Origin of the sequence: Paraburkholderia podalyriae (genome assembly GCF_014397785.1) — a bacterium.
In the GTDB taxonomy this organism is placed as follows: Bacteria; Pseudomonadota; Gammaproteobacteria; order Burkholderiales; family Burkholderiaceae; genus Paraburkholderia; species Paraburkholderia podalyriae.
In genome coordinates, this window is sequence record NZ_VZQQ01000003.1 from 1 (window position 1) to 115343 (window position 115343).

Below are 115343 nucleotides of genomic sequence, written 5' to 3' on the forward strand. Positions count from 1 at the left end.
CCAGATGATTCAGATACGCGTCAAATTCGTCGACATCTTCTCTCATCATCATCGCCCGAAGTCTGTATTATTCAATACTACCAGGTATCGCTTCGCTGTAAATAGGTTTTGTGACACAGTAGTACTATCAGATTGAATGGATTATGTTGCGAGCAAATGATAACGGCCGCCCCACCCGCCGACGTCGCGCGATACCGGGCATGCGACGTGCGGCGTCAGTGGTTCGGCGGCCGCATATCGTGCGTCGCGCGAGTGCGACGCACGCGGCCGCCGAGTGGCGCGAACCGTTGCCTATACTTTCTGAAAGCGCGTTTCAGAACAGCGTTTTACCGACCCGCGGCACACAACACCAAGGAGGACGTCCATGTCAGACCACGTTTACAAGAAGATCGAATTGACCGGCTCGTCGACGAAATCGATCGACGATGCAATCACCACCGCGATTGGCAAAGCGTCGAAAACGCTGCGCAATCTGCACTGGTTTGAAGTCACGGAAACGCGCGGCCTGATCGAGGACGGCAAGGTCGCGTACTGGCAAGTGACGCTGAAGGTCGGCCTGCGACTGGAGGACTGAACGGCGGAACGCACAACACGCGAAAGCCGCAAACAAAAAAGCTGCGTCCAATCGCGGTTGGACGCAGCTTTTCCATAACGGACCGGCCGATTTACTTCGGCAGCGACCCGTCGACACCCTCGACGTACCAGTTCAGGCGCTGCAGCTCAGCATCGGTCAAGGTCTTGCCTTCAGGCACCTTCACCGTGCCCGCTTGATCCTTGATCGGGCCCGTGAACACGTCGCGCTTGCCGGTCGCGAGTTCGTCGCGCTTCGCCGCAACCTGCTTCTGCGCATCGGCCGGAATCACCGACGTGTTCAGGTCCTCGAGGTTGACAGCCTTCTGCGGAATGCCCCACCACACCGGATCGTTCTTCCACTTGCCGTCGAGCACCTGCTGGATCACCGCGTTGTAGTACACACCCCAGTGCGCGACCACCGAGCCGAGATGCGCATCCGGACCGAACTTCTTCATGTCCGAATCCCAGCCGAACGCGTGCACGTGTTTTTCCGACGCGGTCGCGAGCGTCGCGCTCGAATCGGTGTTCTGCAGCAGCACGTCGGCGCCCTGGCCGATCAGCGTTTCGGCGGCCTGCTTTTCCTTGCCCGGATCGAACCAGCTGTTGATCCAGATCACCTTCGTATGCACCTTCGGATTCACCGAGCGCGCGCCGAGCGTGAACGCGTTGATATTGCGCACCACCTCGGGAATCGGCACCGACGCGACGAAGCCAAGCGTGTTGCTCTTCGTCACGTAGCCCGCGGCGACGCCGGCCAGATACGCGCCCTGGTACATGCGCACGTCGTAGGTGCCGAAGTTCGGTGCCTTCTTGTAGCCCGTCGCGTGCAGGAACACGGTGTCGGGAAAGTCCTTCGCGACCTTCAGCTGGAAATCCTGAAAGCCGAAGCTCGTGCCGAAGATGATCTTGTTGCCCTTGTTCGCGAGATCGCGGAACACGCGCTCGGAGTCGGCCGATTCCGGCACGTTCTCGACGCGCGTGATCTTGATCCTGTTGCCGAACTTCGCTTCGGCTTCCCTCGATCCCTGATCGTGCGCGAAGGTCCAGCCGGCATCGCCCGGATTGCCGAGATAGACGAACGCGACGCCCGGCACGTTGGCGGCCTGCGCGGTTTGCGCGAGCGGCGCTGCGAGTGCGAGCGACGCCGCGCCCCACGCGAAAGCGGTCAGCAGATTTCTTCTCTTCATGTTTTTCCCCCTGTCGTGATGAGCGAATAGTAGTGAGCGGATCGTTAAAAAAGCCTGCGCCGCCGTCAGCCCGCCAGGAAAAACGGCTTGCCGAGCGACGCGGGCGCATTCAGGCGAATCGTGTTCGGATTGCGCGAGATCAGCGCGAGCACGACGATCGTTGCGACGTACGGCAGCATCGCGAGGAACTGCGTCGGCACCGGCACGCCGATTGCCTGCGCGTAGAACTGCAGCCCCGTGACCGCGCCGAACAGCAGCGAGCCGATCAGCAGCCGCCCAGGGCGCCACGTCGCGAACACGACGAGCGCAAGCGCAATCCAGCCGCGGCCTGACGTCAGGTTCTCCTGCCACAGGTGCAGATTGACGATCGAATAGTAGCCGCCCGCGAGCCCCGCCATGCCGCCGCCGAACGCGACCGCCCCATAGCGCACGCCGACCACCGGAAAGCCGACCGAGTGCGCGACCTGCGGCGACTCGCCGACCGAGCGCAGCACCAGCCCCGCGCGCGTGCGATACAGGAACCAGCCGATCGCGGCGAACATCAGGAACGCGAGGTAATCGAGCGGCGTGAGGGTAAAGAGCGCCGGGCCGAGCACCGGGATCTTCGATAGCCCCGGGATCGTCCACGTATCGATCGTCGCGCGCACCGCGGCCGACGTGTACGGCTTGCCGACGTACGCGGACAGCCCGATGCCAAAGATCGTCAGCGACAGGCCGGTCGCGACCTGGTTGGCGAGCATCGTCAGCGTGAGGAACGCGAACAGCAGCGACATCGCGAGACCGGCGCCGATCGCGGCGAGCACGCCGAGCCACGGGCTGCCGGTGATCGACGTGACCGCGTAGCCGCTGACCGCGCCCATCAGCATCATCCCTTCGACGCCAAGGTTGAGCACGCCCGATTTTTCGGCGACGAGTTCGCCGGCGCCCGCAAACATCAGCGGGATCGACGCGGTGATCGCGCTCGACGTGAGCGCACTGGCTTGCTGGATATCCATATCGAGTCTGAGAGCGGATTGGCGAGCTTATTGGCAAACTTAACGAGCCACTGCGGCGGCCGGGCGGCGCCGCACGCGGTAGTTCACGAACAGGTCGGCGCCGAGCAGACAGAACAGCAGCAGCCCCTGGAAGACGCCCGACAGCGCCTGCGGCAGTTGCATCGAGGTCTGCACCGCTTCGCCGCCCAGATACAGCAGCGCCATCAGCAGACTCGCGAGCACGATGCCAAGCGGATGCAGCCGCCCGACGAACACGACGATGATCGCGGTGAAGCCGTAGCCCGGCGACCACGTCGCCTGCAACTGGCCGATCGGCCCGGCGATCTCGCCCATGCCGGCGAGGCCCGCGAGGCCGCCGCTGATCAGCAGCGACGTCCAGATGGTTTTCTTGTCGGAGAAACCGGCATAGCGCGCGGCGAGCGGCGCGAGTCCGCCGACGTTCATCCGGTAGCCCGCGAAGCTCTTGCGCATGAACAGCCAGACGAGCGGAATCGCGATCAGCGTGACGAACACGGACGCGTTCAGGCGCGTGCCACGCAGAAATTTCCAGTGCCAGTCGCCATACAGCACCGGATACAGCGCGTCGCCGCTGAACATCTCCGACAGCGGGAAGTTCATGCCCTGCGGATCGCGCCACGGGCCGCTCACGAGGTAGATCAGCAGTTGCGTCGCGACGTACGTGAGCATCAGGCTCACGAGAATCTCGTTGGTATTGAAGCGGCTCTTCAGGAACGCGGGAATCGCGGCCCACGCCATGCCGCCGAGGATGCCGGCCGCCATCATCGTCGGCAGGATCCACCAGCCGCTCGCCTGATCGAAATAGATCGCGACGCCGCTCGCCGCGATGCCGCCGAGCAGCATCTGCCCTTCGGCGCCGATGTTCCACACGTTCGCGCGATAGCCGATCGCGAGACCGAGGCCGATCAGGCACAGCGGCGACGCCTTCAGCAGCAGCTCGGACCAGCCGTTGATGCTCGACAGCGGCTCGATGAAAAACCCGTGCATCGCCTGCAACGGGTCGCGGCCGACGAGGCCGAAGATCAGAAAGCCGATCGCGAGTGTCAGCAACGCGGCGACGAGCGGCACGGCGAGCTGCATCGTGCGCGACGGCGTCGTGCGGGCTTCGAGTCGATAGGGAAGCATCATGGGTAGCGTGGGTTGGTTCGGGTTCTGTTCTTCAGGGTCGGCATTCGCGCGCGTGGTTTGCGTATTGGCGTGGTCGCCAGACGCTTCGCCTCATGCATGCGCCGGCTGGTCCGCCGCGGGCGCCGCGCCCTCGCGGTCGCCGAACAGCCCCGCCATCCAGCGGCCGATTTCCTCGGCGTTGGTCGCACCGGTCGCGCGCACCGGCGACAGCCGCCCGCCGGCGAGCACCGCGATGCGATCGCAGATATCGAATAGCTCTTCCAGCTCCTCCGAGATCACCAGGATCGCGACACCGCGCGCGGACAGATCGAGCAGTTGCTGACGGATGAACGCGGCCGCGCCGACATCGACGCCCCACGTCGGCTGCGCGACGACCAGCACCTTCGGCGCCTGCAGGATTTCGCGGCCCATGATGTATTTCTGCAGATTGCCGCCCGACAGACTTTGCGCGAGCGCGTCGGGGCCGCCGCAGCGCACGTCGAACGCGTCGATGCAACGCTTCGCGAACGCGCGCATCGCGTCCGTCCTGATCCAGCCCGACTTGACCATGCGCTGCCGATGCGCGGTCAACAGCGCGTTGTCGGCGAGGCTCATCGCCGGCACCGCGCCCCTGCCGAGCCGCTCCTCGGGCACGAAGCCGAAGCCGAGCGCGCGACGCCCGCCTGCGCCGAGGCGCGCGGCCGGTTTGCCGCAGATCGTGATCGCGTCGGCCGCAAGGCTGCGTTTTTCAGCGCGTTTTTCTCCCGACAGCGCCGCGAGCAGTTCAGCCTGGCCGTTGCCCGACACACCGGCAATGCCGAAGATTTCTCCCGCATGCACGCTGAACGACACGTCGCGCAACGAGGTGCCGAACGGATCGTCGCTCGCGACCGACAACTGCTTCACGTCGAGCAGCACCTCGCCCGGCTTGTGCTCGCGCCGCGTGTAGTCGGGCAGCGAATGACCGACCATCAATTGCGCGAGCGATGCGTGCGTCTCGTTCTTCGGCGTTACATGACCGGTCACGCGACCGCCGCGCATCACGGTCGCGGTGTCGCACAGTTCCTGGATTTCGTCGAGCTTGTGGCTGATGTAGAGGATGCTGCAGCCTTCGGCCGCGAGCCGGCGCAGCGTCGTGAAGAGCTTGCGGACCGCCTGCGGCGTCAGCACCGAGGTCGGTTCGTCCATGATCAGCAGACGCGGATTCTGCAGCAGGCAGCGCACGATTTCGACGCGCTGCCGCTCGCCGACGGTCAGGCTGTGCACATGCCGCTGCGGGTCGATGTCGAGCCCGTAGTTGGCCGACACCTCGCGAATGCGTTTGGCCAACGTCTTCAGATCGAACGGTTCGTCGAGCGCGAGCGCGATGTTTTCGCCGACCGTCAGCGTCTCGAACAGCGAGAAGTGCTGGAACACCATGCCGATGCCGAGCTTGCGCGCGGCGGCCGGGCTCGCGATGTCGACCGTCTCGCCTTCCCAACGGATCTCGCCGGCGTCGGGTCGCACCGCGCCGTAGATGATCTTCATCAGCGTGCTTTTGCCCGCGCCGTTCTCGCCGAGCACCGCGTGGATTTCGCCGGGCGCGACGACCAGCGTGACGTCGCCGTTGGCGCGCACGGCTGGGTACTGCTTCGTGATGCCCGTCAGCGCGAGCCGGGGCACCGCCTGGCCGATGCGTTGCGCGCCGTCGCTATGTGAAGTGTCGCTCATGAAGTTCCGTAGTGCGTTCTTGACGCTAGCTGCCGCCTGCTTGCCGCCGGGTTGCCGACTATCGGTCCGCGCTGCCGCCGGACGATCCGTCACCACAACCGGATGACGATACCTAATTCGCCCCGCTCAGTCGAGTTGCCAAAATTCCCGCAAACCCGCGCCACTACAAGCTCTGCGGGTATGCCACTCTTGACGTCGTTTTTCGTTCATATTAAAACGCATATACCCCAACACCCGTTCGATCAGCCTGCACATATATTTCGGAGAGTCCATGAGCCAGCAACGCGAGGCGATCGACACGTACCTGCTGCGCGTGTTGCACACGTTACTGATGGAGCGCAGCGTCACCCGCGCCGCCGTCAAACTGAACCAGTCCCAACCCGCGATCAGCGCGGCGCTGCGCCGTCTGCGCGACATCACCGGCGACCCGCTGCTGGTGCGCGGCAAGTCCGGCATGGTGCCGACCGAGTACGGCCTGCGCCTGCTCGAACCGGTGCAGAACGCGCTGCGCGAGATCGAGCGCATCAAGTTCCAACAGCACACCTTCGATCCGGCCACGTCGATCCGCTGCTACCGGATCGGCTGTCCCGACTATCTGAACGTACTGTTCGTGCCGACGGTCGTCGAACGTTTCCGCCAGGCCGCGCCGAACGCGACGCTCGAATTCCATTCGCTCGGTCCCGCATTCGACTACGAACTCGCGCTCGAGGACGGCAAGCTCGACATCGTGGTCGGCAACTGGCCGGAACCGCCCGAGCAGTTGCATCTGTCGAACCTGTTCGTCGATCAGATCGTCTGCCTGATGAGCAACACGCATCCGTTCGCCAAACGCGGCGGGCTCACGCTCGACCAGTACCTGAACGCGCCGCATCTGGCGCCGACACCCTATTCGGTCGGCCAGCGCGGTGCCATCGACGTGCATCTCGCGCGCGAGCGCCTCAAGCGCCACGTGGTCGTCACGCTGCCCTACTTCAATCTGGCGCCGTATGTGCTGATCAAGTCCGACCTGATCTTCACGACGACGCGCCTGTTTGCCGACTACTACGCGAAGTTTCTGCCGCTCACCGTGATGCCCGCGCCGCTCGACTTCCCGCCGATGCAGTACTACCAGCTTTGGCACGAGCGCGTGCATTACTCCGACGAAGTGCGCTGGCTGCGCGGTCTGGTCGGCGAGGCGACCCGGACGTTGATCGACAAGCCCTGACGGCACGCGGCGCCGAACGCACTGGCGGCGCCGCTCACACGCATCAAGGACTCGCGGCATCCGCGCAGCGCGGCGCCAATGTCGCCCGTTCCGCTCAGGCCGCCGCCTGGTAAAGCTGCCGCGCGAGCCGGTTATGCCGTTCGATCACCGGCCCGAGTTCGAGCGTCGCCAACTGCCCCTCCTTCACGATCACCTTGCCGTCGATCACGCTATAGCTGACTTGCGAAGGCGCGCAGAATACCAGAGCCGCCACCGGATCGTGCAGTGCGCCGGCAAAGTGCGGCTGACGCAGATCGAATGCGACGAAATCCGCGGCCATGCCGGGTGCGAGCGCGCCGATGTCGTCGCGATTGAGCACGCGCGCACCACCCAGCGTCGCGATTTCGAGCGCCTCGCGCGCGGTCATCGCATCGGGCCCAAAACCGACGCGCTGCAGCAACAGCGCCTGGCGCACTTCGGCGATCATCTGCGCGCCATCATTCGACGCCGAGCCGTCGACACCGAGCCCAACCGGCACGCCCGCCAGCCGCATGCGCTTGACCGGCGCGATGCCCGACGCGAGCCGCATGTTCGAACACGGACAATGCGCGACGCCGGTGCCGGTGCGCGCGAACAGCGCGATGCCCGCGTCGTCGAGTTGCACACAGTGCGCATGCCATACGTCGCGGCCGACCCAGCCGAGATCGTGCGCATACTCGGCCGGCGTCATGCCGAACTTCTCGCGGCTGTACTCGACGTCGTTGACGTTCTCCGCCAGATGCGTATGCAGCGACACGCCGTACTGGCGAGCGAGCACCGCCGATTCGCGCATCAGGTCGCGGCTCACCGAGAATGGCGAGCACGGTGCCACGACGACGCGCAGCATGGAGTAGCGCCCATCGTCGTGATACGTCTCGATCAGACGCTGGGTGTCCTTCAGGATGTCCGCTTCGCGCTCGACCACCGAATCGGGCGGCAGGCCGCCGTCTTTGCGTCCCACGCTCATGCTGCCGCGCGCCGCGTGAAAGCGCATGCCGATGCGGCGCGCCGCGGCGATGCTGTCGTCGAGACGGCTGCCGTTCGGATAGATATACAGATGGTCGCTCGACGTCGTGCAGCCCGAAAGCAGCAGCTCGGCCATCGCGGTCAGCGTCGACACTTCGATCATCTCGGGCGTGAGGTTGGCCCACACCTTGTACAGATTCGTCAGCCAACCGAACAACTCGGCGTTCTGCGCGGCGGGAATCGCACGCGTGAGGCTCTGGTACATATGGTGATGCGTGTTGACGAGGCCCGGAATCACGAGGTGGCCGCGCAGGTCGAGCACTTCATCGGCCGTTTGCGGCAGTTGCGCCGTCGGTCCGACCGCGACGATCCGGTCGTCCTCGATATAAAGGCCCGCGTCGCGCAGTTCACGCCGTTCGCCATCCATCGTAACCAGTACGTCCGCGTGCTTCACGAGCATCGTTTTGTCGGGGTGTTTCAGTGCTTCATTCATCGTCATTCGTCTGTCCGCCTGATTGCCTGCCTGCAGAGCCGTTCGAACGCGATGCGGCGGCACGCCCACCGTGCCGCCGCGTTCCGGCCGCGTCGCATAGCGCTTACCTTCGGTAGCCAAAATCCGGCTGGCAACCCGCGCGGCTGCAATACCCGGCTTCACACTGTCAATATAGTGGCGCTTTTTTGGCGCCGGTACGATCGGCCGATGCGCCGGCGCGGCTTTCGGCTGGCTGTCCATCATCATGCGCGAACTATTATCTTTCTTATCGCTCGCGCGCTGAACGGCGCATCCTTTCTACAATGGCTGCCACGGCGCTCGCTTCAATTCGCCGACGGGTATGTAGCCACTGACGTGGAGCCTCGATCCGCCGCAAACGTAATGGATCGGGCCGCCGCCGACACCTCGCATTCACACAAGGACAATTGCGAATGGGCAAGCTCACTACCCACGTGCTCGACACCGCGAACGGCCGTCCCGGCGCAGGCATCAAGGTCGAACTCTTCGCGCTCGCGGGCGACACGCGCCGCGCGCTCAAATCCACTGTCACCAATCACGACGGCCGCTGCGACGAGCCGCTGCTCGAAGGCGACGCGCTCGTCGCGGGCGAGTACGAACTCGTGTTCGGCGCGGGCGACTACTTCGCGTCGCTCGGCACGAAGGTACCCGAACCGCGCTTCGTCGATCGCGTCGTGCTGCGCTTCGGCGTCGCCGACGCCAACGCGCATTATCACGTGCCGCTGCTGGTGTCGCCGTTTTCGTACAGCACGTATCGGGGCAGCTAGCCCGCGTCGATGCGAGCCGCATCCGAACTGACACGAACCCGCACCAACAGGCACCAACAGGCACCAACAGGCACAAGCGCCCCGCGATACCCATAACAACCCGCGCTGCGTCTTTTACCCCGCAGTCGGCGCAATGACCGACGACGTCGACCGTCATCGCGCGCACAACGAATCAGAAGTGGAGGAGTTTCATGGAAGGCTTTATCACCGACTGGTTGAATCTCGCGATTCGCTGGTTCCACGTCGTCGCCGCCATTGCCTGGATCGGCGAATCGTTCTATTTCGTCGCGCTCGACAACAGCCTGAAACCGCCGACCGATCCGAACCAGCGTCGCCGCGGCGTGTTCGGCGAACTGTGGCACGTGCACGGCGGCGGCTTCTACAACATGCAGAAGTACACGGTCGCGCCGCCCGAAATGCCCGACGACCTGCACTGGTCGAAATGGCCGTCGTACACGACCTGGCTGTCGGGCTTTGGTCTGTTCACCGTGCTGTATCTGTTCTCGCCGAGCACCTACCTGATCGATAAGAACGTGCTCGACATGGGGCCGGTGGTCGCGGTCGCATCGGCGATCGGCTTCCTCGCGGCCGGCTGGATCGTCTACGACTCGCTGTGCCGCATTCTCGGCACGCGCGACAAACTGCTCGGCATCTGCGTCGGCGTTTATGTGCTGATCGCGGCATATCTCGCCTGTCATGTCTTCGCGGGTCGCGCGGCGTATCTGATCATGGGCGCGATGCTCGCGACCATCATGTCGGCCAACGTGTTCTTCGTGATCATTCCGGGTCAACGCAAGATGGTCGACGCGATGCTGAAGGGCGACACGCCGAACCCGATCTACGGCAAGCGCGGCAAGCAGCGCTCGGTGCACAACACGTATTTCACCCTGCCTGTGGTGTTCGCGATGCTGTCGAACCACTACGCGATGACCTACACGCATCCGTACAACTGGGCGGTGCTCGTCGTCATCATGCTGGCCGGCGCGCTGATCCGTCAGTTCTTGGTGATGCGCCATCGCGGCCAGGTGCTGTGGTACCTGCCGCTCGTCGGCGTCGCGCTGATGTGCACGGCGCTCGTGTGGACCATGCCGCGTCCGGTGGTGCCGCAGGCGCAGGCCGCCAACGCGCCGACGCTGAAGGTTGCCGACATCGCGCCGGTGCTGCAGCAGCGCTGCGTGGCCTGCCACTCCGCGCATCCGACGATGATGGGCAGCGCACCCGCCGGCGTGCTGATGGATACGCCCGACGAAATCTCGCAGAACGCGCAGCGCATTTACCAGCAGGCGGTCACGTTGAAGGCGATGCCGCTCGGCAACGTCACCCACATGACCGACGACGAGCGGATGAAGATCGCCGCGTGGTTCGAAGGCGGTGCGGCGAAGTAAGGATGTCCGTCCGGATCACGGAGCCGGTGCCGAGGTAGAGGCTGGAGTGCGAGACGGGCTTGTCGCGAGAGCGGCAAGCCCGTTGTTGTTTGGAAGGTGACGTGCGCGGTCAGCGAGATCAATAATCGAATTTGTCGCCCTTAGGCTACAAAAATCGTCAGAGTTACATAAAATGTAGCCCTACAGGTACAAATACAAATAACCTTTCTGTATCTCTTGGGCTACAATAAATGTCAAATGCGCTGAATTTGACGCCCTGAGGCTACAAATGACCAACCTCGCCGATGTCTCGGACATGCTGAAAGCCGTGCGACGCGACAGCAAACTATCGCAGGAAGAACTTGGGCGCCGCGCGGGCGTGGCCCGTACGACCGTCGCGCGGATGGAAACGCTTGCCAGGAACGATATGAGCGTGTCCGTGCTCGTGCGCCTGCTCGAGGCTGCCGGTTACGACCTCAAGTTCGTCGCGCATGGACATGGGCGCACGCTGGAAGACATCCTCGCTGAACAGCGCAGCCCGGACGCGCAGCCATGAAGCTCGACGTTCAGGTGCTCGGCAAGAACGTTGCCACGCTGTTTCGCGAGCGCGACGACTATGTCCTCAAATATCGCGGCGATGCGAGCGCGGCCGACTTCGTCAGCCTGACGATGCCGGTGCGCGAAGAGCCTTGGCGCTGGCCACGCGATCTGCATCCGTTTTTCCGGCAGAACCTGCCCGAAGGCTACCTGCTGAATCTGATCCGCGAGCAATTCGGGCCCTTGCTCGACGGAACCGATCTGTCACTGCTCGCCGTCGTGGGCTCGATGGGGATCGGCCGGGTCACCGTGACGCCCGAAGGCGTGGCGCCGGGAACTGAACTCCAGGCGCTCGACGTCCAGCACATCCTGCACGGCGACAACACCGCCGAACATTTCGCGCAACTCGTACGTGAATACGCGCGAGCGGCCATTTCGGGCGTCGTGCCGAAGTTCATCGCGCCGGAGGCGCAGTCTGCCGCATCGACACCGTTGCAGCTCGGTAAGCCGACGATTCGAACGAGCCGTCACATCGTCAAAGGTTCGGACGACAACACGCCCTTTCTCGGTTTCAACGAGTTCCATTCGATGCGGGTGCTGGAGCGGCTGGGAGTGGCGCCCGTTGCGCGCACGCGGATGTCGGACGATGGCAGGGCGCTCGTCGTCGAGCGCTTCGATGTCGACGCGCAGGGACTGCCGGCGTATGGCGTCGAAGACTTGTGCGGTCTGCTCGGCTTGCCGCCGCACGAAAAATACAATTCGACGAGCGAGAAAATGCTCAACGCGGCAAGAGCGTATCTGCTCGATCGCGACACCATGCGGATGCAACTCCAGCAGCTCGGCTGGCATTTGCTGACGAACTACGTCGTGCGCAATGCGGACTGCCACACCAAGAACGTCGCACTGTTCTATACCTCGATCGACGATGTCGCGTTCACGCCCGTCTACGATGTCGTGACGACCCAGGCTTATCCGCGCTTCGCAGCCAATCCGCCCGGGCTGCCTGTTGATGGCCGCAAAACCTGGTCAGCTGGTAAAACGCTGGAACGATTTTTCAACACGCGCATGGGCATCGCCCCGCGGCAATATTCGCAGATGGTTGAAGCGTTGTGCGACTCGGCTGTCGACGTCGGCCACGAGTTGATCGAAGCAGCGCGCAATGAACCGCAGTGGCGTGCGGTCGCCAAGCAGATGCTGCATGCCTGGGACGACGGCATGACATCGCTGCGCTCGCCGAAGAAAAGCCTGCAATTCAGGGGGCTCAAGCCGGCCATCGAAGCAGCGGAATTTTCGGCGCCGGAGCCGCCCGAACGGTCAAGGGAAGTGATTGGGCATTCGCCGCTGCTTGGCAGGCGCAAGTGATCGCCATCCCATGCAATAAAGCCCACGACGTAACCCACGTCGCGGGCCTGTTCCTCGAATCACAATCAAACCGCCACCGCGCTCAACGCATCTTCCGTGAGCCACAGCGACTCGGCCAGATCCTGCTCGTTCAGATTGAGCCCCTCCCCGCCACGATCGACGACGATGAAGTCGCTCGTCTCGCCCAACGCGATCAGCGGATGGTGCCACACGCCTTTCGCGTAGTTGACGCCCTGCCAGCCACTCGTGACGAAAGCGCGGATCTTCGTCGCGTCGAGCTTGCCCGCGGGCGCGACGACGACCAGATACGGCTTGTCGTTGAGCGGCACGAACGCCTGGCTGCCAAGCGGGTGACGCTCGAGCATCTTCACTTCGAACGGCAGCGTGCGCGGCTGGCCACGAAACAGGTTGACGAGCGTGTGGCCGTGCTGGTCGGTCACGTCGACTTTCGCGAGGTCGTGATAGCGGATCGTCGTGCCGAGGTTGATCGGAATCTGCTTCGCGCCTTCGAGTTCGATCACGTCGCCGAATGCGGCGAACGCTTTCTTCGTCAGCGGTTCGATCGCGAGTGTTTTCATTCGAGCGTGCCCCACAGGCGCAGACGTGACACGCCGCCGTCTGGATAGATGTTGAAGCGCACATGCGTGACGGGCCCGAGCGCCGCGATCTGACTGTCGAAGAAATGCTGCTTGTCCATCTGCAGTTGCTGCTCGCCGAGCAGCACCGGCCAGAACATCGCCTGCGTGACGAGCGAGCTGTCGGTGCCGCCCTTCACGTACGCGGCCTGGATCGAGCAGCGATCCGGATAGTTGCCCTTGAAGTGCGCGGTGTCGACTTCGATCTTGCGGATCACGCCCGGCTGCGCGAGCGCGATGATCGCCCAGTCGTTGCCCGGTTCGCGACGACGGCGCGTTTCCCAGCCGTCGCCCATGTTGACGCCACGGCCCGGCATCAGCAGCGTCGAGGCTGCGCCGAAATGCTGGTTGTTCGCGCCGACCAGATACGCGCCGTTTTCCATCGCCGCGAGATCGAACTGCTCGGTGCGGCTCGCGCCCGCCCAGTCCACCTGCGGCTGACCGTACACACGCAGACGCGCGATACCGCCGTCCGGATAGAGGTTCACGCGCAGATGCGTGTACGGGCTCGCGTCGCCGACTTCGACGTAGAGGTGGCTATTGCCCTGCAAGGTCGTCGACGGCACGATCTCGGTCCATTGCGTCGACTGGTTCGGCTCGCCATCGACGACCCGCGCCGCTTCCACCGACGCCGCCGGCGGGAAGTTGCCGGTGAAGTGGCTCGTGTCGAGGTCGAGTCCCTTGATCACGCCGGGCCGCGCAAGCTTGACGATGCACCAGTCGTAGCCGGTCGTGCGCTTGCGACGCGTCTCCCAGCCGTCCATCCACTTGCCGTTGTCGTCGTACTTGCCCGGAATGAAGACGGCCGGTTCCGGATTCAGCATGCGGTCCTTCGGCGCGAAGAATTCGTCGCTGGCCTCGAGCGCCTGCGCGCCCAGACGCGGGTCCGCCAGGTTCACGTAACGGCGCGTGAATTCCGGTGCGTTGGGGTCGAGAATCGGAAGTGCCATCCTTGTCGTCCTTGATATCGGTTGGTGCGGAAAAAACGTTACGGCTCGCTGCGTGACGCGATGCGCTTCACGCACCGATCAGGTCGTCGAGCCGCAAACGTGCAATGCGATAGATCTGATCGAGGCTCGCGCGCATTTCGTCCGCGCGGCTGTTGTTCACGCGCGACTCGAAGTTCGCGATGATGCCGTGGCGGTCGTAGCCGCGCACGGCGAGAATGAACGGAAAACCGAATTTCTCGCGGTACGCGTGATTGAGCGCTTGCAGCTTGTCGAACTCTTGCTGCGTGCATTGTGCAAGGCCCGCAGCGCTTTGCTCGCGCGTCGATTCGGCGGTCAGCTCGCCGCGCACCGCGGCCTTGCCGGCCAGCTCCGGGTGTGCGTTGATCAGCGCGAGCTGCTTGTCGTCGCCCGACGTTTCGACGATCCGCGACATTCTGCGATGCAACTCGTCGATGCTCGCGAACGGCCGCTCCTGTGCCGCAATCTCGGCGACCCACGGCGAATGCTCGAAGATGCCCGACAGCGCCGCGACGAACGCGTCGGTCGAGATGCTGTTGAGTTGGTCCAGGGTGTATTGCATCGCCTTCATGCCGCAGCCTCGCGGCTGTCTTGCTGGTAAGGATGCGTTTCGTGCCAGTGCCGCGCGATATCGACGCGCCGCGACACCCACACGCGATCGTACTGTTCGATGTGATCGAGAAAGCGCTGCAGCGCCCGAAAACGCCCGGGCCGCCCGAGCAGCCGGCAATGCATGCCGATCGACAGCATTTTCGGGACTTCGTCGCCCTCTTCGTACAGCACGTCGAATGCGTCGCGCAGGTAGGTGAAGAAGTGGTCCGCGGTGTTGAAGCCTTGCGGAGTGGCGAAGCGCATGTCGTTGGTGTCGAGCGTGTACGGCACGATCAGTTGCGGCACGGACTTGCCGCCCGCCACCTCGACGTCCATCCAGAACGGCAGGTCGTCGCCGTAGTAATCGGAGTCATACAGGAAGCCGCCGTATTCGGCGACCAGCCGATGGGTGTTCGGACTATCGCGACCGGTGTACCAGCCGAGCGGCCGCACGCCTGTCACACGCTCGATCGCCTCCATGCCGAGCTGCATGTGCTCCGCTTCCTGCTCCGGCGACATGTCCTGATAGTGAATCCAGCGATAGCCGTGGCACGCGATCTCATGTCCCAGTTCGACGAACGCCCGCGCCACCTCCGGATGCCGCTCGATTGCCATGCCGACGCCGAAGACCGTCAGCGGCAGATCGCGCCTTTCGAATTCGCGCAGGATGCGCCACACGCCCGCGCGCGAGCCGTATTCGTAGATCGACTCCATGCTCATGTGCCGCGCCGGATACGCCGCCGCGCCCACGATCTCCGACAGGAACTGCTCGGAAGCGGCGTCGCCATGCAGCACACAGTTTTCGCCGCCCTCTTCGTAATTGAGGACGAATTGCACCGCGACGCGCGCTCGCCCCGGCCAGTTCGCGTGCACCGGGTGGCGGCCGTAGCCGATCAGATCGCGTGGGTAGTTCGGGTCGTGTGGCATGGTTTGACGGATGCGTAGTGACGGGACCAGGAATGCGCGTGAACGCGGTTCGAAACCCCGCGGCAACGGTGCGGGGTTCACACGTGTAGCCACGCAACAGGCAGCTTCAGCGACTGCCGAAACCGCAGCGCCGAGTTGACCCAGTGTAGCGAAAACACCCCGGTGCGCCCATACAGCCGGGCAGATAGTGCGTGTTACAGCGAGTGTATGTGCGAGTCCGCCGACTCGGCGTTTACCCGCAGCGGACCAGGGCTGAACGACGCGAGCGCGCCGTCGTAGCGCTTCGCGAGCGGCCGCGCGTAGTCGCCGCGCTTGGCCGTCGCGAGACGCAGCGCGACCAGTGCCTCGGTCCATTTGACGGCCGCCGTCACGCCTTCGATCACCGGTGCGCCGAGCGCGTCCTCGATCTCCGCGCATAGCTCGGCCATGCCCGCGCAACCAAGCACGATCGCGTCCGAGCCGTCCTCGGCGAGCGCGCGCCGGCACTCGTCGAGGATGACGCGGCGCGCCGCCGAGCCCGGCTTGTCGAGATCGAGCACGGCGACGTCGGTCGCACGCACGTTGCGGCAGAAGCGCTTCATGCCGTAGCGCTCGGCCAGATGCCAGGCCATGCCGCAGGTGCGCGCGAGCGTCGTCACGACCGAAAAACCCGGCGCGAGCACGCTCGCCGCGTGCATCGCCGCCTCGGCGATGCCGATGACCGGGCCACGCGCGAGCTCGCGGGCCGCATACAGACCAGGGTCGCCGAAGCATGCGATCACGTAGCCGTCGCAGCCTTCCCGCTCGCCGGCTATGACTTCGGCGAGCAGACCGGGCGTGGCGAGCGCTTCGTCGTAATAGCCTTCGATCGACGGCGGGCCCATCGTCGGATTGATGGCGATCACTTCAGTGCCTGGCCCGGCGACGTCGCGCGCGCAGCGCCCCATCGCCTCGGTCATGCGGCGCGTCGTGTTCGGATTGATCAGTCTGATACGCATGGCGACTCCTGTTCGACTCGTGATTGCAGCGGCGAAAGCCCGTGAAACTCAGCGTGCGAGCATCCGGTAAAACAGCGCGCCGAGTCCCGCGCCGATGAACCACGAGAAATTCGCGCAGCCGTCGAGCCCCGGCACCATCACGCAGATCACCGCGATCAGCGCGGCCGGCAACAGCGCGGCCACCGCGCGATAGTTGACGCCGTTGCGATACCAGTACGAACCGCTCGGCGCGACCGAGTACAGATCGTCGCGCACGATCTTCTGGCGTTTGACGAGATAGAAATCGACGATCAGGACGCCGTACAAAGGCCCGATGAAGCTGCCGAGCACGTCGAGCGTGTAGTGGATCACGGCCGGATTGTTGAACAGGTTCCACGGCGTGATGAACACCGACGCGACCGCCGCCAGCATGCCGCCCGCGCGCCAGCTGATCAGGCGCGGCGCAACGTTCGAGAAGTCGAAGGCCGGCGACACGAAGTTCGCGACGATGTTGATGCCGATCGTCGCGATCGTGAAGGTCAGCGCGCCGAGGATCACCGCCATCGGATAATCGATGCGGCCCACCGTCTCGACCGGATCCGTGATCAGTTCGCCGAACACCGGCAGCGTGGCCGCGGTCGTGATCACCGTGACGAGCGAGAACGCGAGGAAGTTGACCGGCAGGCCCCAGAAGTTGCCGCGCTTGACGCTGCGAAAGCTCCTGCCGTAGCGCGAGAAGTCACCGAAATTGAGCATCGGCCCGGAAAAGTACGACACCACCAGCGAGATCGCCGTGATCATCACCGGCAACACTTCCATGCCGTGATATTTGACGCCGCCGAGGTTGATGCCGATGTTGCGCCAACCCGCGCGATACACCATATAGCCGGCGAGAATGAACATCACGACGTACACGGCCGGGCCGGCGAAGTCGATGAACTTCTTGATGGTCTCCATGCCGTGCCAGAACACCAGCGCCTGCAGTACCCACAGCAGCATGAAGCCCGTCCAGCCGAGCGTCGACAGACCGAGCAGGCCATGCCGATGCACGTCCGCATACGGCAGCAGTTGCGGCACGAACTTCAGCACGACGATCACGAGCGCGCTCGACGCGAGATAGGTCTGGATGCCGTACCACGCGACCGCGATCAGGCCACGGATCACCGCGGGAACATTCGCGCCGAGCACACCGAAGGTCGCGCGGCACGCGACCGGATACGGCACGCCGTTCAGCTGGCTCGGCTTTGCGATCAGGTTGCACAGCACGTTCACGAGTGTGATGCCGATCAGCAGCGACACCAGCACCTGCCAGCTCGTCAGGCCGAGCGCGAACAGACTCCCCGCGAATACGTAGCCGCCGACGCTATGCACGTCCGACATCCAGAACGCGAAGATGTTGTACGCGCTCCAGTTCTGCGCGCGCAGCGGCGCGAGGTCCTTGTTATAGAGCCGCTCGCTGTAGCCGGCCGGCATCGACGGATCGGTTTGAGCCGTGCCGTCCGGATAGTTGGCGATGGGGTGACTGTCTGGCGCTGCACTGAACTGAGCCATGATTTCTCCTTTGGATAGGGACCGTCGATAGAGCATCGACGGACACTGCATCGGTCATGCCAGTTGCTCGCTTCTCTCGCCCTGCGCGGGTCGAAGAAGTCGGCGCCGTGGTCCCGGACCGTGCCGCGCGTGTCTCCGTACTGACGTACTTGTGGTTGTCGCATCGCCAGCCGCCGCGGATTTCCGGCGATGCGTCGCTACCCGGAGTCCGTCGTCTCGCGGCGGACGTGCGTGTTCAGGCCGGCGGCGCTCACGCGAGGCCGCCTGGCCGTGCATCTATCGGTTCAGTTCAATTCAGTGCGGCGCGCACCACCAACGGGCGCTCGCCTGCTGCTTGCCTCAGCCTGGAGTGGAGTCGGCTTCGGCTCTTTACGTGGATGGTTCTTTCGACGCGAGCGCGCCGAATACTTCATGCAGATCCGCTGCCCCGCGCGCGGGGCGTTCCAGCATCTTCAGCTCGACGCTTTGCAGATGGCGCGACATCAGCGCGGCCGCCTGCTTCGCATCGCCGGCGTCGAGCGCGGCGAGAATCGCTTCGTGGTCCTCGAACGAGCACGGGCTGCGTCCGAGCGACTCGTACAGCGCGGAGATCAGCGTGGAACGCGCGACCAGTCCGTTCAGGCAATCGCACAACACCGAGTTGCCGGTGAGGTTCGCGAGCTCCGTATGAAACTCGCCCGACAAGCGGATCCATGCCGGAAAATCCCGGGTTTCGAACGCCTTGCGTTCCCGGCCGATCCTGCCGCCGATGTGCTTCAGGCGCCGCATGCCGTGTCCACTACAGATCTTTTCGACGACGGCCAGCTCGATGATGCGACGCATTTCGAATACCTCATGCACCTCTTGCAACGACGGGCTCGCGACGAACGCGCCGCGATTCGGCTCGAGATCGACGAGACGCTCACCGGCCAGATGCGACAGCGCTTGCCGGATCGGGCCGCGCTTTACACCGAATACTTCGCATAGCTGAGCTTCGGTGAGCTTCGCGCCGGGTGCCAGCCGATGCTCGAGGATCGCCGCGCGGATGCGCTCGGCGATCGCTTCGGGCTTCGAACTGTTCGCGACGGATTCGGTGTCGGACATGATGTGCGTCTCGGTATGTTGGTCATCATAGGACGGACACAAATATTGTCAACAATTTTTGCGCCGATTTTCGGCCGTTTCTGTGCTGCGGCGCGGCAGAATCAGCCTGAGAGTCATGCTACGCCGCTGTCTGGCGGGAATCTTAACCGGACTTGACGAAGTCATGCTAATTGCTGGTGGCCAGTTTTTGTCAACAAAAACTGAAAACATCGGCGGCGCGTGCGGGAGATGGCGAGCGTCGAAAGGTCGACAGTTAGTTGCGTCACTGTCACGAAAAAAGCGGGCGATCCGTCTGCCTCTGGCCGCCCACCCGGCTTCAGCCGAGGCTCGGATACCCCGACGCGGTCAGCCTGAAACCATACGCGTCCGCGACCAGATGCGCGTCCGCGCCGACCGGCAGCGTCAGCATGTTGTGAACGTGCCCGAACTGCAGCCCCGTCACGACCGGAATCCCGATCAGCGAGCGCACCTGCTCGATCATCGCGTGCAGGTCGTAGCCGTTGTCGTAGTCGTAAGGCTTGCCGCCCGAGAAATCACCGAGCACGAGCGCCTTCTGCTGCGCGAGGATGCCGGCCAGATGCAGCTGATAGATCATCCGCTCGATTCGGAACGGCTGCTCGTTGACGTCCTCGACGAACAGGATGCCGCCCTGCACCTGCGGCATGTACGGCGTGCCGACCAGCGACGCCACCACCGCCAGGTTGCCGCCCCACAGCGTGCCCGTTACGTCGACGCTCTGCGCTTGCGGCGTGTTGCTCGCGACGGTGATGGTTGGCTGCGTCAGCGCCGACCAGAAATGCTGCATCGTGAATTCGCTGAGCTCCTCGGCGCCGAAATCGCTGATCAGCATCGGGCCGCCGAAGGTCTTCACGCTGGCGCGCGCGAGCAGCGCCAATTGGATCGCGGTGAAGTCGCTGTGACCGACCAGCGCGACCGGCTGATCGGCGAGCCGCCGCCGCAGCCCTTCGTAGTCGAGACCATGCAGGATCCGCACGGCGCCGTAGCCGCCGCGCACGACCAGCACGACATCGGGCAGCTCGCGAGATGGATCGGCGAGCCGGTTCAGATCGGCCGCGCGCTCGCCGTCGGTGCCGGCGAAGCGCTGGTAGCGACGCTTCGCGGCCTCCTCGCCGTGGACGCGATGCCCCTGCGCACGCAGCCGATGCAACGCGCGATGCAGCGCCTCCGGATCATGCGGATAGCCGGACGGCGCAATCAGTTCGATGGTGCGATGAGCGGTCATGGCGAGACCCGTTGGGCGTGGTTGTTTTAGAGCGGTGTGGTGGTGGGGGGCGGTTCGCTGTCAGCGGATGTGGCGGTGTTATCGACAGTGCCAGTGGTCGTTTCAGCCGCCACGCCGCGCGCTGCCGCGCGCGCTTCGCGACTCGCGCGGCGCCGTTCGGCGAAAAACGACCTGAGCGCCGCGCTGCATTCGGCTTCGAGGACGCCGCCGCTGACCGTCGTGTGATGGTTCAGCTGAGGATTCGCGAACGCATCGACGACGCTGCCGCACGCGCCGGTTTTCGGATCGCGCGCGCCGAACACGACACGTGCGATGCGCGCGTGCATGATCGCGCCGGCGCACATCAGGCATGGCTCCAGCGTCACATAGAGTTCGCAGCCCGGCAGACGGTAGTTTTCGAGCGATTGCGCGGCGGCGCGCAGTGCGACCATTTCGGCATGCGCGGATGGATCGTGCGCGCCGATCGGATGATTGAAGCCCGTGGCGATGACTTCGTCGCCGCGCACGAGTACCGCGCCGACCGGCACTTCGCCGGCTGCGCGTCCTTGTTCGGCGACGGCCTGAGCGAGCGCCATGAAGTGGAGGTCGCGTTCGGAAATGGTAGAGGGTCCGGGATTTTCGGAAGGAACTGCGGGACCGGCCGAAGGGTGATCCGCCGCCAGCGGGCAGACCGCGCCGATGCCTGCACTGCCGGACTTCTCGTCGTCGCCGGCCTGCGCCAGAAAGCCGATTGAAGTGGCACGCACGAGCGGCTCGTTCACTGCGAACCTGCGCCGGTCACATCGACATTGCCGACGCGCTCCGACAGACGTTCGGCGATGCGGCGGCAATATTCGCGCGGCAGCACCATCGGGCCGCCGCGCAGCGATTCGAGCGCCATGTCGAGCGCCAGCATGTGCGCCTGGAGACGGCAACGGGTCGCCTGATCGCTCACGGCATTCAGCTCCGTTTGCAGGTCGCGCAACGCGCGAAGCTGCTCGACGGCGGGCGGCACGAAGCCCGCGTTTTTCAGAATCCGGTTGGCAACGCGCACTTCTTCCGGCACCAGCGCATCGTCGTCGAGGCGCAGCGGCGCGCCTGCACCCGGCAAGTCGTCGAACTCTCCGCGCGCGGCGGCGGCGGCAATACGCTGTTCGACAAGCGCATCAAGCAATTTCATCTGCAATCCACTACGTTGCGGCCCGAGCATTCTATCAGGAGCGCCGCGGCGCTCAGCGCTCACCTGGCGGCATGAAACCACCGATTTGCCGGCCAGGCAGCATTTGACGGTGCTTCGGCGTGGACTTAGAGTAGGTCACAAGTCGTACCACGCGCGCGTTGACACCGGCGTGGCCGACGCGCTCCATGCCCTTCAGCTCTGCCCCACCAACGGCCACCGCGCGAGAACGATATGTCTGGTTCGTCCCAGCAGGCTGTGCATCAGTGCGAACTCGCGCACATTCCAGCACGCCGGCTCGGCCGCACGGCGCTCGATCCACGGCATCCCGTAGGCCAGCGTCAGGTGCGGCGTAAAACGTTCGTCAGGCTCGATGCCGTCGTCTCGGAGCCGCACTTCGAGCGCATCATGAAGCGCCTGCAGTCCGCGTACGCCGTGTTCGCCGACCAGCACCGCCGGCCCGACCCGCGGCCTTTTCGCGAAGCTGGCGACCGCGTCGAATTCGACCGTAAACGGCGCCATGCTGACCGCCGCGGCCGCCCGTTTCGCCGCCTCGACCACATCGGCCGGCAAGCCGCCCGCGAAATTGCCGAGATGCCTCAGCGTCACGTGCAAGCGGTTCGCCGCAATCGGCTTGCTGCGCACGCCGTTGCGCCCGCCGCTGCGGACGCATGCGTGCTCACACAGCTGCTGCGCGAACTTGGCGATACCAGCCGCGGTGTTGGCATCCGGATAGACCGCGAAGAAGAGCCCGTCGGTGGGCGTTGGCGGCGCCTCGAGCCCGGGCAACCACAGTTGTTCAGGCATCGCGCCTCGTTCCCTCGCTGATTTTTCTGCCTATCTGCACACCGCCGCACAGGCGGCCCATTGCAGCCATGATACTGTACGTTCATACAGTACGACAGGCCGCGCGTCACGACAGCGCGCTACAGGTCGGCCGGCTTGCCGATGCGTTTGTACCAGAGTTCGATAAACGACTCGGCCGCCGGCGACAGCGAATGCTCGGCGCGCCGGATCAGGTTCACGTCGCGCGTGATCAGCGGCGCCTCGAGCCTGCGCGCGACCAGATCGCGATGCGGAAAGGAGCCGAGAAGCATGCCCGGAAAAATCGCGATGCCGAGACCGGCCTGCACCATCGAAAGCCCGGTCGTCATGTAGGACACCTCGTACTCCACCGCCTTGCGCATGCCGAGCGTGAACAGTGTTTCGTCGATCAGCTTGCGGATGCCGCTCGTCGCCCTAGTGCCGATCCACGGATACTGCAGCGCATCTTTCCAGCTCACGCGCCGCTTTTTCGCCAGCACCGAATCCTTGCGGCAGATCGCGCACAGATTGTCGCGCGCGAGACATTGCAGCGTGATGCCGTCGGGCCGGTCGCTGATCGTGCCGATGCCGAACTCGACGTCGCCCGTCAGCGTCGACGCGGTCAGGCGATCGGGCGCGGCGTCGTCGACCGAGACCTCGATGTTCGGGTACAGCGCGCGATATTCGGCGAGTAGCTTCGGCACGATCGCCGCCGCGATCGACGGCGTCGCCGCAAAGCGCAGGTGACCGCGCTCGCGTCCGGCCAGTTCCTTAACGCTCGACTGGATCGACTCGAGATCGCGCAGCATCCGCTCGACGGTCGGCAGGATTTCATGCGCTGCCGCGGTCGGCCGCAGTGAGCGCGACGTACGGTCGAACAGACGCAGGCCGAGCGCCTCCTCCATTTGCCGGATCAATACGCTGACCGCAGGCTGTGTGACGAACATCTCGTCGGCCGCGCGCGTCAGCACGCCGAAGCGGCAGACGAGCGCGAACGCGCGCAATTGCTTGATGGTTGGGGTCATGAAAGCCGAATCATATAGTCACTTTATGGGGCCATTGATTTTGTTCGATTGTTTTCATTCGGACAGTACCCTACATTGCCTTCCTACGCAGCGCGCAGCCGTTCAAAAAACGACAGGAGACAGTCGTGACAGCAATCGATTCGCGCAAACGCTGGGTCGGCGCAATGGCGTCGACGCTCGGCAATGTGCTCGAGTGGTACGACTTCGTGGTGTTCGGGTTTCTGTCGATCACCATCGCGAAGCAGTTCTTCCCCAGCGACAGCGAGTATGCCGCGCTGATGCTCACCACCGCGACGTTCGGCGCGGGCTTCGTCGTGCGGCCGCTCGGCGGAATTCTGCTGGGCATGTACGCGGATCGCAAAGGTCGCAAGGCCGGCCTCACGCTCGTCATCGCGATGATGACGGTCGCCGCCGCGATGATCGCGCTCACCCCCGGCTTCCAGCAGATCGGCCTGATCGCGCCGGCGATCGTGCTGTGCGCGTCTGCTGCAAGGCATTTCGGCCGGCGGCGAATTCGCCACCGCGACCGCGATGTTGATCGAATACGCGCCCAAAGCGCGCCGCAATCTGTATGGCAGCTGGCAGATGTTCGCGCAGGCGTTGGGCGCGTTGCTCGCGGTCGCCATGGGCAGCGCGCTCACGCATCTGTTCACGCATGAGGCGCTGCAGTCGTGGGCATGGCGAATTCCGTTCCTGACGGGTCTGCTGATCGGCCCGGTCGGCTTCTATATCCGCCGCAATCTGCCCGAAACCGAGGCGTTCCAGAAGCTGGGCCCGCGCGTAAAGGTGCGGTTCTCGCAGGTCGTCACGCACTATCCGCGCGAATTGTTCGTCGCGACTGCGCTGTCCGCCGCGCTCAACGTGATGGCCTACGTGATCATCACGTATCTGCCGATTTACGCGGTGCAAAACCTGTATATGCCCGTGACGCTGCCATTTTCCGTGCTGCTCGCGAGCGTGCTGCTGCGCGTGGTGACGATCCCGCTGTTCGGTCATCTGGCGGATCACATCGGCGGCGAACGCATGATTCGCGTCGCACTCGCGCTGTTTCTCGTCGTGCTATACCCCGCTTACCACTGGATCGTCAACGCGCCGTCGTTCGCGTCGATCATGACGGTCGAGCTCGGCTTCGCGCTGCCGATCAGCGCCTCGAACGCGCCGATTCCGACCGCGCTCGCCGGCCTGTTCCCGACCGAAGTCCGCTCGACCGGCCTCGCGATCTCGTACAACATCGGCGCGGCTGTCTTCGGCGGCTTCTCGCCGATGGTGCTCACGTGGCTGCTGCACGTGAGCGGCAACAACATGATGCCCGCGCATTTCTGCGCGGTGTTCTTCGCGCTGGGCCTGATCGGCGCGTTCATGCTGAAGCATCGCACGGCGCCGATGAACGAATTCGCCGCGCAGTAGCCCGCTCCGTTTTCACCTCACCCGCACCGCGATTCGCATCGATACGGAGATCGAATCGATCGGCCAACACTGAAGGCGCACGCCACGCCTTCATTCGACGACTCATTCTTTCGGAGATCCCGCATGCCTGTTATTGATGTTCATACGCACGTCTTCACGCCCAAATGGCTCGAGTTGCTGCGGCAGCGCGGCGATGCGTACAACATCCAGACGCGCCCCGACGGCCAGCAGGAAGTGTTTCGCGGCAACACGCCGGTCGTGATTCCGCAAAAAGGCCACTTCGATTTCGACATGCGTATCCGCCAGATGGATGATCTTCGAAGGCTTCTTCGATCAGTATCCGAATCTGAAGATCATCGCGTCGCATGCGGGCGGCGCGTTGCCTTATCTCGCCGGCCGCTTCGAAAAAGGCAACGAGGTCGAGATTCCGCAGCGTCGTAAGATGAAGCGCAAGCCGATCGACTATCTGCGCCATATCTACTACGACTGCATCACGTATAGCCCGGCGTCGCTCGAGTTTCTGGTGTCGGTGGTCGGCGCGGATCGCGTGATGTTCGGCACCGACTGGCCGCATCAGGTGTACGACATTCGCGGCGCGTTCGCCAACACCGCCCGTTTGCCGAAGGAGCAATGCGATGCGATCCGCGGCAACAACGCGCTGCGGGTCTTCGGATTTTGACCTGGTGGCGGTGCGAGGACGTGATGCGCCGGGATACACTGGCATCCCTGTCCTCGCCACGACACATCGCCGACGACAGCGCCATTCCGACGCTGGGAAAGTGTTCGAGTCCGACGACTTTGCTTACGACCTGGCGTGAGCCAGGTCGTAAGCCAGAAATTCGGTACTGCCGGAGCGACTCGGGAGCAGTTAAATTACTCCCACTCGATTGTCGCAGGCGGCTTCCCCGAAATGTCATAGACGACCCGGTTGATCCCGCGTACTTCGTTGATGATCCGGTTCGACACATGCCCGAGCAGTTCATGCGGCAGATGCGCCCAATGCGCGGTCATGAAGTCGAGCGTCTGCACCGCGCGCAGCGCGACGACGTACTCGTAGGTGCGCCCGTCGCCCATCACGCCGACGCTCTTCACCGGCAGGAACACCGCGAACGCCTGGCTCGTCAGGTCGTACCAGGATTTGCCGGTTTCCTTGTCGATCGTGTTGCGCAGCGTCTCGATGAAAATCGCGTCCGCGCGGCGCAGCAGGTCCGCGAAATCGCGCTTCACTTCGCCGAGGATCCGCACGCCCAAACCCGGACCCGGGAACGGATGGCGATACACCATCGAGTGCGGCAGACCGAGCTTCACGCCAAGCTCGCGAACTTCGTCCTTGAACAGCTCGCGCAGCGGCTCGAGCAGCTTCAGGTTCAGCGTCTCCGGCAGACCACCCACGTTGTGGTGGCTCTTGATGGTTTGCGCGGCCTTCTTGCCCTTGCCCGCCGATTCGATCACGTCCGGATAGATCGTGCCTTGTGCAAGCCACTTCGCGTCGGTCAGCTTGCCGGCTTCCGCCTGAAACACCTCGACGAATTCCGCGCCGATGATCTTGCGCTTCGCTTCCGGATCGGTCACGCCAGCGAGCTTGCCCAGGAATGCTTCGCTAGCGTCGACGTGAATCACTTTCACGCCAAGGTGATCGGCGAACAGCGCCATCACCTGCTCGGCTTCGTTCAGGCGCAGCAGGCCATGATCGACGAACACGCAGGTCAGCTGATCGCCGATCGCGCGATGCAGCAGCGCCGCCGCCACCGACGAATCCACGCCGCCCGACAGGCCCAGAATGACGTGCTCGTTGCCGACCCGCTCGCGAATCTTCGCGACCGCTTCGTCGATGTAGTGGCCCATTTCCCAATCGGCCTTCGCGCCGCAGATCTGCAGCACGAAGCGCTCGAGCATCGCGCGGCCCTGTACCGTATGTGTGACTTCAGGATGCCATTGCAGGCCGTAGAAGCGGCGCTGTTCGTCGGCCATCGCGGCGATCGGGCACGATTCCGTCGATGCCATCAGCGCGAAGCCCGGCGGCATTTCCAGCACCTTGTCGCCGTGGCTCATCCACACCTTCAGCATGCCGTGTCCTTCGGACGTGGTGAAGTCGCTGATGCCTTCGAGCAGGCTCGTATGGTTGCGCGCGCGCACCTCGGCGTAGCCGAATTCGCGCAGATGACCGATGTCGACCTTGCCGCCGAGCTGCTGCGCCATCGCCTGCATGCCATAGCAGATGCCGAGCACCGGCACGCCGAGTTCGAACACGGCTTGCGGCACGCGCGGCGTGTCTTCCTCGGTGACCGAACTCGGGCCGCCCGACAGAATCACGCCCTTCGGCGCAAAGTCGCGGATGAACGACGCGTCGACGTCGTACGGATGGATTTCCGAATACACGTTGGCTTCGCGAACGCGACGGGCAATCAGTTGGGTGACTTGTGAACCGAAGTCGAGAATCAGGATCTTGTCATGCATGGCTGCGGACGGAATCAGAAGTGAGCGGATACGGAATGCCGCGCACGAGGCGCGGCGTCGAATTCAAAGCGGTCCACACGGCGACGGTCTCGGCGCGGCGCGAACAGCAAACCTCAGGATGAAACACAAGGGCGCGGCCGACCGCGGAGCTTGCCGCCTGCGATGCGCGAGAACGAAGCCCGGTAGCTTCGACAAACGGCGTGGCGCGCGGCGCGTCAGCCATGAAACGGCGGGCGGGGTGCGCCGGGCACGTCGTTGCTGGTGTCGCGCGCGGCGCGTTCGGACTCGCTCGGGCCCGGCTCGCTCGCGGCCGGATGAAGCGGCGTGGTGGCGGCAACGGAAGCCGCGGCAGCCGGATTATGCGGCCGCGTGGCCGGCACGACGGGCTCTGGCACCGGCTCGGCGTGATAGACCGGAAAGCCCGCCGTGACACGTGGCTCGCGCGCGTTGTCGCGTTCGAGCTCACGCTGCCGTGCGGCATCCCTTTCAGCTTCTTTCGCAGCCCGCTTATCGGCCTTGCTCGACGAGGACTTGACCACGATCCCCTTCTCGCGCCGCCGCACCGCACCCGACAGTCGCACGCCGCCGAGCCCGATCACCACCAGCACGACACCGGCCAACACCGCCACCATCTGCCCGAAGCCGGTCAGCGACGGCGTATGCAGCCCCAGCAGCCAGACCAGCATCAGCACGCCGGCGAGCCAGTGCACATGACCGACGACCTTCGCGACCGTCGAAGTCATCGCCCCGTCGAACGACGCGTGCACCGCGAGCCAGGCGAGCCCGATCAGCGCGACGCCGAACGCCTGGCCGACTAGCATCGGCTCCGTTGGCACCAGTTGCAACGCGTCGTACAGCGAAGTCCACGGCGTCAGCACGAACAGCAGGCCGAACGCCAGCAGCAACAACGCATCGAGGATCAGTACAACGCGCAGCAGTGGCTTCATGGGCGTTTAGTCCACGTGGTAGTTAGGAGCTTCCTTGGTGATTTGCACGTCATGCACGTGCGACTCGCGCAGGCCCGCACCGGTGATCTGCACGAACTCGGCCTTCTCGTTCATTTCGGCGATGGTGCGGCAGCCGCAGTAGCCCATGCTCGCGCGCACGCCGCCGATCAGCTGGAACAGGATCGCGTTGACCGAGCCTTTGTACGCGACGCGACCTTCGATGCCTTCCGGCACGAGCTTGTCGATGTTCGCCGAGTTGTCCTGGAAGTAGCGGTCCGCCGCGCCGTCCTTCATCGCGCCGACCGAGCCCATGCCGCGGTACGACTTGTACTGGCGGCCCTGGTACAGGAACACTTCGCCCGGCGACTCTTCGGTACCGGCGAACATGCTGCCCATCATCACGGCGCTCGCACCGGCCGCGAGCGCCTTGCTGACGTCGCCCGAGAAGCGCACGCCGCCGTCGGCGATGACCGGCACGCCGGTGCCCTTCAGCGCTTCGGATACGTTGGAGATCGCGGTGACCTGCGGCACGCCGACGCCCGCGACGATCCGCGTGGTGCAGATCGAGCCTGGGCCGATACCGACCTTGACGCCGTCCGCGCCATATTCGACGAGCGCCCTGGCAGCCGCGGCGGTCGCGATGTTGCCGCCGACCACCTCGACGTGCGGAAAATTCTGCTTGACCCACTGGACGCGCTCGAGCACGCCCTTGCTGTGGCCATGCGCGGTATCGACGACGATCACGTCGACGCCCGCCTGCACGAGCAGCTCGACGCGCTCTTCGTTGTCCGCCCCGACGCCGACCGCCGCGCCCGCGCGCAGCTTGCCGTGCTCGTCCTTGCACGCGTCCGGGTGCTCGGTCTGCTTGGTGATGTCCTTGACGGTCATCAGGCCGCGCAGTTCGAACGCGTCGTTGACGACCAGCACGCGCTCGAGGCGGTGGCTGTGCATCAGCGCCTTCGCTTCGGCGAGCGGTGTGCCTTCCTTGACGGTGACGAGGCGCTCGCGCGGCGTCATGATGTTGCGCACCGGCTCGTCCAGACGCTCTTCGAAGCGCAGGTCGCGGTTCGTCACGATGCCGACGAGCTGCGAGCCCTCGAGCACCGGGAAGCCGGAAATGCCATGCTGGTGCGACAGCGCGATCACGTCGCGCACTTTCATTTGCGGCGGCACCGTGATCGGATCGCGCACGACGCCCGACTCGAAACGCTTGACCTTCGCGACTTCGCGCGCCTGCTCGGCCGGCGTGAGGTTCTTGTGGATGATGCCGACACCGCCCATTTGCGCCATGGCGATTGCCAGACGTGCTTCGGTGACCGTATCCATCGCGGCGGACACGAGCGGCATGTTGACGGAAATGTTGCGGGTCAGCCGGGTCTTGAGGCTGGTGTCGCGCGGCAGAACATCGGAGAAGGCCGGGACGAGGAGCACGTCATCGAACGTGAGTGCTGTTGGGATCAGACGCATGGCAAATCCTATAGGCGCAAAAGCGAATTATACGCGATACCACCCCGGTTTTCACTGTGCGAACAGCAGCTTAGCGAATTTCAGACGATTTTCTACCGATCCGGCAGGCGCCGATTTCGCTTGCCCGTTCGCGTCTCGTTCGATCGGTTTTCGTTTGCGCGTTCGGCGGCGAAATCGGGGAAGAGCCGGCGGCCATCCGCGGCGCTGCCCCTGATGGATCGGCCCGAATGCAGGATCGAACAAGACGCCCCGCGCGCAAAGCCGCTACTCTCCCGACCATTCCAGGTTTTCCAGCAGGGGCAGTCGATGCAGCGCGGTGTCGTATACGGGGTCATGGCCGGAGCCTTGTGGGGCATGGTGTTTCTGGTGCCGCGGGTGCTGCCCGACTTCTCCCCGCTGCTGCTCGTCGCCGGCCGCTACTCGATGTACGGCGTCGTGTCGCTCGCCGCGGCGCTGCCGATCGCGGGCTCGCTCGCCAAACGGCTGACCCGCGAGGATCTGATCGCGCTCGTGAAGCTCGCGCTCGCCGGCAATATCGTCTATTACCTGCTGCTGACGGCCGCCGTGCACCTGATCGGGATCGCGCCGGCCTCGCTGATCGTCGGCGTGCTGCCGGTCACGGTGACGCTGGCGGGCCGGCGCGATCACGGCGCGGTACCGCTCGCGCGCCTCGCATGGCCACTGGCGACGGTGATGGCGGGCATCGTCTGCATCAATATCGATGTGTTGACGGTGGCCGGCGCGACGCCGGTGAGCGTCGCGACGCGCCTGCTCGGCATGGCCTGCGCGGTCGGCGCGCTGATCTGCTGGACCTGGTTCGCGGTCGAGAACGCCCGCTACCTGCAGCGTCAGAGGCATTTCAGCGGCAACGAGTGGTCGGTGCTATGGGGCGTCGTGACGGGCGCGCTCGGCGGCGCGTTGTGGCTCGTGGTCGCGGTACTGCCGTCGGGCGGCCCGCTGGGCGAACTGGCCGACGCGCGCTGGCACACGTTCTGGCTGCTGAACCTGGTGCTCGCGATCGGCGCGTCGTGGCTCGGCAACGGCCTGTGGAATGCCGCGGCAAAACGGCTGCCGCTGACGCTGTCCGGCCAGATGATCGTGTTCGAGACGCTCTTCGCGCTGCTCTACGCGTTCATTTATGACGAGCGCCTGCCGCGACCGCTCGAACTGGCGGCGATCCTGCTGCTGGTCGCGGGGGTCTGGTGGTCGGTGCGCCGGCATTCGGACGACGATTCGTCGGGCGCGGCGCGCATCGAGCGGATGGAGGATAAGGCGCGGACGTCGACGCCTTGATGTGAGTGACGAGATCGGAAACTGGCGGCGGGCGCAGAGCAAAGCCGCGACCGCAATCCTCGCCTACCGCGAATCCTTGTTGAGCCAGCGCCGCCCCTCGATCGACCCCGCCTTGCGCGTCTTTTCGACGCGGCGTTGTCGCGACACTTTCGGATCAACCAGCAGCGGGCGGTAAATCTCGACGCGATCATGGTCGGCCAGCACCGCATCGAGCGGCTTGAGCTTGCCGAACACGCCCACCTTCTGCGTGTTCAGATCGATCGACGGAAAACGCCGCAGAATCCCGCTCGCGTCGATCGCCTGTTGCAGCGTCGCGCCCGCGGGCAACTCGACCGGAATCAGCGCCTGCTCACCGGCGAGCGCATAGCAGACCTCAACCGATAGCCGCGCGCTCATGCCTGACCATAGCGCTGATTGGCGCGCTTCACGAAGGATTCGACGAAGGTATTGGCGATGTGATTGAACACTGGCCCGATGATCTTCTCGAGCAGGATGCTGGTGAACTCGTAGTGCAGCGCGAATTCGATCTTGCACGCATCGGCGCGCAGCGGCGTGAAGCGCCAGAACCCGGTGAACTTGCGAAACGGACCGTCGGCGAATTCCATGTCGATGCGCGTGGGGCGCTCCATCGAGTTGCGCGTGGCGAAATGCTGCTTGATGCCCTTGAAGTTGATATCGATCTTCGCCTCCATGCTGGTGTCGTCCCGATGACGAATTTCGATGCCCCCGCACCATGGCAGGAAGTTGGGGTAGTCGTCGACGTCGGTGACGAGATCGAACATCTGCTCCGCCGAATGGCGAATCAACACGGTTTTCTGGACATCTGCCATAAATTGAACAGCGCGTGGCAAGGGTGGACGAGCGCCGCGGGCTTTCCTTGCCCCGCTTTGCTAAAATGGTGATTTTAAACGAGTTGGGCACTTTCCATTCATGAGCATTATCGACAACAGAAAAGCCTTCTACGACTATTCGGTCGAGGAACGCTATGAGGCAGGACTCGTGCTCGAAGGATGGGAGGTCAAGGCGTTGCGCGCAGGGCGCGGCCAGATCAAGGAAGGCTACGTGGTGATCCGCAACGGCGAGCTGTTCCTGATCGGCACGCACATCAGCCCGCTGCCCGAAGCGTCGACGCACATCCATCCCGACCCGGTGCGCACGCGCAAGTTGCTGCTGCATAGCGAGGAAATCAGCAAGCTGATCGGCAAGGTCGAGCAGCGCGGCTACACGCTGGTGCCGCTGAATTTTCACTACAAGAACGGTCGCGTCAAATGCGAGATCGGCCTCGCTAAGGGCAAGAAGATGCACGACAAGCGCGAGACCGAGAAGAAGCGCGACTGGGAACGCGAGAAGGCGCGCTTGATGCGCTCGCCGACCTAAGCGCGATTCGTTTCCGGCTCACGCAACAATGGCCCGCACATCGATGTGCGGGCCATTTGCTTTTACGTCGCGCTCTCATTGCGCATTCATTGCGCGCTCATTGCTCAATTCGTCAACGCAAGTCACTGCGCGGCGGCTCCGCTGCCGCCTTGCCCTTGTTCACGATGGTCAGCGCCGACGCTATCATCGAACTCATGTTCGACATGTCGCCCGGCACGATCAGTGTCGTGCCCTGCTTCGCCAGGTTCGAGAACGCGTTCACGTACTGTTCGGCCACCTTCAGATTCACCGCGTCCATGCCGCCGTTCAGCTGGATCGCCGCCGCGATTTTCTGGATCGCTTGCGCGTTCGCCTCGGCCACGGCCAGAATCGCCGCGGCCTGCCCTTGTGCCTGGTTGATCGCCGCCTGACGCTCGCCCTCCGACTTCTGGATCGCCGCCTCGCGGCCGCCCGACGCGATATTGATCTGCTCCTGCTTGCGCCCTTCCGATGCTGCGATCAGCGCGCGCTTCTCGCGCTCGGCGGTGATCTGCGCCTGCATCGCGTGAAGGATCTCCTTTGGCGGCGTCAGGTCCTTGATCTCGTAGCGCAGCACTTTGACGCCCCAGTTCGCGGCCGCTTCGTCGAGCGCCGACACGATGCTGTGATTGATGAAATCGCGCTCTTCGAAGGTCCGGTCGAGTTCCAGCTTGCCGATGACCGAGCGCAGCGTGGTCTGCGACAGCTGCGTGATCGCGAACACGAAGTTGCTCGATCCATACGACGCCTTCATCGGATCGGTGACCTGAAAATACAGCACGCCGTCGACCTGAAGCTGCGTGTTGTCGCGCGTGATACAGACCTGGCTCGGCACCTCGAGCGGAATTTCCTTCAGCACATGCTTGTATGCGACCCGGTCGACAAACGGCAACGCGAAGCTCAGACCCGGCGTCAGTGTCGCGTGATAGCGGCCGAAGCGCTCGAGCACCCACGCATGCTGCTGCGGCACGATCTTGATGGTCTGCGACGCGAGCACGATCACGACGATCAACAGCATTGCCCCGACGATGGTTGAATCCATTTCGCTACCCTCCGATTCTGATTCGAATAGTTGTGCGCAGGTTGGTCGGGCCTGCGTTTTCAGCTTAGGCGCTAGTGCTTCGCTTTGTGAAAGATGTCGATGAGCGCGTGTGTTGCGAACATCGCACCCAACGCCCGCGTTCAGATCGCCAGGTCGCGCTCGCGCGCGCCTTCGGTTGCCGGCTCGCGACGACAACGAGGCAACTGCCGCGCAATTCCCTGATCTCGTAGACCTGCGCGTCTTCCGGTTCGCCCGCAGCCAGCTCGACGTCCCATGCCGCGCCACGATAGGTCGCGCGTGCTTTGCGCCCCTGCCAGGCCGGCACGTTCAGCGTCTGCCCGATATCCAGATTGACGTCCGGATTGCGCGACGCCTGCTCGCGCTTGCGGCGGCCAAAGCGCGAGCGTCTGAGCATCACGACTGCCGCGAGCGCGACCAGCGCCGCCACCCCGAACTGCAGATCGGTCCCAGCGCCGGCAATCCGTGCAAGCGCGGCCGCAACCAAGCCGAACGCGATCATCAACAGATAGAAGGTGCCGCTCATCAACTCCAGCACGACAAGCACACCCGCTCCGATCCACCAGAACAGTCCACCAGGCGCCACGTCGACCTCCACAAAGCAAAAACACCCCGGATCTACCGGGGTGTTTATAGCACGAAGCGGGCGTGCCTTTGACGCATGCCGAATGCCGCGGGCGAAGCGGCATGCGGCAGCTCGCGAGTTACTGCTTCGACTTCGCCAACTGTTGCCACGTATCGATGATCGTGTCCGGGTTCAGCGAAATCGACTTGATGCCTTGGTCCGTCAGCCATTGCGCGAAGTCCGGATGATCCGACGGCCCCTGGCCGCAGATACCGACGTACTTGTCCAGACGCAGACAGGTTTCGATCGCGCGCTTGAGCAGGAACTTGACCGCTGGATCACGCTCGTCGAAATCGACCGCGAGCAGTTCCATGCCCGAGTCGCGGTCGAGGCCGAGCGTGAGCTGCGTCAGGTCGTTCGAGCCGATCGAGAATCCGTCGAAGTACTGCAGGAACTCTTCCGCGAGGATCGCGTTCGTCGGCACTTCGCACATCATGATCAGACGCAGGCCCTTCTCGCCGCGCTTCAGGCCGAACTTGCCGAGCAATTCGACCACGCGCGCCGCCTGCTTCAGCGTACGCACGAACGGCACCATGATCTCGACGTTGTCCAGGCCCATCTCTTCGCGCACCTTCTTCAGCGCGACGCATTCCATCTGGAACGCCTCGGCGAAGTCTTCCGCGATATAGCGCGACGCGCCGCGGAAGCCCAGCATCGGGTTTTCCTCGTCCGGCTCGTAGCGCGAACCGCCGATCAGCTTCTTGTACTCGTTCGACTTGAAGTCCGACATCCGCACGATGACGGGCTTCGGATAAAACGCGGCCGCGATCGTCGCGATGCCTTCGGTCAGCTTGTCGACGTAGAACGCGCGCGGCGACGCGTGACCGCGCGCGACGCTTTCGACCGCCTTCTTCAGGTCCTGATCGACGTTCGGGTACTCGAGGATCGCCTTCGGGTGCACGCCGATGTTGTTGTTGATGATGAACTCGAGACGCGCGAGACCGACACCCGCGTTCGGCAGTTGCGAGAAGTCGAACGCGAGTTGCGGATTGCCGACGTTCATCATGATCTTCACCGGAATCGGCGGCAGTTCGCCGCGCTGCACTTCGGTGATTTCGGTTTCGAGCAGGCCGTCGTAGATCTTGCCTTCGTCGCCTTCAGCGCACGACACGGTGACGAGCGCGCCGTCCTTCAGCATGTCGGTCGCGTCGCCGCAGCCGACCACGGCCGGTACGCCCAGCTCGCGCGCGATGATCGCCGCGTGGCAGGTGCGGCCGCCACGGTTCGTGACGATCGCCGACGCACGCTTCATGACCGGCTCCCAGTTCGGGTCGGTCATGTCCGCGACGAGCACGTCGCCCGGCTGCACACGGTCCATCTCCGACGGATCGTGGATCACCCGCACCGGACCCGCGCCGATCTTCTGACCGATCGCGCGGCCCGTTGCCAGCACGTTCGACTGACCCTTCAGCTTGAAGCGCTGCTCGGCCTTGCCGCCGCCCTGGCTCTTCACGGTCTCGGGACGCGCCTGCAGGATGAAGATCTTGCCGTCGCGGCCGTCCTTGCCCCACTCGATGTCCATCGGACGCTGGTAGTGCTTCTCAATGATGACCGCGTACTTCGCAAGCTCGATCACGTCTTCGTCGGTGATCGAGAAGCGGTTGCGCTGCTCGTGCGCGACGTCGATGGTCTTCACGCGGCCCGGCTCGCCCGGCTTCGTGAACTCCATCTTGATCAGCTTCGAGCCGATCGAGCGGCGGATGATCGGGTACTTGCCCTGCGCGAGCGTGGTCTTGAAGACGTAGAACTCGTCCGGATTCACCGCGCCCTGCACGACGGTCTCGCCGAGGCCATAGCTCGACGTGATGAAGACAGCATCCTTGAAACCGGATTCGGTATCGAGCGTGAACATCACGCCCGCGGCGCCGACATCCGAGCGCACCATGCGCTGCACACCCGCGGACAACGCGACTTCAGCATGCGTGAAGCCCTTGTGGACGCGATAGGAGATCGCGCGGTCGTTGTACAGCGACGCGAACACGTGCTTCATGCGATCGAGCACGTCGTCGATGCCGACCACGTTCAGGTAGCTTTCCTGCTGACCGGCGAACGATGCGTCCGGCAAGTCTTCCGCGGTCGCGGATGAACGCACGGCAAACGACAGCTCTTCGGGCGAGCTCTTTTGCAGCGTGTCGAACCCCGCGCGAATGTCAGCCTCGAGCTGCGGCTGCAGCGGCGCGTCGACGATCCATTGACGGATCTCCTTGCCCGCTTCGGCGAGCGCCTTCACGTCGTCGACGTCGAGCGTCTCGAGACGTTTGGCGATGCGTTCGGTCAGATCGTTGTGCTGCAGGAAGTCACGGAACGCGAGCGCGGTGGTCGCGAAGCCGGTCGGCACGCGCACGCCGGCTTCGGCGAGCTGGCTGATCATCTCGCCCAGCGACGCGTTCTTGCCGCCGACGATTTCCACGTCGGTCATCCGCAACTGCTCGAACGGAACTACATACGCCTTGTCCTTTGCGACGGTAACTGCGTTAGTCATACAAGCCCCTAAGTGTGAAAGAAATTCACGGCTGTGCAAGTGGGCTTGAACACGGGCAGCCCGTAGGAAGCTCGACCCCGTGTCTTGCGCAACCTGTTAGATAAGCAATCGTCTGGACAGCGGAGATGCGTTGCATGGCGCGCCGGCCGCGGAGCACGAGGCGGACGCGCCAAAGAACGCGGTTGAACGGACTTACCGCTCGATCTGTTGCGTTCAACGCATGTTGCCATTAGGTAGCGTGACGTTGAACGACCGTTCGCGGCAAGTTAGCGGCCAATCGCCTGCAATTGCTTATCCAACAGGTTGCCGCTATTCTACCGTGCCGACTCCTGAAATGTGGCAGTCGGTCGAGAAATGCGCCTCGAATCGCGCCCCGACCGAGCCAGCGGGCTTTTTGCGAGACCGCCCGCGCGGACGCGAGCGTGACGCCCGCCGCCGCGCGGTTTGATTCGAGCGCGTTGTCGCGCTCGCGCTTTCCGGCTCATTTGCCTTTCACGTTCACAGCCCCACTGATGCCGCCCACCGTATTCATCGTCTCAGACGGTACCGGGATTACTGCCGAAACCTTCGCGCATTCGATCCTCTCCCAGTTCGACCAGAAATTCCGCCTGGTCCGCGTGCCTTTCGTCGACTCGACCGAGAAGGCCTATGCGACGCTCGAAAAGATCAACGAAGCGGTCGTGCAGGACGGCCGTCGTCCGATCGTATTCACCACGCTGGTCGATAGCTCGTCGAATCAGATCGTCAAGGATTCGAACGCGCTCGTACTCGACATGTTCCAGACCTTCGTCGAGCCGCTCGAGCAGGAACTGGAACTGAAGTCGAGCCACGCGATGGGCCGCGGCCACCAGAACGCTGACACCGAGGAGTACAAGAACCGGATCGAGGCGATCAATTTCTCGCTCGCGCACGACGACGGCCAATCGAACCGCAATCTCGCAGACGCCGACGTGATTCTCGTCGGCGTGTCGCGCAGCGGCAAGACGCCGACGAGCCTTTATCTGGCGATGCAGTACGGCGTGAAAGCGGCGAACTATCCACTGATTCCCGAAGATTTCGAACGCGGCAAGCTGCCGACGCCGCTGCTCGAGCATCGGCAGAAGATGTTCGGGTTGTCGATCGATCCGCAGCGGTTGTCGGAAATCCGCAACGAGCGGCGGCCGGGCAGCAAGTATGCGGCGCTGGAAAACTGCCGCTACGAGATCAACGAAGCGGAAGCGATGATGCGGCGCGAGGGGATCAAGTGGCTATCGTCGACGCACAAGTCGATCGAGGAGATCGCGACCACGATCCTGCAGGAGATCAAACTGGATCGGTCGTCGTATTGACGGACAGCCGGGCAAGCATGGCGTTGCCTGATCGAGGACCCGGCGACGCCAGCCGCGTCTAGTTTTGGCACCCGCGCTGCTGCCGGCATTGCTCGAATACGCAGACCGCCGCCGCGGCCGCCACGTTCAGCGACTCCATCCCCCCCGGCTGCGGGATCGTCACGCGCAACGACACGGCATCGCGCCACGCCTGCGACACGCCCGCCCCTTCGTTGCCGAACACCCACGCGAGCGACTTGTTCAGGTCGCTGTCATAGATCGCTTCGGCGCCGTGCGAATCGGTGATCACGATCGGCACCGCGAGGCGCTCGATCAGCGCATCCGCTTCGACGTCCTCATGAATCTGCAACAGGAAGTGCGCTCCCATCCCCGAGCGCAGCACCTTCGACGACCACGCGTATGCGGTGCCCGGCGCGCAGAACACGTGCCCGATACCCGCAGCCGCCGCGCTGCGCAGAATCGAGCCGACGTTGCCCGCGTCCTGCACGCCGTCGAGCACTAGACAGTTTTGCTCGACGCGTTCGGGCAACGGCGCATCGAGCTTGTCGACGAGCAGCACAATCCCGACCCCATGCACGACATTCGACAACTGCCCGAACAGCGCATCCGGCAGCGTCACGAGCCGATGCTCGTCGATGCGCGACACGATTGCCCGCGCTTCGTCGTGACGCAGCGCACCGTCGGTGACGACGCATAGCTCCGGCTGACCGGCGACGTCGAGATACGCACTCGCGAGATGGAAGCCCTCGAGTAGCGCATGGCCGCTGCGGCGCTGTTGATGCGTTGAGCCGGCCAGTGCCTTCAGGCGCTTGTAGAGCGGATTGTCCCGCGAGGTGATGGCTTTCACAGGCAGCGAAGGCGGTGAGAAGGGAAAAGGAATCAGCGGCAATCAACGGCACGCGAGCGCGGAGCGCGCCTGAGCCGCGCTTACGGGTCGCTCACGCGAGGCCGGCTTCGCCGAACGCATCGTCGTCGAGCAGCGCGTCGGCCACGATGACGGCGTCTGCCGCCGGTAACGGCACGCCTGTGCCGAACCGCAGATGCGCTTCGCGCACCGGCCCAAACGACCGCCGATGATGCTCGCACGGCCCATGCTCGCGCAGCGCCGCGAGATGCTGCGGTGTGCCGTAACCGGCGTGCGCGTCGAAGCCGTACATCGGATAGGTCTGGTGCAGTTCGACCAGCATGCGGTCGCGCGCGACCTTTGCAAGAATCGACGCCGCCGAAATACTTTTCACCAGCGCGTCGCCGCCGATCACCGCCTCGCTGCGGATGCTGAGCGTCGGGCAACGGTTGCCGTCGACCTTCACGAGCGTCGGCACGACCGACAGGCCCTCGACCGCGCGCTTCATCGCGAGCATGGTGGCGTGCAGGATGTTCAGCGAATCGATTTCCTCGACCGTCGCCGACGCGATGCAGTACGCGAGCGCACGCTCGACGATCTTGTCGTACAGCGCTTCACGCTTGAGTGCGCTCAGCACTTTGGAATCGTCGAGGCCGCGGATCATCGGTTTGGCCGGATTGAAAATCACCGCCGCCGCGACGACCGGACCGGCCAGCGGCCCGCGCCCGGCTTCGTCGACGCCGCAGACGATGTCGTCGACGCTCTCGAAGTTCAGGCCGCCCTGCGCAACCACCCGAACGGCGGCCGCGGTCTTGCGCAGAGACGCGCGCGCGGCGGTCATGGCCGCCCCGCCCGCTGCTCGACGACGCTCGCCACGACTTCGGCCGCCCGCTGCGCGGTGTTCTGCTTCAGCACGTGATGCATCTCCGTGAAGATTTCCGTCAGCGTGCGCCGGTTCGCTTCGTCGCGCAACTGTTTCAGCGTCGCCTCGGCGAGCGCCTGCGGCGTCGCGAAGTGCTGCAGGATCTCCGGCACCACGAAACGCCCGGCCAGGATGTTCGGCAGGCCAACGTACGGCAGATACCCCTGGCGACGCATGATCTGGCCGGTCAGCCAGGGCACCTTGTACGAAATCACCATCGGCTTTTTCAGCAGCGCGGCTTCGAGCGTGACGGTGCCGCTCTTCACGAGGATCGCGTCGGCGGCGGTCATCGCGAGTTGCGACTGGCCTTCGGTGATGGTCAGCGCGAGACCCGGATGCGCATCGACGAGCGGCTGCAGCAACGTGCGCAACGCGCGCGTCGCGGCCGGCATCACGAAGCGCACGCCGGGCTCCTGGTGCTGCATCATCTCCATCGCGGCGAAGAACGTCGGGCCGATCAGCTCGATCTCGGAACGCCGGCTGCCCGGCAGCACCGCGATCACCGGTCCGCTTTCCGCGAGACCGAGCGCGCGGCGCGCGCCGGGTGTGTCGGGTTCGAACGGGATCTGGTCGGCCAGCGGATGCCCGACGTACGACGCCGCGACACCCGCCTTTTCGAGCAGCGCGGTTTCGAACGGGAACACGCACAGCATGTGGTCAACCGCCTTGGCGATCTTCTTGATGCGCCCGCCGCGCCACGCCCAGATGGACGGGCAAACGAAGTGTACGGTTGGAATCCCGGCGTCGCGCAAAGCGTGCTCGAGCCCGAAATTGAAATCGGGTGCGTCGACGCCGACGAACACTGACGGCGGCTCGGCGAGCAGCTGACGCTTCAGCTCGTTGCGGATGCCGAGGATTTCAGGAATGTGCCGCAGCGCTTCGACATAGCCGCGCACCGTCAGCTTTTCCATCGGCCAGTGGGCGTCGAAGCCCGCGGCGATCATGCGCGGACCGCCGATGCCATAGTATTGCGTGGCGGCCGGCAACCGGCTGGCGAGACCGTCGAGCAGCGATGCGGCGAGCAAGTCCCCGGACGGCTCGCCGGCCACCATCGCGACACGCAGCGGATTGAGTGGCAACGTCATCGGTCAGCGGATGATGCCGCGCTGCGACGCTTCGACGAACGCGAGCAGCGTCTGCACCGGCGCGTCGCCGTCACCGCCGGCCGAACCCAGTTCCTTCAATTGCACCTTCGCTTCTTCGAGCGACAGGCCGTTCTTGTACAGCACGCGATACGCGGTGCGCAGTACCGAGATCGCGTCGGCCGAGAAGCCGCGGCGGCGCAGCCCTTCGACGTTGATGCCGTGCGGCTCGGCCTTGTTGCCCGCGGCGATCACGTAGGGCGGCACGTCCTGCACGAGCGCCGACGCGCCGCCGAGCATCGCATGCGCGCCGATGCGCACGAACTGATGCACGCCCGACATGCCGCCGATGATCGCGTAGTCGCCGATCGTCACGTGGCCGGCCATCTGCGCGTTGCTCGACAGGATCACGTTGCTGCCGACGTGGCAGTCGTGACCGATGTGCACGTAGGCCATGATCCAGTTGTCGTCGCCGAGCGTGGTGACGCCCGCGTCCTGCACCGTGCCGGTGTGGATCGTCGTGAACTCGCGGATCGTGTTGCGGTTGCCGATCACGAGCCGGGTCGGCTCGTCCCGGTACTTCATGTCCTGCGGACGGCCGCCGACCGATGCGTAATGGCCGATGCGGTTGTCTTCACCGAGCGTGGTATAGCCTTCGATCACGCTGTGCGAGCCGACCGTGCTGCGCGCACCGATCGTCACGTGTGCGCCGATCACGGCATAGGGCCCGACTTCGACGGCTTCGTCGAGCTGCGCGCCCGCTTCGATGATCGCAGTGGGATGGATCCTGCTCATGCGTCCTCGCTTCTCATTCTGTTGCGTTGTCTGGATGGACTTGCCGCCGGGCCCACCGCGCGCGTGCCGTGCCGCGCCGCGACCTGCCCGGACGCCGGCTTTACGCGTCTTTGTCCGTGTGGCGCACCGCGCACATCAGATCGGCTTCCGCCGCGACAACACCATCCACTTCGGCGCGCGCCTTGAACTTCCAGATGCCGCGCATGTGACGCTCGAACGTGCAGTTCAGCATCAACTGATCGCCCGGCTCCACCACGCGCTTGAAGCGCGCGTTGTCGATGCCGACGAACAGATACAGCGTGTTCGACGGATCGCTCGGCTCTTCCGAGAACGTCAGCAGCGCCGCGGTCTGCGCGAGCGCTTCGAGGATCAGCACGCCTGGCATCACCGGCCGCGTCGGGAAATGCCCCTGGAAATACGGCTCATTGATCGACACGTTCTTCAACGCTTTGATGCTCTTGTGCGGTTCGAGTTCGAGCACCCGGTCGACCAGCAGGATCGGATAACGATGCGGCAGCAGCGTGAGAATCTTATGAATGTCGAGATTGATTTTTTCGGTGCTCATGGTGTTTCTGCTCACGCATTGACTGCGCGATGATGACTGCGGATGCTGGTGCAGGTGGGTTGAAAACGCGCGCGACCGGCGCCTCTGATGACCGGTGGCCGTGCCACCCGGTCACGGCCACCGGCTTTGCTTCATGATGCTCGCCCGCTATTTTACGCGGTGCCTGTGGGCCGCCGGGATAACTGTCAGCTCTTGTTGCCTGCGGGTTGACCTGCGGCGCCGTCAGTGGCATTGGTGCCGGCCTTGTCGGCCGTGACGTTCTCCAGGGCCTTGATGCGATCGCGAAGCTTGTCGATATTGCGCAGCAGCGCGGCGCTTTTGTTCCAGTCCGCGTGGTTCACGGCCGGGAACGCACTCGTGTACATGCCTGGCTTCAGCAGCGACTTCGACACGCCCGACTTCGCGGTGACGATCACGTGATCGGCAAGCGTCACGTGTCCGGCGATGCCGACCGCGCCGCCGATCATGCAATGACGGCCGATCGTCGTGCTGCCCGCGATACCCGCGCAGCCCGCGATCACCGTGTACGCGCCGACCTTGCAGTTATGGCCGATCTGTACGAGATTGTCGATCTTCACGCACTCCTCGATGATCGTGTCGGCCATCGCGCCGCGGTCGATCGTGGTGTTCGCGCCGATTTCGACGTCGCTCGCGATCGACACACCGCCGACCTGCGGAATCTTGACCCAGCGGCCGGTGCGTGCGTCGCCCTCGCCGACGAAATCGGGCGCAAAGCCGAAGCCATCCGAGCCGATCACCGCGCCGGCGTGCACGATCACGCGCTCGCCGAGCTTGCAGCCGTGGTACACGGTCACGTTCGGATACAGATGCGAGTTCGCACCGACGCGCGTGCCGTGGCCAATTACGACGTTGGCGTCGAGCCGCGCGTGCTCGCCGATCACCGCGCCCGCTTCCACGGTGACGCGCGGGCCGATCACCGCGCTCGCGGCGACCTGCGCGGAAGGATCGATGGTTGCGCTTGGATGCACGCTTGGCAACGCCTTCGGCGAGGCGAGGTCGATGAAGGTTTGCGCGATGCGCGCAAAGTAAGCATAGGGATTCGGCGTGACGATGAAGTTTCGAGCTTCGCGCGAGGCGAGCTTCGCGAGGTCGCCGGCATTGATCAGCACCGCGCCGGCGCGGGTCGTTTCGACCTGCGACAGATACTTCGGATTGGCGAGGAACGCCAACTGGTCCGGGCCTGCCTGGTCGAGCGGCGCAAGACTGCTCACGCGCTGCGCCCTGTTACCGACTACCTCACCGCCGAACCGCTGGACGATGTCCTCGAGCGAAAATGCCATGCCTATCCTGTCTCTAGCCTGTTCAATCATTGCGAGGGCGCGCGCCGGGCGACCATGCGCGCCCTTAATTGCCCGATGCCGCCAGCGCCTTCAGCACCTGGTCGGTGATATCGATGCGCGGACTCACGTACACCGCTTCCTGCACGATCAGATCGTAGTGTTGCGTTTCGGCGATCTGCTTGATGACCTTGTTGGCGCGATCGAGCACCGCCGCGAGTTCCTCGTTGCGCCGCTGGTTCAGGTCTTCGCGGAACTCACGCTGCTTGCGCTGGAAGTCCGAGTCGAGCTGCGACAGGTCGCGCTGCTTCTGCGCGCGATCGGTCGCCGACATTGTCGCGCCATTCTTGTCGAGTGCATCGGACATCGACTTGAGCTTTTGCGCCATGTCGGCAAGATCCTTGTCCCGCTTCGCGAATTCGGCCTCGAGCTTCAGCTGCGCGGCTTTCGCCGCCGCCGATTCGCGCAGGATGCGGTCGGAATTCACCGCGGCGATCCTCGCCTCCTGCGCGTGCGCCATGCCGACCCCGAGGGTCATTGCCAGCGCCAATGCGCACGCTACACGTTTCGAAAACATACCGGTTAGCAAAGTCATCCTCTCGATACTGTAGTTTGGCCGGGCCGGCCGCCGCAGCCGGCCGTCGGGAGCACCCGCCGCCAGATCAGAACGCCGTCCCGATCTGGAACTGGAACTTCTGGTACTGGTCGCCAGTGTGCTTCGTGAGCGGGAAGCCAAGGCTCAGCTTGAGCGGGCCGATCGGCGAGATCCACGCGAGACCCACACCGTAGCCGTAACGCAGGCCGTTCGCGCCAGTCGACGTCGCTGCCGTGCTCGCGTCGGCCCAGACATTACCAGCGTCCAGGAACGTGAACACACGCAGCGTACGGTCATAACCGGTGCCTGGCAGCGGGAACGTCAACTCGATATTGCCCACCAGCAGCTTCGAGCCGCCGATCGGGTCGCCGGTCGTTTTGTCGCGCGGACCCAGTGAACTCGGCTCATAACCGCGGACCGAACCGATACCGCCCGCGTAGTAGTTCTTGAAGATAGGATAAGGCTTGCCGCCAAGGCCGTTACCATAGCCGCCCTGGAAGTTGAAGCCCAGCACGAAGCCGCGCGCAAACGAGTAATAGTACTGCGCGTTGATGTCGGCCTTGTAGTACTGGGTGCCGCCGATCGGCGTCCCATATTCTGCGTTCGCCTGCGCGAAGTAGCCGCGGCTAGGCACGAGCGCGCTATCGCGCGCGTCACGCGACCAGCCAACCGTAAGCGGCACGTTGTTCGAAACCCGGCCGAAGTCAGTCACGTATTGCTTATATGAAGCCGGCGTGTTTGCATCGACGTCCAGTTGGTTCTGTTCGAAGCCCGCGCCGAAGTACACCGTGTCGACTTCGGAGAACGGAATGCCGAACTTCAGGTCACCGCCCATCGTGACGATCTTGAAGCTCGAATCGGTCGAGTAGTACAGCGGCTGGTACGTGCGGTAGTAGACGTCGGTGATCCGCTTGATGCCGTCCACCGTGAAGTACGGGTCGACCTGCGTGACCGTCAGCGTACGGTACGTCTTCGCGGTATTGATGTTCACCGAGAGGCTCGTGCCGGAGCCGAATACGTTGTCCTGCGAGATACCCGCCGACAGCACCACCTTGTCCGTCGATGAGAAGCCCGCGCCAAGCGTGATCGCGCCGGTCGGCTTTTCGGCGACCTTCACGTCGATGTCGACCTGGTCGGGCGTGCCTTCGACCGGCACCGTGGTCACGTCAACATCGGTGAAGTAGCCGAGACGGTTGATACGGTCCTTCGACAGCGCGAGGCGGTTCGAATCGAACCACGAGCTTTCGAGCTGGCGCATTTCGCGGCGCACCACTTCGTCGCGCGTACGCGTGTTGCCGACCACGTTGATGCGGCGCACGTACACCCGGCGGCTCGGATCGACCTGCAGCGTCAGGTCGACCGTATGGTTGTTCTGGTCGATCTGCGGTTGCGCGTTGACGGTCGCGAACGCATAACCGTACTCGCCGAGCTTGTCGACGATCGCCTTCGTGGTGGCCTGCAGCTTTTCGGCCGAGAAGCGGTCGCCCGGCTTGATCTTGACCAGCTTCTTCAGCTCCGCTTCGCGGTCGAGCAGATTGCCGGCAAGGCGGATGTTCGAAATCGTGTACGGCTGGCCTTCATGCAGCGTGACCGTCAGGTACATGTCCTTCTTGTCCGGCGAAATCGACACCTGGGTCGATTCGATGCTGAACTCAAGGTAGCCGCGGTTCAGGTAGTACGAGCGGACGTTCTCGAGGTCGCCAGTGAGCTTGTCTTTCGCGTACAGGTCGTTCTTCGTGTACCACGAGAACCAGTTCGGCGTGGACAGCTGCATTTCGTCGCGCAGCGTACCGGTGCTGAACGTCTTGTTGCCGATGAAATTGATCTGGCGGATCTTCGCGCTCGGACCTTCGGCCACCGAGAACAGGATGCCGACGCGGTTGCGGTCGATCGGCGTGATCGTCGTGGTGACCTCGGCCGCGTAGTAGCCGCGCGTCAGATACTGGCGTTTCAGTTCCTGCTCGGCCTTTTCGACGAGCGCCTTGTCGTAGTAACGGCCTTGCGACAGCCCGACCGCGCGCAGCGCCTTGATCAGGTTGTCCTTGTCGAACTCGTGGATGCCGGCGAAGTCGATCGTGCCGATGGCCGGACGCTCCTGCACCTGCACGATGACCACGCTGCCTTCGGTCGCGATCTTGACGTCGTTGAAGAAGCCCGTCGCGTACAGCGCGCGAATCGCTTCGGACGCCTTGTCGTCGGAAAAGGTATCGCCTTGCTTGATGGGCAGGTACGCGAACACGGTGCCCGGTTCGACGCGTTGCAATCCCTCAATGCGAATGTCTTGCACCACGAAGGGCGTCGTTGCGTGAGCAACCAGCCCATGCGCGGCGAACGCCGCGGCTATAACCGTCTTTGGACCAAAGCGATGAGGTTTGAACAACGTGCTTCCCCAGTGTGTATAGCTGCATCAGGCCTGGCGGGCCGCCCTCGTGAACGCCGCCGGACACTTTAAAAATGGATTAAACGAGCAAGATCGTTGAACAGCGCAATCGCCGACAACGCGACGATGCAGGCAAGACCCGCCCTCTGAAAAACGAGTTGCCAGCGATCGGAGACAACTTTACCGGTCACAGCTTCAACCAAATAATATAACAGATGACCCCCGTCCAATACCGGAATCGGTAGCAGGTTCAGCACGCCGAGGCTAATGCTGACAAGGGCCAGGAACGACAGAAACGCGGAAGGACCCAGACGTGCGCTCTTTCCCGCGTAGTCGGCAATCGTCACCGGTCCGGACAGGTTCTTCAGCGATGCCTCGCCGACGATCATCCGGCCGAACATCCGCACCGAGTACACGGCGAGGTCCCACGTGCGGCGTGCGCCGAGGCGCAGGCTTTCGAGCGGTCCGTAGCGCACGTCGATCGAAGGCACCTGGGTCGCCAGTTCCGCGCCGATGCGGCCGATCTGCTGCCCGCTCGCCGCATCGCGCTGCAGTTGCGGCACGATCGTGATGTCTTCGAGCGCGCCCGCCGCATGACCGCCGCGGCCGCCGCGCTCCACCCGCAGCGTGACCGGCACGCCGGCGTGCGATTTGACATAAGCGATGAAGGCCGCGGCATTATCGGTCGGCGTGCCGTTGATCGCGCGCAGTCGGTCGCCCGCGACGAGGCCCGCCTTCTGCGCGGCGCTGCCCGCCTGCACGCCCGCCACCGTCAGCTTGCCGCCGCCCGGCTCGAAGCCCAGGCGCGACATCAGATCGTCGTCGACGTCCTTCTCACCGATGCCGCGCAGGTCCATCGGGAAATCGGAGGTGCCGTGCACGTCCTTTGCACTGAGCACGATGCGCTGCTGATCGAACACGGCGCCCAGCAGCTTCCAGCGCAGATCCGACCACGACCGCACCGGCTCGGTCTCGTCGCTATGGCCGGTGCGCACACCGACGATCGACTCGCCGCCCTCGAAGCCCGCCAGCGCGGCCGGCGTGTTCGGTGCGGGCGTCGCGATCACGGCAGCCGGTTCGGTCACGCCAGTCGCGAACACGAGCGCGAACAGCACGATCGCAAGCAGGAAATTGGCGACCGGACCGGCCGCGACGATCGCAAAGCGCCGCCACACCGACTGGCGGTTGAACGCGCGCGGCAGATCCGCGTCGGGAATCGAACCGGGGCCGGTCTCGCGCTCGTCGAGCATCTTCACGTAGCCGCCGAGCGGCAGCGCGGCAATCGTCCACTCGGTGCCCGTCTTCGGGCTGACCCACTGAACGAGCGGCTTGCCGAAGCCGATCGAAAAACGCAGCACCTTCACGCCGCACAGACGCGCGACGCTGTAATGCCCGTACTCGTGGACCACCACGAGTACGCCAATCGCAACCGCGAAAGCGAGCAGTTCGATCAGCAGGTTCATAAGCGCCTCACTGGACGGCGCGTTCCGTGCGACGGGCGCCGTCGGGCAGACGCGCGATCAACTCGGTCGCGGCGCGGCGCGCGGCGGCGTCCGCTTCGATGACGTCGTCGAGCGCGTGAGCGCTGCGGTTCGGCAACGCGCCCAGCACCGAGTCGACCACCTCGGCAATCGCCATGAAGCCGATGCGGCGCGCGAGAAACGCCTCCACCGCGATTTCGTTCGCGGCGTTCAGCGCCGCGCTCGCGATGCCGCCTTCGGCCAGCGCCTTCATGGCGAGCGCGAGGCACGGGAAGCGCGCGTAGTCGGGTTTTTCGAACGACAGCGACGCAATCTCCGCGAGATCGAGTTGCGCGACGCCCGAATCGACGCGATCCGGAAACGCGAGCGCGTGTGCGATCGGCGTGCGCATGTCGGGATTGCCGAGTTGCGCGAGCACCGAGCCGTCCGCGTACGACACCAGCGAATGGATCACGCTTTGCGGATGGATCAGCACGTCGATGCGTTCGCCGGGCAGGTTGAACAGCCAGTGCGCCTCGATGACTTCGAGGCCCTTGTTCATCATCGTGGCCGAGTCGACCGAGATCTTGCGGCCCATCACCCAGTTCGGATGCTTGCAGGCTTCGTCAGGCGTCACGTCGACGAGCGTGGCCGGCTCGCGCGTGCGGAACGGGCCGCCCGACGCGGTCAGGATGATCTTCGCAACGCCGCCATGCAGCGATGCTTCGCGCGGCAGGCATTGGAAAATCGCGTTGTGTTCGCTGTCGACCGGCAGCAGCACCGCGCCGTTGTCCCGCACCGCGTCCATGAAGACCGCGCCGGACATCACCAGCGCTTCCTTGTTCGCGAGCAGAATGCGTTTGCCGGAGCGCGCCGCGGCGAGGCTCGGCGCGAGACCGGCCGCGCCGACGATCGCCGCGACCACCGTGTCGCAATCCTCGCTCTTCGCGACGTCGACGAGCGCCTGAGGCCCGTACGTGACCTCGGTCTTGCTGCCCGCTTCGCGCAGCTTCGCGGCGACCTTCGCGGCCGTGTCGGCGTCGCCGACCACCGCGACTTCGGGCGCGAAGCGCAGGCATTGCGCGATCAGCTTGTCGCCGTTGCGATGCGCGCTCAGCGCGTAAATCGAAAACCGCTCGGGATGGCGCGCGACCACGTCGAGCGTACTGTCTCCAATCGAGCCCGTGGAACCGAGCAATGTCAGACGTTTTTGCATATCTCTTTCTCTAGCCGAGCAACAGCATGGCGAGCGGCAGCACCGGCAACAACGCGTCGATGCGATCGAGCACGCCGCCGTGCCCCGGCAACAGGCCGCTCGAGTCTTTGACGCCGGCCTGGCGTTTCATCATCGATTCGAACAGATCGCCGACCACGCTGAAAACCACCAGCAGGGTCAGCGCGAGCAACGTGCGCAGCGCGCCCAGTTGCGCCAGCAGCGCAGAATACAGGGTCGGCTCGAACGCGTGCAAAAAGATCGCCGTCGCCGCGACGATTATGACCAGCAGCCAGCCGCCGATCGCACCCTCCCAGGTTTTACCCGGACTGATGGCGGGTGCCAGCTTGTGCTTGCCAAACGCCTTCCCGGAGAAGTATGCGCCGATATCGGCGAGCCATACCAATAGCAGCAGCGACAGCACGAACGGCACACCCTGCACGCGCGCGGCGACGAGAGCATGCCAGCACGCGATGAAGCCGACGATGCCAGCAAGAAACAGAAAGGCGCGCCACGCGCCCTGCGCGAGCACGGGCTTACGCAGCAGCACGAACGGCCCCGCGATCACCCAAAAAATTGCCGCAGCCTGGTAGAACCGCCGCGCATGCTCGGCGCCGATGCCCACGCGCGTGCTGGTGACGAGCCCCAGTGCCGCGACGAGCGCGTACAGTACCGGCCCCGCGCCGCCGACCTTCAGCAGACGCGCCCATTCCCACGCGGCGAACACGACGATGAAAGCGATCAGCGCGCCGAACGCGCCGACCGGCGCGAACAGCGTGACAGGCAGAAACACTGCCAGCAGCACGATCGCCGTGATGACACGGGTCTTTAGCATGGAAGCGAATCGGCGTTCTGCGATTGCGGCTCGAGCTGAGCGCTGGTGCGTCCGAAGCGGCGTTCCCGCTCGGCGTACGAAGCGATGGCGTGACCGAGCGCGTCGGCGTCGAAATCTGGCCAGAACGTGTCGGTGAAATAGAACTCGGTGTAGGCGAGCTGCCACAACAGGAAGTTGCTGACTCGGCGCTCGCCGCCGGTGCGGATGAACAGGTCCGGCTCCGGCGCGTAAGCCATCGACAGATGTTCGGCGAACGCGTCCTCGTTGACCTCGACCGGCTTGCCCGTCGCCGCCGCTTGCTCGACGAGCTTGCGGGTGGCCTGCATGATGTCCCAGCGGCCGCCGTAGTTCGCTGCGATGGTCAGCGTGAGACGAGTATTGCGCGCGGTCTTGGTTTCCGCGCGCTTGATCAGATCGCGGATCTTGTCATCGAAACGCTCGAGATCGCCGACCACGCGCAAACGGATACCGTTCGCATGCAACTTGCCGATCTCGCGCTCGAGCGCGGTGACGAAGAGGCGCATCAGAAACGACACCTCCTCGTTCGGACGGCGCCAGTTCTCCGAGCTGAACGCGAACAGCGTCAGATATTCGACGCCCCGCCGCGCGCACGCCTCGACGGCCGCCCGCACCGCGTCGACGCCGCGCGTATGGCCTGCGACGCGCGGCAGACGCCGCTGAGTGGCCCAACGGCCGTTGCCATCCATGATGATCGCGATATGTCGCGGCACCGCGGCGACTTCAGGTACGCGCACGGTTGAGCTGGTATAGGTCATGGCCGTCGGGACAGTAATGCCAATAAAGAAGTGGAAATCTGGAAGTGCTGAGCCGAACGGCGTCAGACCGTCATGATCTCGGCTTCTTTCGTCGTGACGAGCTTGTCGATTTCGGCGACAAACTTGTCCGTCAGCTTCTGGACGTCGTCGCCGGCACGACGCTCGTCGTCTTCCGAGATTTCCTTGTCCTTGACGAGCTTCTTCAGTTGCTCATTGGCATCGCGGCGCAGGTTGCGCACAGCCACCTTGGCCGTTTCGGCTTCGCTGCGCACGACCTTGGTCAGTTCGCGGCGACGCTCTTCGGTCAGCGCGGGCATCGGTACGCGGATCACGTCGCCGTGCGTGGCCGGGTTCAGACCGAGGTCCGACTCGCGGATCGCCTTTTCGACGACCTGGACCATCTTCTTTTCCCACGGCTGCACGCCGATCGTGCGTGCGTCGATGAGCGTCAGGTTCGCGACCTGCGAAATCGGCACCGGCGAGCCGTAGTAGTCGCACTGGATATGATCGAGCAGGCCCGTGTGCGCACGGCCCGTGCGGATCTTCGACAGGTCGTTCTTGAACGCGTCGATGGAGCGCTGCATCTTTTGTTCAGCGCCCTTCCTGATATCAGCCAAAGACATTTTTAAACCTCCGAACCTTCAAAACGGTGCGAGCCGCCCGGCACGCGCGATGCGGCGGCCCGGGCTCGCGTCAAAGCCCATGTAATGTAAACGAAGTTTACACGTGGACGAGGGTGCCCTCGTCCTCACCTTGCACGATTCGCTTGAGCGCACCGGGTTTGACGATCGAAAACACACGGATCGGCAGCTTCTGGTCGCGGCACAGCGCGAAAGCCGTCGCGTCCATCACCTGCAGATTGCGGCCGATCGCCTCGTCGAAGCTGATCGTGGTGTAACGGGTCGCGCTCGAGTCCTTCTTCGGGTCGGCGGAATAGACGCCGTCCACCTTTGTCGCCTTCAGCACCACTTCGGCGCCGATTTCCGAGCCGCGCAAGGCAGCAGCCGTGTCGGTCGTGAAGAACGGGTTGCCGGTGCCGGCCGCGAAAATTACGACCTTGCCTTCCTCGAGCTGGCGGATCGCGCGGGGCCGGATGTACGGCTCGACGACCTGGTCCATGCGCAGCGCCGATTGCACGCGCGCTTCGATGCCGGCGTGGCGCATCGCATCCTGCAGCGCCAGCGCGTTCATCATCGTGGCGAGCATACCCATGTAGTCGGCCGTTGCGCGGTCCATACCCGCCGCGCCACCCGCGACGCCGCGAAAAATATTGCCGCCGCCGATCACCACGGCCAGTTGCGTTCCGAGACGGACCACTTCGGCCACGTCCGCCACCATTCGTTCGATGGTCGCGCGATTGATGCCGAAGGCATCGTCGCCCATCAGAGCTTCACCGGAGAGTTTGAGCAGGACGCGTTTATAGGCAGTGGGCATAGGGGTATCCAGATCGCGCAGAACAGGGCAACAACAAGGGACTAATGTAGGGGTGAAATGCTGATTCGGGCAAGCGCCGCCAAATTGACGAACCCCGGGGTTCGCCAGCGACGGCCGCGCAGCGAGGGTCAACCCGTGCGCGGCCTTGCGGTGCTGCCGAGCGCGGCGAGGTCATGCCTCGCCGCGGGTGCAACGGTACGGCGGTAAAGCTTGGGTGACGCTTATTGTTGCTTTGCAGCAGCGACTTGCGCGGCCACTTCCGCAGCGAAGTCGTCCTGCTTCTTCTCGATGCCTTCGCCGACCACGAACAGTGCGAACCTCTGCACGCTCGAGTTGGCCGCCTTCAGCATCTGCTCGATCGTCTGCTTGTCGTTCTTCACGAACGTCTGGTTCAGCAGCGACACTTCCTTCAGGTACTTCTGCACGCTGCCGTCGACCATCTTGGCGACGATTTCAGCCGGCTTGCCCGATTCGGCGGCCTTCTGTTCAGCGATGCTGCGTTCCTTGGCGATCAGGTCCGCCGGCACCTCGTCCGACGACAGCGAAACCGGCTTCATTGCGGCGATGTGCATCGCCACGTCCTTGCCGACCTGCTCGTCCGCGCCGGCGTACTCGACCAGCACGCCGATGCGCGTGCCGTGCAGGTACGCTGCCAGCTTGTTGGCGGTATCGAAGCGCACAAAGCGGCGGATCGACAGGTTCTCGCCAATCTTGCCGACCAGTGCGAGACGCACTGCGTCGACGGTCTGGCCGTCGAGCGGCAGTGCCGACAGCGCGGCGACGTCAGCCGGGTTTTGCGTCGCGACGAGTTCGGCGATCTTCTTCGAGAACGCGAGGAAGTCGTCGTTCTTCGAGACGAAGTCGGTTTCGCAGTTCAGTTCGACGAGCGAACCAGCGTTGCCGCCGATGAACGATGCGACGACACCTTCAGCCGTCACGCGCGATGCCGCCTTGCTCGCCTTGTTGCCGAGCTTCACGCGCAGCAGTTCTTCAGCGCGCGCCAGATCGCCGTCGGCTTCCGTCAGCGCCTTCTTGCATTCCATCATCGGCGCGTCGGTCTTCGCGCGCAGTTCTGCAACCATGCTTGCGGTAATTGCCGCCATCATTTGCTCCTTGGGTTCTGTCTGTCACACGCCGCCCGCACTTCGATGCCAGCGGCAGGAATTCGTTTCAGCGTTTTCGCGTATTTTTTGCGAGCGACGCGCATCGCGTCGCCTCAAGCACTCTGCCAGATGCCTGTTACAACACCTGCTACAGACGTCGCGGCTTAAAAAAAGGGGGCCTGTAGAAAGCCCCCTTTTATGCCGGACACTGGGCAGCCTTACGCTTCCGGGTTGACCTCGACGAACTCGTCGCCGTCGCCACCACGTGCAGCCTGGACCACTTCGTTGACCGTGTTGGCACGGCCCTCGAGGATCGCGTCTGCCACGCCAGCCGCGTACAGGGCGACAGCCTTGCTGGCGTCGTCGTTACCCGGGATCACGTAGTCCACACCTTCCGGCGAGTGGTTCGTATCGACCACGGCGATGATCGGAATGCCGAGCTTGTTCGCTTCGGTAACAGCAATCTTGTGGTAGCCGACGTCAACCACGAAGATAGCGTCCGGAATGCCGCCCATGTCCTTCACGCCGCCGATCGACTTCTGCAGCTTGGCCATTTCGCGCTCGAACAGCAACGCTTCCTTCTTGCTCATGCGCTCGGTTTCACCGGCTTCCAGCGCCGCTTCCATGTCCTTCAGGCGCTTGATCGACACCTTCAGCGTCTTGAAGTTAGTCAGCATACCGCCGAGCCAGCGCGCGTTGACGAACGGCATACCAGCGCGCTGCGCTTCCTGAGCGATCGTGTCGCGCGATTGACGCTTCGTACCGACGAACAGGATCGTGCCGCGGTTCGATGCCAGCTGACGCGCGTACTTCAGCGCGTCGTTGTACATCGGCAGCGTCTTTTCGAGGTTGATGATGTGAATCTTGTTGCGATGACCGAAAATGAAAGGGGCCATCTTCGGGTTCCAGAAGCGGGTCTGGTGACCGAAGTGGACGCCTGCTTCCAGCATTTGACGCATCGTAACTGCCATGAAATTCTCCACGAGGGTTGGGTCTTAAACCGGCTGCCGTATCGACCGCGCCCGCCTCTATTTCGGCTGGTACGCGGCGACACCCTGGGTGCGCCGGCTTGCGAATTGGTTGCCTGACACTACTTTTCTCTCACTCGCGACGCCAGCAACCGGAGTGCCGCGAGAAACCGTTCCGCCCAGCTACCGTGCGCAAATTTGCGAATGCGCGACCAAAAGCGAACTAGGACCGACTTAGCCAAAGAGTATAGCACGCGACCACGGGCCGACTCAACCGGCCCTACCGCCGCCGGACGATGCCCATTGGGCACGGAACCGAAGCCGGGCTTGGCGTCCCTTTGGAGCGTCAATGAGCAGATCCTGGTCGTTTTTTGCCCGTTGCCGCCCGATCCAGCGCGACGACCCGGCCCCCACTGCTGTAAAATGGCTCGATTCCGCCACGCGCGAGGGATCGTTAAGGATCGACCGGCATTCCGTGCCCGGGAGACGCCCTCCGCCAGGCCACCGCAACACCCAGCAAGCCTTATCCAGCAAGGCTTCCGAGGAAACCATGGCTATCACCATCAAGAACGAAGACGATATCGCGAAGATGCGCGTCGCCTGCCGGCTTGCGAGCGAAGTGCTCGACTACATCACACCGTTCGTCAAGGCCGGCGTCACCACTGGCGAGCTCGACCGACTGTGCCACGAATACATGCTGAAGGACCAGGGCACGGTTCCCGCGCCGCTGAATTACCAGCCGCCCGGCTATCCGCCCTATCCGAAAGCCACCTGCATTTCGGTCAACGACGTGATCTGCCACGGCATTCCGGGCGACAAGGCGCTCAAGAACGGCGACGCGCTGAACATCGACGTCACCGTCATCAAGGACGGCTACTTCGGCGACACGAGCCGCATGTTCATCGTCGGCGAAGGGTCGATCATGGCGAAGCGCCTCGTGCAGGCCACCTTCGAGTGCATGTGGCTCGGCATCGACCAGGTCCGCCCCGGCGCGCATCTCGGCGACATCGGCTATGCGATCCAGAAGCACGCCGAAGGCCTCGGCTACAGCGTGGTGCGCGAATATTGCGGCCACGGCATCGGCACCGTGTTCCACGAAGACCCGCAGATCCTGCACTACGGCCGCCCCGGCACCGGGCTCGAACTGCAGACCGGCATGATCTTCACGATCGAGCCGATGATCAACGCCGGCCGCCGCGACATCCGCACGATGCCCGATCAGTGGACCGTCAAGACCAGGGACCGCAGTCTGTCCGCGCAGTGGGAGCACACCGTGCTCGTCACCGAGACCGGCTATGACGTGCTAACCGTGTCGGCCGGTACGCCCGCGCGTCCGCCCGTGGTCGCGGCCACCGCCTGACCGATTCCGACCTGATCTTCCGCCCGCCAATGAGTAGCGTTCCAGCCGTCGCCCCCTCCCATGCCTCGTCGCTCAAGGCGGACTACAAAGTGGCCAAAGCCCAGTTGCTGGAACGCTTCCGAACGGCCAGCAACGTCGACGCGTTGATGGCTGCTCTCGCGCGCGCCACCGACCATTCGTTGCGCGCCGCCTGGGACACCTGCGAGCTGCCCGACGAGCTCGCGCTCGTCGCGGTCGGCGGCTATGGGCGCGGCGAGCTCGCGCCGCATTCCGACATCGACATCCTGGTGCTGCTGCCCGACGCGCGGCTCGAGCATCTGGAGGCGCGCATCGAGCGCTTCATCAGCCTCGCGTGGGATCTCGGGCTGGAGCTTGGCAGCAGCGTGCGCAGCGTGTCGCAATGCATCGAAGAAGCGGCCAACGACGTCACGGTGCGTACGTCGCTGCTGGAAGCGCGCCGCATCACGGGCAGCGCCGCGCTGTTCGACGATTTCGCTCAACGCTATCGCGCGGCGCTCGATCCGAAGGCGTTCTTCCAGGCGAAGGTGCTCGAAATGCGCCAGCGTCATGCGAAGTTTCAGGACACACCCTATGCACTCGAGCCGAACATCAAGGAAAGCCCGGGCGGCCTGCGCGACCTGCAGCTGATCCTGTGGATCACCCAGGCGGCCGGCTTCGGCAGCAGTTGGCGCGAACTTGAAGCGCGCGGGCTCATCACCGAGCGCGAGGCGCGCGAGCTGCGGCACAACGAGGGCTTCCTGAAGTCGTTGCGCGCGCGGCTGCACATGATCGCCGGGCGCCGCCAGGACATCCTGGTGTTCGACCTGCAGACGCCGGTCGCGGAAAGCTTCGGCTACAAGCCGACCGCGACCAAGCGCGCGAGCGAGCAGTTGATGCGCCGCTACTATTGGGCCGCGAAAGCGGTCACGCAGCTCGCGACGATCCTGATCCAGAACATCGAGGCGCAGCTGTTTCCGAGCACGAGCGGCATCACGCGCGTGCTGTCGGATCGCTTCGTCGAAAAACAGGGCATGCTTGAAATCGCGTCCGACGACGTATTCCAGCGCGAGCCGAACGCGATCCTCGAAGCGTTCCTGCTCTACGAGCGCACACCCGGTGTGAAGGGATTGTCGGCGCGCACGCTGCGCGCAATCTACAATGCCCGCGACATGATGGACCAGCACTGGCGGCGCGATCCGGAAAACCGCCGGCTCTTCATGGAAATCCTGAAGCAGCCGGCCGGCATCACGCACGCGTTCCGCCTGATGAACCAGACGAGCGTGCTCGGGCGTTATCTGCTGAATTTCCGGCGCATCGTCGGGCAGATGCAGCACGACCTTTACCACGTGTACACGGTCGATCAGCACATCCTCATGGTGCTGCGCAATCTGCGCCGCTTCGCGGTCGCCGAACATGCGCACGAATACCCGTTTTGCAGCCAGTTGATCGTGAATTTCGACCGGCCGTGGGTGCTGTACGTGGCCGCGCTGTTTCATGACATCGCGAAGGGCCGCGGCGGCGATCATTCCACGCTGGGCATGGCCGACGCGCGGCGCTTCTGCCGGCAGCACGGCATCGAAGGCGAGGACGGCGAGCTGGTCGTGTGGCTCGTGCAGCAGCATCTGACGATGAGCCAGGTCGCGCAGAAGCAGGACACGAGCGACCCCGAAGTCATCAAGCGCTTTGCCGAGCTGGTCGGCACCGAGCGCCGTCTGACCGCGCTCTATCTGCTGACGGTCGCCGACATCCGCGGCACCAGCCCAAAGGTCTGGAACACCTGGAAAGGCAAGCTGCTCGAAGACCTCTACCGCACCACGCTCGCCGTGCTAGGCGGTGCTCAGCCGGACGAGCATTCGGAACTGAAGTCGCGCAAGGAAGAAGCGCTCGCGCTGCTGCGTCTGGAAACCGTGCCCGAAGGCGCGCAACGGGCGCTGTGGGACAAGCTCGACGTCGGCTACTTCCTGCGCCACGACGCGGCGGACATCGCGTGGCAGACGCGCGTGCTGTACCGCCACGTCGAAACTCCGACGCCGCTCGTTCGCGCGCGGCCTTCGCCGATCGGCGAGGCGCTGCAGGTGCTCGTCTACGTGAAGGACCAGCCCGATCTGTTCGCTGGCATCTGCGCGTATTTCGACCGCAACGGCCTGTCGGTGCTCGATGCGCGCGTCAGCACGACGCGCCACGGCTACGCGCTCGACAACTTCCTGGTCGCGCACACCGAAGAGGACGTGCACTATCGCGACATCGCCAATCTGGTCGAACAGCAACTGACAGCGCGCCTCGCCGGCCACGGCACCTTGCTGCCGGGACCGTCGAAGGGCCGGCTGTCGCGGCTCTCGCGTACCTTCCCCATTACGCCGCGCGTCGACCTGCGGGCCGACGAGCGCGGCCAATACTACATCCTGTCCGTGTCGGCGAACGACCGGCCAGGCCTTCTTTATTCAATCGCGCGCGTGCTGGCCGAGCATCGGGTTGGCGTCGCCTCGGCGCGGATCAATACGCTCGGCGAACGCGTCGAGGACGTGTTCCTGCTCGAAGGACACAGCCTGTCGGACAACCGCCTGCAAATTCAGGTCGAGACCGAACTGCTGCGCGCGATCGCAGTGTGAGATTTCATGCGAACCAAATTAACAGCGAAACATCCGCGGCCGGCGTCGTCCGAACGCACCCCTGTCCGCCCCGGCAGCGCGTCGGCGCGTAAGCCGACCCGTCCAGCGCGGCCGAAGCCATTTGAGGCCGAGGCCGGCGCGACGCGCGAAGGCGCCGCATCGAAGGGTGGCGGCGCGAAGCGGCCGGCCGGTGCGAAGCCCGCTGGCTCGGGTGCGCGCTCGCCGCGTGCCGAAGGGTCGTTCGCGCGCGAACGGGGCGCGGCTCCCACGGGCGCGCCGCGCCGGTTCGAAGGTGCGGGTGAGCGAGGCGAGCGGGCTCCGCGTCGTTTCGAAGGCAGTCCGGAGCGTGGCGAACGCGCACCTCGACGCGAATTCGGCGAGCGGGCCGAACGTGCTCCGCGTCGTTTCGAAGGCAGCGCGGAGCGTGGCGAACGCGCGCCTCGACGCGAGTTCGGCGAGCGGGCAGAACGTGCTCCGCGTCGTTTCGAAGGCAGCGCAGAGCGCGGCGAACACACACCTCGGCGCGAATTCGGCGAACGTGGCGAACGAGCACCGCGTCGTTTCGAAGGCAGCGCAGAGCGCGGCGAACGCGCACCTCGGCGCGAATTCGGCGAACGTGGCGAACGAGCACCGCGTCGTTTCGAAGGCAGCGCAGAGCGCGGCGAACGCGCACCTCGGCGCGAATTCGGCGAACGTAGCGATCGGGCTCCACGTCGTTTTGAAGGTAATGCAGAGCGCGGCGAGCGCGCTCCTCGCAGTTTTGGTGAGCGCGCACCGCGCCGCGACGACGGCGAACGCCGTCCGTTCAGCGGCCCGCGCGCAGGCGCAGGCAGGCCGCCTGAAGGCGGCGCCCGTGGCGATCGTCCGGTGCGCCGCGAGCGCGATAGCGCCGAGCGTCCGCGCTTCGGTAGCGATCGCGGTGAGCCGCAGGAGCGTCGCGGCGGCGATCGAGGCACGCGCAGCGACAGCGCCCCGCGCCGCTTCGAAGGCGAGCGCGGCGAGCGCAGCTTCGCGAAGCCGGTAAGCGGCGGCTACGGCGAACGTACCGAGCGTCCGGCGCGCGCCACGCGTGAGGACCGCGGTGAGCGCGGTGCAAGCGGCGAATGGACGCCCTCCCGTCGCGAGTCTGGCGAGCGCACCGAGCGTCGCGACCGTCCCGCGCGCAGCTTCGACAACACGTTGCCGGCCGCGAGCCGCCGCTTCGGCGACGACCGTCCAGCCCGCGCGGCCAAGCCGCGAACCTCAGCATCAAAAGCGGCCCAGCCCCTCGACACGACCGTCGACGCCGCCCGCCCGCCCCGCCGCGATCGCGAAGACGCGCCAGGCATGCTGCGTCTGTCGAAGCTGATGTCGAAGCTCGGCATTTGCTCGCGCCGCGAGGCCGACGAATGGATCGAGAAAGGCTGGGTCATGGTCGACGGCGAGCGCGTCGATACGCTCGGCGCCAAAGTGTTCCCGGATCAACGCATCGACATCGACCCGGCCGCCGAAGCCGCTCAGTCGAGCCAGGTGACCGTGATCATTCACAAGCCGGTCGGGCTCGTCTCGGGCCAGGCGGAGGACGACTATCAGCCGGCCATCACGCTCGTCACGCCGGAGAATCGCTGGGAAGGCGACCGTTCGGGCATCGGCTTCTCGTTGTCGCATCTGCGCCAGCTCGCGCCGGCCGGGCGTCTCGACATCGATTCGACCGGCCTGCTCGTGCTGACGCAAGACGGCCGCATCGCGAAGCAACTGATCGGCGGTCATTCGGAGGTCGACAAGGAGTATCTGGTGCGCGTCGCGTACGGCGAGCGCACCGTCGATGTCGAAAGCCACTTCCCGGCCGAAAAACTCGCGTTGCTGTGCCACGGCCTGTCGCTCGACGACGTCGCGCTGAAGCCCGCCCTGGTCAGCTGGCAGAACGGCGAGCAACTGCGTTTCGTGCTTCGCGAAGGCAAGAAGCGTCAGATTCGCCGCATGTGCGAACTGGTCGGTCTCGACGTGCTGGGCCTCAAGCGTGTGCGCATCGGTCAGGTGATGCTCGGCGCGCTGCCGCCGGGACAGTGGCGCTATCTGTCGGCAGACGAGTCGTTCTGAACTCCGTCCACCGTGCCTCCTTGCTGAAAGCAGGTGCATCGGTACAACCAGAAACCCACGCACTCAGGCGTGGGTTTTTTGTTGGCGGCAGCCGCGCTGCCGGTTCAGCGTCGCGGCCGCGTCAGTCGTCGCTATGCGGATCGAGATCCGGGAACAGGACCTCGGTAAAGCCGAACCTCGAGAAATCGGTAATCCGCATCGGATACAGCTTGCCGATCAGATGATCGCATTCGTGCTGCACGACCCGCGCGTGAAAGCCCTCGGCGACCCGGTCGATCGGATTGCCGAACTGATCGAAGCCGTGATACCGGATCATCGAAAACCGGCTCACCACGCCGCGCAGCCCCGGCACCGACAGGCAGCCCTCCCAGCTCTCTTCCATGTCCTGCGAGACCGGCGTGACGGTCGGGTTGATCAGCACCGTTTCCGGCACCGGCGGCGCGTCCGGATAGCGCTCGTTCGAACCGAAGCCGAAGATCACCACCTGCAGGTCGACACCGATCTGCGGCGCGGCAAGACCCGCGCCGTTCGCGTCGTGCATGGTCTCGAACATGTCTTTCACGAGCCGGTGCAGTTCGGGCGTGTCGAAGTGGTCGACCGGCTCGGCGATTCGCAGCAGGCGCGGATCGCCCATCTTCAGAATGTCGTGAATCATCAGTGGCCCTCCAGGAGCTTGCGCATACCATCTTCGTCGAGCACGGGGATGCCGAGTTCCTCGGCCTTCGCGAGTTTGCTGCCCGCGTCGGCGCCGGCCACCACGTAACTGGTTTTCTTCGATACCGACCCTGCCACCTTGGCGCCGGCCGCCTCCAGCATGTCCTTCGCGTCCTCACGCGACAGATTCGGCAGCGTGCCGGTCAGCACGACCGTCTGGCCGGCCAGCACGCCCTGCGGCGCCTTCGGCGCGGGCGGCACTTCGGGCCACGCAACTTTGCCCGGCGCGCGCAGTTGCTCGATCACCGTGCGGTTGTGGTCCTCGGCGAAGAACTGGTGAATCGATTCGGCGACGACCGGCCCCACGTCGTTCACTTCGAGCAGTTCTTCCAGCGACGCATCCATGATCGGATCGAGCGAGCCGAAGTGCTTCGCGAGATCCTTCGCGGTCGACTCGCCAACATGGCGAATCCCCAGCGCGTAGATGAAGCGCGCGAGCGACGTGTGTTTGGCTTTTTCGAGCGAGTCGAGCAGATTCTGCGCGGACTTGTCGGCGAAGCGGTCGAGTTCCGCGAGCGTCGCGAAGCCAAGATTGAACAGATCGGCCGGCGTGCGCACCAGATTCTGTTCGACCAGTTGATCGATGATCTTCTCGCCGAGGCCGTCGATATCGAGCGCGCGGCGCTGCGCGAAATGCCACAACGCCTGCTTGCGCTGCGCCGGACAGAAGAGCCCGCCCGTGCAGCGCGCGATCGCCTCGTCGGGCAGCCGCTCGATCGACGAGCCGCACACCGGGCACTGCGTCGGCATCACGAACTCGCGCGCGTCGGCCGGACGACGGTCGAGCAGCGCGCTGACCACTTCCGGAATCACGTCGCCGGCGCGCCGCACGATCACCGTGTCGCCGATGCGGATGTCCTTGCGGCGCACTTCGTCCTCGTTGTGCAAGGTCGCGTTTGTGACCGTCGCGCCGCCAACGAACACCGGTTCCAGCCGCGCGACCGGCGTGATCGCGCCGGTGCGGCCGACCTGCACGTCGATCGCGACGAGCCTGGTCAGCGCTTCCTGCGCGGGGAACTTGTGCGCGAGCGCGAAGCGCGGCGCGCGCGACACGAAGCCGAGCGCATCCTGCTCGTCGCGCCGGTTGACCTTGTAGACCACGCCGTCGATGTCGTATGGCAGCTTGTCGCGCTTTTCGCCGACCGCGTGGAAAAATCCGAGCAGGCCTTCGGCGCCCCGCACGACCGCGCGCTCGCCATTGACCGGCAAGCCCATCTGTTTGTACCAGTCGAGCAGTTCGCTATGCGTGGCCGGCATCTCGATGCCTTCGAGCACGCCGATGCCATATGCGAAAAACGACAGCGGCCGCTGTGCCGTGATCTTCGAATCGAGTTGGCGCAAGCTGCCCGCCGCCGCGTTGCGCGGGTTCGCGAATTCGCGTTGCCCGGCGGCACGCTGACGTTCGTTCAGGCGCTCGAAATCGCGCTTGAACATCAACACTTCGCCGCGCACGTCGAGCACGCGGGGCACGCGCTTGCCCTTCAGCTTCAGTGGAATCGAGCGGATCGTGCGAACGTTTTCGGTGACGTTCTCGCCGGTCGTGCCGTCGCCGCGCGTGGATGCCTGCACGAACACGCCGTCGATGTAGCGCAGTGAGATCGCGAGGCCGTCGAATTTCAGCTCGGTCGCGTAATCGACCGGCAACGGCGGCTCGCTCGCATTGTTGCCGAGCGCGTCGCCGATACGCTTGTCGAAAGCGACGATGTCTTCGTCGGCGAAACCGTTGTTCAACGACAGCATCGGCAGATCGTGCACGACCGGCTCGAAACCGCTCGCGGCCTCGCCGCCGACGCGCTGCGTCGGCGAATCCGGCACGATCAGATCCGGATGCTCGGCCTCGACGCGCTCCAGCTCCTTGAACAGCTTGTCGTACTCGGCGTCCGGCAGGTCCGGTTGATCTAGCACGTAGTACGCGTAGTTCGCGCGTTCGAGTTCCGCGCGCAACCACGCGGCCCGCTCAGCCGGAGCGTTGGTTGCGGAAGTAGGGACGGAGGATCGGGCCATGCTGTCGGAAGCTTCTCGAGATCAAAGACGGACATCGGATTATCGCAGGAAGCGTGCCCCTTTACATCGCTGAATGGGGGCGCGCCGTGCTGCAACGCAAGCCGCAAACGACGACGGCCGCACATCGTGCGGCCGTCGTCAAAACGCGTAGAACGCTGCAATTGGCTTACTGGCTGAACAGGCGCCGCGTTGCCGGAGAACCCGCCGGAATACCCGCCTGTTCGAGCTTCGCGTACAGCGTCATCAACTGTTTTTCGATCGCGAGCAGCGCGCTCTCCGGAAGCGGGCGGCGACCGTCGTCGACCACGCGTCCGCCGATGCGCTCGGCCAGCGACTTCGCGTAATCGCACATCAGACGGAACGGCAGGATGTCTTCGTCGGCGACCGGCACGTCGAGCACCAGCGTGATCATCTCGCCGCCTTTGTATGTGAGGTCGTCGCGCAAGAAGTTGGTGTCGCCGAACTGCAGCATGAACACCGGGCTTTGCCGCGCGTCGAGCTTGACGAAGCGCGTGCCGTCGCGCGACAGCAGCAGACCGTCCTGGGACGCGACCGCCTGCACGTAGTTGGCCGACCACGGCGCGCCGTCCGACAGCACGTTGATCGACAACTGCGCGTCGCACTGGGCGGCAAAGCCGTCGAGCTCGCGCGCCATCGCGACGGTTTCGAGCATGTCGGGGAATTCCGGCGCCGCGTCGAGCGCGTCGGCGAACTGCTGCACGCCGGTGACGAATTCGGAAAATTCGAGTTCGTTGAGCGCACCGCTGCGGTTGGCGAGTTGAGCGGCGGCGCGCAGTTCTTCATAGCGCGTGCCGTTCTGCAGCAGCTCCCATGCGCCGCCGCCTTCGGGCTTGCCTTCGATATGCACCGGCTTGCTGCCCGCGCGACGCAAGCGCTGCGCGAGCGGCAGCACCTTGTCGCCGGCTACCGGGCCGTTCAGCCGGATCGGCACGATACAGTCGATGCGTCGATCGACGATCGCGGGCGGTGCCGACGAAATCGTCGTAGCAGCCGGCAGGATCGGTTCGACGCGCTGCTGCTCGCCGGGCGCCCGTTGCGTCGCGAGCGCTTCGGCCGCGGGCCGCTCTGCGTCCGCGCCCGGCGCCGCCGCATGCTCGCCTTCGCTGCCGGCGATGGAATCCGCCGGCGGATAGCCGTTGGGCGACGTCATCTCGGCCTGGATATCGGCCGGTGTATCGAGCGGCGCTACGCCCGCGCCGAACGTCGGCTCGACGCGAGCGGCGCTCGGGTGCGCCGTCTCGGCGCTCGCGCCCGGCTCGCGCCGCGTGGTCGGCCGGGCCGGCGCGATGAACGGGCTCTGCTCCTGATGCTCGTCGCGCGCAAAGCTCTCGGCGGTGTCGGCTGGCATTGGCCGCGGCATCTTGCGGCGCACCTTCGCGCCCTGCCACGCGTTGTACACGACCACGCCCCCCACCACCACGGCACCCGCGCCGATCAAACCGAGTGTCAACTCGTCCATGCATGCTCCATCAGCAATTCTTCTATCCGCACGAGCCTCTCGTCCGCTCCACGTACCGCGCGGCGCGCGATCAGGCCGCTGCGGTGGATGCGGATGCCCGCGAAGGCGTTAACTCAAACGATATTCTGGGCGAAACCCGCCGCCGTTTCCATGTCGACCGCGACGATCCGCGAAACACCCTGCTCCTGCATCGTCACGCCGATCAGCTGCTGCGCCATCTCCATCGCGATCTTGTTGTGCGAGATGAACAGGAACTGGGTTTTGTCCGACATCGCCCGTACCAGATTCGCAAAACGCTCGGTGTTGGCGTCGTCCAGCGGCGCGTCTACTTCGTCGAGCAGGCAGAACGGCGCGGGATTCAGCTGGAACATCGCGAACACGAGCGCGGTCGCGGTCAGCGCTTTCTCACCGCCCGACAGCAGGTGAATCGTCGAATTCTTCTTGCCCGGCGGCTGCGCCATCACCTGCACGCCGGCGTCCAGGATTTCGTCGCCGGTCATGATCAGCTTCGCCTGGCCGCCACCAAACAGACGCGGGAACAGCTCGCCGAAATGACGGTTCACTTCGTCGAACGTGCTTTGCAGCAGCGTGCGCGTTTCGGCGTCGATCTTGCGGATCGCGTCTTCCAGCGTATCGATCGCGCTCGTCAGATCGGCCGACTGCGAATCGAGGAAGCTCTTGCGCTCGGTCGCGGCCTTCAGCTCGTCGAGCGCGGCCATGTTCACCGGCCCCAGCGCGATGATGGCGTTGTTGATACGCGTGACTTCGCCTTGCAGGTACGACGGCTTCATGTCCGGCGTCAGCTTGGCTTGCAGCTCGGCTTCATCGACACCGGCCGCGCTCAACTGCTCGACGAACTGCTCGCCGTTGATGCGCGCGGCCTGCTCTTTCAACTGCAATTCATTGATGCGGTCGCGCAGCGGCTGCAGCGCGCGCTCGGCGGTGAGGCGCGTTTCGTCGGCCGAGCGCAGCTTCGCGGTCAGGTCGTCGAGCTCGACGCGCGCGGCGCGCAGCGCCTCTTCCTTCACGGCGCGGATGTCGAGCGCGTCCTGCAGACCGGTGTGCGCGGTCTGCTGGTTGATCATTTCCAGTTCGGCGCGCGCGTCTTCGAGCGCGCCCGCGACGCGCTCGCTCTGCTCGTGCGCGACCTGGATGCTGCGCTTCAATTCGTCGATGCGGTTCGCCATGTTGCGCGCGGCGAAGCGCGCGTCGGTGGCGGCGCGATCGAGATCGCGCGCGCCGCCGCGGGCGGTCGTCAGTTCTTCGTCGAGCGATTCGAAGGCGAGCTGGTGGTCTTCGAAGCGCGCCTGCAGTTCGGCGAGTTCGCCGTCGTGACGCTCGAAGTTCGCTTCCGATTCGGCGCGCAGCGCCCGCTGTTCGTCGATCTGCGCGGCGATCTCTTCGAGTTCCTCGCGAATCTGCGTGCTGCGCTGCGTGTAACGTTCGTGCGCCTGGCTCAGCTTCAGCACATCCATCTGCAACGCGTGCACCCGCTGCGTCGCGCGTTCGGCCTGCTGGCGCATCTCGGCGAGCGCCTGCGCGGCGTGCGTGTGCGCGGCTTCGGCGCGGATCGCGGCGGCCTTCGCCTCGTCGGCGAGCAAGGCCTGCGCGCGCACCTGGCGGCCGAGGTTTTCGATTTCCTGCTGACGCGCGAGCATGCCTGCCTGCTCGGAATCGGCCGCATACAACTGCACGCCGACGCGCGTGACCACGTGCCCCGCCTTTACGACGAACGCGCCGCCCTCGGGCAGCTGCGCGCGCATCGAAAGCGCCTGCTGCAGATCGTCGGCGACGAACGCGAGGCCGAGCCAGTCGGTCAGCACCGCGCGGATGCCCGCGTCTTCGATGTGCACGAGCGACAGCAGCGAGCGCAGCGCGCCTGCCGCCGGGGCCGGCAGAGCGGCCGCGGGCGGCGCGTAGAACGCGAGCTTGGCCGGTGGCGCGTCGGTCGCGAACGCCTTGACCCAGTCGAGATTCGACACTTCGAGCGCGGCGAGGCGCTCACGCAGCACCGCTTCGAGCGCGGTTTCCCAACCAGCCTCGACATGCAGCTTCTTCCACAAACGCGGCAGGCTGCCCAGCTCGTGCTTGTCGAGCCACGGCTGGATCTTGCCTTCGGTCTGCACGTTTTCCTGCAACTGCTTGAGCGCGGCGAGGCGCGCGTCGAGCTGATGGATCTGCGCGCTTTCGGCCTGCACGCGCTCCTGCGCGACGCGGCGTTCGCCGTCGAGCCGCGGCAGCGCTTCCTGCGCATCGGTGAGGCGTCCCTGTGCGTCGTTAAGGATTGCCTCGTGCTCGGCGAGCTGCATGCGCAACGCCTCGAGCTGCGCTTCGTCGGGCGCGTCGAGGCCGCCCTCTTCCGATTTCAGCCGCTCATGGCGCTGCTGCAGTTGCTGCAACTGCTGATCGGCATTGCGCTGATGCGCGGCTTCGAGCTTCAGTGCCTGCTCGGTCTGCGCGATGCCGCCGCGTTCGGTGTTCAGCTCCGCCTGGGCGTCGCGCCAGCGCGCTTCCAGCGCGGGCAGCGCATCGTGCTTCGCGGCGGCGGCGTCTTCGGCGAGCACGGCTTTTTCTTCGGCGACCGCCAGTTGCTCTTCGACGTCGGCGATATCGTCCTGCGCCTTGTCGGCCTGCGACTGCCACTGCTCGCGCTGCGCCGTCAGCGCGGCGATCTGCGCCTGCACGCGGTTGCGCGATTCGACGATGAAGCGGATCTCGGCTTCCAGCCGGCTCACTTCGGCGTTCGCTTCGTACAGCGCGCCCTGCGCGCCCTGCATCGCGTCGCTCGCCGAATAGTGCGCGACGCGCAGCGTTTCGAGTTCCGCCTCGACTTCGCGCAGCTTCGCGGTTTGCGCTTCGAGGTCGATCTGCGCCTGTTCGATCGCGCGCTGCTGGCGCTGCTGCTCACCAGCCGCCTCGTTCTTTCGCAACAGCCACAACAGACGCTGCTTTTCCTCGCCGTCGCCTTGCAGCTCGCGATAACGCGTCGCGACGACCGCCTGCCCCTCCAGCTTCTCGAGATTCGCGCCGAGTTCGCGGACGATGTCCTCGACGCGCGTCAGGTTCTCGCGCGTGTCGTGCAAACGGTTCTCGGTCTCGCGGCGGCGTTCCTTGTACTTCGACACGCCGGCGGCTTCTTCGAGGAACACGCGCAGCTCTTCGGGCTTCGCCTCGATCAGCCGCGCAATCATGCCCTGCCCGATGATCGCGTACGCGCGCGGCCCGAGGCCGGTGCCGAGAAAGATGTCCTGGATGTCGCGGCGCCGCGCCGGTAGATTATTGATGTAGTAGCTCGACGTGCCGTCGCGCGTCAGCACGCGCTTGACCGCGATCTCCGCATACTGGCCCCACTGGCCGGCGGCGCGGCCGTCGGCGTTGTCGAACACGAGTTCGACGCTCGCGCGGCTACCGGGCTTGCGGGCGGTCGAGCCGTTGAAGATCACGTCCTGCATCGATTCGCCGCGCAATTCGGATGCGCGCGATTCGCCGAGCACCCAGCGCACGGCGTCGATGATGTTGGATTTGCCGCACCCGTTCGGTCCGACCACGCCAACCAACTGGCCGGGGACCTGGAAATGCGTGGGATCGACGAAGGATTTGAAACCAGCGAGTTTGATCGAGGTGAGACGCACGGCGATTTCGCTGTTTGGAAAGAGAGAGTGATAGGTGGCTCGCGAGGTTGCGCCAGTCGTTCACCGCCGCGGCGGGACGGCCCACGCAACCTCGCGAGCCTTCGCAATTTGCTCGCCGGCTGCGTGCGCTGATGCGTATTCGAGCCACACCAGGTGCGCATGCGCCGGCTAATGAGGGGCCATCATACCATCGCGCGTGGACGATTTTTACCGCCCTGATGGTGGTCGTCACCGTCGCCGTCACGGCCGTGCCCGCTGCCGTGTCCGCCCTCGCCGCCGTCGCGCTCGCCGGGCGGGTCCGGGTCCCCGATCGCGGGATCGGGGGGCACCGTCTTCGTGCGATGCACCCAGCTCGACAATGCCGACGCGAGCACGATGCACGCGCCTCCCGCCCATTCGCGCGGCCCCGGTATTTCGCCGGCGAACAGCCACGCCGACAGCGCCGTCACGACGAGTTCGAACAGCATGATGATCGACGCGCGATTGGCGGGCACGCGCGAGAGCCCGTACTGCACGAGCATGTTGTTCGACGCGAGCAGCAGACCGAGACCGAGCACGAGCAGAGCCGCGGTGCCCAGATGCGCGCCGACGGGCGGCGCGGGCATCGGCTCGAACAGCGACGCGAGCGCGCCCAACAGCGCCGCGCCGCCGAAGACCGCCGCGGTGCGCATTTCGGGCTTCATGTCCGGCAGCATGCGGCTCGTCTTCAGGATCAGTACATTGCTCATCGCGAAGCCCATGCCGCCGGCCAGACCGGCCCATTCGGCGGGATTACCGGGCACCGGGATGCCGAGCCGCGGCGACCACAGCATCGTCATCGCGCCCGCGAGCGACAGTGCGGCCAGCGCCGCGCCCGACCACGTGAGCCGTTCGTGCAGGATGAAATGCGCGAACAGCGCGGTCCAGGCGGGCGTCAGATAGAACAGCAGCAGCACGCGCATCACCTGACCGTGGATCGCGCCCCATACGAAACCGAGATTCGTGACGCCCGCGGCGAGCGCGAGCGCCGGCAGCAGCCAGTGCCAACGCACGGTCTTCACCGCGCGGCGCCGCACCAGCAGCACGAACAGGCAGCCGGTGCCGCTCGTGAGCGCGCTCGCGGCCGTGCCGGTCACGCCCAGCGCGGCGAGCATCCGCAGCGGATACCACACCATCCCCCAGACCGACGCGCCCAGCATGATGGCAAGTGTCGGCCAGCCGTTGCGAAGCCAGTTGGTCATCGGGCAAGGCTCCGGCGGGCGTCGTGGGCGGGTCGTATGAGGCTCCAGCCGGCCGTCTCCCTAACTGCTGCGTACATTGCTGCTCCTGCGTATTCTGTTGCGCGAACCGTGGGGGATTCGCGCCATTCCCGCTGCGGCGCCTCAGTGCGCCGCCTGGCGGATTGTTGCCGCGCCGCAAGCTCCGGCCTGGTCCGCGGGCGCGCCACGCTATAATCGTCCGCTCGCCGCCGCCCGCCGGCGCGCGTGCCCGGTTGTCGCCGGGTTGTCGCCCGGCTGTCCCGCCATTCGTCCGCGTCCATCCCGATCAGGCCATTTCGTCCGTGAATCCGCTACTCGACTCCCTTCAGCCCTATCCGTTCGAAAAGCTGCGCCTGCTTTTCAAGGACGTCACGCCGCCGGCCGGCCTCGCGCACATCAGCTTCGGCATCGGCGAGCCGAAACATCCAACCCCGCCACTGATCCGCGAGGCCGTCATCGATTCGCTCGGCGGCCTCGCCGCGTATCCGGCCACGCTCGGCTCGGCGCCGCTGCGCGAGTCGATCGCGAAATGGGTCACGCAACGCTACGACCTGCCGCCGCTCGATCCGCTCACTGAAGTGCTGCCGGTGTCGGGCTCGCGCGAGGCGCTGTTCGCGCTTGCGCAGACGGTGCTCGATCCGCGCCGCGATGCCGACAGTGAGCCTGCGATCGTACTCTGTCCGAACCCGTTCTACCAAATCTACGAAGGCGCGGCGCTGCTCGGTGGCGCGCAGCCCTACTTCGTCAACAGCGACCCGACGCGCAACTTCGCGTGCGACTACTCGGCGGTGCCCGCCGAGGTCTGGGCCCGCACCCAACTGCTGTACGTCTGCTCGCCGGGCAACCCGACCGGCGCCGTGCTGACGCTCGACGACTGGCGCGAGCTGTTCGCGCTGTCGGACCGCTACGGCTTCGTGATCGCATCGGATGAGTGCTACTCGGAAATCTACTTCGACGAATCGAAGCCGCCGCTCGGCGGCCTCGAAGCCGCGCACAAGCTCGGACGCGGCTTCGAGCGCCTCGTCATGCTGTCGAGCCTGTCGAAGCGCTCGAACGTGCCGGGCATGCGCTCGGGCTTCGTCGCCGGCGACGCCGCGATTCTCAAGGCGTTCCTGCTGTACCGCACGTACCACGGCGCGGCGCTCTCGACGGTGTTCCAAAGCGCGAGCGTGGTCGCGTGGAGCGACGAGACGCACGTGCGCGAAAACCGCGCGAAGTACCTGCGGAAATTCACGACCGTCACGCCGATGCTTGCCGACGTGCTCGACGTGCGCCTGCCCGACGCCGCGTTCTACCTGTGGGCCAACGTCGAGCGCACCGGCCTCACGGACACCGAGTTCGCCCAGCGCCTTTACGCCGACTATAATGTGACGGTTCTGCCGGGCTCGTTCCTCGCGCGCACCGCGCACGGCGTGAACCCCGGCCGCAATTTCGTGCGCCTCGCGCTCGTCGCCGACGTCGACGAATGCACGGCGGGCGCGCAGCGGATCGTCGAATTCTGCCGTTCGCTCAGCGTGAACTGAGTGCTGCCCGAGCCTCGCTCGAGCCGCACGGCATCCCCTTCTTCAGACTTCAACCCTTCAGAAAATCACGCATATGTCGCAACAACTTCAGAGCATCATCGATACCGCCTGGGACAATCGCGCCGAGCTGTCGCCGAAAGCCGCGCCGGCCGAAGTGCGCGAAGCCGTCGCCCACGCGATCGAGCAACTCGATAAGGGCGCGCTGCGCGTCGCCGAAAAGAAGGACGGCGACTGGGTCGTCAACCAATGGCTGAAGAAGGCCGTGCTGCTGTCGTTCCGCCTCGAGGACAACGCGCCGATGCCGGCCGGCGGCTATAGCCAGTTCTACGACAAGGTGCCGTCGAAGTTCGCGAACTACACCCCTGAAGACTTCGCCGCCGGCGGCTTCCGCGTGGTGCCGCCCGCGATCGCGCGCCGCGGCTCGTTCATCGCGAAGAACGTCGTGCTGATGCCGTCGTACACGAACATCGGCGCGTACGTCGACGAAGGCACGATGGTCGACACGTGGGCGACCGTCGGCTCGTGCGCGCAGATCGGCAAGAACGTGCACCTGTCGGGCGGCGTCGGCATCGGCGGCGTGCTGGAGCCGCTGCAGGCGAACCCGGTCATCATCGAAGACAACTGCTTCATCGGCGCGCGCTCGGAAGTCGTCGAAGGCGTGATCGTCGAGGAAAACTCGGTGATCTCGATGGGCGTGTACCTCGGCCAGAGCACCAAGATCTACGACCGTGAAAGCGGCGAAGTCACGTACGGCCGCATTCCGGCGGGCTCGGTCGTGGTAGCGGGCAACCTGCCGTCGAAGGACGGCACGCACAGCCTGTACTGCGCGGTCATCGTCAAGAAGGTCGACGCGAAGACGCGCGCGAAGGTCGGCCTGAACGAGTTGCTGCGAGGCGACTGATGGCGCGCGGCACCAAAACCGTCGTCTACGGCATTCCAAACTGCGATACCGTGAAGAAGGCGCGCGTGTGGCTCGAAGAGCACGGCGTCGAGTTCGAGTTTCACGACTTCAAGAAGGCCGGCGTGACCGAGCCGCTCGTGCAGGACTGGCTCAAGGACGTCCAGCTCGACGCGCTGCTGAACCGCCGCGGCACGACCTGGCGCGCGCTGTCCGACGACATGAAGGCGGCCGCGGAAACGCAGCCGGGCGCGATCGCGCTGATGATTCACAAGCCGTCGGTCATCAAGCGGCCGGTGCTCGTCGTGAACGGGCGCGTGAAGTCGCTCGGTTTTTCCGCGGACGGGTACGCGGCGCTGTTTGCCTGAGCGCAACGCCGAAGCGCCAGGCTCGAGCACAAGGTTGCAAAACGCGCGGCCTCGCGCCGCGTCGTTCAAAGGCTGTTGCCGGCTGCGGTGCGTCACCGCGAGCCGGCATTTTTTCATTTCAAAATGGCTTGTACTGAATCCATGCCCGGCACCCTCGCCCTTACCGAACAACTGATCGCGCGCGCGTCCGTGACGCCCGACGACCAGCATTGCCAGCGTCTCTTGATCGAGCGCCTGGCCGCGCTCGGCTTCGAGCACGAGACGATCGAATCCAACGGCGTGACCAACCTGTGGGCCGTCAAACGCGGCGTCGACGGCACGCGGGGCAAGCTGCTCGCGTTCGCCGGCCACACCGACGTGGTACCGACCGGCCCGCTCGAACAGTGGCAATCGGCGCCGTTCGAGCCGACCCGGCGCGACGGCAAGCTGTACGGCCGCGGCGCGGCGGACATGAAGGCGTCGATCGCCGGCTTCGTCGTCGCGAGCGAGGAGTTCGTGGCGGCGAACCCCGGGCACCGCGGCTCGATCGCGTTCCTGATCACGAGCGACGAGGAAGGCCCCGCGACCGACGGCACCGTCAAGGTCGTCGAAGCATTGCAGCAGCGCGGCGAGCGCATGGACTACTGCATCGTCGGCGAGCCGACCTCGAGCGAGCGTTTCGGCGACATGGTCAAGAACGGCCGGCGCGGCTCGATGTCGGGCAAGCTGATCGTCAACGGCGTGCAAGGCCATATCGCCTACCCGCATCTGGCGAAGAATCCGGTGCACCTGCTCGCGCCAGCGCTCGCCGAACTCGTCGCCGAGCGCTGGGACGATGGCAACGAATATTTCCCGCCGACCACCTGGCAGGTGTCGAACCTCCACAGCGGCGCCGGCGCGACCAACGTGATCCCCGGCCATGCGGACGTGATGTTCAACTTCCGCTTCTCGACCGCGAGCACCGTCGAAGGACTGCAAAAGCGCGTGCATGCGATTCTCGACAGACACGGCCTCGAATACGAACTGCAATGGACCGTGAGCGGCCTGCCATTTCTCACCCCGCGTGGCGAGCTGTCGAGCGCGCTCGCGCAGGCGATCAAGGACGAGACCGGCGTCGACACCGAGCTCTCGACCACCGGCGGCACGTCGGACGGCCGCTTCATCGCGCGCATCTGCGAGCAGGTGATCGAGTTCGGTCCGCTGAACGCGAGCATCCACAAGATCGACGAACATATCGAAGTCGCCCATATCGAGCCGCTGAAGAACGTGTATCGCCGCGTGCTCGAACAACTGATCGCGTAACCAGGAACTTTGCGATGACGCTTCCTTTTTGCACCGTGCGCGACCTGCTGCGTTATGCAGTGTCGCGTTTTAGCGAGGCCAAACTGTCGTTCGGCCACGGCTCGGCCAATGCCTACGACGAAGCCGCCTATCTGATCCTGCACACGCTGCATCTGCCGCTCGACCTGCTCGAGCCGTTTCTCGACGCGCGCCTGACCACGGCCGAAATCGAGGCGGTGCTGAAGGTGATCGAGCGGCGCGCGGCCGACCGCGTGCCGGCCGCGTACATCACGCAGGAAGCGTGGATGCACGGCTATCGCTTCCACGTCGACGAGCGTGTGATCGTGCCGCGCTCGTTCATCGGCGAGCTGCTGCAGGACGGCCTGCAGCCGTACGTCGAGGATCCCGAGCAGGTCGGCGCGGTGCTCGAACTGTGCACCGGCTCCGGGTGTCTCGCGATTCTCGCCGCGCACGCGTTCCACAACGCCGACGTCGACGCGGTCGATCTGTCCGCGCCCGCGCTCGAAGTCGCGACGCGCAACGTGTTGGACTACCACCTCGACGAGCGCATCGCGCTGTTCGAAGGCGATCTGTACGCGCCGCTCGCCGAGCGCCGCTACGATGTGATCATCAGCAATCCGCCGTACGTGAACGCCACGTCGATGCAGGAGCTGCCGGCCGAATACAGGCACGAGCCGGAGATGGCGCTCGCCGGCGGCGCGGACGGCATGGACGTCGTGCGCCGGATCATCGCCGACGCGCGCAACTGGCTGACCGAAGACGGCGTGCTCGTCATCGAGATCGGCAACGAGCGCGAGCACGTCGAAGCGGCGTTCGGCGGTCTCGATCTCGTGTGGATGTCGACCAGCGCCGGCGACGACAACGTGTTCCTGATTCAGGCCAGCGACTTGCCGGTCTGAGTCCGGCATCCTGTCCGTTTGATCGACGTTTCAAGCGCGTCTCTCAGGCAGGGTTACGAGCAATCGCCGCGACAGCGCGTGGCCTTGCCCGCAACCGCAGCCTGAGCCCGTTGCCCGACGCGTTCGCCGCAGACCACGGAGCGAGCCCATGCCCGCCTCCGTTTCCTGAACCACGGCGCTTCGCCAACCGTTCGCGAGCTTATGTCATTCGACCTGCTTCATGTCGGCACGCTGGTTGTGGTTGCCCATATTCTCGGCATCGTCGCGGCCGCCCACGCGATTCTCCATACCCGCACCTCGCAAGGCGCGATTGCGTGGGCCGTATCGCTGGTCGCGATGCCTTATCTGACGCTCGTGCCCTACCTGTTCCTTGGCCGCAGCAAGTTCGCCGGCTATGCGGACGCGCGCCGCGTCGAGAACGAGCTGTTGCGCACGCGCGCGCATCCGCAGCTGTGGGACACCCAGGCGTCGTCGGCCGGGGTGCCGACGCAGCAGCTCGGCTCGCGGCTCGTGCAGTCGCTGACGCGCCTCGGCGGCATGCCGTTCCTGCCCGGCAATACCGTGCGCACGCTGGTCAACGGCACGGCGACTTTCGAGGCGATCTTCGATGCGATCGGGAACGCGCGCCGCTATGTGATCGTGCAGTTCTTCATCGTGCGCGACGACGCGCTAGGCGGCATGCTGAAGGACGCGCTGATCGCGAAAGCGCAACAGGGCGTGCGGGTCTACTTCCTGTACGACAGCATCGGCAGCTTCGATCTGCCGCACCGCTACGTCGCGGCGCTGCGCGCGGCCGGCATCGAGACGCATCCGTTCGCGACGAACCGCCGCTTCGTCAACCGTCTGCAATTGAATTTCCGCAATCACCGCAAGATCGTGTCGGTCGACGGCGAGCGTGCGTTTATCGGCGGTCATAACGTCGGTGTCGAATATCTGGGCGCGAAGCCGCCGCTATCGCCATGGCGCGATACCCATATCGAGGTGCGCGGCCCGGCGGTCGCAAGCATCCAGTTCGTGTTTATCGAGGACTGGTACTGGGCCACGCAGAAGTTGCCCAAGTTCGACGTGCCGGCCGCTGATTCAGCCGAGCCGCGCGTCGAGCAGCCCGTCGACCACGGCGCCGACGAACGCGCCGCGAACAACATGCACTGCCTGGTGCTGCCGAGCGGCCCGGCCGACAGGCAGGAGACCTGCTCGCTGTTCTTCGTCGAAGCGATCAACGCGGCGCGCGAACGCATCTGGATCACGACGCCCTATCTCGTGCCCGACGAAGCCGTGTTCGCCGCGCTGCGGCTCGCGGCGCTGCGCGGCGTCGACGTTCGCATCCTGATTCCGAGCCGGCGCGATCACCGGGTGGTGTTCGCGGCGTCGAAACTGTATGCGTACGACTCGCTGCGCGCGGGCATTCGCGTCTTCCGCTATCAGCCGGGCTTCCTGCATCAGAAGGTCGTGCTGATCGACAGCAGCGCGGCTGCGATCGGCAGCGCCAATCTCGACAACCGCTCGTTTCGCCTGAACTTCGAGATCATGGTGCTGACCGTCGATCGCGGCTTCGCGCTCGAAGTCGAAACGATGCTGCTCGACGACTTCGCCGAGTCGCGCGAAATCGACCGCGACGAGTACCGCAAGGCAAACGCGCTGCGACGCATGCTGATGCACGTCGCTCGACTCTTTTCGCCGATCCTGTAGGGGCACCCGCTTACAGCTGCGCTTCGATATCCCCGGTGATCGCCTCGGGCTTGGTCAGCGGCGCATAGCGCTTGACGACGTTGCCGTCGCGGCCGATCAGAAACTTCGTGAAATTCCACTTGATTGCCTCGAGGCCAAGCAGCCCCGGCGCCTCAATCGTCAGATAGCGGAACAGCGGGTGCGCGTTCGGACCGTTCACGTCGATCTTGTCGAACATCGGAAACGTCACGCCGTAGTTCTTCTCGCAGAAGCTGCCGATCTGCGCGGCGTCGCCCGGCTCCTGCTTGCCGAACTGGTTGCACGGAAAACCCAGCACCGCGAGCCCGCGCGCCGCGTACACGTCGTACAGTTTCTGCAAGCCCGCGTACTGCGGCGTGAACCCGCATTCGCTCGCGGTATTGACGATCAGCATCACCTTGCCCTGGTACTTCGCGAGACTCGCTTCCTCGCCGCCGAGCGTGCGTGCCGAAAACGAATAGATCGATGTCATGTGCCCTCCGCTGAAAGCCGTCAGTCTATGCCAAAAGCGCTGCCGATACAGTCGTCCGGATGGCCGATGACCGCTGCGCGCAAGGTGACAGACGGGCAATCGGCGCCGCGCGCCCGGCAACGCGCCCGGCAACGCGCCCGGCAGTCTAAAATAGCGGTTTTCTTCAGCCGGCCACGTCGTGATCCGTTTCAATCAGTTTAGCCTCGCGCGCGGCACCAAGCCGCTTTTCGACAACACCACGTTCACGTTGAACCCCGGTGAAAAAGCCGGCCTCGTCGGCGCGAACGGCGCGGGCAAGTCGACGCTGTTCGCCGTGCTGCTCGGCGAGTTGCATGCGGACGGCGGCGATTTCTCGATCCCGCCGACCTGGCGCATCGCGCACGTCGCCCAGGAAACGCCCGCCGTCGATAAAACCGCGCTCGCCTACACGCTCGACGGCGACGCCGCGCTGCGCGACATCGAGGCGCGCATCGCGGCCGCCTCCGCGGCGCACGACGGCGCGGCCGAAGCCGAAGCGCATGCGGCGTTCGCGGACGCCGACGGCTACACCGCGCCGGCGCGCGCCGAAGCGCTGCTGCTCGGCCTCGGCTTCACGCTCGACCAGACACGCGAGCCGGTCAGCAGCTTCTCGGGCGGCTGGCGCATGCGGCTGAATCTCGCGCAGGCGCTGATGTGCCGCTCCGACCTGCTGCTACTCGACGAACCGACCAACCACCTCGACCTCGACGCGATCGTGTGGCTCGAAGACTGGCTGAATCGCTATGCGGGCACGCTGATCGTGATCTCGCACGATCGCGAATTTCTCGATTCCGTCTGCAACGTCACGCTGCATCTGGAACAGCAGCAGATCAGGCGTTACGGCGGCAATTACTCGCAATTCGAAGTGCTGCGCGCGCAGCAGATTGCGCTGCAACAGAGCGCGTACGATAAGCAGCAACGCACGGTCGCGCATCTGCAGAGCTACATCAACCGCTTCAAGGCGCAAGCCACCAAGGCGCGTCAGGCGCAAAGCCGGGTGAAGGCACTCGAGAAGATGGAGTTGATCGCGCCCGCGCACGTCGCGTCGCCGTTCACGTTCGAGTTCCGTACGCCCGACTCCGCGCCGAATCCGATGATGGTGATGGAAGGCGTGCGCTGCGGCTACCACGCCGAAGACGGCGGCGAGATTCCGATCGTCGAGCGCGTGATGCTGTCGATCCAGAACGGTCAACGCATCGGCCTGCTCGGCGCGAACGGCCAGGGCAAGTCGACGCTGATCAAGACGCTCGCGGGCACGCTCGAACCGTTGAGCGGCCACGTACGCGAAGGCAAGGGTCTGCGCATCGGCTACTTCGCGCAGCATCAGCTCGAAACGCTGCGCCCGGACGACACGCCGTTGCAGCACCTCGCGCGCCTCGCACCCGATACTCGCGAGCAGGAGCTACGCGACTTCCTCGGCAGCTTCAACTTTTCCGGCGACATGGCGACCGCGAAGATCGCGCCGTTCTCGGGCGGCGAGAAAGCACGCCTCGCGCTCGCGCTGATCATCTGGCAGAAGCCGAACCTGCTGCTGCTCGACGAGCCGACCAACCACCTCGACCTCGAAACGCGCCACGCGCTGACGATGGCGCTCGCGCAATTCGAAGGCACGCTGATTCTGGTGTCGCACGACCGCCACCTGCTGCGCGCGACGACCGATCAGTTCATGCTGGTCGCCAGGCATCGTCTGCAGGAATTCGACGGCGATCTCGATGACTATCGCGACTGGCTGTTGCAGCATGCGGCCGAGCAGCGCGCCGCGCTGAAGGCGAATGCGTCGGGCGCGCCAGGCGCATCTGTCGACGGCACGAATGGCGCCGACAGTAACGTCAATCGCAAGGAACAGCGCCGCCTCGAAGCGGAAACCCGGCAGAAGCTCGCGCATCTGAAAAAGCCGCTGCAAGGCCGCATCGCGAAGATCGAAAAGGAAATGGACGCGCTCAACGCGGAGAAAGCGACGCTCGACGCATTCGTCGCCGATTCCGCGAGTTACGAGCCGGAGCAGAAGAGCAAGCTGACGGAGGCGATCCGCCGTCAGGCAGATGTGAACGCGCGCCTCGACACGCTCGAAGCCGAATGGCTCGAGACGCACGAGGAACTCGAACAGATCGGCTAGCGGCACGCAGCAGCCGGGCCGCGCCGGCATCCACGGGAGCTTGGCTTTGTCATTAGCGAACTCATCGGCCGCGGAGGTGCCGCCGCCGTTGCAAGGACTGCGGGTGCTCGACCTCACGCGCCTGCTGCCCGGTCCGGTGGCCGCACTGCGCCTTGCCGAGCTCGGCGCCGATGTGCTGAAGATCGAAGCGCCCGGCGCGGGCGATCCGACGCGCACGATGATGCAGTCGTCGAGCGATCGCGTCGCGGGCCGGCCCGGCGCGTTCTATCGGATGGTCAATCGCGGCAAGCGCGAGACCCGCCTCGACCTCAAATCCGAAGCGGGACGCCACGTGCTGCGCGCGCTCGCGGCCGAAGCCGACGTGCTGATCGAGAGCTTCCGGCCGGGTGTGATGGAGCGGCTCGGCCTCGGTTACGCGACGCTTTGCGCAACCAATCCGCGGCTCGTCTATTGCGCGATCAGCGGATTCGGTGCGAGCAGTCCGTTCGCGGATCATGCGGGACATGATCTGAACTACATCGGCTATGCGGGCGTGCTCGACCAACTGGCAAGCAGCGACGGCGCGCCGATCCTGCCGAACTTCCAGATCGCCGATCTGCTCGGCGGCGCATTGAGCGCGGTCACGCAGATTCTCGCCGCGCTCTGGCATGTCGCGCGTGGCGGGGCAGGCCGCTTCGTCGATGTTTCGATGACGCACACGAGCTATGCGCACAACTTCGTCGCGCAGGTGTCGCTGGTCAACGAAGGGGCGGCGCCCGCCGCGGGCAGCGGTCTGTTGAACGGCGGCGTGCCCTGCTACAACCTGTACCGCACGAGCGATCAGCGCTGGCTCGCGGTCGGCGCGCTCGAATTGAAGTTCTGGGAAAGGCTGTGCATGGCGCTCGATCGGCCCGAATGGGCGACGCGTCACTGGAGCCTCGGTCAGGCGATCGGCGGCCCCGATGCCCTGGCACTCATTCAGGAGCTCGCCAATGTGATCGCGACGCGCACGCTCGGCGAATGGGTGGAATCGCTGGAATCGCTCGATTGCTGCGTGTCGCCGGTGCTGACGCCCGCCGAAGCGGCGCAGCATCCGCTGTTCAAACCGCCCGCGTCTGCTGCGGCGGCCTCGAGCGCCGCCGCGGCAGACGACGACGGCGGCAGCGCGGAGCTCTAACGCGCATGGCGCAGTCGCGGCGCGGCAGCACCTCCGTCAACGCCGCGTCACCGTCTGCCTCCGCAGCGTTTGACGCGGCGACTTCTCGTCGTCGTACAGCAGGTGTTTGCGGCCTTCCACGTGGCGGCTGATCGTGGCGCGCACTTCCGCGGCCGTCACGTCTTCTGCCACCACTCGCCGCGAAATCTGCCCCGCGGGGTCGATCCATTCGACGATCCGGCAGGCGCCGCCCCAAGGCTGATGAATCGGTGCGGAGACCCGGCAGCCGCGCACCTGGAGGTGACACTCGACTGCGATTTCATGTGGCTGTTTCAAAGCGCGATCCTTTTTCGGGCATCAGAAGGGATGCATATCGTTACAGCTTAGAAAAAAGGTATGGCGACCAGGTTACAGCCAACATGGATATCTTTACCGGGCATTACGGGAGCGCAAGCGTACCAAATCCTGGCGAGCCTTCCGGACCCCCGGCTATTCGAGCGTGCGGACGCGGTCGATGGCCTGTTCGATCCGTTCGACCGCAACGACCTGTAAGCCTTCGATCGGCTGTTTCGGCGCATTGGCCTTCGGAATCACCGCGACCGAGAAGCCGAGCTTGGCCGCTTCCTTCAGGCGCTCCTGCCCGCGCGGCGATGGCCGGATCTCGCCGGCAAGGCCGACTTCGCCGAACACGACGAGCCCCTTCGGCAGCGGCTTGTTGCGCATCGAGGAATGGATCGCGAGCAGCACCGCGAGGTCGGCGGCGGGCTCGGAGATCTTCACGCCGCCCACCGCGTTCAGAAACACGTCCTGATCGAAACAGGCGATGCCCGCATGCCGATGCAGCACCGCGAGCAGCATCGCGAGCCGGTTCTGTTCGAGTCCGACCGCGAGGCGTCGCGGATTCGGCGCGTTGGCCGCATCGACCAGCGCCTGCACTTCCACGAGCAGCGGCCGCGTGCCCTCCTGCGTGACCAGCACGCACGAACCCGACACCGACTGCTCGTGCTGCGACAGAAACAGCGCCGACGGATTCGCGACGCCGCGCAGGCCGCGCTCGGTCATCGCGAATACGCCAAGTTCGTTGACCGCGCCGAAACGGTTCTTGATCGCGCGCACGAGACGGTACGACGAGTGCGTGTCGCCCTCGAAGTACAGCACCGTATCAACGATATGTTCGAGCACGCGCGGACCCGCGAGCGCGCCCTCTTTCGTGACGTGACCGACCATGATCATCGTGGTGCCGGACTGCTTGGCGATGCGCGTGAGTTGCGCCGCGCACTCGCGCACCTGCGCGACCGAGCCCGGTGCGGATGTCAAGGCATCCGAATAGACGGTCTGGATCGAATCGATCACGGCGACGTCGGGCCGTTGCTCGGCGATCGTCGCCTGAATTTTTTCGAGCTGGATTTCCGCGAGCAATTGCAGCTCGCTCGCCTTCGAGCCGGGTTCGAGCAGCGCCAGCCGTTGTGCGCGCAACGCGATCTGCGCCCCCGATTCTTCGCCGCTAATGTAGAGCGCGCGTTTGTCCGCCGCGATTTCCGCGAGTGATTGCAACAACAGCGTCGATTTACCGATGCCCGGATCGCCGCCGATCAGCACCACGCCGCCCGGCACGAGGCCGCCGCCGAGCACGCGGTCGAATTCGCTGACGCCGGTGGAAAAGCGCGGCACGTCCGACGCTTCGAGGTCGGCGAGGCGCCGTACCGGCGTGCTCTTCGCGAGCGACTGGAAACGGTGCGTGGACGGCGCCTCGGCGACAGATTCGACGAGCGTATTCCACGCCTGACAGGACGGGCATTGCCCGGACCACTTCGGTGACTGACCGCCGCATTCCCCGCAGATGTACAACGTCTTCGCTTTCGCCACGCGTTACTCCGCGCGAACCGGCACACGCGGCGCGACTGCGCACATCAGCTCATAGCCGATCGTGCCGCAAGCCTGCGCGACGTCGTCGATGGGCAGCGCGGTGCCCCACAGTTCGACGCGAGAACCGACGTTGGCGGTCGGCACCGGGGTCAGGTCGACGGTCAGCATGTCCATCGACACACGTCCAACGATCCGCGTGCGCACGCCATCGACGATCACCGGCGTGCCTTCCGGCGCGATGCGCGGATAGCCGTCGGCGTAACCGCACGCGACCACGCCGATGCGCATCGGCCCGCGCGCGGTGAACGTCGAACCGTAGCCGACCGAGCTGCCTTCGCCGAGCGTCTGCACCGCGATCAGTTCCGACGCGAGTGTCATCGCGGGCTGCAGGCCCGTGCCGTCGATGGCCGCCGTCACGCCGGACGGCGACGCGCCATACAGAATGATGCCCGGGCGCACCCAGTCGAAATGCGCTTCCGGATGCCACAGCGTCGCTGCCGAATTCGCAAGACTGCGCGCACCGGCAATGCCTTGCGCGCCGCGCTCGAACGCTTGCATCTGATGCGCGACGCCGCGTTCGCCATCGGCATCGGAAAAATGCGTCATCAACGTGATCTGGCCGACGCCCTGGCAGGCGCGCGCGCGCTCCCATGCGGCACGGAATTTTTCGACGGTATAACCGAGCCGGTTCATGCCAGTGTTCATCTTCAACTGGATGTTGACCGGTTTCGACAGACGCGCCATTTCGAGCATGCGCAGCTGCTCGTCCGAATGCAGCGCCGTGGCCAGACTGTAGCGGTCGATCACGTCGATATCGGTCGGCCGGAAAAAGCCTTCCAGCAGGAGAATTGGGCCCGCCCAGCCCAATTCACGCAACTTCACCGCTTCTTCGAGGTCCAGCAACCCAAAGCCGTCGGTAGCGCGCAAACCCGGAAACACGCGAGCGAGGCCATGCCCGTATGCATTGGCCTTGACGACGGCCCAGACTTTTGATTTCGGCGCATAGCGGCGCGCGACAGCGAGGTTATTGGCGAGGGCAGCGGTATGAATCGTGGCGGAAAGGGGGCGCGGCATGGGATTTTTTCGTAAAGACACTTTGCGAATCAGCGGCTTACAGCGCGTTTTCAGCGCTCGGCGGCCCGCTGGGCGGTGCGATCAAGGATTCTGCTAGTCCGAATACAGCTATTTTCATGATATAAAGCCGTGCGCACAACCCATTTCGATCGGCATAAGCCCGGACGTATGACAAACGGCCGGGGCGGACAGACCGCAGCGAGGACAGCATCGCATCAGATGAAAAAAGGTTTTTACACCATCATGGCCGCGCAGTTTTTTTCGTCGCTGGCCGACAATGCGCTTCTGATCGCCGCTATCGCACTGCTAAAAGATCTTCACGCTCCGAACTGGATGACGCCGCTGCTCAAGCTGTTTTTTGTGCTGTCGTACGTCGTTCTTGCCGCATTCGTGGGCGCATTCGCCGACTCCCGTCCGAAAGGACGCGTGATGTTCATCACCAATACGATCAAGGTGGTCGGCTGCCTGACGATGCTGATCGGCGCGCATCCGCTCCTTGCGTATGGCGTCGTCGGCTTCGGCGCGGCGGCCTACTCGCCCGCCAAATACGGCATTCTCACCGAACTGTTGCCGCCTGACCGGCTCGTCGCCGCGAACGGATGGATCGAAGGCACCACGGTCGGCTCGATCATTCTCGGCACGGTGCTCGGCGGTGCGCTGATCAGCCCACATATCGCCGCGCCGATTCTCAGGTGGCATATCCCCAGCGTGAACACGCCCGCGGAAGCCGCGATGCTCGTGATCATGGGCATGTACGTGATCGCCGCGCTGTTCAATCTGCGCATTCCCGACACCGGCGCGCGCTATCCGCGACAGGAGCACGGGCCGATCCGCCTGATCACCGATTTCGCCGACTGCTTTGTCGTGCTGTGGCGCGACAAGCTCGGACAGATTTCGCTCGCCGTGACGACGCTGTTCTGGGGCGCGGGCGCGACGCTGCAATTCATCGTGCTCAAGTGGGCCGAGGTGTCGCTGAACATGTCGCTGTCCGAGGCGGCGATCTTGCAGGCGGTGGTCGCGGTCGGCGTCGCGGGCGGCGCGATTCTCGCGGCCTCGCGCGTGCCGCTGAAAAAATCGCTGTCGGTATTGCCGGTCGGCATCGTGATGGGTATCTCCGTGATGCTGATGGCGTTCTACACACGCGATCTGTTTCCCCCGCACTGGGGTGTTTATTTTGGCCGCATGCACGTGGCGGGCTATCTGATTTTCGCGTATATCTTCCTGATGTTCGTGGGCGGCCTGTCGGGCTTTTTCGTCGTGCCGATGAATGCGCTGCTGCAGCATCGCGGGCACGTGCTGCTGTCGGCGGGCCATTCGATCGCCGTGCAGAACTTCAACGAGAACCTGTCGGTGCTCGTGATGCTATGCCTGTACGCGGTGCTCGTTTGGCTCGACGTGCCGGTCTCCGCGGTAATCGTGCTGTTCGGCACCTTCGTCTGCCTGATGATGTGGCTCGTGATGCGGCGCCATCAGGCGAACCAGCGCGCATTCGACTCGGTCGCGCTGATCGGCGAAGCCAAGCACTGACCGGCTGCGCCGAGGCCGGCCGCGACAACCGCGAGCGCGCCCTCCTTCTTCTTCGCTCGACCATGACTCAATCGATTCCCAATGTGCTGACGATCGCCGGTTCCGATTCCGGCGGCGGCGCTGGCATCCAGGCCGATCTGAAGACCTTCTCCGCGCTCGGCGCCTATGGCGCGAGCGTCATCACCGCGCTGACCGCGCAGAACACGCGCGGCGTGACCGCGATTCACGCGCCGGACCCCGGCTTCATCACCGCGCAGCTCGACGCGGTGTTCGACGATATCCGCATCGACGCGGTGAAGATCGGCATGCTCGCGAATGCATCGATCGCGCGTGCGGTCGCCGACGCGCTGCGCCGTCACCAGCCCAAACACATCGTGCTCGACACGGTGATGATCTCGAAGAGCAATCACGCGCTACTGCTGCCCGATGCGGTCGCGGTGGTGCGCGACGAACTGCTTCCCCTCGCCGATCTGCTGACGCCGAATCTGCCGGAAGCGGCCGCGCTGCTCGGCACGCAGGCCGCCGCCGACGAAGCCGGCATGGTCGAGCAAGGCGAAGCGCTGCGCGCGCTCGGCGCGCACGCGGTGCTGATGAAGGGCGGCCATCTGAGCGCGGCGGATAGCCCCGACTGGCTCGTGCAGGAAAGCGGCACGCTGCGTCTTGGCGGTCCGCGCGTGCCGGTGAAGAACACGCATGGAACGGGCTGCACGCTGTCGTCGGCGATTGCCGCGCTGATTGCGCAGCGCGACGATCTCGCTAGCGCCGTCGCAGATGCGAAGCTTTATCTGACCGGTGCGTTGCAGGCGAGCGAGCGGCTCGACGTCGGCCACGGCGTAGGGCCGGTGCATCACTTTCATCGGTGGTGGTAAGCGGCGTCATTGCTTCGCGTAACGCCGCGCCTGCTCGGGCCAGTCGTCGGGCACGATAAAGCCGCGCGAGCATTCACGCAGATTGCCCGCGTTGTCGTCGATGAATGCGGCGACCATCGTCGGGCCATGTTGAAGTGAGGTCTGCGCGGTAAGCGTGTTTGCGTCGACGCAGCACGCGTAGTCCGTGCCGCGTTGCGTGTGATATCGCGGCGCGAGCCATTCGAGTCGCGGCAACACCCGCCACCAGTGCGCATGCGCGGATGCGAAAGCCGGCCAGTCTCGACGCGTCACCCACCAGCCACGCCCATGCGCGGGATCGAGTTCGGACGGATCAGTGGGCGTCTCGCCATGCCGGTAAAACAGCCAGCCTTTGACGAACATCTGCGGCGTCCACGCGCCCGCATAACCTGCCGATGCAAATTCCTCGCGCGCGCTGAGCGGCAACTGATGATGGAGCAGATGCGCGAGTTTCAGATCGAAGCGGTCCTTCAGGTTAGGGCCGACATAATCGGCGAGACGTGCCGCCTGTGCGCCATTCGCGTCGCCCGCATGCAGATAGCACTTCACCGCGAGTTCCCAATGCAGGCGCGCGCCCTGCCGCGTCCGCACGAGGAAATCGCATTCGCCGAGCGTGAGGCCCGCGTGCCGTAACGGCACACCGGCTGCGATCAGTTGCGTCGCCGGTCCAAGCCGCAGGAAAAAGCCCAGCAGGCGTTCAGCGTAGCGGCCAAGACGCGTGATGCGCGTAGCCGCGAGATCCTGGCGCAGAAGTTCCGGCGTGACGTCGAGCGCGCGCAGCCAGTCGAACGTGGCCTGCAATTCCTGCGGTGTGTCGAAGGGATCGGCGAGCGCGCCTACCGGAGGCTGCGGGCGCAACAGATCGGGACTCAGCAGCAGCCACGCGAGATCGCGGACAGCGGGATCGCGCAGCGCATCGACTGAAGCATCGCCACGCAAACCCAGCAACGTGTCGAGAAGCGCCGCGCGGCTGATAGACGCGCCGGGCATACGCGCCGCCGGCCCCTCGGGCATCGTCACTTTGATTCGTTCGACGGCGCGCCGCCGCTCGCGAGCCACGTCGCGCGCGCGAGACACAGGTCGCCCCAAGCTTTGGCCTTGTCGGGCAGGCTGCGCAGCAGGTAGGCCGGGTGATAGGTGACGATCACCGGCACGCCTTCGTACGTATGCACGCGGCCGCGCAGCGACGAAATGCTCGCGTCGGTCTTCAGCAGGCTCTGTGCGGCGAAACGGCCGAGCGCGACGATTAGCTTCGGCTTTACGAGCGCCACCTGGCGCTGCAGATACGGCTCGCAACGCGCGACTTCGTCGGGCTGCGGATTGCGGTTGCCAGGCGGCCGGCACTTGATCACGTTCGCGATATATACGTTGGTGCCGCGCGCGAGCGCGAGCGAATGCAGCATGTTGTCGAGCAGCTTGCCGGCCTGGCCGACGAACGGTTCGCCCTGACGGTCCTCGTTCTCGCCCGGCGCTTCGCCGATCAGCATCCAGTCGGCCTCTCGATCGCCGACGCCGAACACCGTGTTGGTGCGCTTCTCGCAAAGCCGGCACGCTTCGCATCCGGCGACACGTTCGGCTAGCGCGTCCCAGTCGAGTGTCTGGATGGGCGGCAGCGCGGGCGCGTCGCGGCGCGCTTCGGCGGCTGCGGGGACCGCTGCGGCTGGATCGTCGAACCACGCGAAGTCGTCGTCGGGCGGGGCGTCGAAAGTCGGCGGTGTCGAAGAGTCGAGTTGCGGCTGCGGCGATGTTGTTTCTCGCCGCGGCGCAGTTGCGTCGAAGCGCGGCGCAGATTCGCGCTCCGCTTGCGGCGGCTGTATGTCGACGGATGCGCGCAGCGATTCGTGCGCGGTCTGCGGCGCAGGCTCCGCGCGACGCTCGCCGCTCGTCTCTTGCCGCATCGATTGCAACGGCTCGTCCGCTTGCGCGGCAACGGCATCACCCTGCCCGGCCTCCGTCTGTGGCGCCGCGAGCCCGCGACGCACCCACAACGGCGCGAGTCCGAATTCTTCGAGCAACGATTCATGCAGCGCCATCTGCGCCCTCCGTGGCAAACGACAGACGCATCACGATCGCGTCCTCCCGGCCGCGATGCCGCGCCGGATAATAATTTTTGCGCCGGCCGATCGACGCGAAGCCGAAGCGCTCGTACAACCGGATCGCCCGATGATTCGACGGCCGCACTTCGAGCAGCAGCCCCTCGAGCTTCTCCGCGCGCGTGATGCGCACCGCCTCGCGCAACAGCGCGAGGCCCGCGCCGGCGCCTTGCGCTTGCGGCGTGACGCACAGATTGAGCAGATGCATTTCATCGACGACCGGCATCAGTACGCAATAGCCGATCAGCGTGCCCGTCACGTGCCGCAGACAGACGCCGAAATAGCCATTGCGCAACGAGTCGCCAAAATTGACGCGGCTCCACGGAAACTCATACGCGAGTTTCTCGATTGCGACGACTTCGTCCAGGTCGCTTTCGGTCATTGGCGACATATAGCGGTCCGTGAGCAGCACGCCGCTCATGGGCGCGCCTCGTCGTCGGACGGCTGGCCGGACGCGCCGTCGCGCGCGCGGCGCGCGGGTTGCTCGGTGGTAAGAGCCGCTTTGGCCGATTTCGCCGCTTTGTCGGCCATGCGCTCGGCGGTCGTCTGCGCGACCTTGTCGCGCACGTACTCGGGCGCGGCCTGATCAGCGGGCACCGTGCGGCCCGCATGAAACGCGCGCAGCGCCGCGTACGCGAGCGGCAGCGCATGCGGCAACGCTTCGCCATCGACACTGCGCGCGACCGCGACCGCCGGCAAGCGCTCGCCGAACGCGGCGGCGGCATTGCCGGCGAGCGTGAACGGCACGTCGGGCAGCACGAGTCGTTCAGGTGTATCGAGCGACGCCGTCTGCACGGTGCGCCATTCACGTTGCGCGTCGTCCCACGCGTAGTCGGCCCAGTAGATTTCGTCCATGCGCGCGTCGAGCGCGGCGAGCACGCGCGTCGTCGACCGATCGTGCAGGCGGGCGCTCTCAGCGCACACGAGCAGCGTGCCGATCGGCACGACCGGCAGGTTCAGGCCGAATGCGAGGCCTTGGGCGACGCCGGTCGCGGTGCGCAGTCCGGTGAACGAACCCGGACCCGAGCCGAACGCGATCGCGTCGCAGTCCGCCAGCGTGAGGCCGGCTTCGTCGAACAGCTCGCGGATCGCCGGCAGCAGACGTGTACTGGACACCGCGCCGGTTTGTTCATGGCGCACCCAGACGCGGGGCTCGGCGGTGGGCTGACCGGCGGCATCGACGGCCGCGGACACGAGCGCCGCCGAACAGAATTCGGTCGATGTATCGAGGGCAAGGAGCACTGTTTGAGTCATGGACCGTATTGTAATCGGCGCCGTGCGCGTGAATGGCGGTTTGCGCGGCCGCGCTGCCTACGTGCGCGGCGGCCACCGTTTGGAATAAGCCCTCGGTCCCGCCGCGGCAGGCAATTGTTATGATTTTCGGCCGATCTCATCTATCCCGCCACGCGGGCCAAACGACCATGACCGACATCAACGCACAGTTCGCGCAAGCCCAGGAAGACGTCAAGCAACTGCCCGAACGTCCGGGCAACCTGACGCTGCTGCGTCTTTATGCGCTGTTCAAGCAGGCGAGCGAAGGCAATGTGCACGGCGACAAGCCGGGCTTCACCGACATCGTCGGCAAATACAAATACGACGCGTGGGCGGCGCTCGCGGGCACCGCGCAGGACGCTGCGAAGCAGCAATACGTCGAGCTCGTCGAGTCGCTGAAGAGCGGCGCCGCGGCCTGAGTTTGCGCCGCGGCGACCCTCTGCGGAGATGGCCGTCTGACAAGGTCGCGACGGCCTCGCGGCGGTTTCGGAGTCGAAGCCCAGGACCGCAGCCGTCGCTTGCAGGCCTGATTCCGGCATTTGTTCCGTCGGAATTGTCCGAATAGTGGCGCGGCGCAGCAAATGTCGCTATAATCCCGCCTGCGCTTTCACTGCTTTGCCCGTTTTTCCAGCGGTCCTCGCGGCGCAGCGTCCCATAGCGTTTGCTCCAATCCAGTTTAGAACCTGTCCCCTTCTGCCTAGCCCACTTCGGGCTCAAGTCCCAGGCTGGCGACTCGCCATGTTGGCACGTCGCATCCGATACAGCTTCTAACGAAAAACTCGCCTTCATTGTCGCGAGTTGCCCCCGTTTTTCGATTTGCTCGCTGCTGTTTTTGCTCGCTGAATCCGACGACTTGGGTATGCCGATTGGCGTTGACGTTTTCATCCGATGAACCACCCAGGATCGTTTTCAAGGATTCACATGACTTTGAGCAACACCCCCAGCAGCCCGTTGAACGCCATCGCCGACGAAGCACTCGGTCTTTCGCCCGCCGCTCCCGAAGCCGCCGCGCAGGCTGACGCCAAGCCGACCTTCGCGTCGCTCGGCCTGTCCGCGGACGTCATCTCCGCGCTGACCGCCGCCGGCTACGAGCACCCGACGCCGGTGCAGCAACGCGCGGTGCCGGCAGGTATCGCCGGCCGCGATCTGCTCGTTTCGAGCCCGACCGGCTCGGGCAAGACCGCCGCATTCATGCTGCCCGCCATCGAGCGTTTCTCGCAGCTGCAAAAGACCCAGGCGAGCCAGCCGCGCGAACCGCGCCCGGCCGACGGTGGCCGTGGCCGCCGTCCGCAGCCGGTCGCACGTCCGACCATGCTGGTACTGACCCCGACCCGTGAACTCGCGATGCAGGTCACGACCGCCGCGGCGACGTACGGCAAGCACCTGAAGCGCCTGCGCACCGTCAGCATTCTCGGCGGCGTCGCTTATGGCCAGCAGTTGATGCTGCTCGCGAAGAACCCCGAAATCCTCGTCGCAACGCCGGGCCGTCTGATCGACCACCTCGAGCGCGGCCGCATCGATCTGTCGCAACTGCAGATCCTCGTGCTCGACGAAGCCGACCGCATGCTCGACATGGGTTTCATCGACGACATCGACACGATCGTCGCAGAAACGCCGGCTACGCGTCAGACCATGCTGTTCTCCGCCACGCTCGACGGCAAGATCGGCTCGCTGACCGGCCGTCTCTTGAAGGACCCGGAGCGTATCGAGATCGTCCAGCGCCTGGAACAACGCACCAACATCGCGCAAACCGTCCACTACGTCGACGACCGCGATCACAAGGACCGTCTGCTCGACCATCTGCTGCGCGACTCCGGCCTCGACCAGGCCATCGTCTTTACGGCAACCAAGATGGACGCCGACCAGTTGGCAGGCCGTCTGGCCGACGCCGGCTTCGAATCGGCCGCGCTGCACGGCGACCTGCCGCAAGGCGCGCGTAACCGCACGATCCGCGCACTGCGCGAGCGCCGCGTGCGCGTGCTGGTCGCAACCGACGTCGCCGCTCGCGGTATCGACATCCCCGGCATCACGCACGTGTTCAACTACGACCTGCCGAAGTTCGCCGAAGACTACGTGCACCGTATCGGCCGTACCGGCCGTGCGGGCCGCTCGGGTATTGCGGTGAGCCTCGTGCATCACGCCGAACAGGGCGCACTCAAGCGCATCGAGCGCTTCGTGCGCACGCCGCTGCCGGTCAACGTCGTCCAAGGCTTCGAGCCGCGCAAGGCGGCGCCTTCGGGCAATGGCCGTGCTGGCTTCGGCGGCCGCGGCCGTCCTGGCGGTGGTAATGGCAGTCGCTTCGGCAGCGGTTCGGGCAAGCCGGGCGGCTACGGCGGCTCGCGCAACGGTAACGGCAATGGTAACGGCAACGGCGGCGGCGGCGGCTGGGGCAACAAGTCGGCCGGCGGTTCGCGTGACGGTCATGGTTCGCGCGAAGGCTTCGGCGGTGGTTCGCGCGACGGTTACGGTTCGCGTGACGGCTACGGCGCGCGCCGCAGCGACGGTCCCCGTTCGGCACGTCGCGGCAGCTAATCGTCCCATCGGACAAACCGGACGGCGTCGCGCCGCCCGTGACACTCAAAAAAACCGGCGCTGAGGCGTCGGTTTTTTTTTCGCCCGTGGGCTGCCCGCCCCAAATTTCACGATGTAAAAAAATTTTTTGCGTCGTAAAAAACCATGTTGCAAAGCACAAGAAGAGCCATTGCAACAGGGAAGATATCGTTTCTTATCGCGAAACGAAAACTTCAAGCCATTGATTTAATAGAAAAACAAATATTGGGAAAACGCTTGGTGGCGTCTATTGCGCGCCCTTCGATTTGCCTAGACTCTTATATAAGACTTCACGAAACAGAACGCCTCTCCGGGCCCGACGCGTCGAGAAAGACAGAGTCACCCATCCTCCATAACTGGCATCGAAGGAGCACATCATGACCATGACCCGCGAACAGCAAGTGCAGCAACTCAAGCAGCAATGGGAAACGGACCCGCGTTGGAAAGGTGTCAAGCGCACCTACTCGGCCGAAGACGTGGTGCGTCTGCGCGGCTCGGTGCAACCCGAGCACACGCTCGCCAAGCGCGGCGCGGAAAAGCTGTGGGCCGCCGTGAACAACGAGCCGTTCGTCAACTCGCTCGGCGCGCTGACCGGCAATCAGGCGATGCAGCAGGTGAAGGCCGGTCTGAAGGCAATCTATCTGTCGGGCTGGCAGGTCGCGGGCGATGCCAACGTCGCTGGTGAAATGTACCCGGACCAGTCGCTGTATCCGGCCAACTCGGTGCCGCTGGTCGTCAAGCGCATTAACAATACGCTGACGCGCGCCGACCAGATCCAGTGGTCGGAAGGCAAAAACCCGGGGGATGAAGGCTACGTCGATTACTTCGCACCGATCGTGGCCGACGCGGAAGCCGGTTTCGGCGGCGTGCTGAACGCGTTCGAACTGATGAAAGCGATGATTGAAGCGGGCGCGTCCGGCGTGCACTTCGAAGACCAGCTGGCGTCGGTGAAGAAGTGCGGCCACATGGGCGGCAAGGTGCTCGTGCCGACCCGTGAAGCCGTCGCGAAGCTGACCGCCGCGCGACTCGCCGCCGACGTGTCGGACGTGCCGACCGTACTGCTCGCCCGCACCGACGCGGAAGCCGCCGACCTCGTGACCTCGGACATCGACGACAACGACCGCCCGTTCCTGACCGGTGAGCGCACCGTCGAAGGCTTCTACCGCACGAAGCCGGGTCTCGAGCAGGCAATCTCGCGCGGCCTCGCGTATGCGCCGTACGCCGACATGATCTGGTGCGAGACCGGCAAGCCGGACCTCGAGTTCGCGAAGAAATTCGCCGACGCGATCCACAAGGAGTATCCGGACCAGCTGCTGTCGTACAACTGCTCGCCGTCGTTCAACTGGAAGAAAAACCTCGACGACGCGACGATCGCGAAGTTCCAGCGCGAGCTCGGCGCGATGGGCTACAAGTTCCAGTTCATCACGCTGGCCGGCTTCCATGCGCTGAACTACTCGATGTTCAACCTCGCGTACGGCTATGCGCGCAACCAGATGACCGCGTTCGTCGAAATGCAGCAAGCCGAATTCGCGGCGGCCGAAAAGGGCTTCACCGCGGTCAAGCACCAGCGCGAAGTCGGCACCGGCTACTTCGATGCCGTCACTCAGACGGTCGAGCGCGAAGCATCGACGACCGCACTGCACGGTTCGACGGAAAACGAGCAGTTTTTCGACAAGAAGGTCGCCTGAGATCAGCCGGTCGGGGTCGTGCAGTCCGAGCGCAGGAACGATCGGCAAGCGCCGAGCGGCACCGCGAGCGTGCCGCCGACGCAGGGAGGGCCTTGCCGCGCCGGATTGGCAGAAGCGTCAGCGCGCATGCCAGCGGCCGGGGTCCGAGAAAAGCCAGCACGCGACCAGCATGCGGCGAAGCTGAACGCGCCGGCAGCGCCGCCGGCGCGTTTTTTTCGAATGCGCCGCGCGCCGGCAATCGGGCGGCAATCGGACGGCAATCCGGCGGCAGCACATCGTTTCAGCGATAGACGATCACAGGAATCTTCGTATGCGTGAGCACGCGCTGCGTTTCACTGCCGATCAGCAGGCTGCCGAGCCCGCGCCGCCCGTGCGATGCCATGAAGATCACGTCGCAACCGCCCTGCTCGGCCGCTTCGATGATGCCGAGATACGGCGCCGGATGCACGCTCGTGCGGCTCTCGACGCTGATGCCGACGCGGTGCGCCGCCTGCTCGACCTCGCGCAAATGCACGCGCGCCTCGCGCTCGCTGCGTTGCAGGAACTCGCCGGGCGGTTCGACCACGACTTCGGAGAACGGCGAGTACGGATATTGCGGCAGACACGCGTACGCGGTGACTCGCGCGCCGACGGCCTGCGCGAGATCGATCGCGCCCGCTATCGCTTTGCGCGACAGGTCTGAACCATCGGTTGGAACCAGGATGTGCCTGAACATGATGCCCTCCGTCACCAGCTGCGCGCAGCGCGGCGTCAGCGTCCAACAAAGCCCAGGGTGCAGGCTGCTCGAAGCGATTCTAATGCGGATGAATGCGGGTAAGGATCGGCTTCGTGCCGGTCTGGAGATTGGCGCCTCAGTCCCAGTAACCGGGTTCGCCGTACGTATGCTTGAGAAAGTCCAGAAACAGCCGCACCCGCAGCGGCAGATGACGGCGCTGCGGGAACACCGCGTGGATGCCGATGCGCGGCGCGGCGAATTCGTCGAGCACGCTGACGAGGCGGCCCGCCGCGATCTCCGCGCCGACCTCCCACCACGAGCGCCACGCAAGCCCGTGTCCGGCGAGACACCATTCGTGCAGCACCGCGCCGTCCGAGCACTCCATCGTGCCGGACACCTTGATCGACACGACCTTGCCGTCGTGCTGGAACATCCAGCCGCGCTGCTGGTTCGCGCTCGCGCCGAGCGCGAGGCAGTTGTGGCGTGCGAGATCGGCGAGGCTGTGCGGCGCGCCGCGCCGGCTCAGATACGCGGGCGACGCGACACACACGCGCCGGTTTTCGGCGAGCTTCAGCGACACCAGCGTCGAATCGGGCAACTCGCCGAGCCGCACCGCGCAATCGAAGCCTTCGTTGACGAGGTCGACGAGACGATCGGACAGATCGAGCGTGATCGACACGTCCGGATGCGCGACTGTGAACGCGGGCACGAGCGGCGCCACGTGCCGGCGCCCGAAGCCGGCCGGCGCCGACAGCCGCAGGTGCCCGCTCGCCTTCACGCCGCCCGCCGACACGCTCGCTTCGGCGTTCTGCATGTCGTGAAGGATGCGCTGACAGTCTTCGAGAAAGGCAGAGCCTTCGAAGGTCAGCGTGATCTTGCGCGTCGTGCGCACGAGCAGCTTGACACCGAGGCGCTCTTCGAGCGCGTCGATGCGCCGGCCGATGATCGCGGGCGCGACGCCTTCGGCGAGCGCCGCCGCGGACAGGCTCCCCTTGGCCGCGACGGTGGCGAAAGTCTCGATCTGCTTGAAACGGTCCATGAACGAAGACGCGCGGCGACGCGCGAAAGTGAAGGGTGCCGCGTCAGATTAGGTATATGAAAGTAAAAGATCAAGTGATCTTTAGCCTATTTTTCATCACGTACAGTCACCAATACAATCGACCCCGACCTCTGACAGGAGCGCATGGCAATGTCGGCCACAACGACACCTTCCCCGCGAGCAGTAATTTTTGACGCCTACGGCACGTTGTTCGACGTGCATTCGGTGATCGCCGCCGCGGAGCAATTGTTTCCCGGACACGGCGACGCGCTGTCGCAGCTTTGGCGTCAGAAGCAGATCGAATACACGCAACTACGCACGCTCGCCGCACGTACCGACGCCCCCGGCGAACACTATCGGCCATTCTGGGACATCACACTCGACGCACTGCGCTTCGCCGCCAAAAGACTGCAGCTCACGCTCGGCCGCGCGGCCGAAAAGCGTCTGATGGACGAATACGCGTGCCTGTCCGCGTTTCCCGATGCGGCGCCCGTGCTGCGTGCGTTGCGCGAGCCCGCCGCCGCGTCGCGCGTCGGGCTCGCGATTCTGTCGAACGGCAACCCGCAGATGCTCGACATCGCGGTCAAGAGCGCCGGCATGAACGCCCTCTTCGATCACGTGCTGTCGGTCGACGCGGTGCGCGCTTACAAACCCTCACCCGCCGCGTATGCGCTCGGCCCCGACGCGTTCGGCGTGTCCGCGCGCGAGATCGTGTTCGTGTCGTCGAACGGATGGGACGTCGCGGGCGCGACATGGTTCGGCTTCACGACGTTCTGGCTGAACCGGCAGAACCTGCCCGTCGAAGAGCTCGGCGTGACGCCGCATGGCACCGGCGCCGGCATGAACGATCTGCTGGGCTTTTTGCAGACGCTCGCGACGCCGTCGCGCTCGACCGGCAGCCATCGAACGAAAACTCATGGCAGTGGCAGCCGCAAGCGCGCCAGCCCGCGCGTATGACGACGCCCCTCGCATCCGGCCCCCCCTTTTTTCAACCTTCGCATTTTTGCAATCTGACCGACCAAGGAGAAAACATGGCTATCTCGCTGCCGCAGGGCATGGAAATCACCGGCGACATCAAGCCCGGCTTCGAAGCGATCCTCACCCAGCAAGCGCTGGAGCTCGTCGCGGCGTTGCATCGGACGTTCGAGCCGCGCCGTCAGCAGTTGCTGCAGGCGCGCGTCGAGCGCACCAGGCGGCTCGACGCGGGCGAGCGGCCCGACTTCCTCGCCGACACGAAGAGCGTGCGCGAAGGCGACTGGAAGATCGCGCCGCTGCCGCAGGATCTGCAGTGCCGGCGCGTCGAGATCACCGGGCCCGTCGAGCGCAAGATGATCATCAACGCGCTCAATTCGGGCGCCGATTCCTACATGACCGACTTCGAGGATTCGAATGCGCCGAGCTGGGACAACCAGATCACCGGTCATATCAATCTGAAGGACGCGGTGCGCCGCACGATCTCGCTCGAACAGAACGGCAAGTCGTATCGGCTCAACGAAAAGACCGCGACGCTGATCGTGCGTCCGCGCGGCTGGCATCTCGACGAGAAGCACGTGAAAGTCGACGGCAAGCGCGTGTCGGGTGGCATCTTCGATTTCGCGCTGTATCTGGTGCACAACGCGAAGGAGCTGATCGCGCGCGGCTCGGGCCCGTACTTCTATCTGCCGAAGATGGAGAGCCATCTTGAGGCGCGCCTGTGGAACGACATCTTCGTCGCCGCGCAGGAAGTGGTCGGCGTGCCGCGCGGCGCGATTCGCGCGACGGTGCTGATCGAGACGATCGTCGCCGCGTTCGAAATGGACGAAATCTTGTACGAGCTGCGCGAACATAGCTCGGGCCTGAACGCGGGCCGCTGGGACTACATCTTCTCGGCGATCAAGAAGTTCAGGAGCGACCGCGACTTCTGCCTCGCCGATCGCTCGCAGATCACGATGACCTCGCCGTTCATGCGCGCGTACGCGCTGCTGTTGCTGAAGACCTGCCATCGCCGCAACGCGCCGGCGATCGGCGGCATGAGCGCGCTGATTCCGATCAAGAACGATGCGGCCGCGAATGACAAGGCGATGGCCGGGGTGCGTTCAGACAAGGCGCGCGACGCTGGTGACGGCTACGACGGCGGCTGGGTCGCGCATCCGGGCCTCGTGGCGGTCGCGATGGAAGAGTTCGTCAAGGTGCTGGGCGACCGGTCGAACCAGATCGACAAGCAGCGCGTCGACGTTCTCGTGACCGCGACCGACCTGCTCGACTTCCGCCCGGAAACGCCGATCACCGAAACGGGCTTGCGCAACAACATCAACGTCGGCATTCACTACCTCGGCTCGTGGCTCGCGGGCAATGGCTGCGTGCCGATTCACAACCTGATGGAAGACGCGGCCACCGCCGAGATTTCGCGCTCGCAGGTGTGGCAGTGGATCCGCTCGCCGAAGGGCAAGCTCGACGACGGCCGCAAGGTGACGGCCGAACTGGTGCGCGAGTTCGCGGCGCAGGAGCTCGACAAGGTCAAACAGACGGTGGGCGGAGATACGAAGCCGTATGAGCGTGCGGCGCAGATCTTCGAGCGGATGTCGACCGCGGAGCAGTTCACCGATTTTCTGACGCTGCCGCTGTACGAAGAGATTTGATGGTGTTGATGATGCGGGCTCGGGCGACTGGGGCCTGCTCGAGCCGAGTGATCGCATCAACCTGAATGACGGCGCGCCGGACACATACGTGGCGCGCCGGTTTTTGCTCGCTGTCGTGCACCGGCTCAGCGCGTGCGCCGATGTTCGACCCAATCTCCCGAACGGATTTCGGGCAGCCCTTTTACCGCGTTCGGCGCGACCGGATAGAAGCGGCAGTTCACGACGTTGCCGTCCACCTTGACCATCACCTCGCGCGCCAGAAAACGTTCCTCGACGCTCGGATAGACGGCTTCGATTTCGTCGAGCACCGCGACGAGCGCATCGTCGATTTCATAGACGTCGCCGCGCACCTCGACGCCCGCTTCGTCGACGACGAGACCCGGATAGTCGCCAAAATCGAACAGATGGCCTCGCACGGTGGTGCTGCCGAGCAGGCTCGGCGTGGGGATGTCGTTGCGCGCGGCGGCTTCGCTGATGTCGTTCGCTTCACCGGCACGCAGCGTGCCGTAGACAAAGACGGTCTGCATCGTCGTTGAGTCTCCTGGTCAGAAGTGATGTCGGTGGCTCGGGGCCATCGGGACATTATGCAACGGTGGTCCGTTGGCGGCAGAAACTGGGCACGCTCTACAATGGCTAAAGCCCACGGCGGTGAATGGCGGCGGCCACGCCTGGCCCCCATCGCCCCCGTTATCCGAACCGACCTTGCCATGACCTCGTCCGTCGACTCCGACCCGTTGCGCCGTGTACGTTTCGCCGACATAGCGCCCGAGTTCGCGCCGAACGACACGCATCCGATCCGCGTACGCTCGCGGCCCATGCCGGCGGGCTGGCATATCGCGCGTCATACGCATGCGTGGGCGCAGGTCGCGTACGCGTCGCGCGGCGTGCTGCGGGTCGCGACGACGGGCACGACATGGATGGTGCCGCCATCGCGCGCGATCTGGTTGCCGCCACATGTGACGCACGAAGTGGTCGCCGTCGAGGATGCGTTCCTGCGGACGCTGTACATCACCGAGAGTACGGTGCCGGCCGGGCTCGATACGCCGCGGGTCGTCGAAGTGTCGAACCTGTTGCGTGAGGTGATTGCCGCGCTCGATACACGCGGCCTGTCCGCCACGCGCGAGCAACTGCTCGGCGCGCTCGCGCTCGATGAATTGACGCGCTCCGAGCCGCTGCCACTGTCCGTACCGATGCCCAGCGAAAAGCGGCTGCGCGCGCTGTGCGAGGCCGTGATCGCCGACCCGATGCATGGCGAGTCGCTCGAACAGTGGGCATCGACCGTGGGTGCGAGCACGCGCACGATCGCGCGGCTGTTTCGTCAGGAATTGGGGGTGAGTTTTTCGCAGTGGCGTCAGCAGGCGATTCTCGCGCGCGCGATTCCTCTGCTGAGCCAGGGACGGCCGCTGTCGCACGTCGCGCAGGAATTGGGCTATCAGAGCCAGAGCGCGTTCTCCGCGATGTTCCGGCGCGCGTTCGGGGCGAGCCCGCGCGCGTTTATCGAGCGCGGCGCCGAGCATCGCGCGAGCAACGGCGAGCATGAGGATGCGCAAGCGGATGAGGAAACGGCGCAGGATCAAGCCAGTCCGGCACACGTTGCTGAGCGGTGATCGGCGATCGCCAGCCTTGCGCGTCGGGCATCGACGCAGGCCCCGCATCAAACCCGCCGCGCCAGATGACGGATGGCGCCTAGCTGCGCGAGCCGCGGCCCGGCGAGCTTATAGCCCTTGCGCTGATACAGCCGCGCCGCCGGATTATCGACGAACACGCGCAACTGCAACTCGCGCAGCCCGCGTTCGCGCGCCCATTGATGCGAGACGTCGAGCAGAAACGTACCCGCGCCGAGCCGCCGATACCCTTCGGCAATCTGCACGTCGCGGATATGCAGCGAATCACCCTCCTCGGTGATACGCAGCACGCCCATCGGCACGCCATCCATTTCGAGAATGAAATTCTCCGATTCCCGCCAACTGCCGAGAAACAGATCGCTGCGCCACACCAGATGATGCCGGCGATAGTAGCCGCCCATGTTGTTGCGGGTCAGTGCCTCGGCAAACTCGAAATCGTCCATGCTGGCCGTGCGCAGATGAAACGGTAACGGAGCTTCGGTGGGATCGAACATGGCGAAACCGCTTGGATGAGTCGGATTAACGGTAAAACAGGCCGCGCGCGCTGGCAATGGCTGTTTGTCCCGAGCCTTCCGGGAGGCGGCCGGCAACGCACAGTGGAAATAAAAAAAGCCCACTTCTTGCGAAGTGGGCTTTCTCAAATCTGGCGGAGCGGACGGGGCTCGAACCCGCGACCCCCGGCGTGACAGGCCGGTATTCTGACCAACTGAACTACCGCTCCGGATTTTGCATCGCAGCCTGCGAGCCATGCTCGCTGGCTACTGCACCGTTCAAACTTCCAACCGAACGACGCCCGATGTTCTGGCGTCCCCTAGGGGATTCGAACCCCTGTACTCACCGTGAAAGGGTGATGTCCTAGGCCTCTAGACGAAGGGGACAACGTGCTGCTTACACCTTTAATGAAAAAGCCCGTTCAGGTTTGTATGAACGGGCTTTGTCTGGCGGAGTGGACGGGACTCGAACCCGCGACCCCCGGCGTGACAGGCCGGTATTCTAACCGACTGAACTACCACTCCAGTCTTTACACCCTGCTTGCGAGCGTCGGTTAGTTCTCTGCAAGCTGCGCCGCCTCAATATTACTCGAATACTAAAGCGACGCTGATGTTTGGCGTCCCCTAGGGGATTCGAACCCCTGTACTCACCGTGAAAGGGTGATGTCCTAGGCCTCTAGACGAAGGGGACAAAATCTTTTCAGATCCGTCTTAATTCGCTATTGCTTTGATCAACCCGCGCTAACTTTTCAGTTAATTCGCCAAGCTGTTTTCTCGTCAACTGCGAAGACCGTTATTTTAACTACGTTTCAGCGATTAGTGAAATCTTTTTTCTACAACCTTAAGAGTTCTTAACCACTTTAACTTCTCTGCTCTGTTTGGTGGAGGTAAGCGGGATCGAACCGCTGACCTCTTGCATGCCATGCAAGCGCTCTCCCAGCTGAGCTATACCCCCGCAGATCAGAGAAACGAGATTCTAGAGGGCGATCTGCGCTTTGTAAACACCCTTTGAGCAATTACATGCGAATTTCTTCCGACGGCAGGGGAACCCTCTGATGCGCGCCTGCCCCTGATCAGCCGAGCGATCTTTCGATGCGGCTAACGACGACGTCGCGACCAAACAGCATCAGTACGTTATCGATCGACGGCGTATGCGTGGTGCCCGCCACCAGCAGACGCACCGGCATCGCGAGTTGCGGCATCTTCAGCTTGTGCGCGCCGAGCGTCGCCTTCAGCGCTGCGGCGATCGCCTCCCTGGTCCACTCCACCGTCTTCAATGCAGCGGCCAGATCAGCGAGCGCAGGGCGAACCGCGTCGGTCACGTGCTGTGCCAGCGACTCGGCATCAGGTGCCGGCGTGCGATAGAACATCGCGGCGTTCTGTGCGATCTCCTTCACCGTCGACGCACGGTCCTTCATTAGGCCCACCACGCCGGTCAAATCAGGACCTTGCGCGAGCGCGGCTTCATCGATGCCGAGCTTCGCGAAGAACGGTTTCGCCAGTTCGGCGAGGCGTGCGTTGTCGGCTTCCTTGATGTAGTGCGCGTTGAGCCAGTTCAGCTTGTCGTGGTCGTACTGCGCCGGCGACTTGCCGAGATGCTCGAGATCGAACCATTCGACGAACTGCTCGCGCGTGAAAATCTCCGCATCTCCGTGCGACCAGCCGAGACGCGCCAGATAGTTGACGACCGCTTCCGGCAGATAGCCCGCGTCGCGGTACCCCATCACGCTCATCGCGCCGTGGCGCTTGCTCATCTTCTCACCCTGCTCGTTCAGCACGGTCGGCAGGTGCGCGTACACCGGCGGCTCGCCGCCGAGCGCGCGCAGAATGTTGATCTGGCGCGGCGTGTTGTTGACGTGATCGTCGCCGCGGATCACGTGTGTGATGCGCATGTCGAGATCATCGACGACGACGCAGAAGTTATACGTCGGCGTGCCGTCCGGGCGCGCGATCACGAGGTCGTCGAGTTCTTCGTTCGAGATTTCGATGCGGCCTTTCACCGCGTCGTCCCACGCGACCACGCCGGTCAGCGGATTACGAAAGCGCAGCACCGGCTTCACGCCCGCGGGCGGCTCCGGCAGCACCTTGCCCGGCTCCGGACGCCACGTGCCGTCGTAGCGCGGCTTTTCGCCCGCTTCGCGCTGGCGCTCGCGCAGCGCGTCGAGTTCTTCGGTCGACATGTAGCACGGATAGACGAGCCCCGCGTCCTGCATCTGCTTCAGCACTTCGCGATAGCGGTCCATGCGCTGCATCTGGTAGAACGGGCCTTCGTCGAAATCGAGACCCAGCCACGCCATGCCTTCGAGAATCGCGTCGACGGATTCGGTCGTGGAGCGCTCGAGGTCGGTGTCCTCGACCCGCAGCACGAAGATCCCATTCATCTTGCGCGCGAACGCCCACGGATACAGCGCGGAGCGGATGTTGCCCAGGTGGATGAAGCCGGTGGGACTCGGTGCGAAACGGGTACGAACGGAGGTGGTCATTAGCGGTTACTCGGAAAACAGGCGCCGGCGCTCATGCGCACACGACTACGAAGCGCGGCAGCGAAGCGTGCCCATGCTGCGCGCAATGTCGCGCACGGCCACGAGGGAAATAAATGCAAGAGCCGAATTATACCTTCCGCACGCGGGTTGCCGCCCTCGTCCGAATGGCCTGAAGCGCACGGCCGAGCGGCGTCCGGACACCCGCGTACACGCTTCTTCGCCGCTCGCGCAACCCATCGTGGAGAAACGCCGCGCCAGTTCCGAACACTTCCTCTGCAACGATTCATTACAGCGAGCCGCGCGAGCCGATCGTTTGCTTTAAGATGTGCGCGCGCTGCGATAGAGGGCTAACCGCACATCGATCCATTAGAGAGGGACAACCTCCCAGCGCGCGGAATCGCCGTCGGCGGTCCGCCTGGCCTGACCTCAGCCTGACCGCGGTACGCGCGACGCCGCCTGCGTCGCTCGCGCCGTCGCTGGAGAACTCGTTGAAACCCTCATCCCCCAGTTTGAGCCGCCGCAACTTCTCGTTGGCGGCCGCATCCGCGGTGCTTGCCGCGTGCACCACGACCGCCGGCAAACTCGATAGCGCGCCGATCACCGCGACGGCCGCCCTGTCTCCAACGCCGCCTGAAAAAGCGCAACAGAAGCCGGTGCGCGTCGCGCTCGCACTCGGTGGCGGCGCCGCGCGCGGCTTCGCGCACATCGGCGTGATCAAGGCGCTCGAGGCGCGCAATATTCAGGTCGATCTGGTCGTCGGCACGAGCGCCGGCTCGGTGGTCGGCGCGCTGTACGCGTCGGGCATGAACGGCTTCGCGCTAAACAAGCTCGCGCTGTCGATGGACGAGGCGTCGATCAGCGACTGGGCGATGCCGTTTCGTACGCGCGGCTTCCTGCAGGGCGTCGCGCTGCAGAACTACCTGAACACGACGCTGAACAACCGCCCGATCGAGAAGATGGCGAGGCCGCTCGGTGTGGTCGCGACCGATCTGCAAACCGGCCAGCCGATCCTGTTCCAGCGCGGCAACACCGGCATCGCGGTGCGCGCGTCGTGCAGCGTGCCGTCGATTTTCGAGCCGGTGAAGATCGGCGGTCACGAGTACGTGGATGGGGGTCTCGTGAGTCCGGTACCGGCGTCGTTCGCGCGCAAGATGGGCGCGGATTTCGTGATCGCCGTCGATATCTCGCAGCGACCGGAGACCGGCGTCACGGCAAGCTCGTTCGACGTGCTGATGCAGACCTTCACGATCATGGGCCAGACGATCAAGGCCTACGAGCTCGACAAGTACGCCGACGTGGTGATCCGGCCGAATCTCGCTGCGATGAGCGGCAGCGATTTCTCACAGCGCAACGCGGCAATTCTCGCCGGCGAGGAAGCGGTCGCGAAGACGATGCCGGAATTGCAGCGCACCCTCGCCGCGCGGCGAACGGGCGCCTGAAGCGGTACGGGTGGCGCGCAGTGACCGCGCGCCACCATCGCAATTATTCGCGGATCAAACGCAAAAAAGCCTGCTTCAAATGAAGCAGGCTTTTTTTCGCCTCAGCGCGGAATCAGTTATTCCCGCCGAGCGTGGCGGTCACGCGCTTGCGCAGATCGTCGCCCTGATACGAAGTCTCGATCCGGCGCGCACCCGTGAAGCGCTTTTCCCAGTACCCGTCATCCATGTCGTCGACACGGATCGTGCTGCCGGTGGACGGCGAGTGCACGAACTTGTTGTCGCCGATATAGATACCGACGTGCGAGAACGTGCGGCGCATCGTGTTGAAGAACACCAGATCGCCCGGCTTCAGGTCGCTTACGCGCACCTTCTCGCCAACCCGGCTCATTTCCTCGGCACGGCGCGGCAGTGCGAGTCCCAGCGTGTCCTGGAACACGTAGCGTACGAAACCGCTGCAATCGAGCCCCGAATCCGGCGTATTACCGCCCCAACGGTAGCGAACGCCGATCATGTTCAGCGCGCCCACTACCACATCGCCCGCCTTGCCAGCCATGCCGGAGAGGAACGATTTGGCGCCGCTTTCGCTGCCGGCAGCCTTGGTCTGGGGAGTGAGGAGGGAGAGAGGATCCGAGCCGCTGGTGGTCGGATATGAGGCATTCTGATTAAAGTTGCTGACTTCGTCGGCGAAAGCGCCGGGAGCTGCTGCCATCAAGACGCCAATGAACATCCCGGCGACGACGCGCGTGCAAGCCTGGGTGAAGTTTCTGTGCTGCATTGGTCGGTAGTTTTTGCCAAAAAATCAGGGGTCTAGAAAAAAAGTTTGCTCGATACTAGCCAGTAAGTATTTGCGTGTCAAAAGGAATAGGAAAAATCAATCGGGTTACGCACCCAATTGGGGAAAGGGTGAAAAATCAACGATCAAGCGCTGCTTTCAGCAGCTTTCGAGTGTAAGGATGCGCCGGCGCCGCAAAAATCTTCTCGACTTCGCCCGTCTCGACAATCGATCCGTTCTGCATCACCACGACGCGGTGCGCCATTGCCCCGATCACTTCCAGATCGTGGCTGATGAACACGAAGCCGAGGTTGTATTTGTGCTGCAGCCCGGCGAGCAGCTTGAGCACCTGCTGCTGGATCGAGACGTCTAGCGCGCTGGTCGGTTCGTCGAGGATCAGCACGCGCGGCTCCAGTACCAGCGCGCGCGCGATCGCGATGCGCTGGCGCTGGCCGCCCGAAAATTCATGCGGATACCGATACAGCGCGGTACGGTCGATGCCGACTTCGCGCAGCACCGCGAGCACCTTGTCGCGCCGCGCCTGCGGTGTCATCTGCGGTCGATGCAGCGCAAGACCCTCGCCGACGATCCGCTCGATCGTCTGCCGCGGCGAAAGTGAGCTAAAAGGGTCCTGAAAGACGACCTGCATGTTCGAGCGCAATGCGGTCTTTTCGGCGCCGCGATAGCTCGCGAGCGCCCTGCCCTGAAACTCGATCTCGCCCTGAGCGGTGCGCTGCAGACCGAGCAGCGCCATCGCGAGCGTCGACTTCCCCGAACCCGACTCGCCGACGATGCCGAGCGTCTCGCCCTGGCGTACCGACACGTTCGCGTCGTCGACCGCGCGAAACCGCCCCGCGCCCAACCAGCCACGCAGGCCCGAAAGTTTCGTTCGGAAGTCGACCGATACGTCGCGCGCTTCGAGCAGCACCGGCGAGATCGGCAACACCGGCACGACCTCTCGCTGCGGCCGGCTCGCGAGCAGCCGCTGCGTATACGGATGGCGCGGCGCTTCGAACACCTGCTCGACCGTGCCGGTTTCGACCAGCACGCCCCGCTCCATCACCGCGACGCGCTGCGCGAAGTGACGCACGAGGTTCAGGTCGTGCGTGATCAAAAGAACGGCCATGCCGCGCTTTTGTGCTTCGTCGCGCTGCAGTTCCAGCAGCAGTTCGACGATCTGCGCACGAATCGTCACATCCAGCGCGGTGGTCGGCTCGTCGGCGAGCAACAGGCGCGGCCGGCAGGCGAGTGCCATCGCGATCATCGCGCGCTGCCGCTGGCCGCCCGACAGCTGATGCGGGTAGCTGTCGACACGTTTCTGCGGCTCGGTGATGCCGGTGCGCGCAAGCAGCGCGACCGCGCGCCTGCGCGCCTCGGTCGCGCTGACGCCATCGTGCACGACGATCGTCTCCGCAATCTGGTCGCCGATCGTATACAGCGGATTGAGCGCGGTCATCGGCTCCTGGAAGATCATTGCGATGGCCGAGCCACGCAGGCCACGCATCGCACGCTCGCTCTTCGCGAGCAGGTCTTCGCCATTGAAACGGATCGCGCCGCTCACCTGCGCGTCGTTGAGCAGGCGCAGCACCGACAGCGCGGTCACGCTCTTGCCCGAGCCCGATTCGCCGACGAGCGCGACGCGTTCACCGCGCGCAATCGCGAGCGTGACGTCGTCGACGGCCATCGTGTCGCCGAACGCGACACGCAGATGGTCGAGTTCGAGCAGCGGCGTATCCGTCGACTGCGGATCGATTTGCGGCAGCGCGCTCATTGCCGGCCTCCGGCGCGCATGGCATCGGAGATACGCGTGTCGAGCGCGTTGCGCAGCGCGTCGCCCATGAAGGTCAACAGCAGCAGCATCGTCACCAGCACGCCGAAGGTCGACATCGAGATCCACCACGCGTCGAGATTCGCCTTGCCCTGCGCAAGCAGTTCGCCAAGGCTCGGCGTCGGCGGCGGCACGCCGAGGCCGAGGAAGTCGAGGCTCGTTAGCGCGAGAATCGCGCTGCTCATGCTGAACGGCAGAAACGTGATGACCGGCGTCAGGCTATTCGGCAACACGTGACGCCAGATGATCTGCCCATGCGACAGGCCCATCGCGCGCGCGGCGCGCACATAGTCCTGCTGGCGGTTGCGCAGGAATTCGGCGCGCACGTAATCGGACAGGCCGATCCAGTTGAACAGCGACAGCAGCACGATCAGCAGCGCGAAACTGCGCTCGAAGATCGACGAAAAGATGATCAGCAGATAGAGCTGCGGCATCGCGTTCCAGATCTCGATCAGACGCTGTCCGACGATATCGGTTCGCCCTCCGAAGTAACCTTGCACCGCTCCCGCGGCGATGCCGACTATCGTGCTGATCACGGTCAGCACGAGCCCGAACACGACCGACACGCCGAAGCCGTACAGCAGACGCGCGAACAGATCGCGGCCGCGGTCGTCGGTGCCGAGCCAGTTTTCGCGCGACGGCGGCGCCGGGTTGGGCGCCTTGGAGAAGTAATTGAGCGTGTCGTAGTAGTAGTGATTCGGCGGATACAGCGCGAAATTGCCCGGCGCATCGAAGCGGCGACGGATGTGCGGATCGAGATAATCGGTCGGCGTGGGAAAGTCGCCACCGAAGGTAGTCTCGGCGTAGGTCTTGACCAGCGGGAAATACAGATGGCCGTCGTAGCGCACGACGACCGGCTTGTCGTTCGACCACAGCGGCCCCACGAGGCTCGCCGCGAACGCGGCGACGAAGATGATCAGGCTCCAGTAGCCGAGACGCTGCTGGCGAAAACGCCGCCACACGCGGCGCATCGGCGACGGCGACATCAGTGCGCGCGCGGGTTCGGTGCGCGCCGCCGCATCGGCGGAAAGGCGGGCTCGATTCATCAGCGCTCCAGTTGTTCGAATTGGATGCGGGGATCGACCCACACATAGCAAAGGTCGGAGATCAGCCGCGTGACGAGGCCGATCAGCGTGAACAGATATAACGTGCCGAGCACGACCGGATAGTCCCGCCGCATCACCGATTCATACGACAGCAACCCGAGCCCGTCGAGCGAGAACAGCGTTTCGATCAGCAGGCTGCCAGTGAAAAACGCGCCGATGAACGCGCCCGGGAAGTTGACGATCAGCGGCAGCAGCGCATTACGAAACACGTGCTTCCACAGCACCCGCCGCTCGGACAAACCTTTGGCGCGTGCGGTCAGCACGTACTGCTTGCGGATTTCGTCGAGGAACGCGTTTTTCGTCAGCATCGTGACGACCGCGAAGCTGCCCACCACCGATGCCGTGATCGGCAACGTGATATGCCACAGGTAGTCGAGGATCTTGCCGACGAAGCTCAACTGGTCCCAGTTGTCAGAGGTGAGGTTGCGCAGCGGAAACAGCTGCAGGAACGTGCCACCGCCGAACAGCACGAGCAACAGCACGCCGAGCACGAAACCGGGAATCGCGTAGCCGACCAGCACGACGAGGCTCGTCGCGATATCGAAGTGTGAACCGTTGCGCACCGCCTTCGCGATGCCGAGCGGCACCGATATCAGATAGGTGAGAAAAAACGTCCACAGGCCGATGCTGATCGAAACCGGCAGCTTCGACACGATCAGCGACCACACGCTCTGATGACGGAAATAGCTCTGGCCGAGGTCGAAGGTCGCGAAGCGCTTGAGCATCAGCACATAGCGTTCGAGCGGCGGCTTGTCGAAGCCGTACAACTGCTTCAGTTGCGCGATCTGTTGCGCGTCGACGCCGCTATGCGAGCGCAGCCCGAACGGCGAGGCGCCCTCCGCGCCCTTGCGCAGCTCGTGCTGCATCTGCTCGACCGGGCCGCCCGGCACGAACTGAATCACGACGAAGGTCAGCGTCAGCACGCCGAGCAGCGTCGGGATCATCAGCAGCAGGCGTTTGAGGATGTAGCTCCACATAGGCGGTGTTCCAGTGCGAACGCGTTGGTGGGGGCGATGGATCTGCGGATCAGTCGGCGCCGCCCGTGGGCGTGCGCGCCTGCGGATCCTCGTGCCACCACATCGTCGTGATCCAGCCCTCCGCGCCATAGTACAGCGGCAGCGTCTTCGGCCACGCGAGCCCGCGCTTGAACGCGACGCGATGCGTGCCGCTGTACCAGTGCGGCACCACATAGTAGCCATGCGTCAGCAGACGGTCGAGCGCGTGCGCGGCATCGGTCAGTTGCCCGCGCGTTTGCGCATGCACGAGCGCGCTCAACACCGCGTCGACGGCCGGCGACTTCAGGCCGATCGCGTTGTCCGAGCCGGGCGTATCGGCGGCCTTGCTGCCGAAGCGGGTGATCTGCTCGGAGCCCGGCACCTGCACGTCGGGCATGCGAATCGTCGTCACGTCGAAGTCGAATGCGTCGAGCCGCTTCTGATAGACCGCGAAGTCGGTGGTGCGGAAGTTCGCGGTGATGCCGAGCTTCTGCAGATTGCGCGTGAAGGTCGCGATGATCGGCTCCATCGACGAAGCCGAACCCGAGTCGTCGAGTATCTCGAACTGGAACGGCTCGCCCTTCGCATTGCGCAGCGAACCGTCGCGATAGGTCCAGCCGGCCTGCTGCAGCAGATCGCGTGCCTGCAGCAGGTTGGCGCGCAGCGACCCGGGCGGATCGGTGTCGGGCTGCTTCGGCACCGGCCCGAATACCGCCGGGTCGAGTTGGGCGCGAAACGGCTCGAGCAGCGCGAGCTCCCCTGGCGACGGCGGCCCCTTCGCCTGCCATCCGGTGTTGGCGAAATAGCTGTCGATGCGCGTGTACTGACTGAAAAACAGCTGGCGGTTCAGCCATTGAAAGTCGAGCGCGAGGTCGAGCGCCTTGCGCACCCGCACGTCCTGGAACAACGGCCGGCGCGTGTTGAGGAAAAAGCCCTGCATGCCGGTGCCGTTGTGCTGCGGGAACTCGCGTTTGATCAACTCGCCGCTGTCGAACTTCTTGCCGACGTCGCGCCGCACCCAGTTGCGCGCGATATATTCGACGAGCGCATCGTACTCGCCGGCCTTGAACGCCTCGAGCCGCGCGGTGCTGTCCGCATACAGCTTGTAGACGATGCGATCGAAGTTGTTCACGCCGACGCGCACCGGCAGATCGGCGCCCCAGTAGTGCGGGTCGCGCTTGAACGTGATCGTGCGGCCGTTGTCGTAGCTGTCGATCAGATACGGCCCGCTGCCGATTGGCTTTTCGAATGCGAGCTGGTCGAACGGAATGCGGCTGCCGTCCGGCTTCATCCCCCACTTGCGCGAGAACACCGGCATGCTGCCCGCGAGCAGCGGCAACTCGCGATTGCGCTCGCGAAACTCGAAGCGCACCGTGGCCGGATCGACGACGACCGCGCGCTTGATCTCGCTGAAAAGCGATGCGAACTGCGGCGCGGCCTGCGGGCTCTTCAATGTGTCGAGCGAGAACTTGACGTCGTCGGCGGTCACGGGATCGCCGTTCGAAAAGCGCGCGCGCGGATTGATGTGGAAGGTAACCGACAGGCCGTCCGGGGCGACGACGATGTCGTCGGCGAGCAGCCCGTAGGCGGACGCGACTTCATCGCTGCTGCCGATCGTCAGGCTCTCGAACATCGTCTCGAGGCCGGGCGCCGCATTGCCGCGCAGCGTGAACGGATTGAACTTGTCGAAGCTCGTCAGACGGCTCGGGTTCGCGAGCACGAGCGTGCCGCCTTTCGGCGCATCAGGATTGACGTAATCGAAGTGCCTGAAGCCGGCCGGATATTTTGGCTCGCCGTATTGCGCGATCGCATGCGCGGCATGCGCGTGCGGCGCGGCGAGCAGACTCACGCACAGCAGCGCGACGGCGAACGCGGCGCGCAAGGGTCCGTGGATCACGCTGTGTCGAAGTCCCTCAGGCGTTTGAACCCGTCGCGAGCCAGTTGTCATGGAGTCGTGCTGGTAAGTGGGCAGTGGCAATGTGGGGGATTCTACCCAATTAGCTTGCGCGATCTGGCGGCCGACTGCGACGGAATGCGCAGCGATATGTTTCAGCGCAAAAACAAAAACCGCCTCGAAAGGCGGTTCTGTTATCGCTGTGGCCGGTTGGCGCGCCGCGGTGTCGACGCTGTGCCGACTCAGTGCCAGCCGCGATGTTGGTCGTAGTGACCGCGCGCATAGTCGCCGCGACCCGGCGGATGGTGGCGATACCAGTCGTCGCGCGCCCAGTAGCGACGACCGTCCCAGTAGCGGTCGCCATGCCAGCCGACCACGATTTGCGGACCGCCGTAGTACACGGGAGCCGGCTGATAGATGACGGGAGGCGGCGGCGGAGGCGGCGGTGCGTAGACCGGAGCCGGTGCGACGTAGACCGGCGCGGGAATGCCGATATTGACCCCGATGTTAAGCCCCGCGGCCATCGCGGCACCCGATGCAGCCAACGTCAACACGCCGAGCATGAGCGGAACAACACGAGCGGACTTCATTGATCACCCTTGTAAGAACATGTTTTGTTGGCGGAAATATAGCGCAACACAGCACCTCGCGTATTTCAGGTTTGTAATAACTGATGCTGACAATCTCGTCCCCACGGCGGCGTAACGTGCGGTTACATCCGCCAGACGGTCGTGAAAAACCGCCGCCCGCGCGGGCGATGACCGTCCGCCTGCAGGCCTCACGCAAACGAACATTTTCTGTGTTCGAAAGAACATTTTGACCCGACATCCTGCGCTTCTGTCATCCGACCACCGGTTCGAACTCAAGCAAAAATCGTTAAATTTCCCCGAAAAATCAGTACATACATGCCGACAATTAATGGTTTCCCCGGATATCCGGTCTGTTTCCAAGTGGTAGGATGACTTCCAGCGAAAACCAATAAATGTTCGAATTCGCGCACAACCGAGCACGGCTTCCGAAAGCCATTGCTCCGTGCGCCACGGAGACTGATTTTGAAAACGATCAAGGGATTGCGCTGGTGGATCATCGCCCTCGTTTGCGTTGGGACGATTGTCAACTACCTGTCGCGCAACGCGCTCGGCGTGATGGCGCCCGAGCTGATGAAGCTGCTGCACATGAGCACACGGCAGTACTCGTACGTGGTCGGCGCGTTCCAGGTCGGCTATACGGTGATGCAGCCCGTCTGCGGCCTGATCATCGATCTGATCGGCCTGCGCCTCGGCTTCGCCCTGTTCGCGTGCCTGTGGTCGCTGACCGGCGTGTTCCACGGTTTCGCGGGCAGCTGGTTGTCGCTTGCGGCGTTGCGCGGCCTCATGGGCCTATCCGAAGCGGTCGCGATTCCGGCCGGCATGAAGGTCGTCGCCGAATGGTTTCCCGATCGCGAGAAATCGGTCGCGGTCGGCTATTTCAATGCCGGTACCTCATTTGGCTCGCTGCTCGCGCCGCCGCTCGTGGTGTTCCTGTCGCTGCGCTACGGCTGGCAAAGTGCGTTTGCGGTGACCGGCGCCCTCGGCTTCGTGTGGGCCGCCGCCTGGTTCGTGCTGTACCGCTCGCCCGCCGAGCACAAGCGCGTGAGCGACGCCGAGCGTAGCGCGATCGCCGAAGGCCAGGCACCGCCCGCGGCGCGCCGCGCGAGCGTGCGTGAAGTGCTGCGCACGCGCCGCTTTTGGGCGATCGCGCAAGCGCGCTTTTTCGCCGAGCCCGCGTGGCAGACGTTCAGCTTCTGGATTCCGCTGTATCTCGCCACGCAGCGTCATATGGATCTGAAGCAGATCGCGATGTTCGCGTGGCTGCCGTTTCTCGCCGCGGACCTGGGCGGTCTGTTCGGCGGCTATCTGTCGCCATTCCTGATGAAGCATTTTCGCGTGCCGCTGATCTGGTCGCGTATCTCGGGCGTCGTGCTCGGCGCGCTGATGATGATCGGGCCCGCATCGATCGGTCTGGTCGCGTCGCCGTACCAGGCCATCGCCCTCTTCTGCGTCGGCGGCTTCGCGCACCAGATGATCTCGGCGCTCGTCAACACGCTCGCCGCCGACGTATTCGATCCGGGCGAAGTCGGCACCGTCGCCGGCTTCGCGGGCATGGCCGCGTGGATCGGCGGCCTCGGCTTCTCGCTGATGGTCGGCGCGCTCGCCGATTCGATCGGCTACACGCCGCTGTTCGGCGCGCTCGGCGCGTTCGACCTCATCGGCGCGACGCTGCTGATCATCTTGATGCGCGGTGTGCCGCGCCACGGCCGCGCACGGCGCGCGGAGCTGAGCGTCAACACTGCTGCCTGACCTCCCTCGAAGACTCATCATGCCCTCATTGATCAATCTCAAACATCCGCCGCGCTTCGCGCTCGTCCCCACCGCGGGCAACCCGGTCGTGCTGACCGCGCAGCCGAATTGCCGCATCGAGCTGTTCGTGCTCGCCGAAGACATCATCCGCGTGCTCGTGCTGCCGGACGGCGCAACGCGCGGCCCGCGCACATGGGCGATCGCGCCCGGCGCGGACGACGTGCCGCTCGAAGGCCGCGAGCGCCACGACCTGAGCGGTTTCACGCCGCCGCCATTCACGGTGAACGAAGAAGCCGGGCACGTCGTGATCGAAACCGCACGCGTGCGCGTGAGCGTCGCGCTCGATGGCGGCGCCTGCGCATGGGACATCCTGCACGAAGGCACATGGCATCGCGTGATGAGCGATCGCAAGACCCAGGCGTACAACTTCGGCTGGTGGGACTCGCGCGTCTATCACTACGTCGAGCGCCGCCGCGACGAAATGTACGTGGGCCTCGGCGAGCGTGCCGGCTCGCTCGATCGCGCGCAGCAAAGCTACGAGATGCGCAACATCGACGCGATGGGCTACAGCGCGCGCACCACGGACCCGCTGTACAAGCACATCCCGTTCTACGTGACGTGGCAGCCGCAGACGTCGACGGGCTTCGGCCTGTTCTACGACACGCTCGCCGATTGCCGCTTCGACATGGGCCGCGAGCTCGACAACTATCACGGCCACTATCGGCACTTCATCGCCGAGCATGGCGACCTCGACTACTACTTCATCGCGTCGCCAGGTTCGCCGCTCGACGCCGTGCGCCGCTTCACGTGGCTCACCGGGCGTCCCGCATGGATGCCGAAGTGGGGCCTCGGCTACTCGGGCTCGACGATGAGCTACACTGACGCGCCGAACGCGCAAAAGCAGATGGGCGAATTCATCGAGCGGTGCCGCGAACACGACGTGCTGTGCGATTCTTTCCATCTGTCGTCGGGCTATACGTCGATCGGGCCGAAGCGCTACGTGTTCAACTGGAATCGTGACAAGTTTCCGGACATCGACGGCTTCGTGCAAAGCTATCTCGATTACGGCGTGCGCCTGTGCGCAAACATCAAGCCGTGTCTGCTGCAGGATCACCCGGCGTTCGACGACGTCGCCCAGGCCGGCCTGCTGATCGAAGCGCCCGATGGCGAGCCCGCATGGGTGCAGTTCTGGGACGAAGTCGGCGCGTATCTCGACTTCACGAATCCCGCGACGATCGACTGGTGGAAAGCGCGCGTGAAAGACGCACTGCTCAAATACGGCATCGCGGCCACCTGGAACGACAACAACGAGTTCGAGATCTGGTCGCCGCATTCGATCGCGCGCGGCTTCGGCAAGCCCTATCCGGCGCTTGAGGCGAAGGTATTGCAAACGCAGCTGATGATGCGCGCGTCGCGCGACGCGCAGCGCGAGCACGCGCCCGACAAACGGCCCTTCCTCGTGTCGCGCTCGGGCGGCGTCGGCATGCATCGCTACGTACAGACGTGGTCCGGCGACAACTACACGTCGTGGGAAACGCTGCGCTTCAATCTGAAGATGGGGCTTGGGCTCGCGATGTCGGGCGTGTCGAACTGCGGCCACGACATCGGCGGCTTCGCGGGTCCTGCACCGGAACCCGAGCTGTTCGCGCGCTGGGTCGCGTTCGGCATCTTCCTGCCGCGCTTTTCGATTCACTCGTGGAACGACGACGGCACCGTCAACGAACCGTGGATGCACCCCGAAGTCACGCGGCACGTCGCTGATCTGATCAAGCTGCGCTATCGCCTGATCCCGTATCTGTACGAGCTGCTGTGGCAATCGCATAGCGCGTACGAGCCGGTGCTGCGGCCGCTGTTCGCGGAGTTTCCGCACGATCCGCGCTGCCTCGTCGACGGCGACGACATGATGCTGGGCTCGTCGATGCTGGTCGCGCCGGTGGTCGATCCGGGCCAGAGCACGCGCGACGTGTACCTGCCGGCCGGTTCGCGCTGGGTGTCCTACTGGAGCGGCGAAGCGTTCGACGGCGGCCAGAGCGTCACGCTGCCCGCGCCGTTCGAGCGTCCGGTGTTCCTGCTGCGTGAAGGCGGCGTGATTGCGCTCAACATCGCGGAACAGCACTTCGGCCGTCCCGCCGACGAGCGCGCGTTCCTCGCGGTGCCGTATGCCGGCGCGGGCACCGCGCACGGCGGCTCCATCGTGGACGACGGCGAGACCGAAGCCTGGCGCGACGGCGAGCAAGGTCGCTGGAACGTCACGCTGACAGGCGACGCAAACACCTTGCGCGTGACGCTCGAGCGTCCGCAATGGATGCCGCGCGCGCAGCCGCAAGTTCGCGTGTTCGTGCCGATGCACGAAACACGCGCGATCGTCTGCACCAACGGCACGCTCGCAGCCGATCACATCGCGGACGGCTGGCGCTGCCTGACGATTTCATTGCCGCACTGAAACGCACCGAACAACAAACCGCACCGGCCCAAGGGATCGGGCCATCCATTCAGTCTGGAGACAGCCCAATCATGAAAACCACCCAGCGCGCGCGCACCCGCGCGTTCGTCCTCTGCTGCCTGCCGTTCGCGAGCGCCGCATGGTCCACCAGCGCGTCGGCGCAAAGCAGCGTCACACTGTACGGCGTCGTCGACAATGCGTTCGCCTACGTCAGCAACCAGAAGGGGCATTCGAACTTCTACATGAGCCAGGGCAACCTGCAAGCGAGCAAGTTCGGCTTTCTCTGCTCGGAAGATCTCGGCGGCGGCACGAAGGCGATCTTCCGGCTGGAGAGCGGCTTCAATTCACTGACCGGCGCGCAAAGCACTGCCGGCTACCTGTTCAATCGCCAAGCCTATGTCGGCCTCGCGAATGATCGCTACGGCACCGTGACGCTCGGCCGCCAGTACACGCCCTACTTCCAGATGGTCGGCGCGCTCGGGCCGACCGGCGTGCTGACCGGCGCGACCGGCGCGCACCCTGGCGATGTCGACGCCCTCGACACGACGCTGCGCTTCAATAATTCGGTAACCTACCTGTCGCCGACGATCGCGGGCCTGCAGGCAAGCGCGCAGTACGGTCTCGGCGGCGTGCCCGGCAGCGTCGCGAACGGCAGCCTGTTCAGCGCGGCGCTGCGTTATGACTTCCAGCCCGTGTCGCTCGCGGCCGGCTACGTGAAACTGAAGGACATCGCGACGAGCGCGGCGCTCGGCAGCTTCGCGATCAACTCGCCGGTCAACAACGGTTACGCGAGCGCGCGCAGCACGCAGCTGTTCGCCGCGGCCGGCCGCTACACATGGCACGATCTGATGGTGGGCCTCAACTACTCGAACGTGCAGTATGCGCCGGGCCACGGGTCGCTATTCCTCGACAAGGCCGTGTTCAACACTTACGGCGCGATTGCGACGTACCGGATCACGCCGAGCGTGACCGTCGGCGGCGGCTATAGCTTCACCCAGGCGAGCAAGGCGAACGGCATCACCGATCCGGCGCACTATCATCAGATCTCGCTCGAACAGACCTACAGCCTGTCGACGC

The 115343-nt window shown here is 64.7% G+C and carries 100 protein-coding genes, 5 tRNA genes and 2 pseudogenes (1 of these 107 running past the window's edge); 35 read left to right on the forward strand and 72 right to left on the reverse strand.

What is annotated here, in order from left to right; translation table 11 throughout:
- The first annotated feature begins 364 nt into the window (after positions 1-364).
- Positions 365-574, forward strand: coding sequence for a dodecin (locus tag F6X42_RS03890; RefSeq protein WP_187632957.1), 210 nt, complete (start codon positions 365-367; stop codon positions 572-574).
- A 91-nt stretch (positions 575-665) separates the two neighbouring features.
- On the opposite strand, the gene F6X42_RS03895 is transcribed toward F6X42_RS03890, so the two are convergent.
- The 4 genes from F6X42_RS03895 to F6X42_RS03910 all read right to left on the reverse strand — a co-directional run bounded on the left by F6X42_RS03895 (position 666) and on the right by F6X42_RS03910 (position 5590).
- Positions 666-1760 (reverse strand): BMP family ABC transporter substrate-binding protein, encoded by a 1095-nt coding sequence (locus F6X42_RS03895; protein WP_187632958.1) that lies wholly within the window; start codon positions 1758-1760, stop codon positions 666-668.
- Positions 1761-1825: 65 nt separating this feature from the next.
- Entirely contained in the window at positions 1826-2755 is a 930-nt protein-coding gene (locus F6X42_RS03900) for an ABC transporter permease (protein WP_187632959.1), read from the reverse strand.
- Between the two features lie 39 nt (positions 2756-2794).
- Positions 2795-3901, reverse strand: coding sequence for an ABC transporter permease (locus tag F6X42_RS03905; protein WP_187632960.1), 1107 nt, complete (start codon positions 3899-3901; stop codon positions 2795-2797).
- Between the two features lie 90 nt (positions 3902-3991).
- Positions 3992-5590: an ABC transporter ATP-binding protein gene (locus tag F6X42_RS03910; protein ID WP_187632961.1), complete on the reverse strand. Its 1599-nt coding sequence runs from the start codon at positions 5588-5590 to the stop codon at positions 3992-3994.
- A gap of 271 nt (positions 5591-5861) precedes the next feature.
- Between F6X42_RS03910 and F6X42_RS03915 the strand changes: the two genes are divergently transcribed.
- Complete coding sequence (locus tag F6X42_RS03915) at positions 5862-6794, forward strand: LysR substrate-binding domain-containing protein (protein ID WP_187632962.1); 933 nt, start codon at positions 5862-5864, stop codon at positions 6792-6794.
- 94 nt (positions 6795-6888) lie between these two features.
- Here F6X42_RS03915 and F6X42_RS03920 read toward each other — a convergent pair whose 3' ends face one another.
- Entirely contained in the window at positions 6889-8277 is a 1389-nt protein-coding gene (locus F6X42_RS03920) for an 8-oxoguanine deaminase (protein ID WP_512699615.1), read from the reverse strand.
- A gap of 425 nt (positions 8278-8702) precedes the next feature.
- Here F6X42_RS03920 and uraH point away from each other — a divergent pair, with 425 nt between their 5' ends.
- The 4 genes from uraH (at position 8703) to F6X42_RS03940 (ending at position 12319) form a co-directional block, all read left to right on the forward strand.
- Positions 8703-9056 (forward strand): hydroxyisourate hydrolase, encoded by a 354-nt coding sequence (uraH, locus tag F6X42_RS03925; RefSeq protein WP_187632963.1) that lies wholly within the window; start codon positions 8703-8705, stop codon positions 9054-9056.
- A 191-nt stretch (positions 9057-9247) separates the two neighbouring features.
- Positions 9248-10441 carry a urate hydroxylase PuuD gene (locus F6X42_RS03930; protein ID WP_187632964.1) on the forward strand — a complete coding sequence of 398 codons (1194 nt, stop codon included), beginning with the start codon at positions 9248-9250 and terminating at the stop codon, positions 10439-10441.
- Between the two features lie 268 nt (positions 10442-10709).
- Positions 10710-10976 carry a helix-turn-helix domain-containing protein gene (locus F6X42_RS03935; protein ID WP_187618420.1) on the forward strand — a complete coding sequence of 89 codons (267 nt, stop codon included), beginning with the start codon at positions 10710-10712 and terminating at the stop codon, positions 10974-10976.
- Positions 10973-12319 (forward strand): type II toxin-antitoxin system HipA family toxin, encoded by a 1347-nt coding sequence (locus tag F6X42_RS03940; RefSeq protein ID WP_187632965.1) that lies wholly within the window; start codon positions 10973-10975, stop codon positions 12317-12319. Before F6X42_RS03935 ends, F6X42_RS03940 begins: the two co-directional genes overlap by 4 nt.
- A 65-nt stretch (positions 12320-12384) precedes the next feature.
- Here the strand turns inward: F6X42_RS03940 and F6X42_RS03945 are convergent, their stop codons facing one another.
- The 12 genes from F6X42_RS03945 to F6X42_RS04000 form a co-directional block, all read right to left on the reverse strand.
- Positions 12385-12897: an ureidoglycolate lyase gene (locus tag F6X42_RS03945; RefSeq protein ID WP_187632966.1), complete on the reverse strand. Its 513-nt coding sequence runs from the start codon at positions 12895-12897 to the stop codon at positions 12385-12387.
- Entirely contained in the window at positions 12894-13904 is a 1011-nt protein-coding gene (alc, locus tag F6X42_RS03950) for an allantoicase (protein WP_187632967.1), read from the reverse strand. The genes F6X42_RS03945 and alc overlap by 4 nt, the downstream gene beginning before the upstream one ends.
- Before the next feature lie 67 nt (positions 13905-13971).
- Positions 13972-14493: a 2-oxo-4-hydroxy-4-carboxy-5-ureidoimidazoline decarboxylase gene (gene uraD, locus F6X42_RS03955; RefSeq protein ID WP_187632968.1), complete on the reverse strand. Its 522-nt coding sequence runs from the start codon at positions 14491-14493 to the stop codon at positions 13972-13974.
- Complete coding sequence (gene puuE, locus F6X42_RS03960; protein WP_187632969.1) at positions 14490-15440, reverse strand: allantoinase PuuE; 951 nt, start codon at positions 15438-15440, stop codon at positions 14490-14492. Before puuE ends, uraD begins: the two co-directional genes overlap by 4 nt.
- Positions 15441-15634: 194 nt before the next feature.
- A complete protein-coding gene (locus F6X42_RS03965; protein ID WP_187632970.1) occupies positions 15635-16417 on the reverse strand; it encodes an aspartate/glutamate racemase family protein in 783 nt (260 codons plus the stop codon).
- 48 nt (positions 16418-16465) lie between these two features.
- A complete protein-coding gene (locus tag F6X42_RS03970) occupies positions 16466-17947 on the reverse strand; it encodes an NCS1 family nucleobase:cation symporter-1 (RefSeq protein WP_187632971.1) in 1482 nt (493 codons plus the stop codon).
- 369 nt (positions 17948-18316) lie between these two features.
- Positions 18317-19030: a GntR family transcriptional regulator gene (locus tag F6X42_RS03975; RefSeq protein WP_187632972.1), complete on the reverse strand. Its 714-nt coding sequence runs from the start codon at positions 19028-19030 to the stop codon at positions 18317-18319.
- A gap of 316 nt (positions 19031-19346) precedes the next feature.
- Positions 19347-20273 (reverse strand): muramoyltetrapeptide carboxypeptidase, encoded by a 927-nt coding sequence (ldcA, locus tag F6X42_RS03980; RefSeq protein WP_187632973.1) that lies wholly within the window; start codon positions 20271-20273, stop codon positions 19347-19349.
- A gap of 26 nt (positions 20274-20299) precedes the next feature.
- A complete protein-coding gene (gene tadA, locus F6X42_RS03985; RefSeq protein ID WP_376776323.1) occupies positions 20300-20848 on the reverse strand; it encodes a tRNA adenosine(34) deaminase TadA in 549 nt (182 codons plus the stop codon).
- 182 nt (positions 20849-21030) lie between these two features.
- A complete protein-coding gene (locus tag F6X42_RS03990) occupies positions 21031-21432 on the reverse strand; it encodes a DnaJ family domain-containing protein (protein WP_187632975.1) in 402 nt (133 codons plus the stop codon).
- Between the two features lie 192 nt (positions 21433-21624).
- Positions 21625-22236 (reverse strand): 2'-5' RNA ligase family protein, encoded by a 612-nt coding sequence (locus F6X42_RS03995; RefSeq protein ID WP_187632976.1) that lies wholly within the window; start codon positions 22234-22236, stop codon positions 21625-21627.
- Between the two features lie 119 nt (positions 22237-22355).
- Positions 22356-23258, reverse strand: a complete 903-nt coding sequence (locus F6X42_RS04000; protein WP_187632977.1) for a LysR family transcriptional regulator — start codon at positions 23256-23258, stop codon at positions 22356-22358.
- A gap of 164 nt (positions 23259-23422) precedes the next feature.
- On the opposite strand from F6X42_RS04000, the pseudogene F6X42_RS45245 reads away from it, so the two are divergent.
- Both F6X42_RS45245 and F6X42_RS04005 read left to right on the forward strand, forming a co-directional pair.
- A pseudogene (locus F6X42_RS45245) lies at positions 23423-23644 on the forward strand (MFS transporter); the annotation flags it as partial.
- A gap of 145 nt (positions 23645-23789) precedes the next feature.
- Positions 23790-24665 (forward strand): MFS transporter, encoded by an 876-nt coding sequence (locus tag F6X42_RS04005; protein WP_281393942.1) that lies wholly within the window; start codon positions 23790-23792, stop codon positions 24663-24665.
- Positions 24666-24767: 102 nt separating this feature from the next.
- On the opposite strand, the gene F6X42_RS43805 is transcribed toward F6X42_RS04005, so the two are convergent.
- Positions 24768-24944, reverse strand: a complete 177-nt coding sequence (locus F6X42_RS43805) for a hypothetical protein (protein WP_246529953.1) — start codon at positions 24942-24944, stop codon at positions 24768-24770.
- A 31-nt stretch (positions 24945-24975) separates the two neighbouring features.
- Between F6X42_RS43805 and F6X42_RS04010 the strand changes: the two genes are divergently transcribed.
- Complete coding sequence (locus tag F6X42_RS04010; protein ID WP_246529954.1) at positions 24976-25344, forward strand: amidohydrolase family protein; 369 nt, start codon at positions 24976-24978, stop codon at positions 25342-25344.
- Positions 25345-25538: 194 nt separating this feature from the next.
- On the opposite strand, the gene guaA is transcribed toward F6X42_RS04010, so the two are convergent.
- The 3 genes from guaA to guaB form a co-directional block, all read right to left on the reverse strand.
- Entirely contained in the window at positions 25539-27122 is a 1584-nt protein-coding gene (gene guaA, locus F6X42_RS04015; RefSeq protein WP_187632978.1) for a glutamine-hydrolyzing GMP synthase, read from the reverse strand.
- Between the two features lie 215 nt (positions 27123-27337).
- Positions 27338-28069 (reverse strand): hypothetical protein, encoded by a 732-nt coding sequence (locus F6X42_RS04020; RefSeq protein WP_187632979.1) that lies wholly within the window; start codon positions 28067-28069, stop codon positions 27338-27340.
- Between the two features lie 6 nt (positions 28070-28075).
- Positions 28076-29536 carry an IMP dehydrogenase gene (gene guaB, locus F6X42_RS04025; protein ID WP_187632980.1) on the reverse strand — a complete coding sequence of 487 codons (1461 nt, stop codon included), beginning with the start codon at positions 29534-29536 and terminating at the stop codon, positions 28076-28078.
- Positions 29537-29842: 306 nt separating this feature from the next.
- Here guaB and F6X42_RS04030 point away from each other — a divergent pair, with 306 nt between their 5' ends.
- A complete protein-coding gene (locus F6X42_RS04030) occupies positions 29843-30829 on the forward strand; it encodes a DMT family transporter (protein ID WP_187633208.1) in 987 nt (328 codons plus the stop codon).
- Between the two features lie 63 nt (positions 30830-30892).
- On the opposite strand, the gene F6X42_RS04035 is transcribed toward F6X42_RS04030, so the two are convergent.
- Together F6X42_RS04035 and F6X42_RS04040 are read right to left on the reverse strand one after the other, a co-directional pair.
- Positions 30893-31225 carry an RnfH family protein gene (locus F6X42_RS04035; RefSeq protein ID WP_187632981.1) on the reverse strand — a complete coding sequence of 111 codons (333 nt, stop codon included), beginning with the start codon at positions 31223-31225 and terminating at the stop codon, positions 30893-30895.
- Positions 31222-31659, reverse strand: coding sequence for a type II toxin-antitoxin system RatA family toxin (locus F6X42_RS04040; protein ID WP_187632982.1), 438 nt, complete (start codon positions 31657-31659; stop codon positions 31222-31224). Before F6X42_RS04040 ends, F6X42_RS04035 begins: the two co-directional genes overlap by 4 nt.
- Before the next feature lie 100 nt (positions 31660-31759).
- On the opposite strand from F6X42_RS04040, the gene smpB reads away from it, so the two are divergent.
- The gene (smpB, locus tag F6X42_RS04045) at positions 31760-32206 is read left to right on the forward strand and encodes an SsrA-binding protein SmpB (RefSeq protein ID WP_013089686.1); all 447 of its coding nucleotides are present in this window, start codon (positions 31760-31762) and stop codon (positions 32204-32206) included.
- Between the two features lie 112 nt (positions 32207-32318).
- Here the strand turns inward: smpB and F6X42_RS04050 are convergent, their stop codons facing one another.
- From F6X42_RS04050 to ppsA, 3 genes and pseudogenes are all read right to left on the reverse strand, one after another.
- Positions 32319-33266, reverse strand: coding sequence for an SPFH domain-containing protein (locus F6X42_RS04050; protein ID WP_187632983.1), 948 nt, complete (start codon positions 33264-33266; stop codon positions 32319-32321).
- A gap of 157 nt (positions 33267-33423) precedes the next feature.
- A pseudogene (locus F6X42_RS04055) lies at positions 33424-33870 on the reverse strand (NfeD family protein); the annotation flags it as partial.
- 118 nt (positions 33871-33988) lie between these two features.
- Positions 33989-36391 carry a phosphoenolpyruvate synthase gene (ppsA, locus tag F6X42_RS04060; RefSeq protein ID WP_187632984.1) on the reverse strand — a complete coding sequence of 801 codons (2403 nt, stop codon included), beginning with the start codon at positions 36389-36391 and terminating at the stop codon, positions 33989-33991.
- A 512-nt stretch (positions 36392-36903) separates the two neighbouring features.
- Here ppsA and ppsR point away from each other — a divergent pair.
- Positions 36904-37719, forward strand: a complete 816-nt coding sequence (ppsR, locus tag F6X42_RS04065) for a posphoenolpyruvate synthetase regulatory kinase/phosphorylase PpsR (protein ID WP_187633209.1) — start codon at positions 36904-36906, stop codon at positions 37717-37719.
- A 58-nt stretch (positions 37720-37777) separates the two neighbouring features.
- Here the strand turns inward: ppsR and F6X42_RS04070 are convergent, their stop codons facing one another.
- The 16 genes from F6X42_RS04070 to rpsB all read right to left on the reverse strand — a co-directional run bounded on the left by F6X42_RS04070 (position 37778) and on the right by rpsB (position 53992).
- A complete protein-coding gene (locus F6X42_RS04070) occupies positions 37778-38566 on the reverse strand; it encodes a TrmH family RNA methyltransferase (RefSeq protein WP_187632985.1) in 789 nt (262 codons plus the stop codon).
- Positions 38567-38657: 91 nt separating this feature from the next.
- Complete coding sequence (gene rnhB / locus F6X42_RS04075; protein ID WP_187632986.1) at positions 38658-39404, reverse strand: ribonuclease HII; 747 nt, start codon at positions 39402-39404, stop codon at positions 38658-38660.
- A complete protein-coding gene (gene lpxB, locus F6X42_RS04080; protein WP_187632987.1) occupies positions 39401-40570 on the reverse strand; it encodes a lipid-A-disaccharide synthase in 1170 nt (389 codons plus the stop codon). The genes rnhB and lpxB overlap by 4 nt, the downstream gene beginning before the upstream one ends.
- Before the next feature lie 3 nt (positions 40571-40573).
- Positions 40574-41362, reverse strand: a complete 789-nt coding sequence (gene lpxA / locus F6X42_RS04085) for an acyl-ACP--UDP-N-acetylglucosamine O-acyltransferase (RefSeq protein ID WP_187632988.1) — start codon at positions 41360-41362, stop codon at positions 40574-40576.
- A gap of 100 nt (positions 41363-41462) precedes the next feature.
- Positions 41463-41927: a 3-hydroxyacyl-ACP dehydratase FabZ gene (gene fabZ / locus F6X42_RS04090; protein WP_187632989.1), complete on the reverse strand. Its 465-nt coding sequence runs from the start codon at positions 41925-41927 to the stop codon at positions 41463-41465.
- Between the two features lie 185 nt (positions 41928-42112).
- Positions 42113-43228, reverse strand: a complete 1116-nt coding sequence (gene lpxD, locus F6X42_RS04095) for a UDP-3-O-(3-hydroxymyristoyl)glucosamine N-acyltransferase (RefSeq protein ID WP_187632990.1) — start codon at positions 43226-43228, stop codon at positions 42113-42115.
- A 64-nt stretch (positions 43229-43292) separates the two neighbouring features.
- Complete coding sequence (locus tag F6X42_RS04100) at positions 43293-43814, reverse strand: OmpH/Skp family outer membrane protein (RefSeq protein ID WP_026225318.1); 522 nt, start codon at positions 43812-43814, stop codon at positions 43293-43295.
- A 73-nt stretch (positions 43815-43887) separates the two neighbouring features.
- Positions 43888-46200 carry an outer membrane protein assembly factor BamA gene (bamA, locus tag F6X42_RS04105; RefSeq protein WP_187632991.1) on the reverse strand — a complete coding sequence of 771 codons (2313 nt, stop codon included), beginning with the start codon at positions 46198-46200 and terminating at the stop codon, positions 43888-43890.
- A gap of 68 nt (positions 46201-46268) precedes the next feature.
- The gene (rseP, locus tag F6X42_RS04110) at positions 46269-47663 is read right to left on the reverse strand and encodes an RIP metalloprotease RseP (RefSeq protein ID WP_187632992.1); all 1395 of its coding nucleotides are present in this window, start codon (positions 47661-47663) and stop codon (positions 46269-46271) included.
- Between the two features lie 7 nt (positions 47664-47670).
- Positions 47671-48876: a 1-deoxy-D-xylulose-5-phosphate reductoisomerase gene (locus F6X42_RS04115; RefSeq protein WP_187632993.1), complete on the reverse strand. Its 1206-nt coding sequence runs from the start codon at positions 48874-48876 to the stop codon at positions 47671-47673.
- A 10-nt stretch (positions 48877-48886) separates the two neighbouring features.
- The gene (locus F6X42_RS04120) at positions 48887-49708 is read right to left on the reverse strand and encodes a phosphatidate cytidylyltransferase (protein ID WP_187632994.1); all 822 of its coding nucleotides are present in this window, start codon (positions 49706-49708) and stop codon (positions 48887-48889) included.
- On the reverse strand, positions 49702-50484 hold the full coding sequence (gene uppS / locus F6X42_RS04125) for a polyprenyl diphosphate synthase (RefSeq protein WP_187632995.1): 783 nt from the start codon (positions 50482-50484) through the stop codon (positions 49702-49704). The genes F6X42_RS04120 and uppS overlap by 7 nt, the downstream gene beginning before the upstream one ends.
- A gap of 62 nt (positions 50485-50546) precedes the next feature.
- A complete protein-coding gene (frr, locus tag F6X42_RS04130; protein WP_187632996.1) occupies positions 50547-51107 on the reverse strand; it encodes a ribosome recycling factor in 561 nt (186 codons plus the stop codon).
- A 97-nt stretch (positions 51108-51204) separates the two neighbouring features.
- The gene (pyrH, locus tag F6X42_RS04135; RefSeq protein ID WP_149668280.1) at positions 51205-51918 is read right to left on the reverse strand and encodes a UMP kinase; all 714 of its coding nucleotides are present in this window, start codon (positions 51916-51918) and stop codon (positions 51205-51207) included.
- A gap of 221 nt (positions 51919-52139) precedes the next feature.
- Complete coding sequence (gene tsf, locus F6X42_RS04140) at positions 52140-53021, reverse strand: translation elongation factor Ts (RefSeq protein WP_187632997.1); 882 nt, start codon at positions 53019-53021, stop codon at positions 52140-52142.
- A 218-nt stretch (positions 53022-53239) separates the two neighbouring features.
- On the reverse strand, positions 53240-53992 hold the full coding sequence (gene rpsB, locus F6X42_RS04145) for a 30S ribosomal protein S2 (protein WP_187632998.1): 753 nt from the start codon (positions 53990-53992) through the stop codon (positions 53240-53242).
- Between the two features lie 346 nt (positions 53993-54338).
- Between rpsB and map the strand changes: the two genes are divergently transcribed.
- Genes map through F6X42_RS04160 form a run of 3 tightly spaced genes read left to right on the forward strand, consistent with a single transcriptional unit; the run spans position 54339 to position 60037 of the window.
- The gene (gene map, locus F6X42_RS04150; RefSeq protein ID WP_281393943.1) at positions 54339-55349 is read left to right on the forward strand and encodes a type I methionyl aminopeptidase; all 1011 of its coding nucleotides are present in this window, start codon (positions 54339-54341) and stop codon (positions 55347-55349) included.
- A 29-nt stretch (positions 55350-55378) separates the two neighbouring features.
- Positions 55379-57958 carry a [protein-PII] uridylyltransferase gene (locus F6X42_RS04155; RefSeq protein WP_187633000.1) on the forward strand — a complete coding sequence of 860 codons (2580 nt, stop codon included), beginning with the start codon at positions 55379-55381 and terminating at the stop codon, positions 57956-57958.
- Between the two features lie 6 nt (positions 57959-57964).
- On the forward strand, positions 57965-60037 hold the full coding sequence (locus F6X42_RS04160; RefSeq protein WP_187633001.1) for a pseudouridine synthase: 2073 nt from the start codon (positions 57965-57967) through the stop codon (positions 60035-60037).
- Between the two features lie 121 nt (positions 60038-60158).
- On the opposite strand, the gene def is transcribed toward F6X42_RS04160, so the two are convergent.
- From def to F6X42_RS04185, 5 genes are all read right to left on the reverse strand, one after another.
- A complete protein-coding gene (gene def, locus F6X42_RS04165; protein WP_187633002.1) occupies positions 60159-60692 on the reverse strand; it encodes a peptide deformylase in 534 nt (177 codons plus the stop codon).
- Entirely contained in the window at positions 60692-62755 is a 2064-nt protein-coding gene (gene ligA, locus F6X42_RS04170; RefSeq protein ID WP_187633003.1) for an NAD-dependent DNA ligase LigA, read from the reverse strand. Before ligA ends, def begins: the two co-directional genes overlap by 1 nt.
- Positions 62756-62921: 166 nt before the next feature.
- Positions 62922-64235 carry a cell division protein ZipA C-terminal FtsZ-binding domain-containing protein gene (locus F6X42_RS04175; protein ID WP_187633004.1) on the reverse strand — a complete coding sequence of 438 codons (1314 nt, stop codon included), beginning with the start codon at positions 64233-64235 and terminating at the stop codon, positions 62922-62924.
- Between the two features lie 113 nt (positions 64236-64348).
- Positions 64349-67867: a chromosome segregation protein SMC gene (gene smc / locus F6X42_RS04180; RefSeq protein ID WP_187633005.1), complete on the reverse strand. Its 3519-nt coding sequence runs from the start codon at positions 67865-67867 to the stop codon at positions 64349-64351.
- A gap of 182 nt (positions 67868-68049) precedes the next feature.
- Positions 68050-69087: a DMT family transporter gene (locus tag F6X42_RS04185; protein ID WP_187633006.1), complete on the reverse strand. Its 1038-nt coding sequence runs from the start codon at positions 69085-69087 to the stop codon at positions 68050-68052.
- Between the two features lie 320 nt (positions 69088-69407).
- Between F6X42_RS04185 and dapC the strand changes: the two genes are divergently transcribed.
- The 6 genes from dapC (at position 69408) to cls (ending at position 75763) form a co-directional block, all read left to right on the forward strand.
- Entirely contained in the window at positions 69408-70628 is a 1221-nt protein-coding gene (gene dapC, locus F6X42_RS04190; protein ID WP_187633007.1) for a succinyldiaminopimelate transaminase, read from the forward strand.
- A 73-nt stretch (positions 70629-70701) separates the two neighbouring features.
- A complete protein-coding gene (dapD, locus tag F6X42_RS04195; protein ID WP_187633008.1) occupies positions 70702-71529 on the forward strand; it encodes a 2,3,4,5-tetrahydropyridine-2,6-dicarboxylate N-succinyltransferase in 828 nt (275 codons plus the stop codon).
- Positions 71529-71894, forward strand: coding sequence for an ArsC family reductase (locus tag F6X42_RS04200; protein WP_187633009.1), 366 nt, complete (start codon positions 71529-71531; stop codon positions 71892-71894). The genes dapD and F6X42_RS04200 overlap by 1 nt, the downstream gene beginning before the upstream one ends.
- 141 nt (positions 71895-72035) lie before the next feature.
- On the forward strand, positions 72036-73175 hold the full coding sequence (gene dapE, locus F6X42_RS04205; protein ID WP_187633010.1) for a succinyl-diaminopimelate desuccinylase: 1140 nt from the start codon (positions 72036-72038) through the stop codon (positions 73173-73175).
- 14 nt (positions 73176-73189) lie between these two features.
- Positions 73190-74074: a 50S ribosomal protein L3 N(5)-glutamine methyltransferase gene (prmB, locus tag F6X42_RS04210; RefSeq protein WP_187633011.1), complete on the forward strand. Its 885-nt coding sequence runs from the start codon at positions 73190-73192 to the stop codon at positions 74072-74074.
- 201 nt (positions 74075-74275) lie between these two features.
- Positions 74276-75763, forward strand: a complete 1488-nt coding sequence (cls, locus tag F6X42_RS04215; RefSeq protein WP_187633012.1) for a cardiolipin synthase — start codon at positions 74276-74278, stop codon at positions 75761-75763.
- 10 nt (positions 75764-75773) lie between these two features.
- On the opposite strand, the gene F6X42_RS04220 is transcribed toward cls, so the two are convergent.
- Complete coding sequence (locus F6X42_RS04220; RefSeq protein ID WP_187633013.1) at positions 75774-76253, reverse strand: glutathione peroxidase; 480 nt, start codon at positions 76251-76253, stop codon at positions 75774-75776.
- A 178-nt stretch (positions 76254-76431) separates the two neighbouring features.
- Between F6X42_RS04220 and F6X42_RS04225 the strand changes: the two genes are divergently transcribed.
- Positions 76432-78387 (forward strand): ATP-binding cassette domain-containing protein, encoded by a 1956-nt coding sequence (locus F6X42_RS04225; protein ID WP_187633014.1) that lies wholly within the window; start codon positions 76432-76434, stop codon positions 78385-78387.
- Positions 78388-78475: 88 nt separating this feature from the next.
- Positions 78476-79543, forward strand: a complete 1068-nt coding sequence (locus F6X42_RS04230) for a CaiB/BaiF CoA transferase family protein (protein WP_187633210.1) — start codon at positions 78476-78478, stop codon at positions 79541-79543.
- Between the two features lie 36 nt (positions 79544-79579).
- On the opposite strand, the gene F6X42_RS04235 is transcribed toward F6X42_RS04230, so the two are convergent.
- The 3 genes from F6X42_RS04235 to alr all read right to left on the reverse strand — a co-directional run bounded on the left by F6X42_RS04235 (position 79580) and on the right by alr (position 82462).
- Positions 79580-79858, reverse strand: a complete 279-nt coding sequence (locus F6X42_RS04235) for a DUF2866 domain-containing protein (protein WP_187633015.1) — start codon at positions 79856-79858, stop codon at positions 79580-79582.
- 153 nt (positions 79859-80011) lie between these two features.
- Positions 80012-81388, reverse strand: a complete 1377-nt coding sequence (gene radA, locus F6X42_RS04240) for a DNA repair protein RadA (protein WP_187633016.1) — start codon at positions 81386-81388, stop codon at positions 80012-80014.
- A gap of 3 nt (positions 81389-81391) precedes the next feature.
- Positions 81392-82462, reverse strand: coding sequence for an alanine racemase (gene alr, locus F6X42_RS04245; RefSeq protein WP_187633017.1), 1071 nt, complete (start codon positions 82460-82462; stop codon positions 81392-81394).
- A gap of 219 nt (positions 82463-82681) precedes the next feature.
- Between alr and lplT the strand changes: the two genes are divergently transcribed.
- Positions 82682-83989 carry a lysophospholipid transporter LplT gene (gene lplT / locus F6X42_RS04250; RefSeq protein WP_187633018.1) on the forward strand — a complete coding sequence of 436 codons (1308 nt, stop codon included), beginning with the start codon at positions 82682-82684 and terminating at the stop codon, positions 83987-83989.
- Positions 83990-84051: 62 nt separating this feature from the next.
- Entirely contained in the window at positions 84052-84858 is an 807-nt protein-coding gene (gene thiD / locus F6X42_RS04255) for a bifunctional hydroxymethylpyrimidine kinase/phosphomethylpyrimidine kinase (RefSeq protein ID WP_187633019.1), read from the forward strand.
- Positions 84859-84864: 6 nt separating this feature from the next.
- Here the strand turns inward: thiD and F6X42_RS04260 are convergent, their stop codons facing one another.
- From F6X42_RS04260 to tsaB, 4 genes are read right to left on the reverse strand one after another with little or no spacing between them, the layout of a single operon-like run.
- On the reverse strand, positions 84865-85866 hold the full coding sequence (locus F6X42_RS04260) for a DUF1853 family protein (protein ID WP_246529955.1): 1002 nt from the start codon (positions 85864-85866) through the stop codon (positions 84865-84867).
- 26 nt (positions 85867-85892) lie between these two features.
- Entirely contained in the window at positions 85893-86909 is a 1017-nt protein-coding gene (locus tag F6X42_RS04265) for a uracil-DNA glycosylase (protein WP_187633020.1), read from the reverse strand.
- A complete protein-coding gene (rimI, locus tag F6X42_RS04270; protein ID WP_187633021.1) occupies positions 86896-87390 on the reverse strand; it encodes a ribosomal protein S18-alanine N-acetyltransferase in 495 nt (164 codons plus the stop codon). The genes F6X42_RS04265 and rimI overlap by 14 nt, the downstream gene beginning before the upstream one ends.
- Complete coding sequence (tsaB, locus tag F6X42_RS04275; RefSeq protein ID WP_187633022.1) at positions 87387-88223, reverse strand: tRNA (adenosine(37)-N6)-threonylcarbamoyltransferase complex dimerization subunit type 1 TsaB; 837 nt, start codon at positions 88221-88223, stop codon at positions 87387-87389. The genes rimI and tsaB overlap by 4 nt, the downstream gene beginning before the upstream one ends.
- Before the next feature lie 167 nt (positions 88224-88390).
- Here tsaB and F6X42_RS04280 point away from each other — a divergent pair, with 167 nt between their 5' ends.
- The gene (locus F6X42_RS04280) at positions 88391-88660 is read left to right on the forward strand and encodes an acyl-CoA-binding protein (protein WP_187633023.1); all 270 of its coding nucleotides are present in this window, start codon (positions 88391-88393) and stop codon (positions 88658-88660) included.
- Positions 88661-88938: 278 nt separating this feature from the next.
- On the opposite strand, the gene F6X42_RS04285 is transcribed toward F6X42_RS04280, so the two are convergent.
- Positions 88939-89154 (reverse strand): hypothetical protein, encoded by a 216-nt coding sequence (locus F6X42_RS04285; RefSeq protein ID WP_187633024.1) that lies wholly within the window; start codon positions 89152-89154, stop codon positions 88939-88941.
- Between the two features lie 8 nt (positions 89155-89162).
- Between F6X42_RS04285 and F6X42_RS04290 the strand changes: the two genes are divergently transcribed.
- Entirely contained in the window at positions 89163-90773 is a 1611-nt protein-coding gene (locus tag F6X42_RS04290; protein ID WP_187633025.1) for a DEAD/DEAH box helicase, read from the forward strand.
- A 401-nt stretch (positions 90774-91174) separates the two neighbouring features.
- Complete coding sequence (aceA, locus tag F6X42_RS04295; protein ID WP_187633212.1) at positions 91175-92479, forward strand: isocitrate lyase; 1305 nt, start codon at positions 91175-91177, stop codon at positions 92477-92479.
- Positions 92480-92759: 280 nt separating this feature from the next.
- Here the strand turns inward: aceA and F6X42_RS04300 are convergent, their stop codons facing one another.
- Together F6X42_RS04300 and F6X42_RS04305 are read right to left on the reverse strand one after the other, a co-directional pair.
- Complete coding sequence (locus F6X42_RS04300; protein WP_187633026.1) at positions 92760-93194, reverse strand: universal stress protein; 435 nt, start codon at positions 93192-93194, stop codon at positions 92760-92762.
- A gap of 136 nt (positions 93195-93330) precedes the next feature.
- Positions 93331-94233 (reverse strand): LysR family transcriptional regulator, encoded by a 903-nt coding sequence (locus F6X42_RS04305; protein WP_187633027.1) that lies wholly within the window; start codon positions 94231-94233, stop codon positions 93331-93333.
- Between the two features lie 150 nt (positions 94234-94383).
- Here F6X42_RS04305 and F6X42_RS04310 point away from each other — a divergent pair, with 150 nt between their 5' ends.
- Together F6X42_RS04310 and aceB are read left to right on the forward strand one after the other, a co-directional pair.
- On the forward strand, positions 94384-95190 hold the full coding sequence (locus tag F6X42_RS04310; RefSeq protein ID WP_187633028.1) for a haloacid dehalogenase type II: 807 nt from the start codon (positions 94384-94386) through the stop codon (positions 95188-95190).
- Positions 95191-95264: 74 nt separating this feature from the next.
- Positions 95265-96851, forward strand: a complete 1587-nt coding sequence (gene aceB, locus F6X42_RS04315; protein ID WP_187633029.1) for a malate synthase A — start codon at positions 95265-95267, stop codon at positions 96849-96851.
- A gap of 125 nt (positions 96852-96976) precedes the next feature.
- On the opposite strand, the gene F6X42_RS04320 is transcribed toward aceB, so the two are convergent.
- Positions 96977-97378 carry a gamma-glutamylcyclotransferase family protein gene (locus F6X42_RS04320; protein WP_187633030.1) on the reverse strand — a complete coding sequence of 134 codons (402 nt, stop codon included), beginning with the start codon at positions 97376-97378 and terminating at the stop codon, positions 96977-96979.
- A gap of 180 nt (positions 97379-97558) precedes the next feature.
- Between F6X42_RS04320 and F6X42_RS04325 the strand changes: the two genes are divergently transcribed.
- Positions 97559-98458 carry an AraC family transcriptional regulator gene (locus F6X42_RS04325; protein WP_187633031.1) on the forward strand — a complete coding sequence of 300 codons (900 nt, stop codon included), beginning with the start codon at positions 97559-97561 and terminating at the stop codon, positions 98456-98458.
- A gap of 47 nt (positions 98459-98505) precedes the next feature.
- Here the strand turns inward: F6X42_RS04325 and F6X42_RS04330 are convergent, their stop codons facing one another.
- From F6X42_RS04330 to gltX, 7 genes are all read right to left on the reverse strand, one after another.
- Entirely contained in the window at positions 98506-98970 is a 465-nt protein-coding gene (locus tag F6X42_RS04330; protein WP_187633032.1) for a GNAT family N-acetyltransferase, read from the reverse strand.
- A gap of 150 nt (positions 98971-99120) precedes the next feature.
- Positions 99121-99197: transfer RNA gene (locus F6X42_RS04335), tRNA-Asp, on the reverse strand.
- An 81-nt stretch (positions 99198-99278) separates the two neighbouring features.
- A tRNA-Glu gene (locus F6X42_RS04340) sits at positions 99279-99354 on the reverse strand.
- A gap of 61 nt (positions 99355-99415) precedes the next feature.
- A tRNA-Asp gene (locus F6X42_RS04345) sits at positions 99416-99492 on the reverse strand.
- Positions 99493-99582: 90 nt separating this feature from the next.
- Positions 99583-99658, reverse strand: a tRNA-Glu gene (locus F6X42_RS04350).
- 188 nt (positions 99659-99846) lie between these two features.
- Positions 99847-99922 (reverse strand) — tRNA-Ala (locus F6X42_RS04355).
- Between the two features lie 118 nt (positions 99923-100040).
- Positions 100041-101450, reverse strand: a complete 1410-nt coding sequence (gene gltX / locus F6X42_RS04360; RefSeq protein WP_187633033.1) for a glutamate--tRNA ligase — start codon at positions 101448-101450, stop codon at positions 100041-100043.
- Between the two features lie 488 nt (positions 101451-101938).
- Between gltX and F6X42_RS04365 the strand changes: the two genes are divergently transcribed.
- Positions 101939-102889 carry a patatin-like phospholipase family protein gene (locus tag F6X42_RS04365; protein ID WP_187633034.1) on the forward strand — a complete coding sequence of 317 codons (951 nt, stop codon included), beginning with the start codon at positions 101939-101941 and terminating at the stop codon, positions 102887-102889.
- Between the two features lie 112 nt (positions 102890-103001).
- Here F6X42_RS04365 and F6X42_RS04370 read toward each other — a convergent pair whose 3' ends face one another.
- From F6X42_RS04370 to F6X42_RS04395, 6 genes are all read right to left on the reverse strand, one after another.
- Positions 103002-103664, reverse strand: coding sequence for a C40 family peptidase (locus F6X42_RS04370; RefSeq protein WP_187633035.1), 663 nt, complete (start codon positions 103662-103664; stop codon positions 103002-103004).
- 136 nt (positions 103665-103800) lie between these two features.
- Positions 103801-105432 (reverse strand): ABC transporter ATP-binding protein, encoded by a 1632-nt coding sequence (locus F6X42_RS04375; RefSeq protein WP_187633036.1) that lies wholly within the window; start codon positions 105430-105432, stop codon positions 103801-103803.
- A complete protein-coding gene (locus F6X42_RS04380; protein WP_187633037.1) occupies positions 105429-106535 on the reverse strand; it encodes an ABC transporter permease in 1107 nt (368 codons plus the stop codon). Before F6X42_RS04380 ends, F6X42_RS04375 begins: the two co-directional genes overlap by 4 nt.
- Positions 106535-107572 carry a microcin C ABC transporter permease YejB gene (locus F6X42_RS04385; protein ID WP_187633038.1) on the reverse strand — a complete coding sequence of 346 codons (1038 nt, stop codon included), beginning with the start codon at positions 107570-107572 and terminating at the stop codon, positions 106535-106537. The genes F6X42_RS04380 and F6X42_RS04385 overlap by 1 nt, the downstream gene beginning before the upstream one ends.
- Positions 107573-107621: 49 nt before the next feature.
- Positions 107622-109538, reverse strand: a complete 1917-nt coding sequence (locus F6X42_RS04390; protein WP_187633039.1) for an extracellular solute-binding protein — start codon at positions 109536-109538, stop codon at positions 107622-107624.
- Positions 109539-109726: 188 nt separating this feature from the next.
- Positions 109727-110074, reverse strand: coding sequence for a hypothetical protein (locus F6X42_RS04395; RefSeq protein WP_187633040.1), 348 nt, complete (start codon positions 110072-110074; stop codon positions 109727-109729).
- 462 nt (positions 110075-110536) lie between these two features.
- On the opposite strand from F6X42_RS04395, the gene F6X42_RS04400 reads away from it, so the two are divergent.
- From F6X42_RS04400 to F6X42_RS04410, 3 genes are all read left to right on the forward strand, one after another.
- Entirely contained in the window at positions 110537-111823 is a 1287-nt protein-coding gene (locus F6X42_RS04400; protein WP_187633041.1) for an MFS transporter, read from the forward strand.
- Positions 111824-111842: 19 nt separating this feature from the next.
- Entirely contained in the window at positions 111843-114266 is a 2424-nt protein-coding gene (locus F6X42_RS04405) for a glycoside hydrolase family 31 protein (RefSeq protein WP_187633042.1), read from the forward strand.
- A 71-nt stretch (positions 114267-114337) separates the two neighbouring features.
- Positions 114338-115343: the 5' portion of a porin gene (locus F6X42_RS04410; protein ID WP_187633043.1), read on the forward strand. The gene runs 179 nt beyond the window's last position; the window shows 1006 of its 1185 coding nt (coding positions 1-1006); the start codon lies at positions 114338-114340; its stop codon lies beyond the right edge, outside the window.

What these genes read in the sequence shown, in the direction of transcription:
- F6X42_RS03890 (WP_187632957.1), top strand. Translation starts at nt 365, where the DNA reads ATGTCAGACCACGTTTACAAGAAGATCGAATTGACCGGCTCGTCGACG.
- F6X42_RS03895 (WP_187632958.1), bottom strand. Translation starts at nt 1,760, where the DNA reads ATGAAGAGAAGAAATCTGCTGACCGCTTTCGCGTGGGGCGCGGCGTCG.
- F6X42_RS03900 (WP_187632959.1), bottom strand. Translation starts at nt 2,755, where the DNA reads ATGGATATCCAGCAAGCCAGTGCGCTCACGTCGAGCGCGATCACCGCG.
- F6X42_RS03905 (WP_187632960.1), bottom strand. Translation starts at nt 3,901, where the DNA reads ATGATGCTTCCCTATCGACTCGAAGCCCGCACGACGCCGTCGCGCACG.
- F6X42_RS03910 (WP_187632961.1), bottom strand. Translation starts at nt 5,590, where the DNA reads ATGAGCGACACTTCACATAGCGACGGCGCGCAACGCATCGGCCAGGCG.
- F6X42_RS03915 (WP_187632962.1), top strand. Translation starts at nt 5,862, where the DNA reads ATGAGCCAGCAACGCGAGGCGATCGACACGTACCTGCTGCGCGTGTTG.
- F6X42_RS03920 (WP_512699615.1), bottom strand. Translation starts at nt 8,277, where the DNA reads ATGACGATGAATGAAGCACTGAAACACCCCGACAAAACGATGCTCGTG.
- uraH (WP_187632963.1), top strand. Translation starts at nt 8,703, where the DNA reads ATGGGCAAGCTCACTACCCACGTGCTCGACACCGCGAACGGCCGTCCC.
- F6X42_RS03930 (WP_187632964.1), top strand. Translation starts at nt 9,248, where the DNA reads ATGGAAGGCTTTATCACCGACTGGTTGAATCTCGCGATTCGCTGGTTC.
- F6X42_RS03935 (WP_187618420.1), top strand. Translation starts at nt 10,710, where the DNA reads ATGACCAACCTCGCCGATGTCTCGGACATGCTGAAAGCCGTGCGACGC.
- F6X42_RS03940 (WP_187632965.1), top strand. Translation starts at nt 10,973, where the DNA reads ATGAAGCTCGACGTTCAGGTGCTCGGCAAGAACGTTGCCACGCTGTTT.
- F6X42_RS03945 (WP_187632966.1), bottom strand. Translation starts at nt 12,897, where the DNA reads ATGAAAACACTCGCGATCGAACCGCTGACGAAGAAAGCGTTCGCCGCA.
- alc (WP_187632967.1), bottom strand. Translation starts at nt 13,904, where the DNA reads ATGGCACTTCCGATTCTCGACCCCAACGCACCGGAATTCACGCGCCGT.
- uraD (WP_187632968.1), bottom strand. Translation starts at nt 14,493, where the DNA reads ATGAAGGCGATGCAATACACCCTGGACCAACTCAACAGCATCTCGACC.
- puuE (WP_187632969.1), bottom strand. Translation starts at nt 15,440, where the DNA reads ATGCCACACGACCCGAACTACCCACGCGATCTGATCGGCTACGGCCGC.
- F6X42_RS03965 (WP_187632970.1), bottom strand. Translation starts at nt 16,417, where the DNA reads ATGCGTATCAGACTGATCAATCCGAACACGACGCGCCGCATGACCGAG.
- F6X42_RS03970 (WP_187632971.1), bottom strand. Translation starts at nt 17,947, where the DNA reads ATGGCTCAGTTCAGTGCAGCGCCAGACAGTCACCCCATCGCCAACTAT.
- F6X42_RS03975 (WP_187632972.1), bottom strand. Translation starts at nt 19,030, where the DNA reads ATGTCCGACACCGAATCCGTCGCGAACAGTTCGAAGCCCGAAGCGATC.
- ldcA (WP_187632973.1), bottom strand. Translation starts at nt 20,273, where the DNA reads ATGACCGCTCATCGCACCATCGAACTGATTGCGCCGTCCGGCTATCCG.
- tadA (WP_376776323.1), bottom strand. Translation starts at nt 20,848, where the DNA reads ATGGCGCTCGCTCAGGCCGTCGCCGAACAAGGACGCGCAGCCGGCGAA.
- F6X42_RS03990 (WP_187632975.1), bottom strand. Translation starts at nt 21,432, where the DNA reads ATGAAATTGCTTGATGCGCTTGTCGAACAGCGTATTGCCGCCGCCGCC.
- F6X42_RS03995 (WP_187632976.1), bottom strand. Translation starts at nt 22,236, where the DNA reads ATGCCTGAACAACTGTGGTTGCCCGGGCTCGAGGCGCCGCCAACGCCC.
- F6X42_RS04000 (WP_187632977.1), bottom strand. Translation starts at nt 23,258, where the DNA reads ATGACCCCAACCATCAAGCAATTGCGCGCGTTCGCGCTCGTCTGCCGC.
- F6X42_RS04005 (WP_281393942.1), top strand. Translation starts at nt 23,790, where the DNA reads ATGTTGATCGAATACGCGCCCAAAGCGCGCCGCAATCTGTATGGCAGC.
- F6X42_RS04010 (WP_246529954.1), top strand. Translation starts at nt 24,976, where the DNA reads ATGATCTTCGAAGGCTTCTTCGATCAGTATCCGAATCTGAAGATCATC.
- guaA (WP_187632978.1), bottom strand. Translation starts at nt 27,122, where the DNA reads ATGCATGACAAGATCCTGATTCTCGACTTCGGTTCACAAGTCACCCAA.
- F6X42_RS04020 (WP_187632979.1), bottom strand. Translation starts at nt 28,069, where the DNA reads ATGAAGCCACTGCTGCGCGTTGTACTGATCCTCGATGCGTTGTTGCTG.
- guaB (WP_187632980.1), bottom strand. Translation starts at nt 29,536, where the DNA reads ATGCGTCTGATCCCAACAGCACTCACGTTCGATGACGTGCTCCTCGTC.
- F6X42_RS04030 (WP_187633208.1), top strand. Translation starts at nt 29,843, where the DNA reads ATGCAGCGCGGTGTCGTATACGGGGTCATGGCCGGAGCCTTGTGGGGC.
- F6X42_RS04035 (WP_187632981.1), bottom strand. Translation starts at nt 31,225, where the DNA reads ATGAGCGCGCGGCTATCGGTTGAGGTCTGCTATGCGCTCGCCGGTGAG.
- F6X42_RS04040 (WP_187632982.1), bottom strand. Translation starts at nt 31,659, where the DNA reads ATGGCAGATGTCCAGAAAACCGTGTTGATTCGCCATTCGGCGGAGCAG.
- smpB (WP_013089686.1), top strand. Translation starts at nt 31,760, where the DNA reads ATGAGCATTATCGACAACAGAAAAGCCTTCTACGACTATTCGGTCGAG.
- F6X42_RS04050 (WP_187632983.1), bottom strand. Translation starts at nt 33,266, where the DNA reads ATGGATTCAACCATCGTCGGGGCAATGCTGTTGATCGTCGTGATCGTG.
- ppsA (WP_187632984.1), bottom strand. Translation starts at nt 36,391, where the DNA reads ATGACTAACGCAGTTACCGTCGCAAAGGACAAGGCGTATGTAGTTCCG.
- ppsR (WP_187633209.1), top strand. Translation starts at nt 36,904, where the DNA reads ATGCCGCCCACCGTATTCATCGTCTCAGACGGTACCGGGATTACTGCC.
- rnhB (WP_187632986.1), bottom strand. Translation starts at nt 39,404, where the DNA reads ATGACCGCCGCGCGCGCGTCTCTGCGCAAGACCGCGGCCGCCGTTCGG.
- lpxB (WP_187632987.1), bottom strand. Translation starts at nt 40,570, where the DNA reads ATGACGTTGCCACTCAATCCGCTGCGTGTCGCGATGGTGGCCGGCGAG.
- lpxA (WP_187632988.1), bottom strand. Translation starts at nt 41,362, where the DNA reads ATGAGCAGGATCCATCCCACTGCGATCATCGAAGCGGGCGCGCAGCTC.
- fabZ (WP_187632989.1), bottom strand. Translation starts at nt 41,927, where the DNA reads ATGAGCACCGAAAAAATCAATCTCGACATTCATAAGATTCTCACGCTG.
- lpxD (WP_187632990.1), bottom strand. Translation starts at nt 43,228, where the DNA reads ATGGCATTTTCGCTCGAGGACATCGTCCAGCGGTTCGGCGGTGAGGTA.
- rseP (WP_187632992.1), bottom strand. Translation starts at nt 47,663, where the DNA reads ATGAACCTGCTGATCGAACTGCTCGCTTTCGCGGTTGCGATTGGCGTA.
- F6X42_RS04115 (WP_187632993.1), bottom strand. Translation starts at nt 48,876, where the DNA reads ATGCAAAAACGTCTGACATTGCTCGGTTCCACGGGCTCGATTGGAGAC.
- F6X42_RS04120 (WP_187632994.1), bottom strand. Translation starts at nt 49,708, where the DNA reads ATGCTAAAGACCCGTGTCATCACGGCGATCGTGCTGCTGGCAGTGTTT.
- uppS (WP_187632995.1), bottom strand. Translation starts at nt 50,484, where the DNA reads ATGACCTATACCAGCTCAACCGTGCGCGTACCTGAAGTCGCCGCGGTG.
- frr (WP_187632996.1), bottom strand. Translation starts at nt 51,107, where the DNA reads ATGTCTTTGGCTGATATCAGGAAGGGCGCTGAACAAAAGATGCAGCGC.
- pyrH (WP_149668280.1), bottom strand. Translation starts at nt 51,918, where the DNA reads ATGCCCACTGCCTATAAACGCGTCCTGCTCAAACTCTCCGGTGAAGCT.
- tsf (WP_187632997.1), bottom strand. Translation starts at nt 53,021, where the DNA reads ATGGCGGCAATTACCGCAAGCATGGTTGCAGAACTGCGCGCGAAGACC.
- rpsB (WP_187632998.1), bottom strand. Translation starts at nt 53,992, where the DNA reads ATGGCAGTTACGATGCGTCAAATGCTGGAAGCAGGCGTCCACTTCGGT.
- map (WP_281393943.1), top strand. Translation starts at nt 54,339, where the DNA reads ATGAGCAGATCCTGGTCGTTTTTTGCCCGTTGCCGCCCGATCCAGCGC.
- F6X42_RS04155 (WP_187633000.1), top strand. Translation starts at nt 55,379, where the DNA reads ATGAGTAGCGTTCCAGCCGTCGCCCCCTCCCATGCCTCGTCGCTCAAG.
- F6X42_RS04160 (WP_187633001.1), top strand. Translation starts at nt 57,965, where the DNA reads ATGCGAACCAAATTAACAGCGAAACATCCGCGGCCGGCGTCGTCCGAA.
- def (WP_187633002.1), bottom strand. Translation starts at nt 60,692, where the DNA reads ATGATTCACGACATTCTGAAGATGGGCGATCCGCGCCTGCTGCGAATC.
- ligA (WP_187633003.1), bottom strand. Translation starts at nt 62,755, where the DNA reads ATGGCCCGATCCTCCGTCCCTACTTCCGCAACCAACGCTCCGGCTGAG.
- F6X42_RS04175 (WP_187633004.1), bottom strand. Translation starts at nt 64,235, where the DNA reads ATGGACGAGTTGACACTCGGTTTGATCGGCGCGGGTGCCGTGGTGGTG.
- F6X42_RS04185 (WP_187633006.1), bottom strand. Translation starts at nt 69,087, where the DNA reads ATGACCAACTGGCTTCGCAACGGCTGGCCGACACTTGCCATCATGCTG.
- dapD (WP_187633008.1), top strand. Translation starts at nt 70,702, where the DNA reads ATGTCGCAACAACTTCAGAGCATCATCGATACCGCCTGGGACAATCGC.
- F6X42_RS04200 (WP_187633009.1), top strand. Translation starts at nt 71,529, where the DNA reads ATGGCGCGCGGCACCAAAACCGTCGTCTACGGCATTCCAAACTGCGAT.
- dapE (WP_187633010.1), top strand. Translation starts at nt 72,036, where the DNA reads ATGCCCGGCACCCTCGCCCTTACCGAACAACTGATCGCGCGCGCGTCC.
- prmB (WP_187633011.1), top strand. Translation starts at nt 73,190, where the DNA reads ATGACGCTTCCTTTTTGCACCGTGCGCGACCTGCTGCGTTATGCAGTG.
- cls (WP_187633012.1), top strand. Translation starts at nt 74,276, where the DNA reads ATGTCATTCGACCTGCTTCATGTCGGCACGCTGGTTGTGGTTGCCCAT.
- F6X42_RS04220 (WP_187633013.1), bottom strand. Translation starts at nt 76,253, where the DNA reads ATGACATCGATCTATTCGTTTTCGGCACGCACGCTCGGCGGCGAGGAA.
- alr (WP_187633017.1), bottom strand. Translation starts at nt 82,462, where the DNA reads ATGCCGCGCCCCCTTTCCGCCACGATTCATACCGCTGCCCTCGCCAAT.
- lplT (WP_187633018.1), top strand. Translation starts at nt 82,682, where the DNA reads ATGAAAAAAGGTTTTTACACCATCATGGCCGCGCAGTTTTTTTCGTCG.
- thiD (WP_187633019.1), top strand. Translation starts at nt 84,052, where the DNA reads ATGACTCAATCGATTCCCAATGTGCTGACGATCGCCGGTTCCGATTCC.
- F6X42_RS04260 (WP_246529955.1), bottom strand. Translation starts at nt 85,866, where the DNA reads ATGCCCGGCGCGTCTATCAGCCGCGCGGCGCTTCTCGACACGTTGCTG.
- F6X42_RS04265 (WP_187633020.1), bottom strand. Translation starts at nt 86,909, where the DNA reads ATGGCGCTGCATGAATCGTTGCTCGAAGAATTCGGACTCGCGCCGTTG.
- rimI (WP_187633021.1), bottom strand. Translation starts at nt 87,390, where the DNA reads ATGAGCGGCGTGCTGCTCACGGACCGCTATATGTCGCCAATGACCGAA.
- tsaB (WP_187633022.1), bottom strand. Translation starts at nt 88,223, where the DNA reads ATGACTCAAACAGTGCTCCTTGCCCTCGATACATCGACCGAATTCTGT.
- F6X42_RS04280 (WP_187633023.1), top strand. Translation starts at nt 88,391, where the DNA reads ATGACCGACATCAACGCACAGTTCGCGCAAGCCCAGGAAGACGTCAAG.
- F6X42_RS04290 (WP_187633025.1), top strand. Translation starts at nt 89,163, where the DNA reads ATGACTTTGAGCAACACCCCCAGCAGCCCGTTGAACGCCATCGCCGAC.
- aceA (WP_187633212.1), top strand. Translation starts at nt 91,175, where the DNA reads ATGACCCGCGAACAGCAAGTGCAGCAACTCAAGCAGCAATGGGAAACG.
- F6X42_RS04300 (WP_187633026.1), bottom strand. Translation starts at nt 93,194, where the DNA reads ATGTTCAGGCACATCCTGGTTCCAACCGATGGTTCAGACCTGTCGCGC.
- F6X42_RS04305 (WP_187633027.1), bottom strand. Translation starts at nt 94,233, where the DNA reads ATGGACCGTTTCAAGCAGATCGAGACTTTCGCCACCGTCGCGGCCAAG.
- F6X42_RS04310 (WP_187633028.1), top strand. Translation starts at nt 94,384, where the DNA reads ATGTCGGCCACAACGACACCTTCCCCGCGAGCAGTAATTTTTGACGCC.
- aceB (WP_187633029.1), top strand. Translation starts at nt 95,265, where the DNA reads ATGGCTATCTCGCTGCCGCAGGGCATGGAAATCACCGGCGACATCAAG.
- F6X42_RS04320 (WP_187633030.1), bottom strand. Translation starts at nt 97,378, where the DNA reads ATGCAGACCGTCTTTGTCTACGGCACGCTGCGTGCCGGTGAAGCGAAC.
- F6X42_RS04325 (WP_187633031.1), top strand. Translation starts at nt 97,559, where the DNA reads ATGACCTCGTCCGTCGACTCCGACCCGTTGCGCCGTGTACGTTTCGCC.
- F6X42_RS04330 (WP_187633032.1), bottom strand. Translation starts at nt 98,970, where the DNA reads ATGTTCGATCCCACCGAAGCTCCGTTACCGTTTCATCTGCGCACGGCC.
- gltX (WP_187633033.1), bottom strand. Translation starts at nt 101,450, where the DNA reads ATGACCACCTCCGTTCGTACCCGTTTCGCACCGAGTCCCACCGGCTTC.
- F6X42_RS04370 (WP_187633035.1), bottom strand. Translation starts at nt 103,664, where the DNA reads ATGCAGCACAGAAACTTCACCCAGGCTTGCACGCGCGTCGTCGCCGGG.
- F6X42_RS04375 (WP_187633036.1), bottom strand. Translation starts at nt 105,432, where the DNA reads ATGAGCGCGCTGCCGCAAATCGATCCGCAGTCGACGGATACGCCGCTG.
- F6X42_RS04380 (WP_187633037.1), bottom strand. Translation starts at nt 106,535, where the DNA reads ATGAATCGAGCCCGCCTTTCCGCCGATGCGGCGGCGCGCACCGAACCC.
- F6X42_RS04385 (WP_187633038.1), bottom strand. Translation starts at nt 107,572, where the DNA reads ATGTGGAGCTACATCCTCAAACGCCTGCTGCTGATGATCCCGACGCTG.
- F6X42_RS04390 (WP_187633039.1), bottom strand. Translation starts at nt 109,538, where the DNA reads ATGACAACTGGCTCGCGACGGGTTCAAACGCCTGAGGGACTTCGACAC.
- F6X42_RS04395 (WP_187633040.1), bottom strand. Translation starts at nt 110,074, where the DNA reads ATGAAGTCCGCTCGTGTTGTTCCGCTCATGCTCGGCGTGTTGACGTTG.
- F6X42_RS04405 (WP_187633042.1), top strand. Translation starts at nt 111,843, where the DNA reads ATGCCCTCATTGATCAATCTCAAACATCCGCCGCGCTTCGCGCTCGTC.